Below are 115,343 nucleotides of genomic sequence, written 5' to 3'. Positions count from 1 at the left end.
TGGACCTCGTGCTCTCGGGCCACGACCACGGCTACGAGCGCACCCACGCCATCGGCCCCGAGCCGGGGCGCGCCCTGGCGCAGATCGTCTCGGGCGGCGGCGGCCAGCCGCTCGGCGCGGCGACGCCCCAGGCCTGGACCGCCCGCGCCGCGAGCCGCCATCACTTCTGCCTGTTCGAGGCTACGCCGGGGCAACTCCGGCTCACCGCCATCGCCGACAACGCCGATGTGCTCGACCGCGCCATTTTCGCCAAGAGAGACGGCGGACGGGACTTCGGCCAGTTCCTCCCCGCCGCCGACGTGGAATTGCTGGGCTACATCCGCCGCTTCGAGAAGCTGCGTTTCACCTTCCTCCCGGGCCGCGAGCAGCGCCAGCGCCTGGCCTTCGCGCTGAAGAACCCCCACGAGCGCGAGCTTCGAGGCGAGCTGGCGTGGGAGATCGCCAACCCCTGCTGGAAGATCGAGCCCATGCGGCAGGCCATCCTCGTGCCCCCGGGCGGCGAGGCCGCGGTGAGCTTCGAGGCGGCCTTCACCCCGGGCGCGGCGTCGGCCCCCGAGCCGCTGCCCCAGGCGCTCCTCACCAGCGGCGCGTTGCGCGCCACGGCGCCAGGCTTCTACCTCCACGAGGATGCCCCGAAGAAGACCCGCTAGCCCGCCTCCCTCGTTTGCATCGCGCGGCGATTTCGACTATAAGATTGCGGTCCGAAGTGTGGCTTGCTCGACAACAGCCGAAGGAGACGCATGAGCGCGACGCTGGTGGCCAGGGTCGTGGAGACCGCGCTGATGGTCGGCACGATCCTGCTCTTCGTGTGGGTGGCGGTGCCCGGCGTGGCGCCGTGGCGCATCGCCGCCAGTTCCGCGTGGCGCACCCTTCGCAACGGCCGCAGGGCGCTCTACCTCGCCGCCTGCCTCTCCATCCTGCTCGCCAACTACGCCTATCTGCACTTGGGCGTGGACCAGCGGCTCACGGCCTCGGTGGTCGCCGCCCGCGGGCACGACTACACGGCCGACGTCCACGCCCTCGAGGGCGCCGTCGTAGCCAGTCTCCAGCAGAGCCTCGCGTGCCCGCCCTGCACGTGGTTCCTGGGCTTCGTCTACGTCGTCGTGTTCCCCTGCATCGTGTTCGTCGTGCTCTTCGTGTTCGACCACCTGCGCTATCGCCGCGGCCTGGCCATGCTGCTCATCGGTTATCTGGCCAACTACCTGCTCGTGCTGCCCTGCTACCTGTGGCTGCCTGTGCGCGAGGTGTTCCACTACTATCGGCACGACGTGGGGACCGAGGCCGTGCGGCTGCTGCTCGACGACATCCACCCCGCCGTGATGCAGGCCTACCGCGCGATGAGCGGGCTCGACAACTGCTTCCCCAGCTTCCACACGTCGCTGGCGGTGACGATGGCTCTGATCACTTGGCACCTGGGCAACGTGCGCTTCGCCGCGCTTATCACGTTCTTCGCCGTGGCGAACGTGCTTTCGACCCTCTACCTGGGCATCCACTGGGTCACCGACGTGGCGGCGGGCCTGGCCGTGGGCCTGGTGGCCTATGGCCTGGCCCTGGTCTTCTCCCGCCGCTGGGCCGAGGGACCTCACAAGGCCCTGGACCGCGACCAAAGGGGATGAATGGATGGGCGGATGAATGGATGATTGTCTGACACCCATCCACCCATCCATTCATCCATTCATCCGCGGTTGCCCCGCGCGTCCCGTGGGGCGCCGCAAGAGCTGCCGATGATGAGCCAGCGTGTGCTAATCGTCGCGATGTCGGTCGGCGGCGGCCACGGCAAGGCCGGCGAGGCCATCGCGCGCGCCATGGCCGAACGGGCGCCCGGCTGGCAGGTGCGCGCGATTGACCTGCGCGACCACGCGGCCGCCTGGTTCCGCACCCTCTACGTCACCGGCTACCTGTTCATCGTGCGCCACGCGCCCTGGCTGTGGGGGTGGCTCTATCGCCACCCGCCCAGGCGCGGCGGCACCCTGCCGCCCTGGCTGCTCCAGCGCGCCCTGCGTCCCTTCGAGCAACTCGTCCGCGAGTTCCAGCCCGACGCCATCCTGGCCACACAAATCACCGGGTCCGAAGCCGCGGCCGCGCTGCGCGCCCGCGGCATCCATCGCGGCATCGCGGCCACCGTGGTCACCGACTTCGACGCCCATCCCTCCTGGCGCAATGGGCAGATTGACGCCTTCTTCGTCCCCGACGAGGACCTTCGCATCCGCCTCGCCGCCACGGGCATCCCCCTCGAGCGCCTCGAGGCCACGGGCGTGCCGATTGACCCCGCGTTCGAGGGGCCGTTCGACGTGGCCGCGCTCAAGGAGAAGCACGAGATTCGCCCCGACGTGCCCGTCGTGCTGCTGATGGGCGGCAGCCTGGGCCTCGGGCCGATGGAGGGCGCCGTGCGCGACCTCCTGGCGGCCGGCAAGCCCCGCGACGTGCTGGTGGTCTCGGGGCGCAACGCGGCGCTCCGCGCCCGCCTCGAGCGCCTAGTGCCCGTGGGCCAGACCCGGTTGCACGTGTTCGGGTTCGTGGACTACGTGGCCGAGCTGATGGCGGCGAGCGACCTGTTCGTGTCGAAGCCGGGCGGCCTCTCGATGACCGAGGCCGTGACGGTGGGCGTGCCCACGCTGGCCATCGCGCCGCTAGCGGGCCAGGAGGTGGCCAACGCCCGCCACCTCGCGGCCCAGGGCGTCGTCGAGTGCCCGCGGCCCGGCGAGCCGCTGGCCGCGGCCGTCGAGCGCCTGCTCGGCGACGAGGCGGCGCGCCAGCGCCTGGCCGCCGCGGCCCGGGCCTACGCGCCGCGCCGGCCCGCCCGCCGCATCGCCGAGCGAGTCGTCGAGCTCGTCGAGGGGAAACAACCGCCTAGTCGCCCGGCCGGGCCGTGAAGCGCACCGGCGTGCCCACCCGCACCATCTTCGCCAGGCGCAGCGCATCCCAGTTCGTCAGCCGGAAGCAGCCGTGCGAGCCGGTCTTGCCGATCATCTCGGGCATCGGCGTGCCGTGCATGCCGTAGCCGGGCAGGCTCAGGCCGATCCAGCACAGGCCCACCGGGTTGCGCGGGCCGGGCGGAATGGTGAGCTTCTGGGTCACGTCCTTCACCTCGGGCCACATCTTCGGGTCGAAGGTGTAGGCGGGGTTCTCCGAGATCACGATCACGCTCGCCTGGCCCGAGGGCAGCCGCGCCTTGTCGGCCGCGATCGAGCAGTGGAAGAGGCCCACCAGCTTGCCGCCCTCTCCGAAAGCGCGGATGACCTTCTCCGTGAGGTTGACCTCGAGGGCTTCGGCCCGGGGGATGGGCGGGGATGGGGCGATGGCCGGCGCGAGGAGCGAATCGCCCGCGGCCAGGCGGGCGATCTCTTTGCCCGGGTTCAGCGCGGCCAGCAGCGCGCGCGTGCAGTGGAAGCGCTCGGCCAGCGCCTCGTCCAGCGAGGGATACGGCAGGCGGTCCTGCTTGCTCTTCTCGGGCCACGTGGTGGGCAGAGGCCCCACCAGGGCCAGGTCGGCCGCGGTCACGGTGTAGGGCGCCAGCGCCCGGTCGGGCGCCACGCCCAGCGCCTCGGCCGTCCTCGGGTCGAGGGCGCCCGTGGCCGGCAGGCCGCGGGCGTGCTGGAACTCGCGCGTGGCCAGCTTGCCCTTCGGCCCCACCTTGCCGTCCAGAATGCCGCCCGAGAAGCCCACGCGGTCCAGCGCGATCTGCCAGGCGAGTTGTGCGCGCAGCGCCTCGTCGGGCTCGGCCGCCGCCAGCGCGCCCGCCAGACACACCAGGCCGAGAGCCAGAACGCCTCGCTCACACATGGCCCACATTATACCGCGGACGGGGCGGCGATGGAATGCCTTGCGCAGTCGCCGGCAAATGGCTAGAATCGTGCGCGGTTCGGGAGTAAGGATACCCTTGCCGACAGGAGAAGAGACGTGGCAGGCGAAGGCAGGCGGGCGAAACGGGCGGAGGGGATGGCGCGGCGCGAGTTCCTGCGGTTCGGCGCGGCCGCGGCGGCCGGCGCGGCGGCCCTGGGCGGCCGCCTCACCGTTCTGGCGGCCGACGCTCCCGCGCAGAAGCTCGGCGTGGCCGTGGTGGGCGCGCGCGGCATGGGCGGCTACAGCCTCGACCAGGGCCTCCGCGAGCGCCTCGTGGCCATCGTGGAGATCGAGGACAAGCGCGCCGCCGAAGCGATGAAGATCGTCCAGGAACGCGCCAAGGACGCTCCCCCGCCCAAAGTCTACACCGACTACCGCAAGATGCTCGACGAGTGCCACAAGGACCTCGACGTGGTGCTCACCGGCACGCCCGACCACCATCACGCCCCGGCCTCGATTCGCGCCATCCAGCTCGGCAAGCACGCCTTCGCCCAGAAGCCGCTCGCCCACAACATCTACGAGTGCTACGCCCTCGCCAAGGCGGCCCGCGAGAAGAAGGTCTGCACCCAGATGGGCAACCAGGGCTACTGCGACGAGGGCATGCGCCGCCTCGTCGAGTTCACCTGGGCCGGCGCCATCGGCAACATCACCGAGACCCACACCATCCTCGGCCGCAACTTTGGCGGCAGCGGCGGCCGGCCCGCCTCGAAGCCCGTGCCCGAGGGCCTGCACTGGGACGAGTGGCTTGGCCCCGCCCCGCACCGCGACTACCACGACGGCCTCCACCCCTTCTCGTGGCGCTCGTGGCGCCAATTCGGCACCGGCACCATCGGCGACATGGCCTGCCACCACCTCGCCCGCATCTTCTGGCCGCTCAAGATCTACACCCTCAAGAAGTTCTCCGTCACCTGCCTCCACACCAAGGGCGGCAGCGAGGAGATGTATCCCCAGGACAACGTGCTCCTGTGGGAGCTGCCCGAGCGCGAGGGCCAGCCGCCGTGCAAGGTCTACGCCTACGACCACGGCGACCTGAAGCCCGAGGTGATGAAAGAGGTCGAGAAGAAGTACGACCGCAAGTTCGGCGAGGCCAGCCTGCTCATCGGCGACAAGGGCCTCATGGGCCACGAGCCCTACATCATCACCGAAGAGCGGCGCAACGACTTCAAGCCGCCCGAGAAGACCCTGCCCCGCGCCCACGGCGGCCCCATCGAGGACCTCTTCTGGTGCATCCGCAACGGCGGCACACCCGCCTCCAACTTCCCCGACGCCGCCGGCCCCCTCACCGCCTGGGTGCTCACCGGCCACCTGGCTATGTTCGCCGGAGTCGGCAAGAAGCTCGACTGGGATGTCGAGAAGATGGAGTGCACCAACATGCCCGAGATCAACCGCTTCGTCAAGCGCGAGTACCGCAAAGGCTGGGAAGTCTGAGCCCCGATGCGCGACGCGCGGCCGAAGCGCCCGGAGGCAACCCCGTGGATTGGACGCACAAGCACCTGCTGGGGCTGGAGGACTACTCGGCCGCCGAAATCACCCGCGTGCTCGACCTGGCCGACGACTTCCGCCCCCTCGTCGCTCGCAACGACGCCCCGCGCGACGACCTGCGCGGCAAGGCCGTCATCAACCTCTTCTTCGAGCCCAGCACCCGCACCCGCACCTCGTTCGAGCTGGCCGAACGCCGCCTCGGGGCCACCGTCCTCAACTTCGACGTCGCCGTCTCCAGCACCTCGAAGGGCGAGACGCTGGTGGACACGGCCCGCAACATCGAGGCGATGGGCGGCATTGACATCGCCGTGATGCGCCACGGCGCCTCGGGCGCGCCGCAACTCCTCGCCCGCAGCATCCGCGCCTCGATCATCAACGCCGGCGACGGCCAGCGCGAGCACCCCACCCAGGGCCTCCTCGACATCCTCACCATCCGCCAGCGCCGCGGCCGCATCGCCGGCCTCCACGTGGCCATCGTGGGCGACATCGCCCACAGCCGCGTCGCTCGCTCGAACCTCTACGGCCTGCGCAAACTCGGGGCCGAGGTCACCGTCGTCGGGCCCCCTACCCTCGTGCCCGGCGCCTTCCGGAAACTCGGCGCCCAGGTGGCGCACAGCCTCGACGACGTGCTACCGCACGTGGACGTGATCAACATGCTCCGCATCCAGACCGAGCGGCTCGAGGAGCAGCCCTTCCCCTCCATTCGCGAGTACTCGCGCCTCTTCGGCCTCGATGCCGATCGGCTCAAGCGTGCGAAGCCCGACGTCCTGGTGCTGCACCCCGGCCCGATCAACCGCGGCGTCGAAATCACGCCCGATGTGGCCGACGGCTGCCGCTCGGTGATTCTCGAACAAGTGACCAACGGCGTGGCCGTGCGCATGGCCGTGCTGGCGCTGGTCGCAGGGGGGAGGTGAATCCGGTGCGGCGTAGGTGGCATCGGGCCTTGCGCTGCAACCCAAGGGGATGATTGGATGGTTGGATGAATGGATGACTGTCTGACACCCATCCACCCATCCATCCCTCCATTCATCCCCCAGACGTGCGCGCACGAGTCCCGACGCCAGGGTGCTTGCAGTGAAGGGGATTCGCCGTGGCTGAGTTGGTGATCAGGGGCGGACGGGTGATTGACCCGGCGCAGGGCCTCGACCAGAGGGCCGACGTGCTGATCGAGAAAGGCCGCATCGCCGCGGTCGGCCGCGTGACGAAGAGGGCGAGGACGCTGGACGCCCGCGGCCTGATTGTCGCCCCCGGCCTGATCGACCTGCACGTGCACTTCCGCGAACCGGGCAACGAGCGCGAAGAGACCATTGCCAGCGGCGCCGCGGCCGCCGTCGCCGGCGGCTTCACCACCGTGGCCGTCATGCCCAACACCGACCCGCCCGTGGACGACGAGCCCTCCGTGGCCTTCCAGCTCCGGCAGGCCGAGGCGGCGGGCCTGGCGCGCGTGCTCGTCGTGGGCGCCATCAGCGCCGGCCGCAAGGGCGAACGCCTCGCCGAAATGGGCCAGATGGCCCGCGCCGGCGCCGTCGCCTTCTCCGACGACGGCGACGGCGTGCAGAACCCGCGCCTGATGCGCACCGCGCTCCAATACGCCGCCATGCTCGGCAAGCCCCTCATCGCGCACTGCGAGGACAAGGCCCTCGCCGGCGGCGTGATGCACGCGGGCCTCTGGTCGGTCAAGCTCGGCCTCGGCGGCATCCCCGCCGCCGCCGAAGAGGTCATGGTCGCCCGCGACCTGATCCTCGCCGAGGCTACGGCCGGAGCGCGCCTCCACGTCACCCATGCCAGCACGGCGGGCACCGTGCGCCTCATCCGCGACGCCAAGGCGCGCGGCGTGCCCGTCACCGCCGACGTGGCCATCCACCATCTCGTGCTCACCGACGAGGCGGTGCAGAGCTTCGACACCCACCTCAAGATGAACCCGCCGTTGCGCAGCGACGCCGACGTGGCCGCCCTGCGCGCCGCCCTCGCCGATGGCACGCTCGACTGCCTGGTCTCCGACCACGCGCCCCACGCCGCCGAGAAGAAAGCTGTGGAGTTCAAGGCCGCGCCCTTCGGCGTCATCGGCCTCGAAACCCTGCTGCCCGTCCTCGTCACCCGGCTCATCGAGCCCGGCATCCTCACTTGGCCGCAGGCCCTCGCCGCCCTCACGTGCAACCCCGCGCGCATCCTCGGCCTTGAGACAGGCACGCTCGCGGCCGGCCGGCCCGCGGACATCACGCTGATTGACCCCGAGGCCGAGTGGACGATTGACGCCGCGGCCTTCCGCAGCCGGAGCCGCAACTGCCCCTTCCACGGCTGGAAGGTGCGCGGCCGCGCCGCCGCCACCCTCGTGGGCGGAGCCGTGAAGTTCCGAGCCTGAAACGCCCTGGTGTCTCATGCTGATCCTCGACGGCTACAACGTGCTCTTCGCCATGCTCGGCGGCAAAGCCCCAAACCCCGAGGTCCTGGAAGCCGCTCAGGAGCAACTGGTGGGCAGCCTGATCCGCCACCACAGCACCACAGGCGAGCCCGCAACAGTTGTCTTCGACAGCAGCCGGTTCCGCGGCGGAGCGCACTCCGACCGCAAAGAGAGCGGCCTCCGCATCCTCCACACCCACCCGCCTCACACGGCCGACGACGAGATCCGCCGCCTCGTCGAGGCGAGCCCCGCGCCCAGGAAGCTGCGCGTGGTGACCTCGGACGGCGAGCTGATGCGCGCCTGCGCGGCGCGCGGCGCGACCGTGGTGCCGTCGCAGGTCTTCCTGCGCGAGAGCCGGCTCGAGGCCCAGCGCGCGGCGCCCGACGAGGCCGAGCGCGACGCCAAGACCGGCCGGCCATCGGCCGAGGAGATGGACGAGTTCCTCCAGGCATTCGGCGAGGCGGGCCCCGACCGGCGGATGCCGCTCGGGGCCAGGCGCCCCCGCCACCGTTCGCGCTGAGGCTTGACATCCGGGCCGCGCACCGGTAGCATCCACGTGACGCGAGAAACCCCCTCGCGCGGGAGCCAACGGAGGGGCGTGGCCATGACCCGACACTACGGGGAGTGTCCCCAGTGCGGCCAGTTGCTCGAGTATGACCCGGCGCTCGCCGACCAGGTCGAGTGCCCGAAGTGCCGTACCACGCTCGCCGTGCCCAGGGAAGCCGAGGCCCCGGCCCCCCCCGCCGAGGCCGCCGAGCCGTCGTCCGCCATCCCCGACATCGCCCCCCCATCGGAGCAGGCGGCGGCGATCCCCGACATCGCACCGCCGGCGGAACCCGCCGCGCCAGACATCGCGCCGCCCGCGCAGACACAGCCCACCCGCGCGCCCGGCCGCATCGTGCACGGGCCGGCCAGCGGCCCTCACGGCGAGCACGCGCACCGATCGCGGGAAGAACTCGTGGCCGCCCACAAGCGAGAAGCGCATCGGATCGTCCTCTACACGATCATCGGCGGGCTGCTGGGCGTGGGCATGATCGTGGGCATTGTGGCCATCTCATCGGGCATGTTCAGCCGGCGGCCGCGGTCCAAGCCCGTGCCCAAGGTGGACCCCACGACCGCCATCGCCCCCGAGGCGCCGATTGACCCACTGGAGGTCTGGGCCAGGCAGTTGTTCAACGACGCCCAGCGCACGGCGTCCGACCGCGTGTGGCTGACGGCAGAGAGCCACCTGAACCGGCTGCGCCGCGAGTGCTCGAAAACCAGGTTCTACGCCGAGAATGAGGCGGCCATCGAGGCCCTGTGGGCCAAGGTGCGGGCCGCGCTGCGCAGCTCGGCTCCCCCCAGCCCATGAGCCCGTGGCCGGAGGTTGCGCCGGCGCGACGCGCACGGTATACTCCAGGTCGGGGCGCGAGGGCGCGCCCCAGCGACTCAGGACGAGGGCCTCCGCATGCAGGAATGGGTTGATCCGCACACGGGACGCGCCGTGCGGCAGCTCACCGATCTGCCGCAGGGCGCCACGCTGGGCTACTTCCGCCTTCCTCGCCGCGTGCCGGGCGGCTTCGTGCTCGCCTGGGGCCGCCACAGCGACGGCAACGTGGTGCTCCTGGACCCCGACAGCGGCGACGTGAGGCCCAAGAAGCTCTTCGTGGCGCAGTTCCTCAAGCTCAACGAAGAGACCGGGCGCCTGTGGTTCCTGCCCGAGCTGGGCCGCAAGGTGTGGGCGGTGGATCTGCCCGACGGCTCGCCCCAGCCCGTGGGCGAGGTGCCCCAGGAGGCGCCCGGCCACCTCTCCGACGTCACCTGCGACGGGCGCACCGTCATCCTGCGCCAGAACATCCAGGAGGACGCCTCGCCCCCCGTGCCCACCACCCGCGACGCCACGGCCCTCTGGCGCTTCCTCGCCCGCCCGCGCCACGGCCGCATCTGGGCCTACGACTTCGCCTCGGGCGCCGTCACCCGACTCGCTGAGTCGATCGAATTCTGCTTCTTCCACCTCGATACGTCGCCCACCGACCCCGGCCTGCTGAGGTTCGCCAAGGACATGCTCGAGGGCCTGGGCCAGCGGATGTGGACGGTGCGGGTGGACGGCTCGGAGCTGCGGCGCATCCGCCACCAGGAGACCTTCGAGGTCGTGACCCACGAGTTCTGGTGGCCGGGCGGCGAGCACGTGGGCTACACGTACCAGGACCGCCGCGGCGACCCGACACTCTTCGAGCTGCCCTGGTGCGAGCGCGCCCCTGTGCCGGCGCGCCTGGGCATCGCCGACCTCGCCGGCAACGAGGTGTTCCTCTCCGAGCCGCTGAACTGCTATCACACCCACATCGCCGCGTCGCCCGACGGCCGCTGGGTCTGCGGCGAAGGCACCGAGGGACACCGCTTCGTACACCTGGCGCCGTTTGCCTGGGGGAGTCCCAAGGTGGAGTTCGCGCCGGTGGCCACGGTGCACACGCCCCACGCGCCGTTCCGCGGGCAGCACGTCGAGGCCGGCTTCTCGGCCGACTCGCGCTGGCTGCTCTACAACGACACTGTGGACGGCCGCTTCCAGGTCTGCGCCGTGAAGGTCGAGGCCTAGCTCACCGGCTCGCCGGACTGCGCGCGCACAAGCTTGTTGCTGCTCCGGCCGCGAATCAGTCTGCATCCCTCCGTGTAGCGACAAGCGTCTCGGTTGTCGAGAACCATCGCAAGCGGGACGCTTGCGGCTACGCTGGAGGCCCTGGCCGACGCCCCGTGGTTCCGGCCGCTGAGAACCCGGTTCGCGGCCGGAGCAGTATCTCTGAAAGTGCGGCTGTCAAGGGGGAAAGCGCTCGATGGCGGTGCGCGCAGATGCGGCACGGGCTCTCCTGCTCCGATGGCCCGCCCGGCGGGGACTCGCGGTGAGGGCGAACGCACGATTCGTGGGGACACGAACCCAATCATCTGGCTCATCAGGGTCTGGCGATCCCGACGCGGCAGCCGATGGGGACCGCGGGACGAGGGCTGCGGCGGCGAGGCCTTGCCATAACCCTCTATGCCGCAACGCCTTGCGCCCTCCGGCCATTCCCGCTCACATGCTTGCTCATCCCACAGATGAGCGAATATGGCCGGAGCCGCGAGAATCGCCCATTCTCGCCCATCTACCCATGCTGTATCACTCTCCTCCTCACAGGGTTGATACAGCATGGACAGGCGACGCCCGCCAGCCACTCGGCACAGCCCTCCCCAGGAACCCCCAGGTCCGCCAGGAGAGGGCGTGCCCACACCCTCCACCGGCCAGGCGAGGCGAGATCGCCAAACCCCAAAGAGCCATCATCTCTTCGCCCTCTGGGGGAGGCATGAGCGTGTTCGGAGGGCGTGTCGCATCCATTCTTCCTCGGCCTCGCAGGGCACAGTTCCCCGTCGCCTCCTCGCGTTTCATCAGCGCGTGGTGCTTATGGCAGTCCAATGCGATATACTCTGTCATGCACGGCTCCTCTTGTGGCTCCTGTTCGCTCGGCATGACAGAGCCTGGCATTGCCTGCGCAAGAGTCAATAGTGGCTGCCGATCACCGATTCCAGAGAGAGCAGGAACATGACCGAGGCACGGACATCCTGGCAAGGGTCGTGGATATGGGCGGCGGAGAAGATGCCGCAGCGAAACGCATTCGTCGCATTCCGGCGCCGCTTCGCCTACGAGAGCGGGCCGGCCACGCTGCGCCTCACCGCCGACTCCCGCTACACCGCCTACGTCAACGGCATCTACCTCGGCCACGGGCCGGTCCGCTGCTGGCCGGCCCACTGGCGATATGACACCTATGACCTCGCGCCGCACCTTCGGCGGGGCGACAACGTGCTGGCCGTGCTCGTGAACTACTTCGGCGAGGGCACGTTCCAGTACCTTCCGGGCCCCCCGGGCCTCCTGGCGCAGATTGACCTGGCGGGCACCGCCGTGTTCACCGACGAAGCCTGGCTCGCGGAGGCCGCGCCAGGCTTCGTCTCGGCGACGCCCCGCATCAGCGTGCAGGAGGCGTTCGAAGAACAGTTCGACGCGCGGCGGGCCGAGCCGTGGACGCAGCCCGGCTACGAGGATGGCTCGTGGCCGCGCGCGCAAGCCCTCCGCCCGGCCCACGACGGCTTCCACTGCGAGCTGCTGCCGCGCGACATCCCGTTTCTCACCCAGGAGCCGGTCCTGCCGAAGCGGCTGGTCAGCGTCGAGGCAGTCCGCTCGATCCCGCACCGCTTCACGATCTACGCCAAGCCCTACATCGCGCCGCAGGATTCCTCGTCGAACTTCGTCTTCGCCCACTACTACCTCGCCACCCAGGTCTGGTCGCCGTGTGCGACCGACGTGGCGTTCCGCATCCCCCACCAGCACCCCGGCCCGATGAAGGTGAATGGCAAGCTGGTGGAGGACGGGCGCGCGACGCTGAACGCGGGCTGGAACTCCCTGGTCGCCCGGCCGCCCGCGCACCACCTGCCGCAGTTCGTCGTCGCGCTCGACGGGCCGCCTGAGCTGCGCTTTCGCGCGCTCGGCGAGGGCGGCGGAAGCCCGTGGGCCGTCCTTGGGCCGTTCGAACTCCGCAACGACCAACGCCGCCAGGCCGAAGGCCACATGGACGCCTCGGCCGTGCTCGCCCAGCCGCTCGTTTCCGGCGCCACCTCCGCGCGCGGCGAGGCGTTCTGGGACGCCTGCGACGTGTCCGCCTGGGCGCGCGAGGCCTGCTTCCAGCCCGTGCGGCCCGAGCACCTGCCTGAAGCCGACGCCTTTGTGCAGGCCTACACCGATCGCGTGGTGCCAGGCGACATGCGGCTCGAAAACGCCGATGGCCTGCTCTCGGGCAGCGATTGGACCATCGTACACCCGCCGGCCCGCGGCAGCGACGTGCGCCTGCTGCTCGACTTCGGCCACGAGTTGATCGGCAGCCACGCCTTCGAGGTCGCCGCGCCCGAGGGCACCATCCTCGACTTCCACAACTTCGAGTTCATCCAGCCCGACGGCCGCTACAACCTGGCCGAGGGGATGAACAACAGCCTCCGGTACATCTGCCGCGAGGGCTCCCAGGCGTTCCGCAGCCTCGTGCGCCGCGGCTTCCAGTACAGCTACCTCATCCTGCGCAACCTCACCGGCCCCGCGAAGCTTCGGGGCGTTCACGTCGTCTTCAGCACCTATCCCCAGAACCGACGCGGGCGATTCGCCTGCTCCGACGCGCAGCTCGACCGCATCTGGGCCGCCGGCGCGCTCACCCTGCGCTGCTGCGCCGAGGACACCTACACCGACTGCCCCACCTACGAGCAGACCCACTGGGTGGGCGACGCGCGCAACGAGGCCCTCATTGACTGGGCGGTGAACGGCGACCCCCGCCTGTGGTTCCACTGTCTCGAGCAGACGGGGCACAGCCTCGACCGCTCGCCCGTCACCGAGAGCCACGTGCCGAGCGCCTGGCAGAACGTCCTCACCGCCTGGAGCCTGCTGTGGATGCGCTCGTGCCGCGAGTTCGTCCTCTTCACGGGCGACCGCCAGCGGGGGCGGGCACTGCTCGGCTTCATCCGCCGCAACATCGAGGGCCTCGCGAAGCACATCAACGCCGACGGCCTCCTCGACATCCGGGCGTGGAACATGTTCGACTGGGCGCCGATGGACACCCCGCCCCGCGGCGTGGTGACGCACCAGAACTGCCAGATGGTCCACGCCCTGCGCGACGCGGCCGAACTGGCCGACTGGCTTGGCGAGGGCGCCCTCGCCGCATCGTGGCGGGCGATGGCGGACGGGCTCTCCGACGCCATCAACGCGCGCCTCTGGAATGAGGAGAGGCGCGCCTACACCGACTGCCTGCGCGACGGCGCCCACAGCCCTGTCTTCAGCCAGCAGACGCAGACGGCGGCCTACATCGCCGGAGTGGCCAGGGGCCCGCGCGCGCGCCGCTGCTGGGACATCGTGCAGAATCCCCCCGAGGGCTTCGTGAAGGCGGGCAGCCCCTTCTTCGAGTTCTTTCTTCTCGAGGGCTACCTGCGCGAGGGACGACACCAGGACTTCCTCGACACGATCCGCCGCGACTGGGGGCGGATGATGGACCTGGGCGCGACGACGTTCTGGGAAACCTGGTCGAGCACGAGCGACCGGCTCACGCGGAGCCATTGCCACGCATGGTCGGCGGCGCCCACGTACTTCCTCAGCACCCACGTCCTCGGCGTGCGCCCGGGCGGGCCGGGCTTCGAGCCCGCCATCGTCGAGCCGCACCCGTGCGACCTCACCTGGTGCCGCGGCGCGATGCCCACGCCGCGGGGCGACGTGGAGGTGCAATGGGAGAACGAGGCCGGCAAGCCCTTTGCCCTGCGCGTTCGCGCGCCCGAGGGTCTCGCCGTCCGCGCCATCCTGCCTCGCCAAGGGCTGTTCCTGCTGAATGGCAAGGAGGCGACATGCGACGTGCCCGGCTGATCGCCGTGCTGGGGTTCCTGCCAGCGCTCTCTGCCCCGGGCGCCGACTGGCCCGCGTGGCGGGGCGACGCGCAGCGCAGCGGGACGACCGCCGAAGCCCTGCCCGCCGAACTCCACCTGCGCTGGGTTCGCAGGCTCGCCCCGCCCGTGCCCGCGTGGCCGAGGGAGGCTCGGCTGCACTTCGACGCCTCGTGCGAGCCCGTCGTGCTGGGCACGACGCTCTTCCTCGCCTCGGCGAACCACGGCACGCTCGCGGCCTACGACACCGAAACAGGCGAGCAGCGCTGGTCGTTCCTCGCCAACGGCCCCGTGAGGCTCGCGCCCGTGGCGTGGGGCGGCCGTGTGTGCTTCGGCTCCGACGACGGCTGGCTCTACTGCCTCGATGCCGCGACGGGCGCGCTCCGCTGGAAGGTGAGGGGCGCGCCCGACCAGCGGCCCGAACGCCGCCACCTCGGCAACGGCCGCCTCATCTCCTACTGGCCCGTCCGCGGCGGCCCGGTCCTCGCCGACGGCGTCATCTACTTCGGCGCCGGCCTGTGGCCGATGCTGGGCGTCTTCGTCGCCGCCGTCGAGGCCGAGACGGGCCGCGTCCTCTGGCGCAATGCCGAGGCGCAGCTCATCGAGAAGGTGCGCATTGACCACAACGAGCTGTTCGACACCGGCCTCGCGCCGCAGGGACACCTCGCCGTGGCCGGCGACCTGCTCGTCGTGCCGAACGGCCGCTCGATGCCGGCCGTGCTCGACCGCAAGACCGGCAAGGTGCTGCGCTACGTGCAGGGCTACCGCCGCGGCGACTGCCGCCTGGCGGTGGTGGGCAACCTGGCGTTCGTCGGCCGGGCGGGGGCCGTGGACCTCACGACGGGCCGCGAGGTCGGCAGCCGCTTCGGCCAGGCAGGCAAGGACGCGCCGGCCCGCTTCGACCCCAAGAAGTTCGAGCTGTTCGAGGGGCCGATCTTCGACTACATCAAGCAGCCGGGCATCTCCGCCTGGGCCGCCCTCACGCCCGGCATCCTCTACGGCGCGTACCAGGGTGCTTTCTACGCCTACGACCTCACACGTCCCGCCGTCTCGGAATATGAGACGAAGCTCTACGGCACTCACGACGCCAGGCCGTGGCGCTGGGACCTGCCCGAGCTGTGGAAGCTGGAGACCGAGCACGCGAAGGGCAAGCCCGTGAGCGACACGCTGATCAAGGCGGGCAACCGCCTCTACGGCCACGCGGGCAAGACCCTCCTCGCCGTCGAGCTTCCCGCCGAGGGCGGCCAGCCGAAGGTCGCCTGGCAACACGCCCTCGACGGCACACCTTCCTCGCTCGCCGCCGCTGACGGCAAGCTCTTCGTCGCCACGAAGGAGGGCGGCCTGTTCTGCTTCGGCGGCGACAAGAGGGAGACAACGACCTGGCCCCTCGAGGCCGCACCGCTGCCCCAGGTTCCCGAACGCTCCTTCCCGGCGTCGCAGGGCTATGCCCTTGTCCTCGGCCTCCACGACGGCCGGTGGCTCTACCGCCTGGCGGCGCAGCCGAACGTGCGGGTGATCGGCGTGGACGCCGATGCCGCGAAGGTGCGGGCCTTCCACGAGAAGCTGGTGGCGGCAGGCATCTATGGCACGCGAGCCGAGCTCTTCGTCGGCGACCCCTTCGCCTTCCCCTTGCCGCCCTATCTCGCCAGCCTGATCGTCTCGGAAACGGGTTTCCCCAACAGGGACGCGGCCGAGAGACTCCGCGAGGTTCTGCACCCCTATGGCGGCACTCTCATCGTCGAAGAGGGAAACGAGGCCGGGGTGGTGAAGCGCGACGGCCCGCTGCCCGGCTCGGCCTGGTGGACCCACGAGTGCGCCGACGCCCGCCGGTCCTACTTCTCGAAGGACCAGCTCGTCAAGCCCCCGCTCGGCATCCTCTGGTACGGCCAGGGCGGCGAGGACGAGTTCTGGACGAACAACGACTACGGCATCGGCGTGAAGCCGCAAGTCGTGGGCGGCCGCGTGTTCGCCTACTCGCTGCCGATGCGCGCGCTCTTCGCCTACGACGCCTACACGGGCCGCCATCTGTGGAAGGTCAAGACCGAGGCGTTCACCCGCTTCGCCGCGCAGCCCGACGGCGTCTACGTGGCCGCGGGCGACGCCTGCATCGTCCTCGACCCCGCCACGGGCATCGAGAAGACGAAGTTCACCTTCCAGGCCCAGGACGAGAAGGGCCGCAAGCCCCTCGTCTCCGACATCCGCGTGGGCGACGACGTCGTCCTCATCGCCTATGCCTTCGAGAAGGTGCGCATCATCGAGAAGGGGCTCTGGGACAGCACGGCCCTCGTCACCCTCGACCGCAGGACGGGCGCGGCCCTCTGGACGCGGCAGGCGACGCACCGCTTCAACAACCATGCCCTCGCCCTGGGGGGAGGGACCGTGTTCGCCATCGACTCGCCCTCCCCGACCCTCACGGCCGCGCTCACCGACCCGAAGGAGGCGCCGAAGACCGCCTCCTCGGAAATCCTCGCCCTCGACGCCCGCTCGGGCGCCGTGCGCTGGAGCCGCACCATTGAGACCCCCTTCCGCGTCTACGGGCCCGGCGGTTGGACCGCTATCCGCGGTAACGACGACTGGCTGGCTCTGTGTGACGGCCTGGGCCTTTTGCTCACTGGCAAGCTCAGCCAAGCCCGCGCCTTCGACGCCGCCAGCGGCAAGCCTGCCTGGGAGGGCCGCGTCGGCGCCCAGCCCCTCATCCTGCGGGGCGACGCCTTCGTGGACCAGAACGGCAATGTCTACGACGCGCGCACCGGCGGGCCCAAGGGCAGCGTGCCGCTCCTGCCCCGCGGCGGCTGCAACTACGCCGTTGGCGGCGAACACCTCTACTTCCTGCGCGACCGCACGGTCTGCTACGTGGAGGCGGCGACGGGGGAGCGCCACCACGTGCGCAACGCGCGCTCGGGCTGCTCGAACAGCCTCATCGCCGCCGACGGCATCCTCAGCGTGCCCGACTACGCCGTCGGCTGCGTGTGCAACTACCCGATCCAGATGTCGTTCGCCATGGTGCACATGCCCGAAGTGGCCGGCTGGGCGGGCGCCCAGCCCGCGCAACTCGAAGGGAGAACGCCGCCATGAGCCGAGCCAGCCGCATCGCCTTCATCATCCAGGGACTCTGTCTGGCGGCCAGCGCCGCGGAGCGGCAGGTGGCCATCGAGGCCGCCGCGAAGCAGGTCGCGCGCCTGGGCAGGATCGAGTTCGCCATCACGACCAACATCGCCGCGGTCAACCCGTACGATGCGGCCGAGGCGGACGTGTCGCTCGAGCTCACGGCGCCCAGCGGCAAGAAGCTCGTCTACCCTGCCTTCTGGTTCCAGCCCGTCGAGCGCGAGCAGCGGCCGCACAGCGGCCGCCCCACCGAATGGCTCTACCCCAGCGGCGCGCCCGGCTGGCGGGCGCGCTTCGCCCCGAACGAGACGGGCAACTGGTCGGCCGCCGCTGTGGTGACGACCCGCGATGGCACCGTCCGCTCGGCCCCGGCCGACTTCCAGTGCACGCCAGGGCAGGGGAGGGGCTTCGTGCGCGTGTCGGCCAAGGACCCCCGCTTCCTGGAGTTCACCGACGGTTCCCCCTTCTTCCCCATCGGGCAGAACGTGGCCTTCATCACCGACTCCTACAAGCAGGGCGAGATGCTCCAGAAGCTAGGTGACAACGGCGCAAACTACGCGCGCATCTGGTGCTGCTGCGAGGACTGGGCGATGGCCGTCGAGGCCCGCAAGAGCGGCTGGGGCCGCTCGTGGAGCTGGGACCCGCCTATCGTGGCCATGCCCGATCGCGACGGCTTCCACTCCGACGACCGCTGCCTGGCCATCATCGGCGACGCCAACGCGGCGATCACCTTCCAACCCACGAGGCCCCTGGCCGTCAAGGCCAGCACGAAGTACCGCCTGACGGGCAAGGTGCGAAACGCCTCGGGCGCGGGCATCGCCCTTGACCTCGGCGCAGGCGGCACCATCGAGCTCAAGGGCGGCAAGGGCTGGACGCCGTTCCAGCACGAGTTCGGGACCCGCGACAACCAGTGGTGGCTCGAGCGCCTGGCCTTCCGCTCGACGGCCAAGGGCACCACGTATCTCCGCGATCTCTCGCTCCGCGAGGCCGCCGGCGGCCCCGAACTGCTCTGGGAAGCCGACCCCAATCGCCCGCTCCTCGGCTGGTACAACCCCCTCGACTGCCGCATCGTGGACGCGCTGGTCGAGACGGCGGAGGCCGCGGGCGTCTACCTCCAGCTCACCATGCTCACCCGCGACCACTACATGAAGAACCTGCGGAACGCGGGCAGCCCCGCCTACGAACGCATGCTCGGCCACGCGAGGAACCTGGTGCGCTACTTCGTCGCCCGCTGGGGCTACTCGCCCCACGTCGCCGCCTGGGAGTACTTCAACGAGCAGGACCCCGGCCTGCCCCTCGAACGCTTCTACGGCGAACTGGGCGACCAGGTCACGAGCCTCGACCCTTACGGCCGCATCCGCTGCACCAGCACCTGGCACTCGCCTTCGCGCGACTACAAGCATCCGAAGCTCGACACCGCCGACTTCCACTACTACATGCGCCCCGCCGAGAAGGACCTGTTCAAGGACGAGGTGGCCAGCGTGCTCTCGCGCGTCAAGCTCGCCCGCGAGGCCGCGCCGAACAAGCCCGTGCTCTTCAGCGAGTTCGGCCTCGCCGACGACAAGTGGGGCCGCTCGCCCGAATACGACGCCGACACGGACTACACCCACCTCCACAACGCCCTCTGGGCCTCGGCCCTCTCCGGCATGTCCAGCACCGTCATGAGCTGGTGGTGGGACGACGTGCACAAGAGGAACCAGTACCACCACTACAAGCCGGTCTCGGCCTTCGTGAAGGATATCCCCTACACCACCGCGAAGCTGCGCTCCGCAACGGCCACGGTGGACAAAGGGCTGCGGCTCGTAGGCCTTCAGGGCGACGGCTGCGCCTACCTCTGGGTCTCCGACCCCCAAGCCACGTGGTGGAAGATCGCCCACGAGGGCGCGAAGCCCGCCGAGATCACCGGCGCCACGCTCACCCTCCAGGGCCTCGCCCCCGGCGACTACAAGGTCGAGTGGTGGAACACCTGGGACGGCAAGCCCGCCGCGCCCGACAAGGCCAAGGCGGCGAACGGTCTGGACCTCAGGATTCCCGCATTCTCTCGGGACATCGCGGTGAAGATCACTCGGTAGGGGAGAAGCACAATGGTTGCACGAAGCATGGGCATGCTGTGCGCGGCGCTGCTGGCCGCGGCGTGCGCGCCGTGGCAGAAGGCCCGGCCAGATGGAAAGGGCAGGCCATTGACCGAAGCCGAGATCAAGGCGGGAGAGTTCACGATCCAGAGCGGGCGGCTCAAGGCCACGCTGATGGTGCCCGACCAGCCGTCGTCCGCCTACGCCGGCCAGCGATTCGAGTGCGGGGGCGTGGTGCTCCAGGTGACGCTCGACGGCAAGCACACGTTCCTGGGCAAGGAGCCGCGCGGCGAACGCCTGGGCGGCGTGGGCCTCATCGAGGAGATAGGCATCGGCGCGGCCGTGAGCTACGAGGACGCCAAGGTGGGCGAACCCTTCCTCAAGCTCGGCGTCGGCCTCCTCAAGCGGCCCGAGCGGCCCGACTACTTCTTTTTCGACCCCTTCGAGGTGGCCGAGCGCTTTCCCTGGCGGGTCACGGTGCGGCCCGATTTGGCCACGTTCGTGCAGGAGGGCAAGCCTTTCAAGGGCACGGCCTACCGCTACGAGAAACACATCGTCCTTGACCCGAAGGAGCCCGTCCTCCGGATCGAACACTACCTGACCAACACGGGCGAGAAGCCGATCGCCAGCGACCAGTACTGCCACGACTTCTTCGCCTTCGACGGCGCGCCGCCCGGCCCCGACTACGTGGTGACGACGAGCTTCCCGCTCACGGTGGACATCGCGCCCAAGCCGCCCATGGCCGTGTCGGGCCGCACCCTCGCTTTCACCGAGATGGTCAAGGCAGGAACCTACGCTCGTTTTCGCGGCGTGGCCGACTCGCGGGGCGAGCACTTCCGCATCCGCAACCAGGCGAACGGCTTGGAGGTGGTGGTGTCGGGCGACTTTCCGGTCTCCACCTTCGCCTACTACGCCGACCCGTTGGCCGCCAGCCCGGAAGCCTACTGCGCCCTCAGCATCAGGCCGGGTGAGACCTTCCGCTGGACCCGCACCTACACATTCAAGTGAGAGGATGTCCGTGCACATCGGCTTTCATGGGCGTCTGGTGGACGAGCCGGAGATTCGCGCCGGCTTCATCGGCTGCGGCTCCCACGCGTTCCGCAACATCTACCCGACGTTTCAGTTCGCCCCCGTGAGCCTGGTGGCGACGTGCGATCTCGACCTCGCGCGGGCCAAGGCCTTCGCGGCCAAGTTCGGCGCCCAAGCCGCCTACGCCGACTACCGGGCCATGCTCGCACGCGAGGAACTGGATGCCGTGTTCATCGTTGTGGGCTACGACGAGCGCGGCAGGCCGCTCTATCCGAAGATCGCGGCGGACTGCCTGAGCGCCGGGCGCCACGTGTGGATGGAGAAGCCGCCAGCGGCAACCTGCGCCGAGATCGAGGCCATCGAGCAGGCCGCCGAGGCGAGCGGCAAAGTGGCGATGGTGGGCCTCAAGAAGATGTTCTTCCCTGCCAACGAGAAGGCGAAGGAACTGATTTCGGCCCCCGGCTTCGGCCGCGTCCAGCTCGCCCTGCTCCAATACCCGCAGTATGTGCCGACGCAGGAAGAACTGATGCGGTACTTCGCCGGCGAGAAAGTGAGCGGCGCCGTCGGCTTTCTCGACCACCTGTGCCATCCTGCTTCGCTGATGGTCTTCCTGCTGGGCATGCCGGCCAGCCTCTACTATGAGCGGAGCGACAATGGCGCCGGCGCCGCCACGTTCCATTTCGCCTCGGGCGCGGTGGCCTTGCTCGCCTTCACCCATGGCTCGTCGCGCGACGGGGGAATGGAGCGCACTACCCTCGTCTCCGATTCAGGCAGTCACGTCGTCGTGGAGAACAACCTGCGCATCCGCCTCCACCGGTCGCCGCCGTACGAGACGGGCACCGGCTACGGCAGCGCGCCGAACTACTACACGGGCGCGCCTGGCCAGGCCACCGCCTCGTGGGAGCCGGAATTCTCCCTCGGCCAGCTCTACAACAAGGGGCTGTTCCTGCTCGGCTACTACGGCGAGGTCAACGAGTTCGCCCGAGCGATCCTCGAAGGACGTCCCCCCGCCAAGGGCACGCTCCGGCAGGCCTGGCAAGTGACGCGCATCTTCGAGGGCTTCGCCGCGGGGCCAGGCAAGCCAATCCCCCTCCAGGAGCGCGAGTCATGAGCAGCAACATCCGAACCGCAGCCGAGGCCGCCGCGCATCGCGTCGAGGAGCGCTGGGGCAGCCTCACGTGGCTCGCAGGGCGGGGAATCGGCAACGCCCAGGGGCTGACGTTGGGCCGTGTGGTGATCCGGAGGGGGATGTCAAACCCCCGCCACAGCCACCCGAACTGCGAGGAAGCGCTCTACCTGCTCAGAGGACGACTTCGCCACACGATGGGCGACGCCCAGGTGGTCCTGGAGCCGGGCGACACCCTCGTGCTCGATGCCGGCGTGCCCCACAACGCCACGAGCATCGGCGAGGAGGACGCCGAGATGGTCGTGGCCTACTCGTCCGGCGACCGCGGCTTCCGCACCGAACCGTGAACGGCGCCGCCCCCAGAACGCTCGGGGCGGGCCCTTCGTGCGAAAGGCCCGCCCCGTTGGCGTGCAGCCTGAGTCGGACGGCTCAAGGCGTGCATTGGCGAGAGGCCGCCAACGAACTCACTTCGTCGCGTCCTCGACCGCCTTCTTCACATCCTCGGCGTCCTTCTTGACTTCCTCGACGCCCTTCTTCACTTCCTCGCCGGCCTTCTTGATGATGCCCTCGATCTTGGACTGCTTCTTCTCTGGGGGAGGCGGGGCGGACTCCTCACCGCACCCCATGGTGCCCAGGGCCATCGAACCGGCGAACACCGCAGCCAGCAACGCTCTCCACATATCAACGTCCCCTAAGAGTTGCCTGCAGTGGCCACAATGCCACCTTGCGTCAATAGCATAGATGATCAGGCGGGCCTTTGTCAAGTGTGGCGCGGCCCCTGAATCGCAACGAGGGCCATGCGTCGGTTGACCTGTCGGCCGGCATTCCCTATGATTGGGCGGCGACGGAGGGGCGGCACAGGAGAACCCGAGACGCATGAGCAGCCTGACGCGACGCGAGTGGATTGGAGCGGGCGGCCTGGGAGCCGCGGCAGTCGTGCTCCCGGCGCGCGCCGCCGAGCCTGCGCCCGCCGCGGGCAAGTGGAGGCTGGGCATCAACACCAGCACCCTGCGCGGCGCCAGCCTGGAAGACAAGATCCGGGCGACGGCCAAGGCGGGCTTCGACTCGATCGAGCTGTGGAGCGGCGATCTGTCGAGGCACGAGAAGGATGGGCGGCCGCTCGAGGACCTGAGGAAGCTGCTGGCAGACCTCGGGCTCGAAGTGCCCAATGTCATCGGCATCTGGAACTCGATGCCGGTGGACGAAGAGGAGAAGACGAAGCGCTACGAGCAGCTCAAGCCGCAGCTTGCCCAGGCGGCGAAGGTCGGGGCGAAGCACATCGCCGCCGTGCCCGGGCCCGACCGGCCGGACCTTGACGTGCGCTGGGCGGCGAAACGCTACCGCGAGTTGCTCGCCCTGGGCAAGGAGTTTGGCATCACGGTGGCCATCGAGTTCCTCGGCCCGATCAAGGGCGTCCACACCCTGGGCCAGGCGGCGGCCATCGCCATCGAGGCCGATAGCCCCGACGCGCGAATCGTGCCTGACTCGTTCCACCTCTACCGCGGCGGCTCGTCCTTTGCAGGCGTGCGCTACCTGGCCGGCGCGATCTACGCCGTGTGGCACATCAACGACGTGCCGAAGGAGCCCGAACAGTTCCAGCTCCGCGACGGCGACCGCATTTTGCCTGGCGACGGCATTCTGCCGCTGCCGCAGTTGCTCCGTGACCTGTGGGCCAGCGGCTTCCGCGGGCCGCTCTCGGTCGAGCTGTTCAACCAGGAACTCTGGAAGAAGGACCCCTTCGAGGTCGCGCGCCTGTGCATGGAGAAGATGAAGGCCCTGATTGCGAAGAGCGGGGTGGGCAATGTATAGGCCCCGATCGTCCTCGTCGTCGTCCTGGGTTCCGCGTGCAAGTATGCACGCCCTACATCTCTGTCTCTTCCTCTTGGCTATGGCGTTCGCCGGCGAGGAGGCGCCCGAGCCGGCCCTCACGCTCGAAGGCCACCTGTCGCTCATCGGCGGCCTGGCCTTCACGCCCGACGGCAGAACGCTCATCAGCGCGGGAAGCTACGTGGATGCCGCGATCTACTTCTGGGACGCACAGTCGGGCGAGCTCAAGCAGTGCCACCGAGGCGAGAAGGGCAGCGTGGCGTGCCTCGCCCTCTCGCCCGACGGCAAGACGCTGGCCGTCGGCGGCGGCGACACCTCGCTGCGGCTGCTCGACGCGGCTTCCGGCAAGGTCATTCGCGACATCGCCGGACATAAGGGCGGCGTGAACGCCGTGGCCTTCTCGCGCGACGGCAAGCTGCTGGCCACGGCCTGCGATGGCGACGAGGCGGTGAAGCTGTGGAACGTGGCCAGCGGCAATGCCCTTCACACGATGACCATTCGCTGGGGCGCGCACTCGGCGGCCTTCTCGCCCGATGGCGCCTTGCTCGCCGGAGGCGGCCGCTTCGGCCGACTCCTGCTGTGGAACGTCACGACGGGCAGCCAAGCCATCAGCCTTCTCAACGGCAAGGGCAAGATCACGGTGGCGTTCTCGCCCGCAGGTGGGATGCTCGCCTCCGGCAGCGACGCGCCCACGGTGCAGCTCTTCGCCACCAAGGGCGGGCGGCTGCTCCGCACGCTGCCCCAATGCGCTCCGAACTCGCCGCTGGCCTTCTCGCCCGACGGCGCGCTCCTCGCCACCGGCGGCCCCGAGGGGGCCGTCAAGCTCTGGAACCCCCAGACGGGGCATCTGGCCGCCACCCTCAGGGCCCACGAGGGCGCCGTCTCCGCCCTCGCCTTCAGCCCCGACGGCAAGACCCTCGCCAGCGGCAGTGAAGACCGCACGATCCACCTCTGGGACGTGAGCAAAGTGGGGAAGTGAGATGAAGAGCAAGATCGTCCTTCTGGGCGGCGGCAGCTTCTACCACGAGCAGGTGATCGGCGAGCTGGCCACGACACCCGACCTCGCAGGCTGTTCCGTGGTGCTTTACGACGTGGACCCCAGGCGAATGGGCGTCGTGCGCCGCGCGGGGCAGCGCATCATCGCCGCGGCCGGGGCGAAGCTCAAGCTCACGGCCACGGCCGACCTGCCGCGCGCGCTCGACGGCGCCGACTTCGCCATCGGCTCCATCGGCGTCCACGGGCCCGGCCAGCGCTGGCACAAGGCCGACGTTGACGCCGTCGCTCGCCTCGGCATCATCCAGACCACCGGCGACAGCGTCGGCCCCTCGGGCATCTCCCAGGGGCTCCGCATCATCCCGATCTACGTGGAAATCGCGCGCCAGATGGCCCGCTACTGCCCTCACGCCTTCCTGCTCAACCACTCGAACCCGATGGCCCCCATTTGCCGCGCGGTGATCAAGGCCACCGGCATCCGCACCATCGGGTACTGCCACAACGTGGCCTATGAGACCCGCTGGTTCGCCAAGGTGCTCGGCCTCCCCGCCGAGGAACTGCACGTCACCGCCGCCGGCCCCAACCACATCCTGTGGCTCCTGGGCATCCGGCACAAGGGGCGGGACGTCTATCCCGAGCTGAAGCGCCGCATCCTGGCCGCGGCGCCGGAGCCGACCCGCACCTTCGCCCGCGAGGTGCTGGCCCTCTTCGGCCTCTACCCCATTGCCGGCGACCGCCACATCGTTGAGTTCTTCCCCCACGCCCGCATCCCCACCAAGCCCGAGGAACTGCCCTACGGCATGCAATGGCGGTCGGACATGATTCGCGAGGGCGCCCTCGCCCGCGAGCTGAGCAAGGAGCCGTCCCAGCTCCAGCTTCGCGCTCGAGGCAAGCTCCCGCCCGCAATCCCGTCCGCCGCCTCGCCCGAGAGCATGGGCGAGCAGATTCGCGCCCTCGCCCTTGGCGTCGAGCGGCTCGACTACGTCAACACCCCCAACCGCGGCGCCGTGACCAACGTGCCCGACTGGGCCGTGTTCGAGTTGAAGGCCGTCATCGGAGCGGGCGGCGCCAGCCCGGTCTTCGTCGGCGAACTGCCCCCGCAGGCCGCCCGCTGGAGCCTCGCACAAGTGTATGCCCACGAATTGCTCGTGGACGCGGCCCTGGAGGGCAGCCGCGAGAAGGCGCTTCAGGCATTGGCCTGCGACCCCATGGTCCTCAACTTCCGCGAGCCCGAGGCCATCCTCGACGCCCTCATCGAAGCCCAGGGCGAGCGCCTGGCTCGCTTCAGGCGCTTGTGACCAAGTCGGTCCGATCCGTCTGATCCGTCTGATCACCGGTCACGGGTGCCGCGTGAGAAGAGGGGATGAGCTGTGAGAGCACTGCGGAAGAGCGTCATCACCCCCCGCCGCCGCGTCGAGAGGGTGCTCCGCCAGGAGGTACCCGACAAGACGCCGCTGACGATGTACCAGAACATGGTGCCCCAGTGCGTCGTCGAGCGACAACTGCGCAACAACGGACTCTGCATCGTCCGCGGCTGCGGCGTGGTCACGACGACGCGGCCCAACGTGACGATCGAAACCCGCCGCTACACGGAAGATGGCAAGGAGCGGGTGCGGACGCTCATCCGCACTCCCGTCGGCGAGCTGACCTCGCTCGCCCAGCCCGCGGGCTTCACCTCCTGGACCCTCGAACGCCTCTTCAAGCGGCCCGAGGACTATAAGCCGCTCCTCTTCATGGTCAACGACCAGCGCCACGAGCCGAACTACGCGGACTTCGCCAAGGCCGACCGCACGCTCGGCGAGGACTTCATCCTCCGCGCCGGCATCGGCCTCACGCCCCTCCACGAAATCATGATCCACTGGATGGGCCACGAGGCGTTCGCCGTCGAGTGGGCCGAGCGGCGCGACGAGGTGCTGCGGCTCTACGACGCGATGGTCGCCCAGCACCGCCGCATCTGGCCTCTCGTCGCCGCCTCGCCCGCCCTCCACGCCAACTACGGCGGCAACGAAGTGCCCGAGGTCATGGGCAAGGAGCGCTTCGAGAAATACGTCGTCCCCCTCTACAACGAGGCCGCCGAGGTCTTCCACAGGCACGGCAAGCTCATCGGCGCGCACCTCGACGGCAACAACCGCCTCTGGGCCGAGGCCGTGGCGGGGTCGGGGCTCGACTACGTCGAGGCATTCACTCCATCGCCCGACACCGACATGAGCGTGGCCGATGCGCTAGCTGCGTGGCCTGGGAAAGTGCTCTGGATCAACTTCCCCTCCTCGCTCCACCTCGCCAGCATCGAGAAGATCGAGTCGGCCACGAGGCAGATCATCCGCGAGGCGGCCCCTGGCAACCGATTGCTCATCGGCATCACCGAAGACATCCCCGAAGGCCGCTGGCAGGCCAACATGCTCGCTATCTCGCGGGTGATTGACAGGCGGGCAGGGGAACGGAGGCGGTAGCGGCCGGCCAGAGAGGAATGGACCATAAGGAATGCGGGAACCCAGGAGGGGACGAGGAGAGCGGCTATGGCGGCGTCGCCAATCGTGACCCATCGTGACTACTTCCTGAAGTACTCCCTGAGTGTGGGAGAGTACGGCGCGATTCTTGTCGCGCTGGCGTTCGGCGGCAAGAAGAGGCCACATGGGAACAAAGGGTTCGATATCGATACACAGGTCAGTGGGCAGCCGGCACGGGTCGAGGTCAAGTCCAAGTTGGCGCGCACTCCAGGAGGCAAAGCGACAGTCGTCAAGTGCAATGCGAACAACTTCGAGGAAGGAGCGATGACGCACCTCGCCGTGGTCCTTGTGGATCCTGAGACCGGTTGGGTGACAGAAGGCTGGTTGCTGACGCGAACGGCAGCTGAACGATTGCGCAGGCTGAGCACAGACTCGAAGTACATCAACGCAAACGAAGTGCGGAGGTCCGCCGACAAGCAGGACATCACAGAGCGGCTCAACGCCTCTGCCGCACGGCGGGTCTAGGGTGGGTACCACGGATGGGCGGCGGGCTGGCGAGACCAGCTTGTGACTGGGAAGCCATCTGCGACGGCGGCAGTCCCCGATCATTCGCCAGGAGCAGCTGCGTCTGGCTGCTCTTCGCCCGACGCCAGAGTCAACCGCGCAAGGGCGCGGACGGCGAGCGCGGTGTCAAGCGCGGGCCGAGCGTCATCGGCACCGGGGGTAACTTCGTCGTCGTACCGCACATCCACAGCGTAGGGCGCCAGTTCCAGGATGGCATCCTCAAGTGGGCGTAGGTTGGGGTAGTGCGGCTTCGCCAGCGCGAGCAGCTCGCCGAGGTCGTGCCTTCGGGGATACTCGATGTCCTTGACCGCCAGCAATGCCTTCAGACATTTCTCCACGGCCTGCTGCGCGTGGAAGCAGATGGTATCGTAGGCGTCTCCCGTGGGCAGGGTGGCCTTCGCGGCGACCAGATCGTGATCGGCCTTGGCGAGAAGGCCGAGGGCGTGCTCACGCGGGCCTTTCATAGAGCACCCTCCCTTCCCGCAGGGCCGTGGTGATGAAGTGGGAGCGGACGGCCCGCCATTCGTCAATCTCGTCGGGCGTCCACCACACGACGTCCTTCGGCACGCCGAGGCCGGCGAGGACGCGGTACAGGGGCACGGTGCGCTTCCAGCGCGGAAGCGGCGACGGCGCGACGACCAGGATGTCCAGATCGCTGTCCGGCCCTTCATCGCCCCGCGCACGGCTGCCGAACAGGATCACGCGGTCCGGGTCAATCGTCCGCCGGATTCGCGCGACCACCTCACGCAGCAGTTGCTCGGGCTGATGCATCAGGATCTCCTCGGCCCAACTCTCAGACCAACATCATCATATTCCCTGGGCGCGCGGCAGTCAAGGACACATGCCCTCGCTTTGCTTGGGGGGCCTGTTTTCACTATCATCATGCGGTTGGGCTCACGCGGAGGGCATCGGCACTGAAGGGAACCGCAGCTTGCCCGACGAGATCAAGATTGACCTCCACGAGGTGGCCCGCGACGGGGCAGCCATCGAGCGGGAACTGCACGATGCCTTCGACGAGGCGCAGCGCCTTCGCGTGAAGTGCCTCCAGATCGTCCACGGCAAGGGGACAGGGCAGCTCAAGCGCCGCGTGGACCGCTTTCTCAAGGAGCCGCAGGTGAAAGCCGTCACCCGCAACATTGACCACGACTCGAAGAACTGGGGGCGCCTGTTCATCTACTTCCGCTGGCCAGAGAGGAACAACCGATGAGGTGGTTTCTGCCGCTTCTCCTGCTGGGCATCGGGGCAATGGCATGCGGCGGGGAGACGCCCTCGCTTCGGGCGACGTGGGAAGTGCCCGCCCGGTGTGAGCCCTTTGGCGAGCCGCGCATCAAGGACCTGAAGGAGGAACTCCGGGCCACAGGCTACCGCCTGGTCATCGCCATGCACCCGGAGAAGCCGCCCGACCCCAAGGGGGCCTATCCGCCGCGCGACCTGTACATCATCAATGCCGACGGTTCCGGCCTCCAGCAGCTCACCGACACGCCCGACCAGGACGAGCGCACGCCCCGCACCTCGCCCGATGGCTCGATGTTCACCTACAACTATGGCGACTTCGTGGTGGACGCCAAGACCCTCAAGACCCGCCGCCTCGACGGCTTCTACGTGTGGACGCCAGACAGCAAGCGCACCGTGGCCTGCGAGAAGCGCGGCGTCGTTTACAAAGACGTGGCAACAGGCGAGGCGACCGAGCCGATCAAGGTCGAGCGCCGCGTAAGCGTGGTGGACCTCTCGCCCGACGGCAAGTGGTTCGTCTTCGAGATACGGGACTACCTGGGCTGCAAGTACACGATTGACATCATGCCCTCGGAGGGCGGCGCCATCCGCAAGCTGCCCAACCATCCCGAGAAGGCGGGCGAGTGTCACCCCGCCTTCTCGCCTGATGGCAAGTGGATGTGCTGGAACGCAGGCAACTCGTTGGCCGTGCGCAAGTTCGACCCCTCGCTGCCGGAAGCGACCGATGGCAAGATCGTGACGCTTCCGCCCGAGGCGATGGGCCAGGACCCGTGCGGCCGCTGGTCCCACTGCGGGCGCTACATTGCCTACGTGAAGATTCCGCCCAAGGGCAGTTGGCGCGTCCACAGCCCCCTCTGCATCGTCCGCGTGGCCGACGGCGCCACGCTCACCCTCAGCCCACCAGGCTGGGTCGGCCACCACTGGGACTACGATTGGCTGCCGCCGGCGGAGAAGTGACCGTGGCACCCCCCCCTCGTCATTGCGAACTTGTCGAGCAACCGATCAAGGGCTTGACGCATCGCGAAGGAACCGCTGGCATGGCACAGCAGGCCCCTGAAAGGTCGTTCGATAGGCTCACGATGACAACTTCCGGAGCTCTCGCCGCTTTGCTTGCCGTTGCTCTTATCCTCGCCTCTTGCGGCGAGAAACGCGCGTCCCCACCCGCGAAATCATCCGGCATCGCGACGACCAAGGGCGGTGTGCGACTGACCCTCCTTCCCGCCGGCACCTTCACCATGGGCAGCCAGAGGAACGACGAGGGAGATGAGCCGGCACATCAAGTCACGCTCAACGCCTTCTACATGGACATTCATGAAGTGACCCAGGCCGAATACGAGCGGCTGATGGGCAAGAACCCGTCGCTGTGGAAAGACCCGAGGAACCCCGTCGAACAGATTCGTTGGCGCCAGGCCGCCGCCTACTGCAACGCACGCTCCCGCGAGGAAGGGCTTCGGCCCGCCTACGACGAGAAGACGTGGGGCTGCGATTTCGAGGCGGACGGCTATCGCCTCCCCACCGAGGCCGAGTGGGAGTACGCCTGCCGCGCAGGAACGACGACAGCCTGGTTCTTCGGCAGCGGCCCCGGCAAGCTCGGCGACTACGCCTGGTTCCGCGACAACTGCATGCGCACCCCGCAAGCCGTCGGCCAGAAGCTCCCCAACCCCTGGGGCCTCTACGACCTCTACGGCAACGTGTGGGAGTGGTGCCACGACTACTACGCCGAGGACTACTACAAGGCAAGCCCCGAGCGCGACCCCCGCGGCCCCGAGAAGGGCGACACCCGCGTCATTCGCGGCGGGGCGTGGAGTTCCAAGGCCACCCAGTGCCGCTCCGCCTACCGCGACCAGGAGTATCCCGAGTTCACCGACGTCTGCTTCGCCGCCGACCGCAACGGCCTCATTGGCTTCCGCTGCGTTCGGCCCGCTCCGCCGGCTCAGAAGTGAGAGGAGACGTGCATGAACGTGAACAAGAAGGACTTCGTGGTGGAGGACACCAGCGCGGCGCGGCTCCAGGCCACGCCCGAAGGCGTCAAGGCATTTGTGGATGCCAAATTCGGCCTCTCCGTGCACTGGGGCCTCTACGCCCTCAACGGCCGCGGCGAGTGGGTCTACTACTCCGAGCGCATCCCGCTCGCCACCTACCGCGAGCGGCTGGGCCAGTTCAACCCCGAACGCTTCTGCGCCGAGGAGTGGGCCGACCTGATGCTCGAGGCGGGGCAGAAGTTCCTCCTCATCACCTCGAAGCACCACGACGGCTTCTGCCTGTGGGACACGCCCTCGACCGACTGGAAGATCACCCGCACGCCGTTCCGCCGCGACCCGCTAGCCGAGCTGGCCGTGGCCCTGCGCGACCGTGGCCTGGCGTTGCACTTCTACTACTCGATCCTCGACTGGACGCATCCCGCCTACCGTAACGACTGGCCGGCCTACGTGGCCTACTATCAGGGACACATCCGCGAGCTCTGCACCCGCTTCGGAAAGATCGGCGGCATTCTTTTCGACGGCTACTGGCCCCGCTGCGAGTTCGAGACGCCTGACGAGCAGCTCTACTTCCCCGCCCGCGGGCCCTGGGACCTTGCGGGCACCTACGACCTCATCCACTCGCTCCAGCCCGACGCCGTGGTGGTCAACAACACCCACGTCCTCCCCCTCAAGGGCGAAGACTACCAGGTGTGGGAGCTGGACATGCCGGGCGAGAACACCATCGGCTTCAACACCACCGAGATCGGCGACAAGCCGAAGGCCGTGTGGTGGAACCTCAACGGCGGCTGGGCCTACAACCCCCGCGCCCACGCCGTCAAGGACCCCGCCGACATCGTGGCGAAGCTGAAGGAGGCCAATCGGCGCGGCGCCACCTTCATGCTCAACGTCGGGCCGCGCCCTTGGGGCGACATCCATCCTGAGGAGCAGGCGGCGCTCCGCTGCATCGGGCAGTTGCTGCGCAAGGAGGGCGCGAAGTGAGGATCACGGCCTGGCTTGCCTCGTCGCTCCAGCGCCTCTTTCCCTTGAGCGCGCCGGGCCGAGGGCGGGCGCTCGTGCTGCCTGCGGCACGTGGCGAGAAGGCGGCGTTCCAGGTCGGCGTGCGGGTGGAAGGACATGACCCAGTCGAGGTCGCGGTGCGCACCGCCGCAGCCGATGGCCTGGCCGTGCAGGTGCGGCGCGTGGGCTGCGTGCCTGTGCCGCATCACAATACGGCGACGCCGGTTGAGGAACTGGACGGCGTCGGCCGCATCCCCGGCTATGTGCCCGACCCGCTCTTCCCCGAGTCGGCTGCGCGGGTCGCGCCCGGCGAGGTGGCCGCCTTCTGGCTCACCGTCACGGTGCTCAAGGAAGCGAGGCCAGGGCCGCACGGCATCGAGGTCGAGGTCTTCGCCGCCGGCAAGCCGCAGCGGCCGCTGAAGGCCACGGTCATCGTCTCGGAGGTGGTTCTGGCGAAACGCAGAGGCTTCCACGCGCTGCACTGGTTCTATACCGATGCGCTCTGCGATTGGTACAAGGTGGAGCCATTCTCCCACGCCTTCTGGCCGGTCTGCGAAGCCTACCTGCGCAACTACGCCGAGCATGGCCTCGACACGATCTACGTGCCCGCCTTCACCCCGCCGCTCGACGGGGTGAAGCGGCCGACGCAGCTCCTGGGGGTGAGGCAGAGCAAGAAGAACGCGGGACGGGGACGTGCCGCCCACGATGAATACAGATTCGACTGGCGCCTCGTGCGGCGCTGGATCGGGCTGGCGAAGAAGTGCGGCATCACGCACTTCGAGTGGACGCATCTCTTCACCCAATGGGGCGTCAAGCACGCCATCCGCATCTACGAGCGCCACGACGGCGGCAGGCTCCTCTGGCCGCCCGAGACCGGTGCCACGTCGCCCACCTACCGCACCTTCCTCGCCCAGTTCCTCCCCGCCCTGGAGCGTTTCCTGCGCGAGGAGAAGCTGCTCAATCGCTCCTTCTTCCACATCTCAGACGAGCCGCACGGCGACGAGCACCTGGCCAACTACCGCGCCGCCCGCGCGATGGTGCGCGAACTCGCCCCCTGGATGAAGACGATGGACGCTCTGTCCGACATCCGTTTCGGCCGCGAGGGACTGGTGGACACCCCCGTGCCCAGCATCTCGACCACGCGCCAGTTCGTCGAGGAGGGCATCCCGTGCTGGACGTATTTCTGCTGCGGCCCGCGGGGCAAGTTCCTCAACCGCCTGCTCGACACGCCGCTCGCCAAGGCCCGCATGGCCGGCTGGCTCTTCTACCGCTTCGGCGTCGGCGGATTCCTCCATTGGGGCTACAACTACTGGTACAAGAGCCAGACGCAGCAACTGATTGACCCGTTCACCGTCACCGACGGCCTGGCGTGGCCGGGCTGGGCCTATGGCGACACGTTCCAGGTCTACCCCGGCCCCGGCGGGCCGCTCGATTCGATCCGCTGGGAGAGTCGCTTCAGGACTACGCGCTCCTCCAGACCCTCGGCGTGCCCCGCAACGGCGCGCTGCTGGCGCCGCTGAAGGATTTCGATGACTTCCCGAAGGACGGGCGCTGGCTCCAGGCCGCGCGCCGAAAGCTGCTGAGGACGTGACTGCGCATGAAAAGGGATGGATGGAGGATTGGATGAATGGAGGGGTGACTGGCAGCCCTCCAATCCTCCAACCCTCCGTTCATCCTCCTCGCGATCAGGGTACCCGTCTCGATCCAACCAAGGCTGTTTCAGGGACGGAGCAACCAATGACGCTGGCGGATACCGCTCTCGCCGCGGCGCGGGCTGCGGGCGACATCCAGAAGCGCCTCTGGGGCACGCTGCTCCACGTGGACCAGGCGACGCGCAACGACGTGAAGCTCGAGGCCGACCGCTTGTGCGAGCAGGCCATCGTGGAGATCATCCGCCGCGACTGGCCCCACCACGCCATCCTCACCGAGGAGGCGGGCGCTCTCGGCGACGACGGTGACTGCCAGTGGATCATTGATCCCCTCGACGGCACGGTGAGCTTCTTCTACGGCATGCCGTACTTCTGCACCTCCGTCGCCTGCTACCGCCGGCCGACGGGCCAGGCGGCGACATTCCCCCGTGGCCTCGAGTCGCTCGGCGAGCCGCTGGTCGGGGTGGTCTACGCGCCGCCGACCGACGAGCTGTTCGTCGCCGAGGCGGGCCGGGGCGCCACCCTCAACGGCAAAGCCATTCGGCCTAGCACGGTCACGACGCTCGAAGAGTCCATGATCGGCACGGGCTTTGGCGCGCGGCCGGGCGCGGTGGCTCACTTCGTGGAGCAGATCGGCCGCCTCGCGCCCCGCGTCCGCAAGGTGCGGGCGATGGGCTCGGCCGCCTACGACCTGTGCAACGTCGCCTGCGGCCGCTTCACGGGCTTCTACGAGCAACGCCTCCGCAGTTGGGACATTGCGGCGGCAGCCGTGATCCTCCGCGAGGCCGGCGCCGTGCTCGACGCCATCGAGACCTCCGAGGCCGAGTGGAACACCCTCGCCGCCGCCCCGGGCATCTACGAGGAACTCCGCGACCTGGTGAGAAGGCCATGAGTCTCCCCGAGGGGCGCATCCTGATGCTTCACAAGCCCAAGGGCGTCGTGGTGACGCGGCGCGACGAGCGCGGGCGGAAGACCGTGTACGACGTGTTGCCCGACTGGGCGCTGGCCGGCGGCTGGGTGCCGGTCGGCCGGCTGGACCAGGACAGCACGGGGCTGCTGCTCCTTGTGAAGGAGGGCGAACTGGTCGAACGCCTCACGCGGCCAGGCGCCTGCCCGAAGACCTATGAGGTGTGGGTCCGCGGGCGCGTCACCGCGGAGCACCTGGAGGCAATCCGCAGAGGCATCCCGTCGCCAGTAGGACTGCTCACGGCCATCCGCGTCGAAACGCTCGGCGGCGCGGGGCCGAAGTCGCGCCTCCGCGTGACCCTCGACGAGGGCAGGAACCGCCACATCCGCCGCCTGTTCGGCGCGCTGCGCGACCCGAAGTTCGGCACGCCCCTGAAAGTGGTAGAATTGAAGCGCACGCAGATGGGCCCCCTGGCCCTCGATGTGCCGTCGGGAAGCTGGCGCTTCCTGAGCGAGAGCGAGGCCACAGCGCTGCTTGGAGGACGGAAATGAGCCACGTGACGGCGAACTACGACCCCCAGGAACTCGATCGGACGATGGTGCACGTGCCCGCCGGCAAGGTGCTCTTCGGCCTCACGCCCGAGGAGAAGGCGGCCCAGGCACGGGCCGCGGGAGTCCACCCCGACATGCTGCACTTCCACGCCGACCGCCGCGAGCTGGAGGTGCCCGCCTTCTGGATGGATAAGCACCCAGTCACCCGCGGCCAGTTCCTGCGCTTCATGCAGGCGACGGGCTACAGCATCCTCTACAACGGCTGGCTCGTGGGCTGGGCCGAGTTGACGGGGTGGCATCACTTCGCCCCCGAGAACCTCGCCCTGCCGATGGTGGGCGTGAACTCGGAGGATGCCGCCGCCTACGCCGCCTGGCTCGGGAAGCGGCTGCCCACCGAGGCGGAGTGGGAGCGGGCCTGGCGCGGCGACGACGGCCGCCTGTGGCCCTGGGGCAGCGAGTGGCGCGACGGCCTGTGCTTCCGCAACTCGGGCAACGTGAGCCTGGCCGTGGCGATCCCCGTGGGCGCGTATCCCGACACAGGGCCGTTCGGGCTCGGCAGCTACGGCCTTGTCGGTGAGTGGGTCAAGGTCGTCTTCCCGCAAACCAACAGGGCGGGCACCGCCGCCGACCCGTCGCCCGCCGTCCTCGCCGGTGGCGCCTTCTGCCACCGCCAGCCCTACTCGTTCCTCCCCTCGAACCGCCTGTCGTGGTCGAGCCAGATGCGCATCTACGACAGCGGCTTCCGCTGTGTGGCCGACAGGCCGCCCGCCGACCTTGTGGCGGCGCCCGCCTATCGCGTCGAACGCTTCGAACCGCCCAAGCCCGTCGCCATCCGCCAAGACCTCTACCTCAAGGCTCCCATCCGCCTCGTGCCCTACCAGTGCAGCACCTTCGCCATCTACGTGCCCTGGTTCCCCGAGAGCCTGTGGGTGCTCGACTGCCCCGAAGGCGATTGGGACGAGTTCGGCGGGGCCAACTCGTGGCCGAGCCGCCCCAAGGCCGACTGGCTTGTGCCCTGGAAGGCCGAAGCCGACGGCACGCGGATCAGCTATCTTCGCGAGCACGCAGGCAAGAGGGTCTTCTTCGAGGCCTGGGCCGAGGGCCACGCGGTGCGCTGGCGCTTCGACCTGGAGGGCGTGGCCCCCGTGCGGGCCGGCTCGTTCTGCCTCAAGACCCTCAGCCCCTTCTTCTCGAGCCAGGAGCGTTACACCCAGGTGCGCATCGAGGGCGACAAGGTGACGCGCTGCTGCGAGCGCCCGCTGGCCCCCGAGCCCTCGGCCAGCCTCTTCTGGAGCCTGGGCGAGGTGCCGCCTCCCGCCCGTGCAGCCTGCCTCTCCTACGACGGCCGCGGCCGCATGCTCTTCCCCGAGGGCGACCTGGTGTTCTCCGGCAACGGCTGGCCGCACTGCACCCACGTGACGCCCGGCGGCTGGGGCACCGGCGAGCGGCGCAGCGACCTCATCGAGAAGTCAGGCGGGGGGAGCGTGGCGTTCTGTGTGAGGCGTGAAGACGGGGCTTGACCCCCGCGCTGCGATGCTCTACACTGATGCTAGCAGCCTGTCCAAGAATCCGCGTGGGACTGCGACGCCCGCGATTCTAGCCGCAGGCTCCTAGTGGCACGAGTGGCGCCGGAGGATATCCTGATGATTGACCGGATCACGGCGGACCCAGCGGTCTGCGGCGGGCAGGCATGCATCCACGGAACCCGCGTGCCCGTGTACGTCATCCTCGACTTCCTGGCCGCGGGGAACACCGTGGAGGAGATCCTCGAGGAATACCCCCAATTGACCCGTGAGGACGTCCTGGCTGCCATCGAGTACGCGGCGATGCTGGCCCGCGAGGAGTTCGAGCCCGTCGGGACCCACTGAGCATGCGCCTCCTGGTGGACAAGAACCTCCCGCGGTCCTTCGTGCACCGCCTGCGTCAGGCGGGCCACGATGCCCTTGACCTGCGCGAAATCGGCCGCACAGGCGCCTCCGACGCCGAGGTTCTTGCCCTGGCAAACCGGGATGCTCGCGTGGTGCTGTCCGGCAATCACAGGCACTTCGCCAATGTCCTTCTCTTTCCCCCGGCGAAGTCGCAGGGCATTGTCGTCGTCCGTATGCCCAAGTGCACCATCCAGGCCGTGATGGCCCGCGTTGAGAGCGTTCTAGCGACCCTGGGCGAGGCCCACATCCGTGGGTCTCTGATCATAGTGGACCCCACCCGCGTCCGACGCCGAAGGTAACTATGGGCAGAATCGTGGCATTCATTCTGGGGAGCGGAGCGGCTTGGGCGCGCGAAGGCCCGCCTCGTTGGGCGAGGCGGGCCTTCGGATGCACTGAGCGGTATCAGGGCCGGACCGTCGCTCAGCCCTTCATGGCCTCGTTGCGCTTCGAGAGGATTTCGAACGGCAGGCCGCGGATCTTGGCGGCATTGACGGCCCACCGCTGGTCGAAACCGCGGCTCTTGATCGAGCGGATCTCGGGGCTGAAGAGCGAGGTCTTGGACTCGCGGCCCGTGATGACGATGTTGCCCTTGTAGAGGTCCACCTTGAACGAGCCGTTCACCGGCTTCTGCGACTGGGCGATGAAGGCATCGAGGTCGGCCTTCAGCGGGTGATACCACTCGCCGTGGTAAGTCATATACGCCCACTTCGCGTCAATCATCTTCTTGAACTGAATCTCCTCCTTGGGCAGGCACTGCTGCTCGAGGTCGCGGTGGAGCTTGAGAATCACGTGGGCCGCGGGGGCCTCGTAGATCTCGCGGCTCTTGAGGTCCATGATCCCGTCCTCGAACATGTCAATGTAGCCCACGCCGTTGCGGCCGGCGATGACGTTGAGCTGCGCGATGAGCTCGTCGAGCGGCGTCTCCTTGCCATTGAGCTCGACCGGGATGCCCTCGACGTAGCGGAGGGTGACCGTCTCGCCCTTGTCGCTGGCCTTGCGCGGCGGCACGAGCCATTGCCAGATGTCGTCGGGCAGCTCCTGGTTGAGGTCAATGGCCCCGCTGGCGATGGAGCGGCACCACATGGTTTTGTCGTCGCCGCCGGTGAGCTGCTCCTTGACGGGCACGCCCCACTCGGCGCAGATGGCCTCTTCCTCCTTGCGCGTGAGGTCGAAGTCGCGCACGAAGGCGAGCACCTCCATGTGCGGGGCGAAGAGCTTGAAGGTGTTGTGCATGCGGTACTGGTCGTTGCCCTTGCCGGTGGAGCCTTCGAGCACGGCGTCGCAGCCGCGCTTGGCGCCCTCCACGGCCGCGATGCGGGCCACGAGCTGGCGTGTCATCGAGGTCGAGACCGGGTAGCCATTATAGTCCGAGTTCGCTCGGATGGCCTTGGTGAGCCATTCGTTGGTGAACTCGTCCTTGGCGTCCACCAGGATCATGTCCTTCTCGAAGTTCAGCAGCTTGGCCTTGCGGCGGGCCTCGGCGATCTCGTCTGCGCCCTGGCCCACATCCACGCAGATGGCCACGATGCTCTCGGCCTTGTACTTGCGGCGGAGCATCTCGATGCCCAGCGTGGAGTCCAGCCCGCCCGAGTAGGCGACCGCCACCTTCTTGACCTTGGGCACCGGCGCGTCTTCGACTTTCTTCAGGATGGCCTTGATGTCCATTGCAACGCTCTCCGTAGGAATCCAGAGGAATCACGAACCCATCAGGCCGTCAAGCGCTCGCCTCAGTCGGTCTCGCCGCTGCGCGACGAACTCCCTGACGTGCTCGATCCCGGCGTCGGCAACCTCGAGCCGCAGATTCGCCGGGCCTCCGATATGCGAACGCAGAGCGATGCTGGCCCTGGGGTCGGCCGCGCCCAACTGGTCTAGCGAGGCCGCCACCTGGCGGTAGGCGTCGCGGAAGGGAACCCCCTCGACCACCAGGCGCAGCGCCTCATCGGTCGCGAACACCTCGGGCGCGGCCGTGAACGCCGACACGAGCCGCTCTTCGCAAACCTCGAGCTTCTGGAATGTTACATCCATCACTCGCACGCAGGCGATGGTGAGGGCCACGCCCCGGAAGAAGGGGCGTTTGGTCTCCTGAAAGTCGCGGTTATAGCCGGACGGCAGGCCCTTGAGCGTATTAAGTATCTGGTCATTGCAGGCCAGTATAGTGCTCGCCTTGGCTCGCACCAGCTCCATCCCGCATGGGTTGCGTTTCTGCGGCATGATGCTGCTGCCCGTGCATAGCTCCTTGGGAATCACGAAGTAGCCGAATTCCGGGAGGCTGAAGTTGATGAGATCCTGGGCCACGCGGCTCAGGTCAATGGCGATCTGGACGCAGGCGCCGAGGATGACGGACTCGATCTTGCCGCGGCTGTTATTGGCGTAAAGCACGTTATTTTGGACACTTGCGAAGCCGAGAAGGTCGCTGGTCAACTGCCGGTCTATGGGCATCGGCACGCCATAGCTTGCGGCGGAGCCCAGGGGGCATTGGTCGGCCACCTCGTAGGCAGCCTCGAGGAGGCGCAGGTCGTCGAGCAGCGATTCGAGCCACGCCGCCGCCCACAATCCAACGCTGGACGGCATTGCCACTTGCGTGTGGGTGCGGCCGATCATGGGCACGCGCTGATGCTTCTCGGCGAAGCCGCGCAGCGTGGCGGCCAGGCCCAGGCCGGCGTCGAACAGCTCGTGCATCTTGGCCTTGGCGTAGAGGCGCAGAGCGGCGATCACCTGGTCGTTGCGCGAGCGGCAGGTGTGGACCTTCTTGCCCAGATCGCCGAGGCGGGCGACGAGGCGGTTCTCGATGGCCGTGTGGCAATCCTCGTCGGCTGGCTCCACCGTGAAGGCGCCCGAGCGGCTGTCGGCGGCGATGGCGGCGAGCTCGGCGGCCAGCGCGTCGGCCTCGGCGCCGGTGAGGATGCCGATCTTGGCGAGCATGCGGGCGTGGGCGATCGAGGCGGCGCAATCGGCCTCGACCAGTTCGCGGTCCAGGAGATAGTCGTCGCCCGTCGTGAAGGCTTCGAGCTCCTGATTGACCGCGTAGCCCTTATCCCACAGCTTGGCCATCGAGGGTTTCCCCATTTGCAGTTTGGCGGCAGACACGTCGTCTGCCGCCACATTGGTACGCCTGGCAGGATTCGAACCTGCGACTTCTAGCTCCGGAGGCTAGCGCTCTGATCCACTGAGCTACAGGCGCCTGCTCGTCCGCTCAGCCAAGATAGTACCAGAAGCCGCTATTCAAATCAAGACCCGAGTTTCGCCCAGGCGCCACCGGTCTGGATATTGGCCTGACTCGGGGTCCGGCGACGCGAGATGAGAGCGTCCACCAGGGAAACGGGGGGGCGCCTCGGGGGCCGTCCTCGCCACGAGGGCATCCAGGTCCCGCCCGCTCCTCCCCTGCATCTCCTCTGGGGGAGCAAGAGGGATGCAAACGGGCAGGAACGGCGCGGAACGCCCCGGACCGCCCACGCGCCATACTTGCTCAAACCAGAGGGGGAGGAAATTGAGCAAGTATGGGCGGAAAGGCCGTAGAGCCGCCCGGATCGCCAAAGCGCCATACTTGCTCATCTCTCGGCGGGGGGAGAACTGAGCAAATATGGCGGCGCCGTGTCTGGTTTCCAAGACAATGCGGGCGAGGGGACGGCAGGCGCCAGGCTTGACGCCTGTGCTTGGTCAACCGAGGCTTCTTGACACTCGCGTCCTGGCGGGCTATCCTCACGTGAGCGCGCACCGCCCCGCCTCTCAGGAGCCGCCCGATGCAGCCCCGCGACTTCGTCCTCGAGCAGATCGACCACCGCGAGACCCGCCCTGTTCCGTTCACCCTCGGCTTCGAGGGCGACGTGGCCGAGCGCGTGGATCGGCATTACGGCAGCCCCGACTGGCGCCAGCGGCTCACGCCCTACATCGTTAGCGTCGCGGCCGTGGAGACGGACATTCGCACGCCCCTCGACGACGGCCACCACCGTGACGGCTACGGCGGCGTCTGGCGCACCGACCGCCGCCCCTGGCACCTCGAGCGCCCGCCCCTCGCGCGGCCCTCCTTCGACGGCTATGAGTTCCCCAGGCCCGAGGTGTTCCTCCGCCCCGAGTGGAAGGCGACGGCTCTGCGCACCTGTGAGGAACGCCGCGAGAGCTTCCTCATCGGCAGCCTCGGCTGGGGCCTCTTCGAACGAAGCTGGAACCTGCGCGGCTTCGAGAATGCCCTGATGGATGCGGCGACCGAGCCCGACTTCTACGCCGAGATGCTCGATCGGCTGGCCGACCTCTACCTGGCCTTCGTGCGCTACACGGCCGACCTGCCCGTGGACGCGATCATGTTCGGCGACGACTGGGGCGACCAGCGCGGCGTGATCCTCGGCCCCGAGCGCTGGCGGCGCTTCCTCAAGCCCCGGTGGGCCAGGCTCTACCAGGCCGTGCACGACGCCGGCAAGCTCGTCATCACCCACTCGTGCGGCTCCATCGAGGCCATCCTGCCCGACATCATCGAGATCGGCCTCGACGTGCTGGAGAGCGTGCAGCCCGAGGCCGCAGGGATGAACCCCTACGGCCTCAAGAAGCGGTGGGGCGACCAGCTCACCTTCTGGGGCGGCCTGGGCAGCCAAAGCACCATCCCGTTCGGCACGCCCGCGGCGATTCGCGCCGAGGTGCGGCGCCTGTGCCGCGAGATGGGCCGCGGCGGCGGCTACATCCTTGCCCCCGCCAAGGGCCTCCAGCCCGAAACGCCCACCGAGAACGCCGTGGCCGTGATCGAGGCGTTCACGAACCAGGATGCATGACCCGTGACGCGTGAGAAGAGGGGAACTGAGATGCCGCGAGTCTCCATCATTGCGTCTGCTCTGGTCTGTCTCGCGTGGTTTGCCCGGGCCGAGGACTACGATGTCGGCGGTCCGCTGGCGGGCTACAGGCTGCCCCTGTTCCCGACCCAGCACGGCGAGAGGCCGGGCCATCCAGGCGACCTGCCTGGCAAGTACGACGCTGACCCGCTCGCGCCGTGCTTCGAGCTGAACCCCGGCTCGCCCGAGCTCTATCGCAACTACTGGTTCAAGTACTGCCCCTCCCGCAGCTTCTTCGACCGCCAGAGCAAGCTCAAGGGCTGGGTGGCCCCGAACATTCCCGGCGCGGGCAAGGCCGAGGAGTACGCGGCGCCGCTCTACTGGGTGCCGCGCCACGCCGACGTGGTGAACACGGGGCTAAAGTGGAAGGCCCTGCCCGTCGTCCGCTGCACCGTCGGCTCGCCAATCCTCAAGCTCGACCTGGGGGAGCTGGAGATCGGGGTCTACGCCCTCCGCCTCATCGCCGCGGTGCCCACCGAGCAGCTCAAGCCGTTCCGCACCCCGCTCTTCGTGCGGGCGAAGATCAACGACGGCCCGAAGGGGGAAACCAACAGCTACCGCCTCCGCCTGGGCTATTGCGACGAGTTCTACAGCATCGCCGAGATCTACTTCCACGCCGACGAGAAGCGGCGCTTCACCGCTGAGATCGCCGTGGACGAGGGGAGCGGGGTGGAGATGCTGCTCCACGAGATCTCGCTCGACGACGCGCTCGCGGGCGTCGAGCGTCGCGCCATCAAGGCCCGCAGAACCCTGCCCGAGGCCGCGGCGCCCGCGCCCGCGAACCTCGAGCCGCCCAAGGACCAACGCCTCGCCCGCGACGCCGAAATCTGGCTCGCCTTCCCCCGCGTCAACGCTCAGGCGTTCGGCCACGGCTGGATGGGCGGCGACGAACACGTCCTCCGCCGAAACGTCACCATCGGCGTCCCCGGCAAGACCCCCCAGGAGATCGCCGCCGAATTCGGCGATTGGCAACCCGGCAAAGGCGACGTGTTCCTCTTCAACAAGAAGCTCGACCTCACGTACACGATGGCGGACCTTCAGAAGGGCCTGCCTCTGCCCGCACCCTACCCGTACCGCGACGACGGCGCGGGCCTCTTCTTCCCCGACCCCGACGATCCCGGCAAAGGGCACCTGTGGGCGCCCATCGCCAACGAGGTGCAGAACCGCCTGCGCAACTACCCCGGCACGCTCGTGCGCAACAACGTCGCCAAGTACCTCAAGACCGGCGACACGATGGCTGCCCGCGAGGCCGCCGTCGCCCTCGCCCGTTGGGCCTACGCCTTCCCAACCATTGACGCGGCCAACTTCCTCACCTACGTCGTCCGCGACCCCGGCCCCTACGGCCGCGACATCCGCTGCCGACGCCGCGACTCCACCGCCAGCTTCTACCCCCATTACATGCTCTACGTGGACCCCATTCTCTATGACTATGACCGGCTGTTCGACTACATCAAAGACAACGCCGAACTGGCCGAGTCCATCGGCCGCTTCGTCCCTTGGGTCAAGACGCCGCAGGACGTGGTGAAGCTGATAGACGCCTATCTCGTGCAGACCACGGCCAAGCGAATACTGCGGTACAACTACTACACGGACCCAATGGACATTGCGAACGCCGCGGCGGTGGTCGGCGACACCACGGTCACGGACCCGTGGATGGAGTGGCTCTTCAGCAAGACCTTCATCTACCCGCTGCCGCCGGTTGGCATCGCCGACGCGATGATCACCGGCTGCTGCCGCGACGGCTGCGAGTACATCGGCTCGACCTTTTACGCCCAGGGCGAGGGGGCGATGCGCGTGGCCGAATCGCTCGAGCGCTACCTCAAGGCCGGCGGCAACCCCAAGTACAACCTGTCCGACCGCGCCCGCTACCCAAAACCCGTCGCCCAGTGCTTCTGGCGCCTCAAGAACGTCGTGGCGGGCTGGGACTTCGTCCGCATCGGCGACGTGTGCGGCCCCGACAAGGCCGCCGGCCACACCCTCCGCGACCTCGGCTTCGCCGCCCGCGGCTGGGAGTGGACCGCCGACCCGCAGTTCGCCTTCATCCTCAAGCACTACATCGGCCGCAAAGATGAGACCGATGCGGATTGGGCGAAGATCGAGGCGGCCGCGGCCAAGCTCAAGCGCGCACCGTGGCTCGACCTCCGCTCGCGCGTCATGCCCATGTGGGCAGGCGTCCTCGAAAGCGGCCTCGAGCACGACGACCCGCGCTTCCGTCGCGCCGCCTACGTCCGCGTCGGCTTCGGCATCGGACACCAGCACGCCGACACGATGGACCTCCAGGTCGTCGCCCAGGGCTGCCCCGCGACGATAGACGGCGGCCAGCGCAGCGGCTACTCCGCGCCCAGCGACGGCACGACGCGAGTCCACAACGTCGTCGAGGTGGACGGCAAGGGCTTCCAGGGCTACTCGTGGGTGCGGACGCTCGCCGACGCCCCCGGCGCGCGCTACCTGATGGCCGAAGCCGAGCCGCCCGAGGGCACGACCCTCTTCCGCCGACAGGTCGCGCTCATTGACGTGGATGAGGGCCAAGGCTCCCAGCCCCTGCCCATCGAGGCCCAGAAGCCCGGCTCCAAGCTGCCCGCCGGAGTCACGCCGGCCAACTCCTACGTCTTCGACGTCTTCCGCGTCGCCGGCGGCAAGACCCACACCTACTGCTTCCACGGCACCGTCGAGGACGAGTTCCAGTGGAACGTCGGGGACGCCAAGCCCGTGGCCGAGGACGACGCGAGCGAGGTCGGCCAGTACCTCGCCCCATTCAAGAGCCTGCCCGACAAGCGCTTCGCGGGCACCGCCCCCGACGTCCTGGAGGCCACGTGGCGCCAGACCCGCGACCCCAAGCTCTTCGGCAACGAGCGCATGCACCGCGGGGCCAACTACTCCGACGACCTCCCCCGCCGCTTCACCCGCCTCCACCTCCTCGACGCCAAGGGCGCGAAGGCGATGCGCGGCAGCCTGAACTGCAAGAACTTCAAGTACGACTTTGCCTGCCTCTTCGTCCAGAAGGTCGCCGAGAAGGACTCGCAGGACACCACATTCATTGCCCTGATTGAGCCCTTCGTCGGCGAGCCGTTCATCACCTCCAAGCGCCTTCTCGAAGCGCCTGCGTGCGCCGTAGACCGAGAGCCAGAGAACCTCCACAATCCCGCATACAAGGCAGTGGCCTTGGAGCTGAAGACGGCGAACGGCCACACCGACGTCCTCTTCGCCGATGGCTTGCCGTTCGTGCAACGCCTCATCTCCGAGGCCAGGATGCAGGTCACGGGTGAGTTCGCCTGCGTCTCGACCGACAAGGGCGGGCTGCGCCTGGCCACCCTCGTTGGCGGCGCGCTGCTGGAGGCTCCAGGCATCAAGCTTCAGCCCGCCGGCCGCGAGCGGACGGGCAAGGTGGTGAAGGTGGACTACCTGGCGAAGACGCTCTGGATCGATCAGCCCTGGCCCGCGAGCGCGCGGCCGAGCGTCTTCGAGATCGGCCAGCCAGGCCACTGGAGCACCTACACCGCGCTCGACGTGAGGCCCGACGGAGACCTGACCCGCATCACGGTCGAGAACGGCGCCGACTACTTCCGCTCCGCCGTCGAGGAGGTGAACGCCGAGAAGGGCACGGTCCGCTGCGCCCTCGGCCCCACGATGGGCAATCGCCCGGGCATCAACAAGGGCTGGGTCGCCTCGGACGACGAGGCGACCAGCTTCTGGCGCGCCGACGTCGCGGGCGACAAGACGTTCAAGCTCACAGGCGGGCCTGTCACCAAAGAAGCCTTCGGCAAGGCGGGCGTCCTGCGGCTCTGGGAGTATGGCGTCGGCGACACCGTGCGCCAGAGCACCTTCGCCAGCGTCCGCCGAGTGGCCCCCGGCCAGTTCGAGCTGGCCGCCGACGTGGATGTCACCGTCACCCTTTCTGACGGCAAGCCGCGCACCGTGACCACGAGAGAACTGGACGCCGCCGGGAAGATGAGATGGTAGGGCGTGCATACTTGCACGCGGAACGGACGGGGGCGAGCGCCGGGAATCGAAGATTTCGCGTGCATGTATGCACGCCCTACCGAGGAGAGGAAGAATGCCGCAATACCGCAGGTGGCGGGTGGAGGGCGGCATGTACTTCCTGACGGTTGTCACCCACGAGCGCATGCCGCTCTTTGAGGAAGGCTGGACCCGGCAACTGCTGCGGCAGGCCATCGCCGCGGTGCGCAAACTACGGCCCTTTGAGATGGTGGCGGTTGTCCTCATGCCGGACCACGTCCACATGCTCTGGCAGCTCCCCGAGAATGATGACGACTTCTCGACACGTCTCGGCGGCATCAAGTATGCATTCACGCGAGCCTACCTCACCGCTGGCGGGAAGGAGGGCGCGACAAGCGGAGGGCGCACGCGACACCGGAACCGCGGGGTGTGGCAGAAGCGCTTCTACGAGCATCGGATCCGGGACGACCGCGATTTCACCCGGCACGTAGAGTACATGCACTACAACCCGGTGAAGCACGGTCACGTGGATTCGCCAGCCAAGTGGCCATGGTCGAGCTTTCATCGCTACGTGAAGCTAGGGCTTTACGGCAAGGAGTGGTCCGACCCGACAAAAGCCAATGAGCTTGGCCCAACGCCCGGCTTTGAGTGAGCGCGCGCCGCATGGTAGGGCGTGCATACTTGCACGCGGAACGGACGGGGGCGAGCGCCGGCAACCGAAGATCCCGCGTGCATGTATGCACGCCCTACCGGAGTGGGTTGACGCTCGCGCCGAGGGGAAGATTCCGCGTGCAGGTATGCACGCCTTACAAGGAGATGGCGATGGATTTCGCGCAGCACAACGCCGAGGTGGAAGAGGTGTGGCAACGCTTCCGCGAGGGCAAGCCCTCGCGGGTGCCGATGGTGCTCGGCATCTCGTCGCGCTTCACCATCCTCAATCCTGCCATCAACACAAAGGGGGTCACCTACGAGGAATACTTCAACGACCCCGATGTGATGTTCGAGACCCAGCTCCGCCATCAGCACTGGGTCCGCCACCATCTCGTCCAGGACGCCGAGATGGGCCTGCCCGAGGCCTGGACGGTGAGCGTGGATTTCCAGAACAGCTACGAGGTGCTCTGGTGGGGCGCGCCCCTGCGGTTCATCGAGGGCAACGTGCCCGACTCCCCGCCCTGCATCACGGACGAGGGCAAGGCGGCCTTCATCGCCCGCGGCGTGCCCGACCCCTTCGGCGGGTGGATGGGGCGGAACTGGGAGTATTTTGAGCATTTCAAGCGGCGGGCGGAGAGCGGCTACGAGTTCTGCGGCCGGCCCGTCAAGGCAGGCTCGCCCACCGGCTGCGGCACCGACGGGCCGTTCACCATCGCCTGCGCGCTCCGCGGTCCGACCGGTATCTGCCTGGACATGTACGCCGACCCCGCCTTCTACCACGACCTGATGTCGCTGCTGGTGGAGGGGACGATTCGCCGCATCCGAGCCTACCGCGAGCGCCTCGGCCAGCCCGTCGAATCGAAGGCGTGGGGCTTCGCCGACGACAGCATCGCGCTCCTGTCGGTAGACACCTACCGCGAGCTCGTGCTGCCCTATCACAAGCGGCTCATCGCGGCGTTCGGCCCGGAAGGCCCCAACTCGATTCACCTGTGCGGCGACGCCACGCGGCACTTCAAGACGGTTCGGGACGAACTGAAGGTGACGAGCTTCGACACTGGCTTCCCCGTAGACCACGGGGCGCTCCGCCGCGAGCTGGGCCCCGGCATCACGATCCAGGGAGGGCCGCACGTCGAGCTGCTGCGAACCGGCACGCCGCGCGCCGTGCGCGCCGAGGCCAAGCGCATCCTCCAGTCGGGCGTCATGGAGGGCGGCAAGTTCATCCTGCGCGAGGGCAATAACCTGGCCCCCTTCACCCCGCCCGACAACGTCGCGGCCATGTACGCCGCGTGCAAGGACCACGGCCGGTACTCCTGGTAGGGCCTGCATAGTTGCACGCGGGGGATGAAGCGGCTATGCTCGGCGGCGAGGGATTCCGCGTGCAGGTATGCCCGCCCTACCAGAGGAGAGCACGATGAACTGGGAGATGTATCTGCGGCTGTGTCTGGTGGTGTTCCTCCAATTCGCCATCTGGGGGGCCTGGTCGCCGGTCCTGGCGGCACGGCTCTTCGGGCCGCTGAAGTTCACCGGGAAACAGGTGGGCTGGACGTATGGGACGATGTACCTCGGCTGCATTGTCTCGCCACTCATCGGCGGGCTGATCACCGACCGATGGGTCGCCACCCAGTGGTTCCTGGCGGCCGCCCATCTGGTCGGCGGCATCCTGTTGCTGGCGGCGGCGCGGCAGACACGCTTCCGCAGCCTCTTCCTTGTGATGTGCGGCTATGCGTTGGCCTTCGCGCCCACGCTGCCGCTCCTGAACTCCTTGGTCTTCCGCCACCTGGCCGAGGCGAGGACGACGTTCTTCTCGGTCTCGGTGTGGGGCGTCATCGCCTGGGTGCTGGCCGGCTGGGGGCTGACGGCGTGGCGCAAGATGAAGGGCGCAGGCGACGGCAGCGACTGCCTGCGGCTCGCCGGCGTGCTGTCCCTTGTGCTGGCCGTTTACTGTCTGTTCCTGCCCCACACGCCGCCGCCCGAGACGCCCGGCGAGGCCCTGCCCTTCATCAAGGCGTTTGGGCTGTTGGGCGACGCCAACTTCCTCGTCTTCATCGCCGTGGCGTTCGTGGTGGCGACGCAGCTCCAGTTCTACTTCCTTGGCACGGCGCCATTTCTGGGCGAGCTGGGGGTTCAGAGCAAGAACATGCCGGCCGTGATGTCCATCGCCCAGTCGGCGCAGGTGTTGGCCACGGTGTACGTGGCGTTCCATGAGAAGGCGGTGCTCGGCACGCTCGGGTTCCGCTGGACTCTGGCCCTGGGTGCGGCGATGTGGGGGCTGCTCTACGCCGTGTATGCCGTGGGGCGGCCGAAGGGCGTGGTGCTGGCGGCGCAGGCGCTGCACGGCATGGCCTACGCCTTCTTCATCGGCATCGGGTTCATCTACGTCAATCAGGCGGCGACGGCGGACTTCTCGGCCTCGGCCCAGGCGCTGCTCACGGTGAGCCTGTTTGGCTTCGGCTTCTTCGGGGGCACGCAGCTCACGGGCGCGGTGATGGACGCCTTGAAGGTGGAAGGCAAGTTCCGCTGGCGGGCGATCTTCCTGGTGCCATGCGTGGTGGTGCTGGCGGCGGCGGCGGCGCTCGCCGCGCTGTTCCGGGGCTGATCCTGCTACTTGCCGATCGTGCCCTTGATCTGGTCAATGGCCATCTGGGCGCGAACGCGCAGTTCCGCCTTCGCGGCGTTGCCGCCGAGGCGTTCGTTGGGGTTGCCCGCGGCGCGCTTCAGCGCGGGCAGGGCCGCCGAGGCCGCCGGGCCGATCGCGCCCAGGGCCACCGCCGCGTTCGACCGCACGGTCATGTCCTCGTCACCCTCCAGCACTTCGATCAAGGCGTCGGTGGCGCCGGCGCCGTCGGGCCCCAGCCGGTTGAGCGCCGCGGCGGCGTGGAACCTGGCCTGTGGGTTGCCTGACCGCAGGGCCGCGGCAAGCGGCGGCACGGCGGCGGGCCCGATGGCCTTGATCGCCTTGCTCACGGCCCGGGCGAACTCGATCTCGCTGTTCTTGCGGGCCATGGCGTTGAGGAGCGCGGGGACGGCCTCGCGCGCTCGCGGCCCGAGCGCGGCGAGCGACTCCGCGGCCTCGACCCGCGAGCGCAGGGCCGGCGCGCGAAGCTGAGCGGCAAGCCGCGCGACGGCGGGGTCCGAGTAGCTGGCCGGCACCGACACCACCGTGACGTCGCGGGTGGGCGTGGCGGCAGGGGAAGCGCTGGGCGATGCGCCGGGCGTCGTCGCAGCCGCGGGGGCACGGCCCCCGCGGTTGGCCAGCCACAGGGCGCCGACCGCCGCCAGAACAACAGCGCCGACGGCCAGCGCGATCAACGGCACGCGTGAACGCTTCGCCTCCCGACCCCGCGGCCGGGCAACGCGAGAGGATCGGACACGGTGTGCTTTCGGGGGCATCACGCTATCCTGAATACCAAGGCCATCTCCCTTTCGAGTCGCGCGGGCGCGAACGTGAGGCGGGTAACCACAGCGCCGGTCCGCCCCTCCTCGGACTCCTCGACGAGGCGCTCGGCGGCGAAGCGCCCGGGCGTCCGTGTGGTGATGGTCACGCTGCGGCGGCCCCTGCCCACCACGGCGGCACGCCCGCCTCGCGCGATGCGCACGGGCTCGAAGGTGATGAACGCCTCTTCGAGCCGCCGCGGCGCGCGCGTGAAGGCGAAGCGGTCGCGCAACTCCACATGGCCATCCGGCGCCAGGTCGAAGCGGCGGAGGAGGCGCGACAGCGTCCTGTCGTCGTAGGCGTGCGTCATGTCGATGGTGGCGCTCTTGGGGCCGGCCGCATTGAGGCCCTCGACCGCCAGAGTGCCGCGATAGTGGCCGCCAGTCGGCTGTTCTCTGCCGTTGATGAGCGGCACCGAATGGCCCCGTGAACGGCAGAAGAGGATCTCGTAGCGCTTGGGTCCGAAGGTCTTCGCCGTGTACTTCGGCGCGCCGGGGTCCGTGAGGAGGCACTTGCCGTGCCTGTGGAGGATGAAGCTGCCGATGTCGTTGTGGTTGTGAGGCACGTCGTTGCGCCCGGCGAGGGTGAGCAGCGTGGTGCCCCCCGCGCGCAGCTTCGCCATGCCGAGGTCGGGCAGCAGGTAGTCGCGGGTGTCGGCCTTGCCCGTGACCCTCTCGCCGTGGTACAGCAGCAGGCCGCGCCAGCCCGCCACGGCGAGACGGCCCTGCTTGTCGCGGGCCGCGACCTCGTACAACTCGGGCAGGTGCAGGAAGCGGTTGATCTCGAGGGCGCTCTCGGCGCTGATGTAGCCGTTCGAGCTGTCGGCGAAGGTCGAGCGCAGCGGCCCCTCGATGTGCGCGGCCAGCGGGTAGCGGCAGATGCGCTCGATGTGCTCGCCCTGCACGAGGTTCAGGCGGCCCCCGGTGCGATAATGCAGCGCGACGGCCGCGTCGAGGAAATGCCCGAAGCCGTAGTTCCAGTAGCTCGGCCCCTCGAGGCAACCGCCATCGGGCGGGAAGCCCTGAATCGCGTAGTCGAGCCGCTGGACGAGCGGGTGGAGGAACGCCGCGAGCTGCCCCACGTCGCGGATGCGGTAGAGCGCCGCCGCGATCAGGTTCGCGTTGCACACGTGGTTCCAGTTCATCGTCACCGTCCACCAGCCGTCGGGATGCCTCCAGTCGTGCAAGGCATCGAGCGCGCGGCGCTGGATTTCGGCCCCCACGCGCTGCTTGACCTCGTCCTCCAGCCGGTCGTCGAGCATCCAGAGGATCTCGGCCAGCAGGCGGGCGATGTGCGACGAGCCGAGGTCAATCGTGCAGTGCTCGTGGGCCGGCCAGATCCAGCTCGACGTCTCGCACCAGGCCCAGAGCAGGTCCTGCACGTAATCGAGGTCCCCGGCGGGATGGCCGAGCCAGAGGGCGAGCGCGGCCTGCTCGGTGGTTTGAGCCCTGCCGCGCAAGGCGGTCTCGCCGAGGGTGCGGTTGCCGGTGCGGCGGTAGTCGCGATAGTGCGACCGCCGGACGACGGGGATTGGCTTCTGAGGGTCGCTCCCGCGGCCCAGGCGTTCCCAGAGGCCCAGCTTCTTCGCCCACTGCCTCGCGCGGGCCTTGGCGGCGGGGTCCGAAAGGCCGGGCCAGGCCGGCAGATGCATGTGAGGCTTGAGCAGGGCGGCGAGGTCATGAATGGTGGTCGTATCGAGAATCATCGGGGCTCTCCGAGCCGTGGGATGGGTGTCTGTCAGGGCGACAGTATACCAAAAGCGGCGGCGAATGCCAGGAGCGCCACGCCGAAGGGTGTGGGCCGGAATTGCAGGCAGGGTGGTTCTCTCTGGAGCCTGAAGGGCTCGCATGGGATAGCCCAGGGCAACGCCCTGGGTTCAGTGGGATTCACGGGTCCAGCCCTGAAGGGGCGAGATAGAAGCTCTCTATTCCGCCCTTTCAGGGCTGCCACGGGGCGGTCTGGTTCCCAGGGCGTTGCCCTGGGCTATCCCATTTCGCTCCTTCGGAGCTCCCGCAGCCACCTACAACTCCGGCCCACACCCCACGCCGAACGCTTCCACCACCAGCTCCACGGCCACGGCCTTCCCGCGCTCGACGAGCTTGATTACGTCCCCGTACACCAGGGCGGGAACGGAACGGCCCCTCGAAGTCGTCAGCCGATGTTCACCATTCCTCTCCGCCCGCTGAGCAGGGCGGCCACCCGCCGCCGGGACAACCCGTGTTTCCGCCTCGCCGGACGGGTTTTCCTGACCCTATGCCCTCGCCGCTGCTACACGAGGGTGGCGCACTCCAAGAAGGGAGGAGGGGTTGACGCGCCATCGAAAAAGAGGTAAGAAGGAGCGCGAGAGGGGGAGCAGGCGCACTTCGGAGGGCGGGCCTCGCCCGCATCGTGAGCATGGCCTCGGCGGATTCCCCTGATGCACAACAGATGGCCGGCGCTCCGGACTCGGTGGGGCTGACGGCCGCCTCGCGCGAGCAGATGGAGCGCTTCCGCATCGCCCACGCCACGCAGGTGCTCACGATTCTGCTGAGCGACCTGGAGGGCTCCACGCGGCAGCAGAGCACGCTGGGCAACGTCCGTGCCGCGGCCCTGGTGCGCATCCACAGGGAGATCTTCCGCCGGGCGCTCAGCGGTGTGGATGGCCAGGAGGTGGAGACGGCCGGCGACTCCTTCCTGGTCGTGTTCGCGACCCCCTCGGAGGCGGTGAAGTTCGCCCTGCACATGCAGGCGGCCATGCGAGCCGCTCGCGGGGACGAGCCGGACCTGCCGCAGGTGCGCGTGGGGATTCACCAGGGACAGGTCGTGGTGGAGCGCCACGACGACGGCCCGAAGCGGTTGGACATCTACGGCCTCCAGATCTCGACCGCCGCCCGCATCGCGGACCTGGCCCGTGGCGGGCAGATTCTCTGCACCCGGGCAGTCTTCGACGACGCTCGGGCCATCCTCTGCCGCGACGACCTGGCGGGCCTCGACCCCGTGGCCTGGTGCAACCACGGCCCCTATCGCTTCAAGGGCGTCGAGGATCGCTACGAGGTCTGCGAAATCGGCGAGCGAACGCACGCGCCCCTCGCGGCCCCTGCGGCCACGGCCAAAGGCTGGCCAGCCGAGCAGGCCGACGAGGAGCTGGGCTGGCGGCCCGCTGTCGGGGTCACCGTCCCTGGCACGAGCTGGGTGCTCGAGGAACGCCTCGGGCGCGAGGAGGTAGTGCGGAGTGGGGAGTCCGGAGTGCGGAATGAAGAGGCAGCCCAGGCAGGAACTCCTTCCCAATCCGCACTCCGCACTCTCCACTCCGCAGTGCGGTACCGCGGCGCCTTCGGCGAAGTGTGGAAGGCGTGGAACCCCGCCGACAAGTCGCGCCAGGTCTTCAAGTTCTGCTTCAAGCGCGAACGCCTCCAGGCCCTCAAGCGCGAGGCCCGCCTGCTCAAGCGCCTCCACCGTTACCACCATCCGAACCTCGTCGAGGTCTACGACATCACCGAGGGCGACCGGCCCCCCTACTACCTCGAAATGGAGTACGTCGAAGGGCCGTCGCTCGCCGGCTGGCTGGCCGGGAACCCGCCCCTGGCCGAACGCCTCGAGATCGTCGCTCAAATCGCCGACGCCCTCGACACCGTCCACGCGGCCGGCATCTTCCACCGCGACATCAAGCCGTCGAACCTCCTCCTCGCCCGGCGCGAGGATGGCGTGCTCGTGGCCAAACTGACCGATTTCGGCCTCGGCGCGGCGGCCGACGACGATGTCCTGAAGAGCCTCACCAGCACCCGCATCGAAGGCGTGGCCGGCACGTGGGACTACCTGGCCCCTGAACTCCGCCGCGGCGCGTCCCCGTCCCCCCAGAGCGACCTCTACAGCCTTGGTGTGACGCTCTACCAGATCGTGTGCGGCGACCTCGAGCGCACGCTGGGCGACTGGGAGCGCCAAGTGGGCAGCGAGGTGCTTCGCGAGGACATTGCCCGCTGCATCGCGACCGACCCCGCCGCCCGCTGGCCGCGGGCCGCCGAGCTGTCCCGCGCGCTCCGCAGTCACGACGAGCGGCTCCGCGAGCGCCAGCTTCAGCGGGACCGCGAGGCCCAGCGGCGCCGCATCCAGCGCCTCGCGGCCATCTCCAGCGTCGCCGCCGTCGCGGCCATCGTCCTGGCTGTCCTGGGCGCCTACGCGTTCGTCCAGCGCCGCATCGCCCGCCACCACGCGGCCGTTGCCCAGCGCGAGCGCGACGACGCGGTCGCCGCCCGCCGCCGCACAGAGGCCGAACTCTACTTCTCGAACGTCCTCCTCGCCACGCGGCAGATCGAGCAGCAGCGCTATGATCAGGCCCGCGACGCCCTCTGGGGCGCGCCCGAGGCCCTGCGAAACTGGGAATGGGGCCACCTCCTCGCCCGTTGCTCCACCGACCTCGGCACGCTGCGCGGCAGCGGCCAACCCCTCCAGAGCGTCGCCTTCAGCCCCGACGGATCTCACATCGTGGCCGCTTGCGACGACGGGAAGGCTTATGTGTGGCACACCCGCAGCGGCCGCACCGCGGCCGTGCTGGACGGCCACGCGGCCTGGCTGAACGGCGCCGAGTTCAGCCCCGACGGACAGCGCATCCTCACCTCCTCCTACGATGGCACGGCGCGCCTGTGGGAGGCCGGCACGGGGAAGCCGCTCGCCGTTCTGAGCGGCCACTGCCCGGCTCTCGCCATCGGCCCGCCCGGGGCGCCAGAACTCTCCGCCGCCCTCGCCGACGCCTGGGCCAAGCGCACGACATGGGACATGATGCAGTCGCTGAAGGAGAAGCCGTTCGCCCTGCGGCCCGAGGGCGGTCCGATGAGCGAGTTCGCCCCTGCGCCCCGCGAGGCGATGGGCACGCTCCTGGCCGCTCTGGAGCTCACGCGCAACGTGGTCTCCGCGCACTGCGCCGCGAAGGGCGGCCTGGTGCTCACCGCCGGCTTCGATGGCACGGCGAAGCTCTGGGACACCCGCTCGGGCGCCGCGCTCCGCACGCTCTGCGGCCGCGCGCGGCGCGAGGCGGCGGCGCGCCGCTTCGCCACGGTCGAGGACGCCATCCGTTGGCTCGACAAGGTGGGCCTGACCACAGCGGTCTTCAGTCCCGACGGCTCCCGCGTCGCCACCGGCGCCGAGGATGGCACGGTGGAGGTCTGGGACACGCAGGCGGGCACGCTCCTCTGGTCGCAGGCCGCCCATGCGGCGCCAGTCGTGTGTGTGGCATTCGACAGCCAGGGTCGCCGCCTCGCCACCGCCCCCGGCCAGCGTACCGCGCGGCCCTGGGATGCCTGGCTCGCCTCTCGCCCTTCGCCGCGGGGCGCCGAGGCCGTGCCCACAGCGCCTGACCGCACAGCTCGGGTGTGGGACGTGGCGACGGGCAAGCCTGTCTGCGAAGTGTCCTGCCCGGGCACCCCAACCCTCGTTGCCTTCCTGGGGGAGGGCATGCAGTTCCTCACTGCGCAAGCCGGCGAGGTTGCCACGGGCAGTATCTGGAGTGCCGAGAGAGGACAGCACTTGCGCACGTTCCTCGGCCTTCCCCTCGCGGTCGGCCCCGAAGGCAAGCAGATTCTTGCCGCCGTCGCAGGGGGAGTTGCGTGCATGGAAGCCGCCAGCGGCGCTCTCTTGTTCACGGTTTCGGGCCACAGCGGCCCGGTGCACGCGGCAGCGTTTGCGCCCGGCGCACCGTGTTTCGCCACGTCGTCGGCCGACGGCGCGACCAAGCTCTGGGAGATCGCGGAGCCGTCATCGCGCGAGCGGCCCGCTCCGCTCGTCTTCCACCTTGACCGGCAGGTCTTCGTGCAGTCGGGCGGCGAGGCGCTACAGGACGTGGCGGTCAGCCGTGATGGTGCGAGGCTAGTCGTGGTTGCCGGTGGGAGGTTCAGCGCGTGGGATACGGCTCGCGCTGCCAGCCTGCCGTGCCGCCATGGCCAGGGTTCTATCGGTGGCATTGATCTCGTTTCCGATGGCCATAGCGTTGCCATCCTCAGTGGCACGAGCACTGTGTTTGTCAGCGAACTTGCCGAGGCGTGTTCGCAGAGCGTGGAGATACGGCACGGCCAGACCGTGCGCCGTGCCCGCTTCAGCCCCGATCGGACGCGGGTCGTCACCGCCTCCAGCGACCGGACGGCCAAAGTGTGGGACGCCGCCACCGGCAAGATGCTGGCCGACCTCGTGGGCCACACGGACATCGTTTGGGACGCGGTGTTCAGCCCCGACGGCACACAGGTCGCCTCGGCGTCGAGCGATCACACGGCAAAGGTGTGGGACGCCCGTTCGGGCAAGCTCCAGGCCACGATGGCGGGCCACGAGCGTGGGCTGCACGACGCCACATTCAGCGCCGACGGCGCCCGCCTGGCCACGACCGCGGCCGACGGCACGGCCCGCGTGTGGGACACCCGCTCGGGCGCGACCATCGCCGTGCTGCGGGGCGAGAAAGGCGACTCCCCCTGGCACGCCCAGTTCACCCCCGACGCCCAGCGTGTCCTCATCACCACCGTCACCAGCTCGGGCAGCCTCGAGGCACGGCTGTGGGACGTTGCCTCTGTCTCGCCGCTCCACACGTTCCGGGGCAGGAACGGCACGCCGACGGGAGCTGCCCTGAGCCCGGATGGCTCCCGTGTGGCGACCGCGGACGGCGCGGCGGTGCGGTTGTGGGACACGGCCTCGGGTCGCGAACTGGCCGTGCTGGAGGGGCATGCGAAACCGGTCACTCACGTCCTCTTCAGCGGCGACGGGCTGACGATTGTCACCGGAGGCGAGGACGGCACGGCGCGTCTCTGGCGCGCGAGGCCGTGGTGGTCGGGGGCCTATCCGGGCGACGCGGCTGTCCCCTGGCGCGAGCGGTTCGAGGCCTGGCGCGTCGATCAGTACCGCCGTTGGCAGGAGGCCCTCCACCGATGACCGGGCACGAAGACCCCGAGCCGCTGCTTCGAGAGCGATTCGGCAACCGACTCGCCGAAGCGCGGCTGGCCGCGGGGGAGCCGCTCTTCCGCCAGGGCGACCCGGCCGACGCCCTGTTCCTCATCGTGGAGGGGCGCCTCCGCGTGACTCAGGAGGGCCTGACGCTCGGCGACCTCCGGGCGGGAGAAATCGTCGGAGAGCTGGGCGCGCTCACCGCCGGCACCCGCACGGCATCCGTCACGGCCGTGGAGAACAGCCGGCTCCTGCGCCTGGGCGCCGCCGAGGTCGAAGCCCTCCTCGAGACCGCGCCCGCGATCGCGGAACGCCTGGCGGAGCTGGTCCGCGAACGCCTTCGCCGCAGCCAGCTAGCCGTGGCGTTGGCCCGTTTGCTCGGGCCGCTCGGGCGCGCCGCACTCGAGGAGATCGAGGGGCGCGTGGACTGGGTGTCGCTGGCCGGCGGCGAGGTGCTTGTGCGGGAAGGGGAGGCGGACCGCAGCCTCTACATTCTGTTGAGCGGACGCCTGCAAGTGCGTAGTGCGCAGTGTGGGGGGCGGAAGGGGCTCTCCACTCCTCATTCCGAGGTCACCCCCGGCGAGAGCGTGGGCGAGATGGCGCTCCTCACGGGCGAGCCGCGCACGGGCGAGGTGCGCGCCTTGCGCGACAGCGTGCTGGCCCGCCTCCCGCCCGAGGCATTCGAGGCGGTCCGCGCCCGGCACCCCGAGATCGTCGCTGGGCTGGCGCGGGTGCTGGCCCAACGCCTCCGCGCCCGCGAGCGCTCCGAGCCGGCCCGCCAGAGGGCGATGTCGTTCGCACTCGTTCCTGCCGGCCCGGACGTGCCGCTGGACGAGGTGGCGGCCCGGCTCGCCGCGGCGCTCGCACGCCTCGGGTCCACGCTCCACCTGTCGCGCGACACGCTGGACCGCCTCACCGGCCTGCGCGGCGCCGCCGAAGTCGAACCCGGCACCCCGCGCGGCGGCTGGCTCACCGCCTGGCTCGACGAGCAGGAGACCCGGCATAGGTTCCTCATCCTCCAAGCCGACGCGGCGGGTTCAGCCTGGACTCGTCGCTGCATCCGGGAGGCCGATCAGGTCATCTTGGTCGCAGGCCCCGCTCTCGGGGATTGTGGATTGCGGATTGCGGATTGCGGACTGAGCCTCGGAACCCCCAACGCGAGACCCGAAACCGCCAAGCCGCTTAACCTCGTCCTCGTGCACCCGAACGATGCTAGCCTTCCTTCGGGAATCGGCGCCTGGCTGGAAGCCCTGGCGCCGGCCGAGCACTACCATATCCGCGAGGGTCGAGAGGACGACGCGGCCCGGCTGGCTCGGTGCCTTGCCGGGCGGGCGGTGGGCCTGGTGCTCGGGGGCGGCGGGGCGCGCGGGCTGGCGCACCTGGGCGTCATCCGCGCCCTCCTCGAGGCCGGCGCGCCCATTGACCGCGTGGCGGGAGCCAGCATGGGAGCCGTCGTTGGTGCGGCACTCGCGATGGAGATGGACTACGCGACCGAGCTCTCCCGGGGCCGCCACGTGTTCATCCAGGGCAGGCCGCACAAGGAGTACACGCTGCCGATCCTCTCGCTCCTCCGCGGCCGGAGGCTCGACCGCCTGCTGCCCACGGTGTACGGCGAGGCCCGCATCGAGGACCTCTGGCTCCCCTTCCTCTGCGTCTCGTGCAACCTGACGACGGCCGACCTGGAGGTCCACCGGCGCGGCCGCGTCTGGAAGGCCGTGCGGGCCAGCGCATCCCTGCCCGGCGTCTTTCCGCCGGCCATTCAGAATGGCCACCTCCTGGTGGATGGTGGGGTGTTGAACAACCTCCCCGGCGATCTGCTCCGCCGCGCCGGTTGCGAACGGGTCATCGCGGTCAGCGTCAGCCCTCCCGTGGAGATGGCCGTCGAAGGCGAGGAGTTCCCCTCGCCCTGGCGCCTGCTCTGGGACCGCCTGCGGCGGCGGAAGAGGGGAGCCCGGCGCATCCCCGGCATCTTCGACGTCCTCATCCGCACGCTGGTCATCGGCAGCGACCACAAGGCCGAGGAGGTCCAACGCGACGCCGACCTCTGCCTGCGCCCGCCCGTCGAACGGTATGGAATCCTCGAGTTCGAGGCCATGGACGAGATCGCGGAGGCCGGATACGCCTATACTCGGGAGTTCCTCAGCGGCCCGGGTTGCCCGGCGTGGCTGAAGGACTTGCTGAGGCGGCGGGGGGCCGCCACCGAAAGGGATGGGTGAGCGGGTGATTGCCATCCGCCCATCCGCTCGCCCACTCGACGCGGCCGACACGCGCAGGGTGCGCAGAGACACGCTTGGGCACTCTCAGGTGCGCAGGGCCTCGCGAGGGGCCTCTTCCGCGAGCGCGTAGAGGGCGGCTTTGGCCTGGCAGGCGTTCCAGGCGGGATGGGCCTGGCGCACCCTGGCCGCAAGGGCGGCGAGATGGGGCGCGGCGAAGCTGCACCCCGATACCGTGCGGTAGCCTCCTCCCCGCCACGGCACATGGAGGCCCTCCCCGTTCGCCACGAACTCCACGAGGGTTCCCCGCCGCCGCTGTAGGGCCAGACCGTGCAGCGCTGCGAAATCGGTCGAAAGCACGGTGGGGAAGTGCGCGGGGTACTCCGCCGCGCAGAAGTCCACGTTGCCCGACGCGGCGACAAGCCACACGTTGCGGCAGAAGGCCTGGTCCACCAACCGCTTGTAGTCGCGCAGAAAATCCTCGCAGGCTGTGCCGAAGCTGCAGACGAGGATGTCGTAGCCCTGCCGGACGCCCCACCGCAGGCCGGCGAGGAGGAGGGCCGACGAGCCGTGGAGGCTGGGTCCGATGGCCCGCAGGCTGTGAAGCTCGGCCTCGGGCGCGTGCTGGTGCAGCAGCCAGGCCACGGCGGTGCCATGGCCGGCCGCGTCGCCGCCGCTGTCCTCGACGACGCACGGCGTCGCGCCCTCCGCCAGCCGCACGCCCCAGCAGGGGATTCTCACGCCCTGCAACGCCGGGTGGCTCACCTCCACGCCCGAGTCTACCAGCAGCACCCGCACGCCGCTGCCGGTGGCGGCTGCGAGGCGGGCCGCGTCTATGGCCACGGGCTCAGGGCTCATCGTGTGCGTCCTCGATCACCAGGGCCGCGAGATACGCCTTCCACTCGAGGGCCTCGAGGTCGGCGCGCGAGAAGACGCCGCCGCCCGCCGGGTTGATCACCGAGAGCACGGCCACCGTATCGGACCCGATGCGAACGGGGGCTGCGGCCATCGCGCGGGTGGGGAGGCCGGTTTGCTCGTCCACACTCGGGTTGTGAGGGTCGTCCGGGCCGATGCAGGCCGCGGCGCCCGTGCAGAAGACGAGGCCGATTACGCTGTCGGCCACGGGCACGGAGGCGGCCTCCAGAATGTCGGGCGTTTGGCCGTGGTTGAGCGCTCCCTCGAGTGCCGCGCCAGTGGGGGAGGGGACCCAGAGGGTACCTTCGGTGGCCCGGCACGACGCGACGGCCTCCGCGAGGAGGCGGCGCAACAGCCGGCCGAGCCGGCCGCGCTGGCAGGCGGCGCGGTCAAGCGCCGGTTGCGCAGCCCCGAGGCGGGCGCCGGCTTCAGGAGGCGAGGCCATTCGGAAACCCCCATAGCGTCCAGGGAGAAGCCACCGACGCACGACACGGGGTTTCTACACCAAATCCGCCTGCGAGTCAAGGAAGCAATCGAGCGCGCCCGGATCGTGCTCGAGGATGGTGCAGTAGGTCTTCAGCGTGTCGGCCATCTCGCGGCGATGCATCTCGCAGACCCGCCGCGCCTTGTCGCGCGCGTAGGCATTCCCCACGGTCGCCCCCACGAAGCAGACGGGACACAGCCGCCAGAGCCAGCACGAGGCGCACTCCTCGGCGAGGAACTCGTGGAACCCGACAATGATGTCATAGGCCCTCCGGGCGTCCACCCCAGTGTCCACGTGGCCGAGGTGGAGGTGGCGGAAGCCGTCCGTCTTCTCGCACGGGAAGAGGTCGCCGTTGCAGTCCACGAAGAGCCGCTGTTTGCTGGGGATGCAGATGCCTCGGCGGATAGCGCGGTCGTGAGGCGATGTGGGCACGGCCCGCTTGCGCAGGGTGGAGAGCCCGATGGAGAACAGGGCGGTGTGGAGGGCGAAGCCGATGCGCCCGCGCCGCTGCGGCAACGTGCCGGTGCGAGCCGCCTCGATGTACTGGGCCTTGAGCTGTTCGTAGCCGGTCACGGGCTGCGCTCGAAAGGCTTCCTCGAGTTCTCCCGTGTCGTCCGAGGCGCGGGTCACGGTGGCAAGGGCGAGGTCCCATTCGCCGGCCCATTCGGCCATGCGCGCGAGATCCGCCCCGGGCGCAATGACCATCGAGAAGCCGACGGAGCGGCGGCAGTAGTCGGGGTAGAGCCGCTGGAACTCGCGCAGCCGCGCCACCACGAGGTCGGATGTGCCTTCCCCCGAGCCGGCGAAGACGCGGTTCCGGTCGTTCGCCTCGCGCGGGCCGTCCATGCTGACGTAGACGAAGAACTCGTTGGCGGCGAGAAAGTCCATCGTCTCGCGGTTGAGCAGCGTGCCGTTCGTGGTGAGGGTGAGGGTGAGCTTCTTGTCTGTGATGGTTCGGCGGGCGTATTCGGCGGTGGCGCGCATGAGAGAGGGGTTGAGGAGCGGCTCGCCGCCGTAGAAGCCGACAATGACCTCGGGGCAGCGGGATGAGTGGGCCGCCAGATAGTCCACGGCCTTGCGCGCCGTGTCGGGGGCCATGTGCTGCTCGTAGGTGCCGCGGCGGCCGGGCTGGCGGCCCGAGTAGAGGCAGTACTTGCAGCGCAGATTGCAGTCGCGGGTCGCTTCCAGGATGAGCTGCTTGCACTCGCCCTGGATCGCGCTCTCGACGGTGGCGCGGTCCAGCCTCGGCGTCAGAGGGAGGCCGGAGGTGGGGACGAGGACGCCGTCCCAGGGGTCCGCGGCCATCTCGTCGAGCTCGCCCTGCGAGAAGGCTCCCTCGGCGAGGTGGCGCGCAAAGTCCTCAGGCACGGTGAGGATCTGATTCGTGGCCGTATCGTAAAGGTAGTGGCCGGAGTCCGTAGAGAAGACTTTGTACAGCGGCCGGCTCGAGCCGGACTCACCCGTCGCCACGTTATCAGGCGAAGCGGCCACAGGCGCGAAGTCCATTGCCGTCGATCAGTCGAAGCTGAACCTGCTGTAGGCGCCGGAGGACAGGAAGCTGTTGCTGTCGCAGTAGCTCGCGCAGGAGGAATAGCAGGAAGCAGACTGTCCCTCGACGTCCGCCTTCGGCTTCTTCTCCCCTTTGCCCTCGGCGGCGAGGCGCATCCCCTCCTGGAACTTCTTGAATCCGACCGGTCCCAGCTTCTTCTTCAGGAACGTCCGCGGATCCTCGAACTTCCCCATCGTTCGTCCTCCTCTGTCTCGGTTGAGGACTCCGGACGGCACCCCCCGCCCAAGAGGAGCGCCTCTGCACAGATGACCTGCCGGGTGGACGGCCACTCGCGTGCTCCGCAAAGTATACCAGCCGCAATCCGCCCTGTCAAGAACCCGAATGCCTGTCCCTGCCGCAGGCCGGGCGGCGAGCGAAATGCTTGAGCAAGGTCTTGAGCTCAAAGAGCTTCAGGTCGGGGTAGGCGCCCACGAGGAGGGCGCACAGCCCTGTGACCGCCGGCGTGGCGAAGCTCGTGCCCGTCTGATGCGTGGTGCCACCGCCGGCGGCGAGAACGCGGACGTTCTCGCCACGCGCCGCGAACTCGATGGGCGGCGGGTCGAGGAACGCGATGGCGTAGGGTGACGGGGAGGCCATCACGTCCACGCTGATGCATGAGGAGAATTCCGCGGGGAAGCCGTTGTCGGCGAGCGGCATGTTGCGCCGGGCGGCGATGACGATCTGGTTTCGCCGATAGGCCCGCTCGCACAGGTCGTGGAGCTGGGGGGCGTATTCGGCGACGCAGGCGAGGCTGAGGTTGATGAGGCGGGCGCCCGCGGCCATGGCCTGCCCGAAGCCCGCCAGGAGCGCCTGCCCGCCCCCTTGGCAATGCTCGTCCAGCACGCGGATGTCGAGCAGGCGGGCATTGGGCGCGATGGCCGCGATGATCCCCGCCACCGCCGTGCCGTGGCCGAAGGAGTCGTTGTTCCGCGCGCGGGAGACCCTGGCCAGTCGGGGCGAGTCCGCGCCCGGGATGACCTGCCATGCCGCTGCCACGCGCCCGCGCAGGGCGGGGTGCGTGGCGTCAACGCCGCTGTCCACGACCGCGACTTGAACCGGCTGAAGGCGGGCACGGCGAAGTCGCCGGAAGGAGTCTTGGAGGGCGCGCTGGATGCGGCTCATGGCTGCGGCCCCCGGCCGAGGGCCTCGACGGCGGCCAGGAGCGCCGCCACGCGGGCCAGGCGCTCGGGCCGCCCGGCGGTGAGGCGAACGACGCGGGCGACGATCTCGGCCTGCAGCCGCTGCTCGCGCGTGCGGGCGGCGGGCAGCCGCCCGCCCTTGTCGAGATGCTCGACGGCGGCGAGGCGCTGCTGCTGGTCCACCACGAGGCCCGCCACCGCGGCGATCTTGCCGTAGAACGCCGCGTGGGCCTGTGTGAAATGGCGGCCGGGGCGGAAGGTTGCCGCGGTGAGGACGCCGATGACCTCCTCGCGCACGAGCATGGGCGCGGCCAGGACGGCGGTGGGCTGGCTCCCGGCGGCCCCCCGGTGTTTGCGCTGGCGGAGGTCGCGGAAAGTGGGTGCCCCGGCTTGCACCTCGCGCGTGGCGACCGCGAGCCCCACCAGGCCGCGGCCCATGGGGACCCGCTGGCCGAGGAGGGTTTTCTCGGACTGGCGGTCGCCCGACGTCATGGCGAAGACCAGCTCATTGGTCCTGGGGTCCAACACGAGCAGCGAGCCCTCTTCGGCGTCGGCGTATTGGCGGCCGAGGTCCACCAGCAGCCGCAGCGCTGCCTCCTCGCTCGTGCGCGGCGCGATGCCCAGGTACGTCTGCAAGACTCGGCTGTGCGCTTCCATTCGTCTCGCCCTCCTGGGGCCAATGGCGTCTGCCTATGCCACACCAGGCGCGGATGCCGGCTCCCCGTACGCGGCGTCGGCGGTGCGCGCGAGGTGGCTCGACACGATGCGGAGCAGTTCGAGGGCGATGCCCGGCTCGGCGTGGAGCAGCCTGACGAGCGCGTCGCGCCGCAGGACGCCGAGCGTGGCTTGGGCCGCCGCCCGGGCGCCCACGGTGCGCCGCCCCTGGCCGAACGTCGCCAATTCGCCGAACACGCCGCCCGGGCCCGTGCGGTTCACGACCACGGCCGCCTTCTCGGCGCCCCGCTCGACGAAGAACTCGATCTGGCCGTCGAGAACCACGTAGAGGTCGCGGCCCGGGTCGCCGCGGCGGAACAACACGGCATCCTTGGGGCACTGGACGATCTGCATCTCGCGCGCAAGGGAGGCCAACTGGGCGCTCTTGAGCCCGTGGAAGAGCGTGCAGAAGGCCAGCTTGCGGAGCAGCTCTTCGCGCAGGCCCGCGGCGCCCGCTGCCGCGCCGACCGGGTGGGAATCCGCGGTCCGCTCGCCTCGCTCCTGCTGCATCAGCCAGCGGAACATGCCGTCCTGACGGGCCAGCTCGTCGTAGCTCCCCTGCTGCACCACCTGACCGCGGTCCATCACCACGATGCGATCGCTCTCGCGGGCGGCGCTGAGGCGGTGGGTGATTGAGATCACGGTCTTGCGGCCGAGGCGCGTTCGAATCATGTCCAGGACGCGCGCTTGGGACGCCTCGTCGAGGCTGGCGGTCGCCTCGTCCAGCAGCAGCAGGCTGGGGTTCTTGAGCACCGCTCGCGCGATGGCCACCTTCTGGCGCTGGCCGCCCGAGAGGAGCTTGCCGCCTTCCCCGACGATGAACTCGAGGCCGAGGAGGAGGGCAGCGTCCAGCAGCCCCTCCTCGCGCAGTGCCTCGACGATCAGCCTGTCCACCCGTTCCGGTGCGCCCAGCACGAGCGAGTTGGGCCGGCCCCGCAAGAGGTTCTCGCGCAGGGTCAAGGCGTCCACATAGGACCCGCTCTCCAGGCTGCCAGCGAAGGACTCGGAGCTGTCGAAGCGGACGACCGAGTCAGGGGGGCCGCTCGCCAGCGCCCGAGCGACCCGGGACCTGAGCTTCCCGATCCGCAGCCGGAGGTCCTTCGCCGCCGGCGCGTGGGGCAACGGGCCATCCAGGCATTTGCCGATCAGATCGGTCTCCAGCCCCACGAGCCTCACGAGCGCCAGCAACTCCTGGTCGAGCTGCTCGGGGCGCTGCACGTGGTCGAGGCGGTGGAGATCTATGGGGCCGGCCTCATCCTCGATGCAGCGGTCCGCGGGCCGCCGGAGCGACAGCAACAGGTTCTGGCGAATGCTGGTGTTCAGCAGCACGGGGGTCTGCGGCACGAGGCCGACCCCGCGTGCGAGGGAGAGCAGGTCGTAGCGCTCCAAGGGGGCGGCTCCCAGCAGGCAGCGGCCGCCGCTCGGCTCGACGCCTCGCACGAGGGTCTGAAGCAGCGTCGTCTTGCCGCAGCCGGACGGCCCACACAGCGCGATGTGCTGGCCGGCCTCGACCCCGAGCGTAACGTCCCGCAGGATGCTCTGACCCGTCTCCCCGACCACACTCACCCGGTCGTATGTGATGGGCAGAGCCTCTCGGGGGAGCGGCTCGCCGGGGCCGCCCGCCTCGAACACGCACGGGCGCTCGAGATACTCCTCGATCCTCCGCGCGCTCTCGCGAGTCATCCGCCATTGGAGCAAGTAGGACGACAACTGGGTGATCGAATTCTGGAACAACTGCGCCAGGAGCATGAACTTGATGACGCGCGCCCAAGTCATCGGCCCGGACAGGTGCGCCAGGCGGGAACTGGCGATGCAGAGGGCCGCGCCGACCGCGAACAGCACCCCTTTCTGCACCGTCGCCACCAGCGGGTCCATCGCTCGGAACATCGCCACCAGGCGCCCGACGCGTTCGGTGACACCCTGGTAGCTGCGGAAGGCCCTGGCGAGGTCTCCCAAGGCGTAGTCGAACGCGCCGTGGTTGCGGATTTCGGAGACGCCGGCCACCATCTCGCTGGTGCGGGCGCGGATGGCCTCCCAGGCCTCGCGCACCTCGCGGTTGCCCGCCTGAATCTGCCGGTCGAAGAAGACGAAATAGCCCGACAGGGCCGAGAGCCCGATCATGCACAGGCCGAGCAGCCAGTTGTCCAGCACCATCACGGCGCCCAGGACGCCGATGCTCGCTCCGGCCAGGGGCACTGCCACCAGTGCCTCCGCCCAGAACGCGCCCACCCGACTCGTGTCCTCGATGGCCCGCGCGTTGATCCGCTCCACTTCCTGGGTGCGGAAGAAGTCGGCCCCGAACCGCAGGATCCTGCCGTAGAGACGCAGGGTGAGCCTGGCGATCGCCGACTCGCGCAGGGAGATTTCCGAGCGTGCCCGGACGTAGCTGATCGCCGATAGCCCGAGCTGCGCCCCCACCAGGTAGAGGATCATTCGCAGCACCGGCGGCCAAGCCACCTGTTCGTCGCCGGTGAACAGTTGGGTCAGGCGCCCCACCTGGCTGGGCAGCACCAGCGACAGGCCGATCCCGACCAGCCCCAGCGCCCATAGGCCGGCGATCGTCAGGCGACGGTCGGCAAATGCCCCCAGGATTGCGGATGCCCGCCGGGTCCAGGTTCCCCTGGCCAAGGAGTCTCGGGTCATGTCTCCCTCCGTTGCCCCACGGCATGGCTCCCATCGCGCCGGTTGAGTTCCTCAGCGGCCATCGCCCCGGAGAGCGGCGGCCGTCGCCACCTCGGATGCCAGGTCGCCGCTGCCAAGGCCTTCCACACTCGATTGTCCGCCACACGCTGCTCCTCATCCTGGACCTTCCGCTCGATGAGTGTACTCGCGGCGGCTCGGAACGCAAGATGGTCTGCGCGCGGATCTGTTCTCGGGCTCTTCGGGGTTTGGCGCTCTTGCCTCGACTGGCCGGCGCAGGGTGTGGGCGCGCCTTCTCGTGGGGGACCTGGCGGCTCTGGGGAGGGCCCTGCCGAGCGGCTGGCGGGCGCAGCCTGTCCATGCTGTATCAACCCTGTGAGGAGGAAAGTGATACAGCATGAATAGATGGGCGAGAATGGGCGATTCTCGCGGCTCCGGCCATACTCGTTCATCTGCGCGATGAGCAAGCATGGGGGCGGGAATGAATGGCGGGAATGGCCGGAGGGGGTGAAGTTTTGCGGTATAGAGGGTTATGGGGAGGTCTCGCCGTCGCTGCCGCCCGCGTCCCACGCTGCCCAGCGGCTGCCACATCAGGATCGCCAAGCCCTGATGAGCCTGCTCTCAGAGGGACTGGCGCCTCCGCGGTGGGTGCCTTGGTCCAGCCGGCCTTCGGTCTCTCGGCGGGCGCCGCAGGCGGCGGAGTAGGGCCTTGCGCGGCAGCGACCGATTGGGCATGATGCAGGGCGTGTGCGGGGGTTAGCCTGGCCTCCCGACGGCTCCGATTCGTTCGACAGGCTCCCCGAGTCCCCCAGTTACCCTCCCGCAGGTATTGGAGCCTGCGGGAGGGAAGAGGAAGTGTATCCATGCCAGAACACATCACGGGTCTCGTGGCGGCGCCGTTCACGGCGTTCCACGTGGATGGCAGCCTGAATCTGGACAAGGTCGAGATTCAGGCCGAGTCGCTCGTTCTGAGCGGCGTGGGCGGTGCCTTCGTGTGCGGCACCACGGGCGAAAGCCTGTCGCTCACGGTGCCCGAGCGGCTGGCCTTGGCCGAGCGCTGGCGGGCCGTTGCGCCCGACGGCTTCGCGGTGATCGTTCACGTGGGCCACCCCTGCACCGAGGACGCCAAGACCCTGGCTGCGCACGCGCAGAAGGTCGGGGCACGGGCCATCGGGGCCATGGCGCCCTGCTTCTTCCGGCCGGCGAGCACCGACGACTTGGTGGCCTGGTGCGCCGAGGTGGCCGCGGCCGCGCCCGAGCTGCCCTTCTACTACTACCACATTCCCTCGATGACGGGCGTGAACGTGCCTGTGGCCGAGTTCCTCGATCGAGCCGCCGAGCGCATCCCCACGCTCGCGGGCGCGAAGTTCACTTACGAGAATCTGATGGATTACCACCGCAGCGTGCGCTTGCGCGAGGGGCGGTACGACATCCTCTTCGGCCGCGACGAGATTCTGCTGTCGGCGCTCGTTCTGGGCGCGAGGGGCGCGGTGGGCACGACCTACAACTTTGCCGCGCCGCTCTACCGGCGCGTTATCGAGGCGTTCGAACGAGGCGACCTCGGCGGCGCCCAGGCCGCGCAGCTTCGCGCCGTGGAGATGATCCAGACGCTCCTGCGCCACGGCGGCCTGCCCGCCTTCAAGGCCGTGATGAAGATGATTCGCGTGGATTGCGGCCCCGTGCGCCCGCCTTTGCGGGACCTCACCCTCGAGCAGCGGCACCACCTGCACCAGGACCTCGAGCGCCTCGGCTTCTTCGACTACTGCTCGCGGTGCCAGAGGACGTGATGCGTGATGCGTGATGCGTGATACGTGATACGTGATGCGGGATACGGGATACGGGAGAGGAACGAAGGGGACGGTCTCCCTTCTCAGGTATCACGTATCACCCATGAGACTGGCGGGACCCTCAAAGCTCGAAAGCAGCTCTCACCTCGCCGCTATCCTTCCACCCGATCCGGCAGGCCCGGGCGCGCACGGTGGCGCTCTTCTCGAGCGTGAGCGGCCTGGAGTAGAGCCGCCAGTGCGGCGCCGGGCCTTCGTCGAGCGTGTAGGCGACGGACGCGCCTTCGGTGGGGCAGGTGATCGCCACGGTGACCGGCTTGTCGAACTTGCCGCCGGCCGGCTCGATCTTCGGATCCGCCGTCTTGTCGGGCTTGCCGCCGGGGATGCCCTTCTCGCGCAGCTCGGCCTCGGGGATGAGGCCCAGGTCCTTCGTCTCCTTCATCCAGTCGTCGAGCTGCTTGCGCATCTTGGCCAGCGTGTCCTGGAACTCGGGCTTCCCCGCGAGATTGTCGATCTCGTGCGGGTCCTTCGTCGTATCGTAGAGCTCCTCGACGGGCTTCCTCTCCGCGAACCAGAGGGCGGGCGGCCCCGAGAGCTTGCCTTCGGCGTGGAGGCGGCGCATCTCCTGGAGGATGGGCATCTTCTCCATGTACTTGATGACCTGGGCGTAGGGCTTGTGCGGCTCGAAGTTGCGGATGTACCGGAACCGCTTGTCGCGCACCGAGCGGATGATGTCGTAGGTCTCATCCATGCGGTCGCGCGCCGCGAACACGCAGTCGCGGGGCGGCGTGTCGAACGGGCCGAGGAAGGCGCGGCCCTGCATGTGCTCGGGCGGCTGGATGCCGGCGATGGAGAGCACGGTGGGGCCGAAATCTATGAAGCACACCAGGCGGTCGCTCGTGCTGCCCGGCTTGATGACGCCCGGCCAGCGAATGAGGAGGGGCACGCGCAGGCCGCTGTCGTAGCACCAGCGCTTGCCGCGCGTGAGGCCGCGGCCGTGGTCGCCGTAGAAGAAGACCACCGTGTCCTCGGCCAACCCGTCCTCCCGGAGCTGCCGGAGGATGCCGGCGACCTGGGCGTCCATCTTCGTCACCTGGTCGTAGTAGCGGGCCCAGTTGCGGCGCACGACTGGCGTGTCGGGGTAGTAGGGCGGGAGGTTGGCCTTGGCGGGGTCGTGCTGGAAGGGGCCGTCGTTGGGCCAGCACTGGCTCTCGTGGGTGGCGCCGATGTTGAAGACGGCGAAGAAGGGCTGGCTCTTGTCGGGACGGCTCCGCCAGTGGGCCTTGTTCGAGCACTCGTCCCAGGCGGTGAGCGGGGGCGGGAAGTTGTAGTCGGTCTTCGAGTTATTGGTGCAGTAGTAGCCTGCGGCGCGGAGGTATTCGGTGAAGCAGCGAACGAAGGGCTGTGGGACGGCCTGGCAACGCATGTGGTGAGAGCCGATGGTGGTGGGGTACATGCCGGTGATGATGCCCGAGCGTGCCGGGGCGCACACGGGGGCGTGGGAGAAGGCGAGGTCGTAGCGGCAGCCCTCGGCGGCCAGCTTGTCGAGATTGGGCGTGACGGCGTAGGGGTCCCCGTAGCAGCCGAGGTCGGGGCTTGTGTCCTCGCACGTCACCCACAGCACATTCAGCGGCTTCTTCGCCTGGGCGCGGGCGAGGGCGGGGGCGAGCGCCATCGCCGCGGCCCCTGCGGCCGAAGCGCCCAGAAACTCGCGTCGGGTACGCAGTCTGCGCGTCACGGCGACTCTCCTTGCTGATGGGGCCACAGGAACACCTCTCTTGTGTGCGGCGCCATAGCGGGCGCGAAACGCCCCGCCCGGATTTCCGCACGGACCCTTGGTTGCACTCCCACGCCTGCAACCTTATTATTCTCCTCATGACCGTCAGCCCATGCAAGCAGGGGGACACGCCGATGACGCTATGCCACTTCACCTGTCACCCCGAGGGGTACTTGAGACACTGGCTCATCGCCGGGCCGCATCGCACGCCGTACGCCGGCCCGAGCGGGTCCGATGATGACATGCGCCGGGCCGCCGTGGACCCGGCCATCGCCGATCCGCCGACGGGCGCCGAACTCGGGCGCCCCGGGCCAAATGCCGAAGCGTGGCGATTCTATGCCCCTGGGCAGAACGTTTTCGTCGAGTGCAGCGGCTTCTCGTCGCTGCTCGAGACGCTCGACCTGTGGGCGATGGCGGACGTCATCGCTCCGTTCGATGCTTCGCTGGCGGCCCGTCTGTGGGCCTGCGGCACGGCCGACCTGTGGGTGAACGGCGCGCACGTGCTGCGCCACGACGTGCCCCGCTACATGTACCCTGAGGCCGCGCCGTTCGTCCTGCCGCTCCACCGCGGCGCCAACCGCGTGTGCGTGCGGCTGCACGTGCTGGGCGTGCGCGACACCCGAATGCTCTTCGGCCTCCAGGTGCTCGATGAGGCAGCCGACCTCGCCGTCCGGTTGCCGGGCGCCCCCGCGGCTACGGCGCAACTGGCCGCGGCCGAACGCTGGCTGATGGGCGTGCGCGCTGCGGCCCGCGATGCGCTCGCCTCCGAGCACCCGGCGCCGGAGGACGCGCGAGTCGCCGTCGGCCCAGGGTTCGTTCCCTGGCCCGCGGGGGCTCGGGGCACGAGCTTCGCCCCAACGGGCGCATTCGCCCTCAAGGTCTCCATCGCGGCCGCGGGCCAGACCCTCGAGCGAGCGCTCGAGATCCCGGCGAATCGCCCGCCCGCGGAGCCCTCGGCGTTGCCCCTCGGCGAACACCGCCGCGAGCACGTGCGCCACTTCGCCCAGAGCGGCGAGCGCCACATCCTCAACGTACTCGCCCGCCGCCTCCTGGGGGAACGGGCCGACGAATCGGCCCTCTTCGAGGCCACGCTCAAGGGGATTGACGAGCGACGCGATTGCTCGGACTTCACGCTCGCCGCGCTGCTGCGGATGGTGCATCTCGGCCTCGTGTCGCCCGACGAGGAGGCCGCCATCCGCACGACCGCCCTCGCCTTCCGCTACTGGGACGACGAGCCCGGCACCGACGCGATGTGCTTCGGCAGCGAGAACCACAGCCTGCTCTTCCACGGCTGTCAGCTTCTCGCGGGGCGGCTGTGGCCCCACGAGCGGTTCAGCAACAGCGGCCGCACGGGGGCCGAGCAGGCGGCCCTCGGCCTGAGCCGCTGCGCCGCGTGGCTGGCCGAGGTTGAGCCCGTCGGCTTCCGCGAATACCTCAGCAGCACCTACATGCCCCTCACCGTCGCCGCGTTGATGAACGTCGTGGACTTCTCGGGCGACGCGGCCCTCGCGCAGCGTGCGGCGGCAGTGGTGGACGGCGTGTTCCGCGACCTGGCGATGCACGCCTTCGACGGTGTGGTCATGTCGCCGCAGGGGCGAGTCTACCGCAACGTCCTCTACCCCGAGACGGGCGGCACGCAAGCCCTGCTCTCGTACGCCACGCCCGAGGCCGTCGTGGCCCACACGAACTGGATCAGCTTTCTCGCGGGGAGCTGTGGGCGGGGCGTCTCTGCCCCGCGAAACGCCGCGTGTGGACACGCCGCCCACAGCGCCTACCAGCCGCCCGATGGTCTGGGCGATCTGATGCGGCAGCCCGCCTGCCGCCGCTACCGGCAAGACGGCGTGGAGGTGGTGCTGCACAAGACAACGGACTATCTGCTCACGTCGCTGGCGATCCCGGCGTCGTTCGACTTCGGCGAGGGCGCGGCGGAGATGCCCGCGAACTGGCGAGCCGCCCTGTGGCCCGGCAAGCCCGGCTACCAGCAACACCTGTGGCAGGCATCGCTTGCCCGCGACTGCCATGTGTTCGTCAACCACCCGGGCGGCACATTCGATGGCACGCAGTCGCGGCCTGGCTATTGGTATGGCAACGGCTCGCTGCCCAGCCTGTCGCAGACCGAGGGCACGCTGGCCGAGATCTTCGACATCCCCGACGCCCACCCCGTGGGCTTCACCCACGCCCACTGGCCTTCCGACGCCTTCGACCGCCAGGAGGTGCTCGGCCATTGGGCGTTCGGCCGGCGCGGGACAGGCGCCGTGGCCCTCTGGTGCAGCCAGCCGCTTGCGCCGCACGACGACGTGCTCACCGGCCGCGAACTGCGCGCCGCGGGCCGACGCGTCGCCTGGGTGTGTCTGTGCGGCCCTGCGCCCGATGCCGGGGCTTTCGAGGCCTTCGTCCGTTCATGCGCGGCGATGGCGCCCGCCTTCGACGCCTCGGCGCGCCGCCTGAGGCTTGGCGGCGAAACGGCGCTCGAGTGGACCGAGTAAGCACGTCCGATCGCTGACCAGGGGACTCGACGGATGGCGGGCACCCGCCCAGACGTTCGGTAGGTCTGCACGGCCAAGCAGCGGTGGCACACAGGCGGGCGTTGGGCCACGCGCACGTTTGCGCGCCGCACGCGGACCGCCTGGTGGGCGATGGCGTGGCCTTCACCCGCAGCTATGCGCGAAGCCTCATCCGCAGGCCCAACCGCGCGAGCATCCTGACCGGGCGCCACCCCGGCACGCTGCACTCGAACTGCAACGGGGACAGCTTCTCCCACCTGCCTCAAGACGCTCATCACACGGCGACCTACACGGGCTCAGGCGGCAGGGCTAAGCCACGCGTAGCCGCGGCTACTCCTGGATGGAGTAGCAAAGTCACCGAGTACACTTCACTGCCCCATCCGGGCGATGTCCTGCCCGCACGGGGGGAGGCGATGCCCCTATCATAGAAGGGCGAGCCGGCGCCCTCGTCACGACTTCCGCCCCGAACCTCAACGCTCTTAGTGATTTTAGTTCAAAGGGTTACGACCGTCCAACGGCTGGGCATGAGCCAAGGTCTGGCACGGAGCGTGTTCAGCGGCACGTTGGTTGCTCAGGGGGAAAACAGCGACCAGAGGGCGGCGTGTGGAAGCTGGACCAGCCAGGAGGATAGGCGATGCTTACGATGGGCTCCATCGCAGCCCTCATCGGCGCAATACTCGCCCCAAGTCATCTGGCGGCCGATGGTTACGTTGGGGAGTTCACGGTGACTGCCTACTGCTCGTGTCAGAAGTGCTGCGGCAGGGAGGCGCAGGGGATTACCGCGAGCGGGAAGAAGGTCGGCAGGGGCATGATCGCGGCCGACTGGGGCGTTCTGCCTCAAGGCGCGCGGGTGCGTCTTGCCATCTTCCCCGGCCGCACGTTCGTGGTGGAGGACACTGGCAGCGCTATCACGGGCAACCGCATTGATGTGTGGCTGCCGTCGCACCAGGCTGCCATCGAGTTCGGCATCCGGCGCAACATCAAGGTCTGGACCGTGTCCGGCGCGCCAGGCCTGGCCGCCCGCTCGGGCCCGTCCAGGCTCCTCGGGTCGAGGTAACTGGACGACCTCAAGTCCCCTCCGCGGGGATATCCTCGAGGTACACGCCATCCTTCTTCAGCGCGGCTTGCAGGCGCGGTATGTCCACTTGCGCGAGGTCGCACCCGGCATCGAGCGCCATGGCCGCGGCGGTGCCGACCCCTTGCCCCATGACCATGCAGTGGGTCTGCACGCGCACGGAGGAATGCCCCTCATGTGTGGAGGAGGCGCAGCGGCCGGCGACGGCGAGGTTGGGCACGGCGGGGTTCAGGCACATGCCCAGCGGGATGTGATAGCTCTTGCCTGCGGGCAGCATGTTCTTCGCCCCGCGATCGTTCCACGTCGTGTAGCCTGTGCCGAGGGGGTCGTGGATGTCAATCATCCAGATGCCATGGCCGATGGCGTCGCGTTGCTTGGCCGCGCCGAGGATCATCTCGGCGTCGAGGGTCTTCAGGCCCTTGATGCGGCGCGATTCGCGGATGCCGAGGCTGACGCCCGTCTGCTCGACTTGCACCTTCTCCAGGCCGGGCACGCGGGTGCGAAGCCAGTCCCAGTAGGCGTGCACCTGGCGGCGGCTCTTGATGGTGAGACGGGTCAGTTCCTCCTCGTCGAGGGGGTTGCCCGAGACGGGGCACATGTTGGGGATGAAGCGGTTGCGGGCGTGGCCGAGGGAGAAGGCGTGGTTGAAGGGGGGCAGCTCGCCCGCCTTGATGGCGGCCCGCATCGCCTCCATCACGGCCCGCGCCTTGTCGGGCGGGAAGGACTTGACCTTCGCCTCATCAATGTTGCAGACGCGGTACATCATCGTCATGCCCTGCACGCGGCCGTCGGAGGCCCGGCCGAACTCGAAGGGGACGCCCGCCTTGGCTGCCACGTCGCCGTCGCCGGTGGCGTCCACCACGATCTTCGCGAGCACCGCGCGGCGCCCCCGCTTGGTGTCGGCCAGCACGCCGCGGATGCGGCCGCCCTCGAGGATTGGCTCGCCCGCCACCGTGTAGCAGAAGGTGCGGACCTTCGCCTCGTCGAGCATGTCGTGGTAGACGATCTTCATCCCCTCTGGCTCGAACCAGTGGGTCTCGTGGGCGCGGGGGTATTGGGGGTCCTTCCAGATCCAGCCGTGCTTCTCGGCCCGCTGGGCGGTCTCCTCCACGAGGCCGTAGATCACCATCTTCTCGCGGTCGGAGCGGTGCCAGCCGGTGACGAGCGCGGCGGTGGCCATGCCGCCGAGCATCGGCCAGCGCTCCAGCAGCACCACGCTGGCTCCGTGGCGTGCCGCGGAGACGGCGGCCGTGATCCCTGACACGCCCCCGCCGCACACCAGCACATCGCACTCCGCCAGCACCGGCACCTTCTGCTCGGGCACCGTGACGACCATGGTCTTCGACTCCTTCACGGCCTGGCCCAGCGCGAGGCGGGGCGCAACCAGCGGCGCCGCCGCGCTGGCCACAAGGAAAGCACGGCGGGAGACCTGCGTGGACATCCTCGCGTTCACACTTCTCGCACCATCACCGTGAGGAGCTTGCTCCGGACACGGCTCACAACTTCTGAAGTCGGAATCGGTCACCCCCCAATGGCAGGAGTTCGACCACTGTGGGATTGCCTGATGGCCATGGCACCAGGCCATTCCGCCTCAGCCAATCCCCGATCACTCCGCCGCGGAATTCAGGACACGTGGTCCAGAAGGTAGAAGACAATGAGAAGATGTGGACCTGGCCCTCGATTTCTACGTGGATTGTGCGCCAGCTCTTGTCGAAGTGCTGCCTTGCATTGGGTCTACCAACACGGATGCCGTACGTGGGAGCGGACGTTGAACCGCCGAACCAGCCCTTCGCGATCATCGGGTCACCTCCAGTGCTCTCGTCCCTACGCTCTGCGTGGGGACGCCTCTTCGGCCGCTCCGCGGCCATTTCGCGTGCAGGTATGCACGCCCTACTTCTTCGGCGTCTCCATCTTGAGCATCTTGCCGCCGGGCGGGTAGATGCCGAGCTCGCGGATGGCGGGGGAGTTGCCGTAGTAGCCGGTGATCTTGAGCTCGATCTCCTTGCAGGTCACGCCCTCGCCCAGGCTGATGACGAGGAAGTTGTCGTCGTACTGGGCGTTCTCGACCTTCTTGACCACCTTGCCGTCGGCGAGGATTTCGAAATCCTTCGGAGCGTATTGGTGGTGCTGGTAGCCGAGGATGCTGAGGGCCGCAACCTTCTCCGGTTGCTTGAAGGTGACGGCGTAGCGGTAGAGCTTCTGGTTATCGTCCTCGTCCCAGTAGGTCGCGGGGTCGCCGTCAATTGCGGCTTGGGGCGGGCCGGAGCCGCCGTCGGGCTTCGAGCCGCCTCTGCTCGACGCCATGCCCTGGGGGGCGATGTTCATCGCGGCGTCCACCACGAGGAGCGCGCTCTCGGCCGTCTGGCGCGCGGCGGGGGTCTTGCAGACCTCGACGATCTTCTGGAGTGCGGCCTTCGCCATGTCGCGGTCGGTCTTCCGCAGGTTCTTGGCGATCTGGACGGCGGCGGTGGCGGCCTCTACCTCGATGGCGGCATCGCTGAGGGATGCCATTGCCAGGTCGAGCGCGGCCCGGTGATTCACGTTGGCCGCGGCCGCGAGGACGAGTTTCCTGTCGTCGGGGCTGGCGGCAAGGGCCATGGCGTCGGCGAAGAGCTTGGCGGCCTGCTCGGCGGGCCGATCGCTGGGCAGCGCGGCCAGGCGAATGAAGCCGCGGAGGGCAAGGACCTTGTGTGCGCCCTCTGCCGTGCGGGCGATGGCGAGGAGGTCCGGCATCGCTGCCGCGTCGGGCCAGTCGGCCAGGCCGCGAACCGCGGCATCCTTGACGGCGGCATCGGCGTCCTTGAGACCGGCGCGGAGGGCTTCCAGCCCCTTGGCCGAGGGCACTTTGCTCAGCACGCGCAAGAGTGCGCACCGCACGGGAGCGTTCGGCCCGGGGAGAGCGGCGAGGACGGGCGCCGTCGCCGCCTCGGCGTCGGCGATGCGGCGGCAGGTGGCGACGAGGGCCTTCTCGGCGTTCGCCCGCTCGTCATCGGCCTTGGCCTCGACGAGCAGCTTGACGAGCGCGGGCAGCGCCTTGGCGTCGGCGAGCACGCCAAGGGCATTCATTGCCTCGGTGCGAACGCCCTTGTCCGCGTCCTCGGCAGCCTTGAGCAGCGTTGGTACAGCGGCGACCGTGTTGCGGGAGGCGAGGGCGCGGAAAAGTTCGAGGCGCACGGCGGGCTCGCCGGCTCCCGCGGCGGCGATGAGGGCGGCATCCACTTCCTTGCCGCGGAGCGCGACCAGGCTCTTGCGGGCGGCGCCTTGCTCAACGCCCTGGCCCTTCGCCGCCAGGTCAGCCAGCATGGGCACGCACGAGGCGTCGCCGATGGCGCCGAGGGCGCCGAGGGCCGCGACGCGCACCGCTTCGTCCTTGCCCTTGGCGGCCTCGAGCACGGCGGGCAGCGCGCCGGCGTCGCCGCGCGCGGCCAGGGCGCCCAGCAGCAGCACCTGCGCGGGCGCGGGCAGCTTGGCGAGTTGGCCGGCCAGGGCCTTGGTGGCCTCGGTGCCGGGGATTTCGCGGGCGAAGGCCGCCGCCGTGCCCCACATCTTCGGGTCGTCGCTCGACAAAGTCTTGATGATAAGCGCCCAGGCCGCTTCGTCGCCCGTGGCCAAGAGGCCGCGGAAGGCGGCCACGCGGAGGTGTTCCTTCTTCTCGCCGTCGTAGACCTCCTTGTAGATGGCCGCGGCCTCGGCCTTCCTGCCCGCGGCGACCAGGCCGTCGGCGGCGAGGAGCCAGGCATCGGTGGCGGCAGGGCGCAGCTTGTCGGACGCCTTGGCCCGCACGGCGGCGATGGCCTTGAGGGCGTCGACGCCGCCAATCTTGCCGAGGGCCGCCACGGCCGCCTCGGCCACCGCTTCGTCGGCGCCGGCCGCGAGTTTGCCGAGCGCGGGCACGGCCGCGGCGTCCTTGCGCTCGCCGAGCGAGTTGATGACGCCCACGAGCAGCCTGGCCTCGGTCTTGCCCAGGGCGTCGCGGAGCGCGGCCACGGCCTCGGGGCAGGGCATTCGCTCGAGGGCGAATCGCGCGTGGTGCGACATCTCGGGGTCGGGCAGCAGCCTGGCGAGCGCCGGCACGGCCTCGGCCGAGCCGACGAGCGAGAGCTGGCGGCAGAGGAAGGCCTTGCCGTCGTTCGTGCCCTCGGCCACGAGGAGGGCGATCAGGCGCTTCTCGATGGCCGCGCGCTGCGCGGCGTCGGTGGCCAGTTGGGGGATCATCCGCTCGGCGTCGGCCAGCGCGGCGCGGCTCTCGCCGTACTTGAAGGCAGGGACTTTGGCCAGGCAGGTCTCCAGCTCGGCCATCGTCGGAGGTGCCGCGGCTTCGCCCGCCATCGCCATCCTCGTAAGAGCCAGTGCCATGATGCCCGTTGCGAACCTGGCAAGCCGCATCGCGCTTCCTCCAGCCAAGGGGTCGTGGAACATGCACCCGCCGCGGACACTATAGCAAACGGGGCACGGCGGGTAAAGCCCGGAACGCCAGGCGGCGGAGTGGCGGCGGGGCATCATCGGCGCGATGGCGAAAAGAAGCGGGGGCGCCCGTCGAGCGCCCCCGATGGATGATCATCGTTGAAGTGCCCGCCGCCTATGCGGCGCGGCGACGCCGGGCGCGGGCGAGCAGGCCCAGGCCGCCGAGCGCCAGGAGCGCCAGGGTGGTGGGCTCGGGCACGGCCGTGAGGCGGAGGGCCATGGCGTCGGGCCCGTAGGAGGGCACGTCCACCAGGCTCAGGCTCCAGCCGTAGTTGAAGGTCACGCTCGAGGCGTCCACGATCAGAAGGTTCACGTCGGCCGTGATGCCGTCCACGGCGACCAGGAGGTCGTAGGTGCTGAACGCGGGAGGCACGAAGCCGTTCAGCAGGTCAATCTCCACCGTTGCGTTCCCGGCCAGGGTGGCGAGGCCGTTGACGAAGATGAAGTCGAAGCCGCTGGTGGTCGCGCCCTGGTTCGGCCCCGCCAGCTCGACGCGCAGGGTGCCCTGCTGGTCGTAGTCGTCGAGCACCAGAAGGGTGTTGGTGCTGACGCCCGGGCCGGCCGAGAGGAGGCCGTTGGCGAGCACGCTCAGGGGGCCGGCGAGGGTGCCGCCGGTGAGCAGCTCGCCCTGCTGCACGGTGGTGGGCCCGGTGTAGGTGTGGGCGCCGAGGAGCGAGAGGCTGCCGAGGCCGGTCTTGGTGAGGCCGCCCTGGCCGGCGACGGCGCCGCCGATGGCCACGTCGAAGCCGTTGGTGTCGAAGGTGGCCGTGACGCCGCTGTTGATGAGGATGTGGCGGTTGGCGTTCAGGGCGAGGGCCGCCGTGGTGCGGAGGGTGCTGTCGCCGGCGAAGGTGAGGTTGGTCGTGGGGGCGGCGGGGACGGCGCCGAGGGCGGCGTCGCCGTTGATGCCGAGGGTGCCGCCGGCCAGAGTGGTGCCCCCCGCGTAGCTGTTGGCGCCAGTGAGATAGAGGGCGCCCGAGCCTGTCTTGACGAGGGCGCCAGTGCCCGTGATCTGGCCGGTGAAGAGCGTGTCGGCGTTGTTGCCGCCCGCGGTGAGGGTGTAGGGGCCGAGGGCCACGGTGCCGTCGCCTGCGAGCGCGCCGATGGTGAGGTTGCCGAAGACGCCACTGAGCAGGTACGAATTGGGCAGCCGCTGGCGGGTCTCGAGGCCGCTGCCGGCGGGACCTTGGACGTCGGCCTGGAGGCCGTAGCCGCCGGTGCCCTGGTAGAAGGCGATGGTGATGTCGTGGAGCCCGGCGGTGAGCGGGATGGCGGTGCCGCCGCGCCAGGTGACGCCCTGGAAGAAGTTGTTGTCCACAGCGGCGGGCTCCTGGCCGTCAATCCAGAGCATGCTGCCGTCGTCGCTGCCGGTCCAGAAGGCGTAGTTGCCTGCGACGGGGGCGTTGAACTTGCCCGTCCACCGCACCTCGAAGTTCGCCCCGCCGCTGTTGTAGGGCGCGGGGAAGAGCGAGCCGTTGGTGGCGAAGTCGAAGTTCGCGCCCGCTGCCGTCGAATAGGAGATCAGGTTGGGCGTGTAAGTGCTCAGGTGGGCGTTGAGGGCGGCGAGGGTGGCGAAGTTGGGGTTGGACCCGCTTGACCCCGGGTTAATGTTGTAATACTCGCCCGGGAGGCCAGCACTGAGGTCCTGGAGTGTCAACGTGGCGCCGAGGGCGACCGTGACGGTTCCCGTTCCAAGGCCGGTGCCGGCGGCGGCCACGGTGCCCTGGTTGATGAAGGTGGGGCCTGAGTAGGAGTTGTTGGTGGCGCCGACGCGAAGGGTGCCGGTGCCGAGCTTGGTGAGGCTGCCGGTGCCCGAGATCGTGGCGTCAGCAACCTGAGCCGCGTTGGAGTCGAACGTGAGAGCCACGTTTGCCAGGTTCAGCGTGGCCCCCCGGCCTGTCAGGCTGCCAGTGAGGTTGAGGGCGGCGGTGCCGCTGAGGGCGCTGGCGTTCAGGGTGACACCGCTGGGGATGGTGACGTTGCCTGTGTTGAGGGTGGCGCCGTTGGCCAGGTTGAGCGCGGCGGCGCCGGAGCTGCCGCTGGCGAGGAGGCTGCCGGTGCTGTGGGTGGCGCCGGGGGCGGTGAGGTTGAGGGCGGCGCCGCTGGCGATCTGGAGGTTGCCTTGCGCGGCGACCGGGGTGCGGAACAGGCTGGCGTCGCCAGGGTCAATGGGCCGAGTGTAGAGAGCGCCGTCGAGGGCCCGCGTGCCGTCGGTGCTCAGGCCGAAGCCGAAGTTGTTGTTCATGCCGTTGGTCACGCCCCACGGGCCGGCGCCGCCGCCGCCCTGCTGGAAGCGGATCTCGATGTCGTGCCAGCCGTCGCCGTTGGGTCCCATGCCGAAGTAGAGGTTCCCGCCGTAGGAGTTCTGGCTGGCGTAGACCGTCGCGCCGCGCTGGCCGGCGATCATGGATGTGCTCGAGATCTCCGAGCCGCTCTCCTCGAGGCGCTTGACGCCATCGATCAGGACCGCCGCATTGTCGTCGATGTTCTCGATGAAGCTGAAGTAGCCGTCGGCATCGTAGAACTGGCCGCTGTAGACCCAGGTCTCGTTGTCGCTCCAGCCGGTGATGCGGTCGTGGGTGACGACGCTCATGTTGCCCATGCGGGGCTCGAGCTTGATGCCGAAGGTGCCCGTGTTGATGGGGCTGGCGGAGTTCCAGGTGCCCCCGTTGCCCTCGAGGAGGCCGGGCACATAGGCGCCGGGGCCCGGGCCGCTAAGGGTGCCGCCGATCGTGACGGTGCCGCTGGCGACGTGCACGAGGCCGCTGTTGACGATGTTGCTGTTCTGGACGATGGCGTTGGCGCCGCTGTCGAAGAGCAGGGTGGCGCTGGTGGCGGCGGTGACCACGGGCGGGGCGTAGCCGAGCACCTGGATATCGCCCGTGCCCAGCGGGTCGGTGATCGGGGCGGCGGCGGCGATGCGCAGTGTGCCGCTCTGCACCTGGGTGCCGCCGCTGCTGGTGCCTGAGGCGGCCGGAACCAGGTTCACGATGTTGTTGCCGGCGACCTTGAGGACGGTGGGGTTGGAACCGTCGGCCAGGGTGCCGGCGAGGGTAAGAGGCTGGTTGTAGGTCTGGTAGAGGCCCGAACCCTGAATCTGGGTGGCGGTGAGGGTGGCGTTGCCGCCGGTGGAGCCGATGATGCCGTTGTTGAGGAGGGTGGCTGCGGTGACCGTGGCGGTGCTCGGCACGCTCATGGCGCCTGTGACGCTGCCGGTGGCGACTCCGTAGGTGCCGTTGACCACCTGGCCGGCGTTGTCGCCGACTTCGAGGACGCCCGCCACGTTGAGCGCGGTGCTGGGCCGCGGCCCGAAGATTCCGTTGACGGTGAGGTTGTTGAGGTTGTTGGTGGCGGCGGTGAGGTAGAGGTTGCCCGAGGGCTGCACGGCGATGCCCTGCGGCCCGGCAATCTCGATGTTGCCGGAGAAGCCCGCCGCATAGCCGTTGATGTTCAGCACCTGGTGGCCGCCCTTGACGAGCGTGCCCAACCCGTCAACCTGGGCGAACGAAACCTGGTAGCTGTTGTTGACGGCCCAGAAGTCGTCGCCCGTGAAGTTCGAGCCGAGAACGTGGGCGCCGCTCGCGACGTTGAGGGTGCCGAGTGCGATCGTGTTGGTGGTGTTCGAGCCGCTCTGCCGGTCGGCGACGATCAGCGAGTTGGCGTTGAGGGTCACGTTGTTGCCGTAGCTGATCGTCTGGTTGCTGGCCGTGCCGTTATCCTGGAGGCGCAGGACGCCGCCGTTGAGAGCCAGCGCCGCGGTGCCGAGCGTGTTGCCCGTGCCTGAGCTGCTGTTGGCCGTGAGAATGGCGTTCGTGCCGATGTTGATCGTGCCTGCGAAGTCGTTGGCCGTATTCTGGAGTTGGAGGATGCCGCCGCCGTTGTAGCCGGCCGCGTACTCGATGCCGGCCAGGTGGAGGGTGCCGGCGCCGGTGAGGCGGTGGTTGTTCACGATGTTGCCGTTGTTGGTCGCGGGGATGAAGTAGTCGCGCAGCAGCACGTCCACGTTCGCGCCCGCCGGCACGTCCACGGTGCCGGTGCTGCCCACGGTGCCGAGGGTGGAGCTGTTCAGCGTGACGCTCAGGGTGGAGCCGTTCTTGAGCTGGAGGCTGCCGGTGATGCCGGAGTTGTTGTTGAGCAGCAGCGTGGCGCCGTTCTGCACGGTGGTGATGGCGTTGACGGGGCCAAGGGCGTTCTGGTGGTCCACGCGAACGTAGCCCTCCTGGATGTTGAACACCTCGGTGGGTGCGCCCGGGTTGCCGAAGGTGCTCCCCGAGCCGCCCAGGAGCAGGAGGCCGTTGCCCGCCTTGATCAGGCCGCCGTCGTCCACGCCGGTCGGCACGGTGGTGATGTTGGCGTTGAGCAGCAGGCCGGCGGCGGCCAGGCCGTTGACGGTGACGGGCGAATTGACCAGGAGGGTCTGCGCATTGCCCGCCCCTCGGGTGAAGGCGAGGCTGCCGACGTTGGTGCTGATGGTGGGGGTGGAGGTCGGGTTGTCGTTGAAGACGGTGATGGGCGTGGCGCCGGTGAGGTTGAGGGCCGACGTGGCCTGAGCGTTGGCGCGGGAGACGATGGGCCGGGCGTTGGCGTTGCTGCCGGCATCGCTGAAGACCAGGGCATCGAGGGTCTCGGTCACACCGCCCGCGTCGCGGAGATTCAGGGTGCCGCCGCCATAGAGGTACACGGTCGCGGTGTTCTTGATCTGGTTGGGAAGCAACTCGGTGACTGTGGTGTTGTGAATGTGGAGATTGCCCGGGATTGCGACGATGGTGCTGCCGTTGGCGCTGGCGGTGTTGAGTTCTACGAGGCCGCTGAGATCGCTCGCTCCGCTCAGTGCCTGGAAGTAGGTGTTCCCTGTGTAGTTGTTGTTGCCCTGGAGCCGCAGGGTGGCGCCGCCGGCCTTGGTCAGCGCGATGTTGCCTGTGATCTGGGCGCCAATGGTCATCGTGTTCTGGTTGACGAAGAGGTTGAGTTCCCCGGAGTTCGAGGTGATCTGGCCCGCGCCCGTGAAGCCGTGGCCGGCGTTCGTGTTGCTCATGATGCCGCCCGTGTCCACGGTCAGCAACACGCCGGCGTTGAGCGTGTGCGTCGCGCCGCCGGAGAAGCGGATGGAGTTGACGGTCTTGCTGGCGGCGATGGTGCGAGAGGTGCCGTCGTTGACGTTCTGCGTCGCAGTCGCGGCGCTGAGGTCGCTGGAATCATAGTTGGCATAGCCGTCGCTGGTGTTGCTCATGTAGCTGACGCCGGTGGCGGGCAGGTAGGTGGCGAAGTGGTCGTTGTTGACGATGGCCCAGCCCCCGATGAGGCCGTCGTTGAGCGCGACGGGCGCGCTGTTGATCTGGTTGATCAGGTAGCGGATGGCCGTGGTGTCGTTGCCGGCGGTGCCGACGAAGCCGTAGTTCTGCTGGAACGCCACGGTGGCGCCGGCGCTGCGCACGAGGTTGTTGATGTGCGTCTCGGTCGCGCCGCTGCCGCCGGCGAGGGTCTGGAAGAGGTTCTGGCCCTGGAGCACGTTCACCGTGCCGAGGTGCTCCTGGGTGAGCATGCCGGGGCGGCCGCGGTTCACAAAGTCGCCGCCCCGCATGTTGATCACAGCGGCGGGGTTCACTCGGTCGTTCATGCCCGAGAGGTTGTCGTTCACGATGTCCAGCCGGGCGTAGTTGAGGTCAATCTGCGGTGTGTTGGGCAGCGTGCCGCTGTCGCGCAGCAGCAGCGTGCCCTGGCGGACGATGGTCTCGCCGGTGTACGGGTTGCTGTTGGTGAAGTAGAGGGTGTTGTTGCCCACCTTGTGGAAGGCGATGTCGCCAGTGATGTGGCCGGAGAAGGTGCCGCCGTCCTGCACGGTGACGCGAGCGGGGGCCGCGCTGGTGAGGGTGCCGCCCTCCGTGCCCACGCCGGGCAAGATGTTGCCGCTCTCGAGCCGGCGGAAGAACTGGCTGTTGCCGTTGAGGTCGAGCGTGCCGCCGTTGAGCTCCAGGTGGATGCCGTAGAAGCTGCTGGCGTTGATGCCGGTCTCGCGGATGTTGGCGAGGCTGTCGTTGATGCTCAGCGTGCCCTCGTGAAGGGCGATGCCGCCGCGGAGGTTGGAGAGCGAGCCGGCCGTGAAGCTGGCCGTGCCGCTGCCCGTCTTCACCAGGCGTTGGTCGGTGAAGAACTCGCCGTCCACGCTCAGGTCGCCGAAGGTGTGGAGATAGGCCGACACGCCGCCGCCCGTGCGGATCACCGAGTCCGCGCCGGCGCCATTTCCCGAAGCGGTGAGCGAGGCCGTGGCTCCCGACGGCACGAGGATGCCGCCTGCGTTGACGACGACCTGGGCGGGCTGCGTGAGCAGCGGCACAACGCCGCTGACGCTCAGGCTCGAGCCGTTCTCCATCTTCAGCACCGAGAGGCGCGTGTCGCCGCCCGCGAAGTTGAGCGCCCCGGTGAGCCGCAGGTTCAGCGACAGGTTGGCGTTCTCGAGGGTCGTGGAGGCATACTCCGACGCCTGGAGGATGCGCACGCCGGTCCGCTTCGCGCCGCTAGCGACGTCCATCGTGGCGAAATCGCCCTCGGTCGCGTTCGGGTCCACCGCGGCCAGGAGATCGCCGCGCACGGGCACCAGTGGGGTGCCCGGCGTGCCGGGGCCGAAGCCCTCGACGCCGCCCTGCTGCCCGTAGCTGAGCGACGAGAGCAGGTTCGGGTTGGTGATGAAGATGAGGCCGTCTTGCGGGTTCCCGGCGTTAGGCGTGTAGACGCCGTTGGCGTCGTGGGTGCCGGGTAGGCCGGCGATGCCCGCGCCGCGGAGGAGCCAGACCGAGTTGCGGTCGCTCGAACTCTGGAAGTTCTCCATCTGGCCGAAGGTCACGGAGGTGCGCAGCATCGAGAGGTCGCCATCGGGGATGACCGTGACGGTGCCGAAGCCGCCCGTGTTGCCGCCGCTGATGCCGGTGACGGCCGAGCCTGCGGAGTTGCCGAGGCCGTACATCGCCACGTCGGCCGCCTGGGTGGCGTGGCCGAGGACCCTGAAATCGCCGCCCGCGAGGGTGGTGAGCCAGGTGCCGCCGGCCACCTGGCGGTCGGCAACGGCCGTGCCCGAGTTGTCGAAGAGCAGCGTGCCGCCCTTCGAGAGACGCATCTCGCCGCCACGCCACCGGCCGTTCGGGCCGGCGAGGGCCAGCTCGCCCTGGTACACGGTGAGCGAGCCGGTGCTGTCGCTCGTGTTGGTGAGGGTCATCCGCGTGCTGCCCACCTTCACGAGGCCGGGGTTCTGGCTGTTGGCGCTCTTGAAGAGGCCGTCGAAGGTGAAGTTGCTGGCCGTGCCCCAGCCGGCGGCGAGCATGGCGCCGGTGTTGCCCATCACGGCGCCGTTGCCGGTGAGTTCGCCGATCACCTCGGTCCAGCCGGTGTTGAGCAGCAGGGTGCTGCCGTTGCCGGGCTGGCCGCTCCAGGCGCCGGGCGGGGGGTTGCCCACCGGCGGCCAGTAGGTCACCGCGGCGGGCAGATGCAGCCGCGCGGTGTCGGGGAACACGTTGCCCTGGTTGAACGAGAGCTGCGCGCCGTCCACGACGTTGAACGTCACGCCCGCGCCGGCCGTGTTGGTGCCGGCCTGCACGAACTGCACGGCGCCCAGCTTCGGGTCGCCGTCCACCCACCGGCTGCTGCCGATGTAGACGGTGGCGCCGGCCTGCACGTCGAGGCTTTCCTGGATGTTGAAGTAGGTCTGGCTGGTGCCGGCCAGCACCGCGCCGTCGCCCAGGATCACGCGGCCGCGGCCCTCGTTGAGGCGGCGGTCGTTCGAGTCGTTGGTGAGCATGCCGCCGTTGGCAATGGTGAGGACCTCGGGCGCGACGTTCGGCGAGCCCGGGCCGGCGGTGATCAAGGGGTGAATCTGGTTGGTGAGTGTCCGGTCGCCGTTCCAGACCTCGTAGACCACCTGGCTACCGCCCGGCGCATCCGAAACGATCGGCTTCAGGCCGTAGGGGCTGCTGTACTCGATGCGGACAATGGCGCCCGGCTCGTAGACGAACTGGCCCGTGGCCGCCCCCAGGAAGACGTTGTTGCTGTTGAGGTGCAGGATCGAGTCGGACTGCATGGTGATGTTGCCGGCCTGTCCGGAGCCGACGCCCGAGGCGTCGTTGAGGAGCAGGCGGCCGCCGGCGGCCACGGTCACGAGGCCGCCATTGAGCGGGCCAGGGATGGCAGGAGGCACACCGGTGAAGTTCCCCGGATCCAGCGTGCCGCCGGCCTGAACCAGGACGTTGGCGAAGCTGCCGCCGCTGCCGAGCGAGTTGCTCTGGTTCGGCGAAAGGGTGGCGCCTGGTGTGACGACAAAGGTCAGGTCGCTAGGCAGACTCACGGGCGAGTTCTCATCGAGAGCCACGCGCCCGACGATGTTGGCATTGATGGGGCCGCCGGAGGCGTTGGTGATGCCATAGGTGCCGCCGCCGGTGCCGCCGAGGTAGAGGAGGGCGTAGCCGTTGTCGCGCAGGAGACCCTGGAGGGTGAAATCGCTGTTGGCGACGATGGTGCCTTGGGTGAAGCGGCGATCACTGCGGTCCGTGCTGATGCCGGTCCAGGCGGTGCCCGCGCCCACGGTGAGCGAGCCGGCCGCGCCGGGGTTGAAGTCGCTGTAGAGACCGTAGAACAGGTCGGCGTTCGTGCCCAGGTTCTGCACGGTGCGCACGCCGGTGCCGTTTGCGGCGTCGTTGAAGTGGCTGTTGTGCGCCACGACGGCGCCGGGTGCGAGCACCACCTGGCCGCCGCCGGTGAGCGAAGCGACGCGCGTGAGGCTGCCGAGGCCCTGATTGGCCGTGTTGGAGTTCTGGCCCGAGAGCACGCCGCCCGCAGGCACTGTGAAGCGGTCCCAGGTCGTGTTGTAGTTGCTCGTGCTGTTCAGGAGGATCTGCCCATTGTCCACGATGGTGTAGCCGCCGGCGGTCGCCGCCGCGTTGATGGCGCCGGCTGCATTGAGGTTGAGCCGCGAGTTCTTCACGGTCACGGGGCCATAGCCCAGCGTGCCCGCCGCCCGGGCCTCGAGGGTGCCGCGCAGAACATAGGTCCCGCCCGTATAGGAGTTCTGGTCGTTCTCGAGGTTCACCTGGCCGTCGAGGTCCTTCACCAGGGCCACCGTGGCGTTGATCAGGTCGTTCGGGTTATTGATGATCTGCGACCAGATGGTGGTGGTGTTGGAGTTGTTGTGGAGGAACAGCTCCTGCGGGGTAGTGGCCGAGGTGGTGCCGGCGGTGAGGCGGCCGCGGGTGCCGGTGGCGCCGATGTTGCGGGCGTTGTTACTGCCGTCCGAGAGGATGCCGCCGCTCTCGACGTAGAGCGTGTCGCCGGGGTTGGTGAAGAGCACCTGGCGGGTTGCGGCGCCGGCGAGCCGCAGCGCGCCCACCACGCTGTCGCCGGCGGGGATGGTGTAGTCGGCAGTGAGGTTGACAACCTTGCCGCTGGCAAAGGGTGTCGTGGCATACGCCGGGGCGCCGGCCACGGCGCTGCCGTAGGGCACCACGCCGCCCGCGGCGCCCAGACTGGCGGGGACGACATAGGTGGCGAAGTTGTCGCTGTTCACCACGGCCCAGCCGCCGAGGAACATGCCCGTAGTGGGGGCCACGCCGTTAACCTGCTGGAGGGTGATGCGGCCGTTGTCGCCGGCCAGGCCGATCGTGTTGCCGGCAGTGAAACGCACCGTGCCGCCGCCCACGTTGTGGATCAGGTTGGAGAGGATGAGGTCGGAGCCGCCACCGCCCGCGCGCTCGGCTCGGATTTCAGACTGGCCGAGCCCCACCGTAGTGGCGCCGAAGACCTCGCGGCTCGAGGTGCCAGAAAGCCCCGTGTTGCGGGCCACGTACATCAGGCGCCCGCCCTCGAGCAGAATCGGCGCCGTGTCGCTGATGCGGTCCGGGATCACGGAATACGACAGGTTGCTTGCCCCGCCGGGGAATTGGCGGCTCATGAGCTGGTTCTGGTTGTCCACGTTGAGATAGCTCGACTGGCCGATGGTCACACTGGCCACGTTGAGCATCGTGCCCATCGCGCGAATGTCGAACTGGTTGCCGTTCGGGGCGACCACCAGGTTGCCCGAGAAGTCGCTTGCCTGCGCCACGAAGAGATAGCCAAGGCCGGTCTTCGTAAGGGTGCCGCTGCCGGTGAGCGCATTGATGCCCGTGATGGCCGCGCCATCAGCGCCGTTCGATATCGCCGGCACATCAATCGTGCCCCCCGATGGGCCCACGACGATGGTCCGCGCCCCGCCGGTGACCGGGTTGCCGAGCTGGAGGTAGAGCCCGCCTGCCGAGCCGCTCGAATTGGCCAGTTGCAGCGTGCCGCCGTTGAGGGTCACCACGTTGGCGGGGTCGCCGAGGTTCGGGCTATTGATGATGGTGGTGATGCCGGAGTTCAGCGTCACCCCGCCCGTGAAGGTGCTGCCCTCGGTGAGGAACAGCCTGCCCGCGCCCGACCGGATGAGGCCGGCCGCACCCTGGATCGGCACGTCCACCATCGCCCAGTCGCTCGGGCCGGCCACCGACACCGTGGGCGTGACGCCGCCGAGCGTGAGGGCGTTGGTGCCCACCAACCTGTAACCTTGGGCCGCGAAGGTGAGGTCGTGAGCGGTCACCGGCGCGCCCAGGGTGACGATGCCCGGGGCATTCTGGAACACGGCGTCATCGAGGTTGGCATTCACCCAGACCTGGTACGCACTGCCCCCAGGCGTCGTGCTCCAGCGGGAAAGTGTAGTGTCCCATGTGCCTGACCCACCGCCCACCGAGCCGACACCATCGCCGTCCCAGTAGAGCGGGGCACCCGAAGCCGAGAGACTCAGAACCGCCACGAGACACCCGACCCAGCCGCAGGACGTCGTTCGCTTCATGTTGGGGTTGCTTCCGTTCCAAGAGTGAGAGGGCGACAAGGATGTACCTCGTCAGCCAACGGCTCCCATCGCAGAGAGCGCCTATAGTACTATAGTAGCTTTGGAGTAGCAAATCCTGTGCCGGATGGGGTCCGGCCAGCCGGCGCGCGGAGGGCCGGGGCGATGCGTGGCACAGAGTGTCAGCTCTCTCGCCGGCGCGCTCGCCCAATCATCACTCCAACCCTACGCCCGGGCGAACGCCTTTGTCTCCGCTCGCCAGCGCCGCCCGCCGGCGAAGGGCGGATTCGACGGCTCATGTGGCGGCACGTCAACACGCCACCGGAGCCGCAACACCCTGCGAACGCGAGCGTTACCCACCCAGGCTGCCCAGGGGGCGACGCCGTGTTGCCGCCAGGCAACATCGCGCACGACGCCGGTGGACCCATTCCCGAGGCTGACCATCGGGCTGGCACAGGCTGCCATTGAGATGCTACCGCCCCACTCGGCCCAAGCGGTCCGGCGGGTGGACGCGGTGGGGTAGGGGACAGCTCGGTCGGCTGATCGCCTGCGGGTTGTCAGATGTCCCGGACAAGCTGTAAGCTGGGGGCTACAAAGTCGCCGCAGCCTGGGCGAGGCGGCCCCCCGCCCCGGGGGACCGAAGGCACCCACGCGGCTCTCCCATACTGGCTCATCCCGCCTGTCTCCGACGGGTGAGCCAGCATGGCGGTTTGGCGATTCTCGGTCTTCCGTGGCCGCGCATGCCATGCTGTATCACTCTCTCCCCCTCTGCCGGTGATACACCATGGCACCGAGGCGGCCGGGGCTCGCACGACCCCCACGCCTCGGCAGTGCACAGAGGAAACCCAAAGCAGAATGAGCCGCCGCAGTGAGCACTGCTCTCAGAGGAATGCCTGTGACCGCCCCGGGCCAATCGCCCATGGGGCGGCCTGCCCTCTGAGCGCGCGACCCGTCTCCCGACCCTACGCTCTGAAACAGCAGGAGGGGCAAGCCAGAGCCTGGGCACGAGAACGGGGCGGCCTCCCGCAGGTTCGGACCCTGCGGGAGGTCAGCGCCTCACAGCTTGATCTGGGGGTGGCTGAAGCGGAGGGCGCCCATGTCGTGGTAGGTGGCGACCTCGGTGACGATGGCGCCCTCGGGGCCGGCCTTCTGCCAGTGGCGGCTTTCGGCAACCTCGAGCTTGACGACCTCGCCGGGGCCTTTGAAGACCACGTGCCGGGCCTTGGCGCACTCCTTGTGGCTGGGCGGGATGATCTCGTCGGCGTTCGGGGACGGCTCGCCCTCGCTGCCGAAGTAGTCGGTGCCGTGCCGGACGAGCCAGGCCTCCATCTTCGCGGCCACCTTGTCGGTCTTCACGTGGTAGTGTTCGGGGATCATCTGGCCGGGCAGCAGCCAGATGTCGTGGAGCAGGTAGTCGTCGCGCTGGTCGTTGATGTAGAAGATGCCGGCCATGCCCACCTCGGCGAACTTGCCGAGGCCGAAGTCCAGCACCCAGAACTGGTCGGTCCTCAGCACGGGCATGATGGGGAACTTGTGGTACTCCATCAGCTCGTAGTACGCCTGCTTGGCCTTGGCCACGTCGAGCTTGCCGTCGGCGCCGTAGAAGTCCTCGTTCCTGTACTTCTTGAGCGCCGGCCTGGCGGCCTCTTCGGCCGTGGCGCGGCCTCCGCCGAGGATCGGCACCGCAGCGCCCGCGAGCACGCCGCTGAGCAGACCTCGCCTCGTCAACTCGTTCATCCTGTCGCTCCTTTCCGTTACCTCGGTCGGTTTGCGCCCGTGCTTCGATCCTATCGGGTTCGGCGCGCGGGCGCAAGGCGAAACGCCTCAGCCCTGGCAGCAGTCGCTGTCGCCGCAGCCGCACGCCTTGCCCTTGAGGTCGTTGTACAGTTGGAACGCCTTGTCGGGCTTGAGGTTATCGTGCACTACGGCGCGGATGGCGGCGGCCATGGCCGCGGGGTCTTCGGCCAGGAAGATGTTGCGGCCCATGTCCACCCCCACGGCGCCCTGGTCAATGGCCTTGTAGGCCATGGCCAGCGCGTCGGCCTCGGGCAGCTTCTTGCCGCCGGCGATGACCACGGGGATGGGCGTGCCGGCCACCACCTCGTCGAAGCCCGGCTCGCAGTAATAGGTCTTGTTGAAGTGCGCGCCCAGCTCGGCGATCACGCGGCCCGCCAGGCCCAGGTAGCGCGCGTCGCGCACCAGCTCGCGGCCCACGGCGGTCACGCCCAGGGTCGGCACCCCGTAGCGGTTGCCCTCGTTGACCAGGTGGCAGAGGTTGGCCAGGCTCTCCTTCTCGAATGGCCCGCCGACATAGCACTGGCAGGTCACGGCGGCGGCGTTGAAGCGCAGCGCGTCCTCCAGCGTCACGCCGATCACCTCGTTGGAGAGCTCCTTGAGCACCGTGGCGCCGGCGGACGAGCGGAGGACGACCGGCTTGCTGGTCTCAGGCGGGATGCAGGTCTTCAGCGCCCCGCGAGTGCACATCAGGCAGTCCACGTGCGGGATCAGCGGCGGGATGGCGAGGTCCATGCGCTCGATGCCCGACGTCGGGCCCATGATGTAACCGTGGTCGAAGGCCAGCATCACGGTGCGGCCGTCCTTGGGGTTGAAGATGCGCGACAGGCGGTTCTTCATCCCCCAGTCGAGATGCGCCGAGCCCTTGAGGAAGAACCCGGGCGTCTCGAACGGCACGTCCACGAAGAAATCCTTCGCCTTGTCCTCTGATTTCGCCTGCGCGTCGGGCATGAGTTGCGGCTCCTTTCCGTGTGTTGATGCGTGATGCGTGATTCGTGATGCGTGAGAAGAGAGGAGGAGGCGACTGCGGCCCCATCTTCTCACGTATCACGCATCACGCATCATGAACCTGCGATTGCGACGGCAAACCCCTTGAAGATCAGTGAAACCGATGTGGCCCCCGGGTCCTGGTGGCCGATGGTGCGGTCGCCGAGGTTCTTGGCCCGGCCGAATCTGGCCGGGAAGTTCTTCGTTGAGAGGGCGCCTTGCTCGGCGGCGGAAGCAGCGGCGGCGAGGCACGCGGCAACATCCTGGCCGCCATCGGCAGCGGCGCGCAAGGCAGCCACGGCGGGGACGAGGGCGTCCATCATCGTCTTGTCGCCGACCTGGGCCTTGCTGGTCTTCTGAAGGGCCGCGAGGCCGGCCGCGAAGAGCGCGGCCAGGCCCTTGGCGTCCACCGGCTTCTTGTCGGCCACGGCGTCGGCCATGCCGAGGAAGAAGGTGCCCAGCAGCGGCCCCGTCGCCCCGCCGTCCACGCCCATGATCGCCCAGCCGATGTCGTTGAGGACGCTCTTGAGGTCCTTCTTCTTGCAGGCCGCGACGGCCTGGTCCACGAGGCCCATGGCGCGGGCCATGGTGGTGCCGTGGTCGCCGTCGCCGCCCACGCTGTCGAGCTGCGAGAGCATGGCCTGGTTGGCCCGCACCTGCTCGACGGCGGCGCGGAGCATGGCGACCAGTTCCTTGTAGCCGACGGTTGCGCTCATGGGTCGCTGTCGTCCTCCTGGAGAACGCCGAAGACTGTTACCCTCCCGAAGGTGTTGGCACCTTCGGGAGGGTAGTGGAACCAGCCTCATCGGTCCGACGGGTCGGACAAGTCGGACAGGTCGGCCTCGTCCGACAGGTCGCGTTGCCCCGGCGCGCGCCTCACTTCGTCATCGTCAGCGCCGGGCTGCTGCACGGGGCGTCCCACAGGCGCAGCAGCTCGTCGTCCATGCGGCAGACGACCATTTGGAAGCCGCCCATTTCCTGGACGGTGAGGAACTCGCCCACGGCGACGCGGGCCAGTTCGATGCCCTGGGCGTCGAGGATCTGCTTGCAGCGGCGCAGGACGATGTAGAGCTCCATCAGCGTGGTGGAGCCGGTGCCGTTGAGCATGAGCAGCACCTTCTCGCCCTTCTGAATCTTACGGTCGGCCAGGAGCATGGGCAGCATGATATCGGCCGTTTCGTCGGCGGTCTTGAGCTTCATGGCCCCGCCGCCCGCCTCGCCGTGCTGGCCCATGCCCACGTTCATCTCGTCGTCGGGCATGGTGAAGATGGGCTGACCGGTCGAGGGGTGGGTGGCGGCGGACACGGCGACGGCCAGGGTGGCCATGTTGTCCTGCACGCGCTGGGCGATGGCCAGGCACTCGTCGAGCGAGCGGCCCTCTTCGGCGGCGGCGCCGGCGCACTTGATCACGATGAGGCAGCCCGACAGGCCGCGGCGCTCGGCGGGGTCGGAGGCCGAGATGTCCTCATGGGTGAGGACTTGTTTGACCTTGAGGCCTTCCTTCTCGACCATCTGCATGACGATGTTGGCGGTCATCACGTCGCCGGCGTGGTTCAGCACGATGAAGAGCACGCCCGCCTCGCGGCCTTTGGCGGCCTTGCGCAGGGCGGCGATCACGCGGGGCGGCCCAGGGGCGGCGAAGATTTCGCCCGGCACGGAGATGTCGAGCATGCCCTTGCCCACGAACCCGCTGAGGGCCGGCTCGTGGCCGCTGCCGCCCAGGGTGACCAGGGCCACCTTGCGCTTGTTCTTCGGCCGGGCGCGCACGATGAGATTCTGCTTGCCGAGCTTGAGCTGCTTGGAGTGGGCGAGGGCCATGCCCTCCAGCAGCTCGCTCACCAGGTTCTCGGGCTTGTTGATGAACTTCTTCATTGCCACAGGCGCTCTCCTTTCGTCTCCGCGTGCAGGTATGCACGCCCTACCATGGCTCGGTGTGGGCGGGGCCTCCGCGCCCCGCGTGCCTGGCTCACTTCAGTTGGATCAGCTCCAGCAGCGCATCGCCGTCCTTGATGAACGCGATGGTCATCGTGTCGCTCATCGCCGTGGGCGGCATCACCACCTCGCGGCCCTTCACGGCCGCCTGAATATCGTCCACCTGGAACGCCGCGTGGGGCGTGGTCTGAATCGGCTTGGGCAACGGCGAGCCCTTCTCGCACCGCACGAACTCCACCCGGTAGGGGTGCTTCTCGGGGTCGGTGATGTAGACCTTGGCCCCCTCGAGATAGGTTTCGCCGGGCTGCTTCTGGGTGGTCGGGACGCCGAAGTGCACGAACTTGGCCAAGGCGGCTCCTCCTAAAGGGCGGGACCGGACGCCGGGACAGCCAGTATTCTGTCACTTCGCGGCCTGTGTGTCAACCGCGAGTGGGCGTCGAGGGGGCGGAGGCGGGGCCGCCGCGCCTTCGGACCAGGGGGGAGAGCTCCACCACCAGCGCGGCGCCGCTCAGGAGGGCGGCGCCGGCGATCTGGAGCCCCGTGAGCCGGTCGCCGTGCAGCAGATAGCCGAAGAGGGCGGCGAACAGCGGCTCCAGCAACAGGATCATGGCCGTGGGCACGGCCGGCAGGCGCTGCTGCACGAAGGTCTGCACGAAGAAGGCCACCGCCGTCGCCAGCACGGCGGTGACGAGGATCGCCCGCCACACGCCGCCCGACGGCCACGAGGGCAACTCGAAGAGCAGGCACCCCGCGACGAACAGCGCCGTGGCCGCCGAAAGCTGGCCGAGCACCAGCGACTGCACGTCGTGGCGCCTCGCATAGCGGTCGAGCAGCACCACGTGAAGGCCGAAGGCCGCCGCGCAGCCGAGCGTGAGCGCGTCGCCGGCGTTGGCCCCCTGCGGCGCGCCGCCCGAGAGCAGCGCCAGGCCCACGAGGCTTACCCCGATGGCCGCCCACACCAGCGGCCTCGTGCGCACCCCGAAGAGCAGCCGATTCGCTCCCGGCACAAAGAAGACGAAGAGGCCGGTGATCACCCCCGAGTTGCTCGCCGTGGTGAGCCGCAGGCCGAACGTCTGGAACAGGTAGCCCGCCGCCAGCGCCAGCCCGATGCCCGCCCCCGCCCAGAACGACGGCCAGCGGACCCGCCACGCCACGGCCGCCGCCAGCACCCCCGTGGCGATCGTGTAGCGGATGGCCAGGAACGGCAGCACGCCGTAGCCCGCCACGGCGTCCTTCACCACCACGAAGGTCCAGCCCCACACGGCGACGACCGACAGGAGCAGCAGCGAGAGGAGGAGTCGTGTCATGTGGCCTCATTCGGCGGGCAAAGCGATGCCGAACACCTTGGCGATCTCGGCGACGAAGGGCCGATGCTTCTCGGGGCAGTGGGCGCGCCAGGCGGCCAGGTGTTGCTCGAGCGTGCGCGGCTCGCGCACGGGCTGCGCATTGAGCCAGGTCACCGCCTCCCAATGCTCGGGCTGCTTCTCGAAGAGCGGCAGCAGCGCGGCGGCGACCACGTTGTTCTTCTCGCGCAGGCACGGCTCCTTGCGCATCGCCCCCTCATTCTCGCGGAACCACTCGGCGAACGGGGTGTTCGGGGGCAGTTCGCCCTTCTTGAGCCGGTCGTCGGCATAGGTGCGATGGGTCGGGGCGAAGCTCCGCCAGTTCGGGTAGGGCGGCGTCTTGGCCCACGTGTCGGCCATGCGCCGCATGGCGAAGATCGAAGCCAGCTCGCACAGCGACTCCTCGAGCCACTTGTTCGACTTCTCGTCGTCCCGGTAGTTGCACAGGATATGGCAGAACTCGTGGGCCATCTGGTAGGCGTACTGATTCCAGAAGGTGCCGCCGGTATTGAGCTGCACATAGTACTCGCCGTGGAGGCCGCGGCGGAACCAGGTGATGGGGCCGCCCTGCGGCGCCACCACGATGGGCGGGAGCGTGCGCTCGGGGAAGTAGCGCCACAGCTCGTTCGCCGCCGACATCAGCACGTGTTGCACGTCCTGGATGTCGGCCTTCCACTCGGCCACGGGCGCGGGGATGATGAGCAGGGCAGGGCGCGGGGCCTCCGCCGCCTCGCCCGCCCGGGCGCCCAGACCTATCACGGCGAACGCCAGCAGAAGGACCGTTCTCCTCATGATCTTCTCCGGGGTTGTCTGTTCGGCTTCTCCTCGGGCCGCTCGAGCCGGGGCTCGGCCTCGGCGGCCCACGCGCCGCCGTCGGCGCTCAGCAGGGCGAGGCAGAGGGCGCGGAGCAGCGTCTTGGGCTCCGAGGGCGGCACGGCCGCCGAGAGGCGCCGCCAGCCCTCGTTCATCAGATTCCTGGCCTCCTGCCGGCAGGCCTCCAGCGCGCCCGAGCGGCGCACCAGGCCGGCCGCCTCGCGCTGGCCCTCGGGGCTTCGGCGCAGCTCGGACGAGCACAGGATGTCGCGCAGCCGCGCGCGGCGCCGCACCCCCAGGGCGCCCAGGGCGCGGAACAGGGCATACGTGACCTTGCCCTCGGCGATGTCCTTGCCCCCGGTGCCGGCGCGAAGGCGCGAGTCGCTGAAGTCCAGCACGTCGTCCACGATCTGGAATGCGACGCCGAAGTCGCGGGCGAAGGCCACGCAGGCCTCGCGGGTGGCGGCATCGGCGCCGGCGATCACGCAGGCCGTCTCGGCCATGCCCTCCGTGGCTGTCCCCGTCTTGTCGGCATAGGTCTGGAGGATCTGCGGCGCCAGCGAGTCCGCCAGCCAGCGGTCGAGCGCCTCGGGGGCCAGGTGCCGCGACCACCAGATGTCCTGCCCCTGGCCCAAGTGGGCGCGCACCGCCTGCGTGGAGGCGATGCGGTAGAGCGCCAGGCGCTGGGCGTCGGTCAGGTGCGGGTAGTCGCGCAGCGCCACGAAGCCCAGGAAGTAGGCCGTGTTGGCCGCGCTGATCGCCACGTCCACGCCGTACCGCCGATGGATGCTCTCGGCGCCGCGCCGGGTGGGCGAGCCGTCCTGGATGTCGTCCACGATCAGCGACCCCGTGTGGGCCAGTTCGCCGGTGATGGCGGCGAGGGCCTCGTAGGGCTTCGAGGGGGTGCCCAGCGCCTCGAGGAGCAGCATGCCGAACATCGGGCGCCAGTGCTTTCCGCGGCGCTGGATCAGGTCCCACAGCGGCTCGGCGAGCATGGCCGTGTGCGCGGCCGGGTTGCGCCGCCAGTGCGGCGGCCCCGCGTAGCGCGCGAGGCCCGCCTCGTCGAGCGCCCGCGGCAGGAACGCGGCCACGTGCGCGTCCAGGCGGTCGGCCCACTGCACCAGGTACTGCTGCGTATCCAGCACGCAGGCATAGCCGTGCAGTGCGAGGTGCGCCCGGCCCTCGACGCGCCGCCCATGGAGGCGGCCGCGCACCGTTCCCGCCCCGTGCCAGAGGGCGCGCAGCGGGCCGAAGACAGGCGCCTCCTGGTCGTCGGCCAGCGGCTCGAAGTCGAGCTCCAGACCCCACTCGGGCACGCTGGCGCTCATGGCTACGGGATAGGGCGTTCCGGTGCGCGGGCTCTCCCAGCGGCGCCGGGGCTCGAGCGACGCGGCGCGCGAGAGAGCCGCCTCGCCTTCGTCGGCCCACTCCACGGCGAACGTGTGCACGATGCCCCCGTTCCGCAGGTCCCTGCGGCGCGCCAGCACGAGGTCCGGGCCATCGTCCAGGTTCACCGCAAGGCGGTCCCAGCCGAACACGCCCTCGCCCGCGCGGGGGACGAGCCAGCCGACGTCGCTCGGCGCATGCTCGGCCCAGGCTTCGCCCCTCACGGGCTCGCCTGCCACCTCGCCGGCGACGGCGAGGCGGGGCCACACGACCTCCTTCAGCGGCCCTGCCCCCTTCAGGTGAGCACCCGGAAGCCGTCTGCCGGCCCGCTCGGGCCGCAGGTGCAGGCGGCACGCGCGTGCCTCGCCCGGCTCTGTGAACGACAGATCGAACCCATCCCGTGTCTCGGCGAGACCGAAGTCCTTCCACGTGGCTCGGAACGGCTGGCGGGTCACGCTCGCGGGTGCCGCCTCGCCCCGATGGCCGCGCGGGAGGCCGAACGCCTCCATCTCGCTCGCCAGGGCTTCGAGCACATGGGGGTTGAGGCCAGACCCCCGCGCCGCGCGAAAGACGCGCGGCAACGCCGCCGCCGAGACGGCGTCGAGTTGCGAGAGAGTCTCATGGCGGCCCGTGGCCGGGTCGAGCACCGACGCGAGGAGGCAGAAGGCGTCGCGCGCCGCGGCCCGCCCGATGGGGATCGCCTCGCGCAGAAGGGTCAGGGAGAAATGGCGTCGCCCCGCGGCGGCCGTCTGGTAGAAGCCGTGGACGCCCCATCGCTCCACCGTGCGGCCGCACGGCGGCACGCCGAGGCCCCCGCCGATCCCGATGCGCATGTCACGCTCCGCGCCAACCCCCCTGCCGAAGCCGGCCGCAGCAAGGCGTCCCCCAGTATATCCGCCGCAGGCTTGCGTGCAAGGACGCGCCGCGGCGGCCACCCTCTCACTCGTAGCGCAGCGCTTCCACGGGGTCGAGGCGGAGCGCCCGCCAGGCGGGGTAGAGGCTGCCCAGCACGCCCACCACGCCCGCGGCAGCCACCACCTCGGCCACCACCCGGAGGTCCAGCGCCGGCTCCACGCAGGCCCGGATCAGCGGGGCCGACACCAAGAGATGCAGCCCGCCATATCCCAGCACCACGCCGAACAGGCTGCCGAGAAGAGCCAGAAGGCAGCCTTCTGTGACGATCATCGCCAGCACCCGGCCCGGCCCCCAGCCCACCGCGCGCAGCACGCCGATCTCGCGCGTGCGCTCGACCACGCACATCAGCAGCGTGTTCAGGATGATGATGACGGCCACGAGAAAGGCCACGAGCGACGTGCCCCACGTGATGGCGCGGAACGCCTGGAGCACGTGGTGCGTGGCGGCCGCCGTTTCGGCCTCGAAGAAGGCCAGGGCGGGGAAGGCCCGGCGCAGGCGCTCCACCGTGGCGGCCCGCGTGGCCGCATCGCGCGGCTCGGCCAGGCGCAGGCTGAACCCCGTGGCCTTGCCCTCGCGCCCCAGCAGCGTTTGCATCGCGGGCAGCAGCATGAACACCATGCTGCTCTGAAGGATGCCCACCGCCTGCACCACGCCGGCCACCGCGTAGCGTCGCCCGATGATCTCCACCGTGTCCCCAGGTCTCTTCCTCAGGATCGCCGCCACCTGGCTGCCCAGCACCACGCTCTCCGGGTCGGCCGGGGTTGGCAGCGTCCCCGCCTCCAGCCTCAGGGTCTGCCACAGCCAGCCGTCGGGCGCCATGCCCACGAGCACCGCCGTGTTGCCCGTCTCGAGCGTCACCAGGTGGCCCAGTTCCACGGCCACGTCGGCCACGCCGGGGACGCGGCGCAGCTCGTCGGTCAGGCTCTCGGCCACCGAGGAGGTGAAGGGGTCCAGCGCCCCCTGGCGCATCGCCACCACGTCCACCCCCTGGTCGCGCATCTGCACGGTCCAGGCCCGCTCGACGCCGCGCGAGAGGCCCACGAGCACCACGAACGAGCCGATGGCCGCCGCGGCCCCGAAGGCGGTGAGCAGCGAGCGCGCCGGCCGGCGCGCCAGGTTGCGCAGGGGCAGGCTGGCGAAGGTCATGGCGAGCCTCCCCCCCAGTCGGTGGCGATTCGGCCGTCGAACAGATGCACCACCCGTGCGGCCCGCGCGGCGACCTCGGGGTTGTGGGTCACGATCACCAGCGTCATGCCGTGCTGGGCGTGCAGGCCGAGCAGCAGATCGAGCACCGCTGCCGCCGATACCGAATCGAGATTGCCCGTCGGCTCGTCGGCCAGGAGCACGTCGGGGCCGTTGGCCAGGCTGCGGGCCAGGGCCACGCGCTGGCGCTCGCCGCCCGAGAGTTCGGCAGGGCGATGCGCGGCGCGGTCGGCCAGGCCCACACGTTCGAGGAGTTCGCTCGCCCGGCGCTCGCGCTCGCGGCGGCCCCGGCCCTGGCCGAACATGGGCACCTCGACGTTCTCGGCCGCGGTGAGCGTGGGCAGCAGGTTGGCCGCCTGGAACACGAAGCCGATGCGCGCCGCCCGCAGGCGCGCCCACTCGCCCACCGAGGCCGGCGCGCGGCCCTCGAAGAGCACGCGCCCGCTCGTCGGGCGGTCCAGCCCGCACAGCAGGTGGAGGAGGGTGGACTTGCCGCTGCCGCTCGGCCCCACGACGGCCAGGCACTCGCCCCGCGCGAGGGTGAGGGAGATGTTGTCGAGCGCCTTCACCCGCCCGTCGCCGTACCAGCGGCTCACGCCCTGGAACTCGATTGCCGGGGTTGCCGAGGCGCCGCCCATGAGGTCCCTCTGCTCACAGCGTCCACGGCTCGCGCCGTGCGCGGTCGAGCCAGCGGGCGGCCTCGGGGTCGCCCACGATCTCCTCCTTCGCAGGGTCCCACTTCAGCGGGCGGTTGAGCCAGTAGGCGATGTTGCCGAGGTGGCAGACGGTGATGGTGCGCACGCCGACCTCGATGTCGCAGATCGGCTTCTGGCGGTTGCGGATGCAGCGCAGCCAGTCCTCGTGGTGGCCCGGGCTGTTGTAGAGGTGCACCTCGTGGGCGGCGGTGGGCGTGTCTTTGAGGCCGGGCGGGTCGGTCTCCAGCTTGCCGCGGTCCACGAACACCGCGCCCTGGGTGCCGTAGAAGTTCACGCCCATCCGGCCCCCGCCGCCGTGGGTCATCACCACGCCATTGGCGTACTTGTAGGTGAGCTGCTTGTACTCCTTGCCGTCGGGCGGGTGGACCTCGACCGGGCCGCTCTCGTCCATCCCGAGGCCCCATTGGGCGATGTCGAAGTGGTGGGCGCCCCAGTCGGTCATGCCGCCGCCCGAGTAGTCGCGGTAGCTCCGCCAGGCGGGGAAGTGATTGTAGGGGTTGCCCGGGCAGATGGTCGAATGATAGGGCCGCCAGGGAGCGGGGCCGAGCCACAGGTCCCAGTCGAGTCCCTCGGGCACGGGCTGGGCCGGCAGATCGCACTCGCGCGAGGGGCCGCCGACGTTGACGATGACCCGCTCGACCTTGCCGATGCGGCCGCTGCGGACCATTTCGCAGGCGAAGCGGAACTCGCGGCCCGAGCGCTGCTGGGAGCCCGTCTGGAACACGCGCCCGTAGCGGCGGATGGCGTGGGCCATCGCCCGCGCGTCGCGGATGGTGAGCGAAAGGGGCTTTTCGCAGTAGACGTCCTTGCCCGCCTCGGCGCAGCGGATGGTCATCAGCGCATGCCAGTGGTCGGGCGGGGCCATGAGCACGGCGTCAATGTCGCGGCGGGCGGCCAGGTCGCGGAAGTCCTTGTAGCAGCCGCAGGCGTTGTTCCCATAGCGGTCATTGACCTTCTTGGCGGCGTCCTCGCGGCGGAACTGGTCGCAGTCGCACACGGCGAGCACCTGCACGTCGCGGCGGGCGAGCATGCCGCCCAGGTGGCCGCGGGCCTGCATGCCGATGCCGATGAAGCCCATCGTGATCCGGTCGCTCGGCGGGGCGGCTGCCTCGGCCCCGAGCGACGACGCTGGCACCACCAGCGGCGCGCCCACGAGAGCCGAAACCTGCCCCAGAAACCTCCGCCGACTCGTCCCGCCGTTCCGCTTCATTCGCATTCTCCAAACTCGGGTAGTCCCAAGCGTCCTGCTTGCGGTCCTCCTCGGCCCCTCGACTTGTCGCTACAGGGCTCGACGCAGGCACTATTCTGGCATGTACCGCCGCACTTTTCAACCGGCCCGAGCCAATGGCCACTTGCATTCGCCGCGGCGGATGGCTAGAGTGGGGCGCGCGGGCGGTGAGGAGGAATCCCTTGCTGACGAACGGAGGGTGCCGATGAATCCCGGGCGGCTCGCAATCGCGGCGATGGGGGCAACGCTGATGCACACGGCCTGGGCAGGGAGCACGCTCAAGCACGAGGAAGGCAAGTCGCTCTCTTGCGTGCTTGACGGCAAGACGCTGTGGACGCTGAACTTCACGAAGGCGGAGGGGAAGCCGTATTTTCATCCCCTGTGCCTGGCGGACGGGACGGTGCTGACGTGGCTGCGGCCCGGCGACCACATCTGGCACCGGGCGCTGTGGTTCTCGTGGAAGTTCATCAACAAGCTCAACTACTGGGAGGAAGATAAGGCCGGCAAGTCGCAAGGCCTGAGCGACATCATGGACGTGAAGTTCGACGAAGGGAAGGACGGCACCACGAAGATCGTCATCCTCCTCGACTACCATCCACCCGACAAGCCGGCCGTGCTCAAGGAGCGCCGCGAAATCACCGTAACGACGCCCGACAAGGACGGCTGCTATCGCATGGACTGGCGGATGACCTGGACGGCGGGAGCCGAGGATGCCGTGCTCGACCGCACGCCGACGAAGGCCGACGGCGGCCCCGACTGGGGCGGCTACGCGGGGCTGTCGTTCCGCGCCGTGAAGGAGATGACGGAGTACCAGGCGCTCGACAGCGAAGGGCGCAAGAACCTCGAGGGACACGGGCAGAAGGCCCGCTGGCTCGACTTCAGCGGCATGGTGCCCGACGCCAGCGGCCTTGTGGACAAGGCGACGAAGAAGGCGGCGGGCGTGGCGATGTTCGACCACCCGTCGAATCCCCGCCACCCGACGCCGTGGTTCGTCATCATGAGCGGCACGTTCGGCTACTGTAGCCCCGCCTTCCTCTTCGACAAGGCGCACACAATCCCCGCCGGGCAGTCGCTCACGCTGTTCTACCGCGTGCTGATTCACCCCGGCCGTGGCGACAAGGAGACGCTGGAGAAGGAATGGAGAGACTTCGCGGCGTTGAAGTGAGTTCGTAGTGGGGGCTTCAGCCCGTATCCTCGGCTCTCCAAGATACGGCCTGAAGGCCGCACTACGAACGCGGCCAGCGGCTCCCGCGCGGACTTGCAGGGGACGCGACTTGCAACGGAGGGCCGCTTGCGCTAGAACCTTTGCGCGCCGGTTGAAACACTTGGCACCACCCGGCTAACGGGAAAGGAGATGGACATGAGGCGGTGGACACTGGGCGCGGCGTTGATGGGCCTCGTCGGCCTGTGGGGCGTGGCCCTCGCAGGAGAGGCGGCCCCAGCCGCCAACGTAGAGGACTGCCTGAAGGAAGTCGTGGCCTACAAGTATGGCGACAGCCGCAAGGCGCTGCTCGACCTGGAAGGCCAGATTCGCGCGACCTTCGGCAACGCCGAGGCGCGCAAGGCCATCGTGGCCAAGCTGGCCGCCGCCCTCAGCGGGGCACAGACCACCACCGACGCCAAGCGCTTCCTGTGCCAGCAGCTCAGCATCATCGGCGGGCCCGAGGTCGTGGCCGTGGCCGCCAAGCTGCTGCCCGATGCCGACCTGTCGCACTCCGGGCGCACCATCCTCGAGCGCGTGCCCGGCCCCGAAGCTGCCGCCGCCCTCCGCGACGCGCTCGGTTCGCTCAAGGAGAAACTCCTCATCGGCGTGCTGAACACCATCGGCGAGCGCCGCGATGCGGACTCCGTGGCCGCCGTGGCAAAGTTCCTGGGCGACGCCGACCCCGCCGTGGCCAGCGCCGCGGCCACCGCGCTGGGCAAGATCGCCAGCGCCGACGCCACCAAGGCCGTGGCGGCTGCGCGCGGCAAGGCCGCCGACGCGGCCAAGCTGGCCTTCGCCAACGCTTACCTGCGCTGCGCCGACAAGCTGGTCGCCGACGGCAAGGCCGCCGAGGCCGCCGCCATCTACACCGAGATGACCGACGCCAAGGAGCCGAAGAACGTCCGCATCGCCGCCCTCCGCGGCCTGGTGATCGCCGACACGGCCAAGGCCCTGCCGCTCATCACCGCCGCCCTGATGGGCGACGACCCCGAGATGCAGGCCATCGCCACCAGCTTCGTGCGCGACATGAAGGGCGGCGCCGTGGCCAAGGCCTTCGTCGAGCTGCTGCCCAAGCTCAAGCCGCCCGTGCAGGCCCTCGTCATCGCCGCCCTCGCCGACAGCGGCGACCCCGGCGCCCGCGACGCGATGCTCTGGGGCGTGAAGAGCGAGGACGCCGCCGTGCGCGCCGCCGCGCTCCGCGGCCTGGCCGCCGTGGGCACGGCCGAGGACGTGGCCATGCTCGTCAAGACGGCCGCCGCCGGGCCCGACACCGACAAGGGGCCCGCCGGCGAAAGCCTCGCCCGCCTGGGCGTCAAGGGCGCCGATGAGGCGCTGCTCAAGCTGCTCGACGGCGCCGACGTGCCCACCCGCTCGGCCATCATCCGCACGCTGGGCGTCCGCCGCAGCGCCGCCGCTCTGCCCGCCGTGCTCAAAGCCGCCGCCGATGCCGACGAGGGCGTGCGCATCGAGGCCCTCAAGGCCCTCGAGGCCCTCGCCGACGAGAAGCAGAGCGCGGCCATCGTGAAACTGCTCGTGGACGCCAAGACCCCCAACGAGCGCGCGGCCGCCGAGCGCACCGCGTTCACCGTCCTCAGCAAGGGCAAGGACGCCGAGGCCCGCGTCGAGCCCCTCCTGGCCGCGCTCGGCCAGGCCGGCACCGATGCGAAGTGCGCGATCCTGCGCGTCGCCGGCCGCCTCGGCGGCGGCAAGGCCCTGGCCGCCGTCCGCGCCGCGCTGAAGGACGCCGACGCCGCGATCCAGGAGGCGGCCATCCGCGCCCTGGCGAGCTGGCCCGACGCCGCCGCCCTGCCCGACCTGCTCGAGCTGGCCAAGTCGGCGCCCAAGGACAACCTGAAGATCATCGCCCTGCGCGACTACGTGCGCCTGGTGGGTTTGCCCAACTCGCGCAAGCCCGAAGAGAACCTCGCAATGTACAAGGAGGCCATGGCCCTGGCCACGCGGCCGGACGAGAAGCGCCTCGTTCTCGGCGGCCTGCGCGAGGTCAAGCACATCGAGGCCCTCAAGATGGCCGCCGCCTGCCTCGATGACGCGGCGCTGGCCAACGAGGCGTGCGTGGCCGTCGTCGAGGTGGCCAAGGCCGCCGGCAAGGCCGACAAGGAGGCCTCCAAGGCCGCCCTCGAGAAGGTGCTCCAGACGTCCAAGGACAAGCGCCTGGTCAACGACGCGAAGAACCTGATCAACCAGCTCAAATAGCCGAACGCCTGATGCCGTTCGATGCCGCCGTCGCCGCGCGACAGCCCCCCTGGCGCGCGGCGACGGGGCTTAACGACCCCGCGCCGCAAAGGGATCCCCCTGCGGCGCGGCGGTTGAACCCGGCAGCCAGCATCGTGTGAGCGGCGGCCAGCTACTTGCCTTTGCCTTTCTTCGGCGCGGCCTTCTTCTTGGGAGCGGCCTTCTTCGGGGCACTGCAACCGCACGTCTTGCACATGCTCGTTCCTCCTGGTAGCGGGCGGACCTGCCCCACCCTGTGCGTCTCCCCCCGCCTCCATTATGCCACGGGACGCGATGTTTGCAAGAGGAAAGTGGAGTGAACGGGTGTGGGCCGGAATTGTCGGTGTCTGCGGGAGCTCCGAAGGAGCGAAATGGGATAGCCCAGGGCAACACCCGCATCTTTGCCCACATTTTCCGGGGGCTGGGGCTTAGCCCCCGACGGGGGCGTTTGAGCCGTAGCCCAGGGCGACCGAAGGGAGCCCTGGGGAGAGGCGGCCCCACAGGGGAGCCCCCGAAGTGGGGCGATTCAAGGCGTGAAGCGCCCCCTTCGGGGGCTTGGACAGGCGGGGACGCCCGGTCCCAGGGCTCCCTTCGGTCGCCCTGGGCTACGGCCCGGTCGCCCGCGTTCGCGGGCTACGAGGCCCTGGCATGTGGGCGAAGATCAGGGCGTGGCCCTGGGCTATCCCATGCGAGTCCTTCAGGCTCCAGAGAGAATCACCCCGCCTACATTTCCGGCCCACACCCGGAGTGAACCCTGTGCCCGTTCCGCGCTTGACGCCCCGCGCCCAAACGGTACAATGTGCTGGCGGCGTCAGCCCGAGGAGACACGCATGGCGGTCCGGAAGGCACGAGTGGATGACGCGCCCGCCATCCACGCCCTGGTGAATTACTACGCGCGCAAGGAGGCGATGCTCGCCCTGTCGCTGGGCATGGTCTACGAACGCCTCCGCGACTTCTGGGTCTGCGAGGAGAACGGCGAGGTCCTCGGCTGCTGCGCCCTGCATGTCGTGTGGGAGAGCCTGGCCGAGATTCGCTCGCTGGCCGTGCGCGAGGACCGCCAGCGCCACGGGATCGGGCGGGCGCTGTACCAGGCCTGCGTCGAGGAGGCCCCCGCCCTGGGCGTCACGCGCCTGTTCGCGCTCACCTTCGTCCCAGGCTTCTTCCGCAAGATGGGCATGGCCGAGGTGGCCAAGGAGACCCTGCCCCACAAGGTCTGGTCCGACTGTGTGCGCTGCCACCGCTTCCCCAATTGCGACGAGGTGGCCCTGGCGGTGGACCTGCGCCGCGCGCCCCACCCCTGCGAGCCAGGCGCCCCCGGAGCCGGCGGCCCGCCATGAAGTACGTCTTCGGCCCCGTCCCCTCGCGGCGCCTGGGCAACTCGCTGGGCGTGGACCTCCTGGCGTTCAAGGCCTGCACGTTCGACTGCATCTACTGCCAGCTCGGGCGCACCACCGAGAAGACGGCTGAGCGCCGGCGCTTCGTGCCGCCCGACGATGTGGTGGCCGAGGTGCGCCAGGTTCTCGACTCCGGCGTGGCCGTGGACTACGTGACGCTGTCGGGCTCGGGCGAGCCGACGCTGAGCGTCGATCTCGGGCGAGTCATCCACGCGATCAAGGGCTTCAGCCGCGTGCCCGTCGCAGTGCTCACCAACGGCTCGCTGCTGGGCCGCCCCGCCGTGCAGGCCGACCTGGCCGAGGCCGACCTCGTGATCCCTTCGCTCGATGCGGCCACGCCGGAGGCCTTCCAGCGGGTGAACCGCCCGTGCGGCGGGCTGAGCGTGGCCGACGTGGCCCGCGGCCTCCGCGACTTCACGCTCGGGTTCACCGGCCAGGTGTGGCTCGAGGTGATGGCGGTGGCCGGCGTCAACGACACGCCCGACGAGGCTCGGGCGATCGTGCGCGCGCTCGAAGGCGCCCGGATTGACAAGGTGCAGCTCAACACCGTGGTGCGCGCGCCCGCCGAGAGCTGGGCCGAAGCCGTGCCCGAGGAGCGCCTGAAGGAACTGGCCGCCATCCTCGAGGGGCTGGCGCCGGTGGAGATCATCGGCCGCTACGCGCACCGCCGGCATCGCGCCGAGGCCGACGACGCGCGCGAGCGCATCCTGGCCACCCTCGCCCGCCGCCCGTGCGGCGCGGCCGAGCTGGCCACGAGCCTGGGGCTCAACCCCTCCCTGGTCGCCACGCTGCTCGAGGAGTTGTGCCGCGATGCCCGCACCGAGCGCGTCCTCGTCGGCGGCGCCGCACAGTACCGCATCCCCCCGCCCTGAGGCAGAGGAGCCCGCGATGAACGATTACTGGAGCCGGGACCGCGAGCTACGCTTCAACCGCATCGAGGCCGAGGCCCGTGGCTTCGGCCTGCGCGTGATGGAGGTGAACAAGAGGTCCAAGCCCTGGGGCGGCTTCGTGCGCTTCAAGCACGACTCGCTCGAGGCCTTCCGCCACGCCTACTGGGAGCGGGGCCTCAGCCCCTACTGGCAGCGCGTGCTCGGCGACATCTGGCAGACCCATCTCCGCGAGCAGCGCAAGCTGCCGCTCGACTCCAAGCTGCTGCTCCTCGAGCCCGGCAAGCGCTTCAGCCTCCAGGCCCACGAGCGGCGCAGCGAGCTCTGGCGCGTCATCGAGGGCCCCGTCCTCATCGTCTTCGGCGACAACGAGGAGAGCCTCCACGACCTCGAGGTGCGGCCCGGCGAGGTCATCCGCATCCGCAGCGGCCAGCTCCATCGCGCGGCGGCCCCCGCCCTCCATTGGGGCGTCATCGCCGAGTTCTGGCACCACGACGACCCGCTCAACCCCTCGTCCGAGGACGACATCCTCCGTTACGCCGACGACCACGACCGCGTGGGCGAAGACCAGGAGGAATGACGCGACGCCGGGCCACCCCCGTGTTCGGCGGCGGCTGCGGCCGGGCGCGCGCGGCTCACCACGCGCGGGAACTGAACTCCCCGAAGTCGTCCACCGGCCGCTCGCGCACGGCCGCCACCTGCTCGGGCGGGGGTGCCGGCGTGAGAAGACTCACCACCGGGATCAGCACCGCCGACACCACCACCCCGGCCGCCACGTACAGGTAGCCGTACGACTTCTGGAGCAGCTCCGGCAGCTTCTCCGCTGCCTGGAGGTACTTCATCTCGTACCAGTACATGCCCACCGTCGTGAGGAAGCCCGCGAGCGAGGCGGCGATCACCGCGGCCGACGTGGTGCGCTTCCAGAACAGGAAGAACGCCGGCACCGCGATGCTCGCGGATAGCACGCCCGACGAGATATAGTAGACATCCCCCAGCTTCTCGCTGATCAGCGCGCAGCCGAGCGCCAGGACGAACACGAACACGGTCACGGCCCGGGCCACCGCCACCCGGGTGCGCTCCGCCGCGCCCCGCTTGCGCAGGACCGGCTCGATGAGGTCGTGCGACAGCGGCATCGCTGTCACGTTCGCGAAGGTGTCTACCGTGGACATCTGGCACGCGACGATGCCGACGAGCATGAACACCTGGAGCGCGACCGGCAGCGGCGCGAGAAAGGCCGTGATGATCCTCGTCCCGTCGGCGCCCACGGCCTCGGGCGGCGCGCCGTTCACGGGCGGGAACGCCACGAGCGCGCAGAACGCCGCCAGCGTCGGCAACCCGATGACGAACACGGCGATCAGACCGAACGCCAGCCCGGCCCCCTTCATCGCCTCGCGCGTGGTGCGGGCCGCCTGGATGCGCAGAAGCAGGTCCTGCTCGGTCATCCACCCCGGCAGGTAGCCGATCAGCAGAACGATGGGGAAGAGAAGGCCATTGAACCAGAGGTTGAACACCTGGCCCTCTCCGCTGGACGGCGGGGCGGCCTTTCGCAGCGCCCCGAGGATATCGCCGCCGCTCGCGCGCCCCGCCGCGCCCACGGCGACGACGGCCAGGACGACCATGAACACGGCCATGATAAGAAACTGGATCACGTCGGTCATCGCCACCGCGCGGAACCCGCCCATCACGGTGTAGAAGACAATGGGGGCGATGAGCAGCACCATGCACACCCAGGGCTCCACGCCCAGGAAGCCGCTCATCAGGGTGCCGGCCATGAACGTCTCGGCCTGCGTCCACGCCGTGAACACGAAGATCGAGAAGACCGCGAGCAGGACGCGGGCCGGGGCGCCGAACCGCTGCTCGATCGCCTGCGGCAGGCTCACCGCCGGGATTCGCCGCACGAACGGCACCATCGCCAGGATGATGAAACACAGGAGGAGCCAGGGGATGGGCAGAATCCAGAGCCCGGTGGCGCCGAACAGGTACGTCTGCCCCATGCCGAAGCCGATCCAGCCGAGCATGAGCCAGCCGGCCGTCAGCGACATCCCCAGCCGCCAGCCCGGCAACTGGCGCCGCGCGATCCAGAACTCCAGGCCCAGGTGCTCCTGGTCCCCCTTCGCGCGAAGGCGGGTCCAGTAGCCCACGCACACCATCAGCACCGAGTAGGCAATCACGGCTGCCCAGCAGTAGGTCGTGGACGCCATTTCGTTTCTCCGCAGTGGCTCAGAAGGAAAAGGTCGTGGACAGGCCGACCCAGAAGGTGTCGCGATAGCCCATGCTCCGGGCCGCGGCGCCATCGAGGATATGCGTGAAGTTCAGGCTGGGCCGAATCCTCCAGTGGTCGCCGACCTGGATGGGCAGCCCGAGGCCGAATGTCGCGTCGGCGGCCGCGGCCCGGGCGAGCCCATAGTAGGCCAGGTTGTGCCGGTGGCTCCCGTAGCCCACCGAACCCTGGCAGTCGAGCGACAGGCTGGCGGCCTTCGACAGACGGGCCACGTCGGCAAACGTGTGGCTCACCATCAGGGCGCCATAGGCCCCCTTCACCAGGTCCACGTCGCGCCAGACTTTGAGCGTCGGCGACAGCAGCGTGTCCACCCCCACGCTCGCGTAGACCTCGGTGGTGCCGTCGAAGCTCGTGTTCGGATATTCGTAGCGCACGGCACCGACAACGAACTTCAACCTGTCGCACGACCAGCCGTACTCGAGGCTGTAGTCAATCTCCGAGACGTGCCGCTTCTCCTGGTTACGATCCGTGAGGTCCACGTTGCCCCAGAGGGTGGCCGTGAACCCCTTCCAGGAGGCCGAGACGGAGGGCTGCCAGACGGCTTCATCGTTCAGCCGCAGGCCGCGCCACACGTAGGCGCTGTTGAACGTCGAATCGAGGGCGACGCTCCATTCCTTCGCCGGAGCCGCGGGCTCGGCCTCCTTGGGCGCCTCGATGGGGGCCGGCGCCGGAGGGGCCACGGCCGGCGTCGGCTCGGCGGCCCCCGCCGCGGCGGCCCCCAATGCGAGCGCCAGGTGCGCGGCCAGGGCCGAAACCGCTCGGGTCGCAAGTGCCATTGCTCTCTCCTTTCGTCCAGACCCCGGGCGGCGCAGGAAGCCCTGCACCTTCGGGGGCGGAACACAGGCTCTGGCCCGGCGCTGGACGGGGCCCGGGCGGGCCCTCGTGCAGAGCTGGGCCGGAGGAACCTGGCCGCTCAGGGAGACGAGAGGAGAGCAAGGCGTGCCTGGTCAGCGAGGAGGCGAGGCACCCCGGAGGTCAGCCCCGAGCGGCGCGCGATCGAACTGGGTGTGACGCATCCCTAGCGTCGTGCCCGGTGCGGGCCTGTTCGCGGCTCACCGCCACGGCGCGCAGCCGGCACGGCTCAGTGCTATGCCGCTCAAGGTGCTCACCTCCTTCCAGGGGAAGAGAGTGCAGGTAGCCGGAATCCCACGGATAGGACGGCGGGGATTCTACTCAACATCCGGCACCATGTCAAGCAGTTTGGCAGATGAGGGGTGCGGGCCGGGATTGTGGGTGGCGGCGGGAGCTCCGAAGGAGCGAAATGAGATAGCCCAGGGCAACGCCGTGGGAACCAGACCGCCCCGTGGCAGCCCTGAAAGGGCGGAATAGCGAGCCTCTATCTCGCCCCTTCAGGGCTGGACCCGCGGATCCCGCTGAACCCAGGGCGTCGCCCTGGGCTATCCCATGCGAGCCCTTCAGGCTCCAGAGACAACCACCCTGCCTGCAATTCCGGCCCACACCCGGCAGCCGAGGGGTGCGAACCGGAGGAGCAGGTGACCGCGGGGTACAGGCCCCCCTGCCTGCGGCCGACGTGGTGGGCGGCGTGCGCTCTGGACTCCCGCTCCACGCCGCGATTGGCGGGACGGGGCCTGGCCCGAGCGGAGCGGACTTGAGGGTTCCTCGGAAGGGCTCTGCCGGGCGTCTCGCGGACGGGCAGCGCCCATACTTGCTCAACCTTGAGGGGGAGGAGGTGAGCAAGTATGGGTAGATAGGCGAGGATTGGCGATTCTCGTGGTTCCAGCCATACTCGCTCACCGGCGCGATGAGCAAGTATGGGAGGGGGATGGCCGGAGAGTGTAAGGTGTGTTAGCATATAGAGTTGTACAGTGGCCTCGCCGGCGCCGCGGCACCCGTTCTGCGCTCCCGGCGGCTGCTACGACGGAATCGCCAAACCTTGATGGCCTGACTTGACTCATCCCCAAGGTTCAGTAGAATACAAGTATCTCCCCTCCCCGTGTGAGCAGGTCTCCCCTGGAGCCATGCATGCGCCTCCGCGCGCTCCAGCACATTGTGTCAGTGGCGTTCTTGTCAGTGGTGGTCCCCGGCTGCTCGCCGCTGTTCAAGGTGTTTGTGTACACCTGCGACCGGGTGGTAGACGCGGCGGACATGGTGGACTTCGGGGTTTCGGTGACGCCGCGGTTTTCGCTCTCGGCCTACGCCTGTCTCTTCGGCCTGGGGGGCCTGGGCGGCGGCACGGTGAACGGGTACTTCGCGGGCATCGGGGGGAGCCGGATCGGCATCTACCGCCACTACCACAGCAACATCGGCGTGATCCTCTATGCCTACGAGGTGACGGGGTGGGGGGATTTCGATGTCAACAACCCCGAGACTCTGGCCCGCCGCCACCGGGGGCCGATCGCCTGGCTCTTCATCCCCGGCGGCGACAAGTGCCGGGGCGCTGGGTGACTAAGCCGCGGAGCGGCGCACGCGGGGAGCGTGCGCAGACCAGTAGGGTTCTCATGACTTAAGTGCCTCCACGTGGGGTACGTGGGTCTCATCGGGAACATCCACTTCACCGAAATCCTCGACTTCATCGTCGGTTGGGTCGGCTTCGACCTGTCGAAGGATGACTGGGCCACCCGCATCGCCAACCGGGAGCGGGCGCCGGAGGGCACCGAGGGCGTCCAGCCCGACGCACCCGCCAAGGAAGCCCCAGAGACCCGCCCCGAGGAGCCGCCGAAGCCCAAGCCCACGCCCACGCCGTCCAAGCCTTCTCCCCCCAGAGAGCCGAAGAAAGACACGCGCTCCCCGGCCCCCAAGCGCGACCTGCGGGACCTGATCCCGTAGGGACGGAACTGGCGGGGTTGGCGGCCATTGCGGGCCACATTGCGCACAGAAGCTGTGGGAGACTCGTGGCCTGGGGCGGCTGCGGCCTGGAAGCAGACGCCCGCGCCGCCCGCGGGGCAAGCACGACCAACGCGCCCTCGCGGGCGGGCTACCCCAGCGTGAACACGCTGCCCTGCATGCCCGCCAGCCAGTCAATCACCAGCCACAGGCCGGCGGCGGTGAAGGCTCCGAGGATCATGCCCAGGAAGAACGGGCGCGTGCGGCGATAGAGCCCGATGCCGCCCATCTTGAGGACGATGACCTTGATGAGCCAGGCGACGAAGATGCTGAACCAGACGTTGAATGTCGGATGCGTGAGGCCCACGGCCAGCCCCGCCGGGTGAATGGGCCACCACGGGAACCGGTAACGGCACATCATCAGCACGCTCATCAGCGCGGCGCCAATGCCCAGGAAGCCCATCTTCCACCAGGACGTGCCGCCCGTGGCGCCCTCGGGAATCCGCATGTGCTCGATCATCCAGGTGCCTGTGCACTCGGTCATGGCGCCGAACTGCCAGCTCCCCAGGTTCATGCCCCCGTGGGCGTAGCCGATGGCGAGCACGGCCGCCATCGAACTGGCCAGCCCCACCACGAGGGCGAGCAGCATGGCGCCGAACAGCGGCCTGCCCCGCACGCCCGCGGCATTGCCCATCTTGGCCCCTGTGGCCGCCGAGGTCATCACGATGGTGCGCGTGTCGCCCGACCAGGTGAGGGCCATGCCGAGGTTCACCACGCTGGCCGGCCCGAGGCCCGCGGGGCCCAGGATGCTGTGGGTGAGGGCCGAGGGCGTGACCGGCGTGCGCGCGTAGGCGAGGCCCGCCTCGCAGATGATCTTGGTGAGGCCCAGGAACGCGATGAGGGCGCCGCCGATGAAGAGCAGGGCGTGGCCGACCTGCATCCCCGAGCGCGTCATCCACGCCACCACGTAGGCGAGGCCGATCCCCAGGCCGATCAGGGCGCCGCGGTACGACAGCAGCTCGCGGCTGTCATCCACGTCCGACGCGTTGAGGAACGCCTTGCGGAACACGCTGCGGAGGTGCTTGCGCGCGATCCAGAGGCCGATGAGCACGTAGGCCGTCACGGCGCCGAAGGCCTGGTAGGCCTCGGTGGGCGTGCCGGGGTCGGAGTACAGCTCGGTCGCGCCGATCGAGAAGCCGGCCGTGAGGAAAAGGGCCTTCTCAATCATGAAGTACCACGCGAAGACCCACAGGCTCAGCAGCACGTCGGTGTTGACGAGGTACGAGAGGCCGATGACCTCGAAGCGGACGTAGAAGGACGAGTACAGCACGCCCGGGATCATCACGAGCCAGGTGCCCAGCTCGAAGACGGGCAGGCTGGGCGCGTACTTCTGGATGCCGTTGTAGCTGAAGATGAGCGCGGGGATAGCGAAGCCCGCCCACATCATCCGCGAGCGGAAGAGGGCGGGCCATGCCGCCCGCGGAGTCTCGGTCGTCGCCATCTCCAGCGGGAGCTGCGCCAGGGGGAACGTCAGGCGCTCGTGCTCGACCCACTGGCGGCGCAGCAGCGTGACGAGGCAGATCATCACCAGGTAGACGGCGAGGATGAAGCTGCCCCACCAGGCCAGCGGCAGCACCCAGGCCCGCCACGGCAGCGGCTCGCCGGGCGGCAGGCCCTGGAAGAAGTGCCGCAGGGCCAGGTCGTCGGTCGGCGTCACCCAGTTCTTCACATACGGCAGGATCAGCTCGTTCCAGCGGTTCTCGGGCGAGGCATAGTAGCGGAGGCCGCCGGTGAGCCCCATCAGGTTCATCGTGAAGCCCCACGACGGAATGGCCGAGGCCAGCACGAGCATGACGTACACGGTCACCAGCTCGCCGGTCGAGAGGCCGAGGCGCGGCCCCAGGCGGCGCAGCAGGCCGTTGAGGCCGAAGATGAGGGCGAAAAACAGGAAGATCGCCCCGCCCGTCGAAAAGTCGGCGCACAGCGGCGAGCCGTGGATCACCAGCACCCCGAACGGCTCGCCCGCGGTGAGTCCCGCGCACAGCAGCGCGCCCACGAGGAGCGAGCGCGCCGTCACGCTGCGCCCATCATCGGCCTCGGGCTCGGGCGGGGCTGTGCGACTCGGGTTGCCGGCCATGGCCATCTCCGTGCGGGAAACGAGGCCACATTATACAGAAGAGGGTTCGATGGGGCAAAAGGCTCAGGAACTGTCTCAGAACCCACACGGGCAACGCACCCCGCGTGGGTTCTGAGGCTGTTTCTCAGGGCGCGGTCCGGCGGGCGGCCTCTGGGGCGAGGGGCGCCACCTTGTCGAGCAGGGCCTTGTGCGACTCGGGCGGCGTGCCCGCGGCGGGCGGCGTCCTGCCCAGCAGCGCCACGAGCGCGAGGGCGAGCACGGCGAGGGCCAGCCCGGCCACGGCGAGCGGCAGGAGGCCGCGGGCGCGCTCCTGCGCCGCGGCCTGCTGGCCGGGCCGCAGAGCGCGGATGCCCGCCATCAGCTCGCACGCCTCGATGCCCAACAGCACCTCGTCGCCCGTCTGCGGGCGCGCGGCCGGGTCCTGCGCCGTCATCGCCGCGAGGAGGCGGCGCAGCGGCTCGGGGATGCGGCTGGCCGGCCCCAGCAGCTCGCCGACGGCCACCCCGAGGCCGTAGATGTCGCTGCGCGCATCGGGCGGCGCGCCGCGGGCCTGCTCGGGGCTGAGGGTGGGGGGGGCCAACGTGTCCCGGCACAAGCGGGCGGCGCCGGCGGCATCGAACGCGATGTTCTCGAGGCACACGGCGCCGTGGCACTGGCCTCGGGCGTGGCCTGCCGCCAGGGCGTTGGCCACATCGCGCATCACGGCGAGGGCCTCCGCGGGCGCGAGGGGACGTTCCGCGTGCAGGTCGGCCGCGCTGCGCAGGGACGGGGGGAATCCCATGCCGCTATATCCGACGATAGTAGACGTAGGCGCGCCGTCGGGGCGCGGGCTTCTGGAAGGCGAAGAGCAGGCCCATGCCCGCCACGAAGCCGCCCACGTGCGCCCACCAGGCCACCCCGCCCGCCGCCTCTGTCATCGTCATCGAGCCCATCCCGCTCAGGAACTGGAGGACGAACCAGAAGCCCAGGAGGACGAAGGCCGGCATCTGCACCACGGTCATGAAGAAGCCCAGGAACACGAGCGTGGAGACCCGCGCGTAGGGGAATGCGATGAGGTACGCCCCCAGCACGCCCGCGATGGCCCCGCTCGCGCCCACCATGGGCACCGTGGAGCCCGCGTTGGCCGCCACCTGCGCGCCCGCGGCGCACAGGCCGCACAGCAGGTAGAAGAGCAGGAACTTGGCGTGGCCCATCCGGTCCTCGACGTTGTCGCCGAAAATCCACAGGTACCACATGTTGCCCAGCAGATGCATCCAGCCGCCGTGCAGGAACATCGAGGTGAAGAAGGTCAGCCACACGGGCGCGGGGGGCACCGTCTGCACTTCCTCCTGCACGAGCCACGGCCCCACGATGCGCAGGCGCGACTCGAGCTTCGGCGGCTCCTTGCCGAACACGCGGCAGGGGGTGAGGCCGTAGCCCCGGATGAAGCCTTCGAGCTGCTCGCCCTGCTGCAACTCGAAGAGGAAGGCCAGAGAGTTCAGCACGATCAGGGCGAGTGTCACCACGGGCACGGTGCCCGAGGGGTTGTGGTCGCGGAAGGGGATCACGTGCGCACTCCGGTTCGCTGCCCCACGCGCATCATAACAACCGCCCCGCGCGCTGTCAACGAAGCCGCGGTTGGCGGGGGTGTGGGCCGGAATTGTTGGCAGGGTGGTTGTCTCTGGAGCCTGAAGGGCTCGCATGGGATAGCCCAGGGCAACGCCCTGGG

The 115,343-nt window shown here is 69.3% G+C and carries 82 protein-coding genes and 1 tRNA gene (1 of these 83 running past the window's edge); 47 read left to right on the top strand and 36 right to left on the bottom strand.

What is annotated here, in order from left to right; translation table 11 throughout:
- The 3 genes from PLE19_06270 to PLE19_06260 all read left to right on the top strand — a co-directional run.
- A protein-coding gene (locus tag PLE19_06270) for a metallophosphoesterase (GenBank protein HPD14534.1) crosses the window boundary here: on the top strand, window positions 1-650 show its 3' portion. It extends 559 nt beyond the left edge of the window; the window shows 650 of its 1,209 coding nt (coding positions 560-1,209); its start codon lies off the left edge, out of view; it ends in the stop codon at window positions 648-650.
- Window positions 651-740: 90 nt separating this feature from the next.
- Entirely contained in the window at window positions 741-1,616 is an 876-nt protein-coding gene (locus PLE19_06265) for a phosphatase PAP2 family protein (protein ID HPD14533.1), read from the top strand.
- A 108-nt stretch (window positions 1,617-1,724) separates the two neighbouring features.
- Window positions 1,725-2,873: a glycosyltransferase gene (locus PLE19_06260; protein ID HPD14532.1), complete on the top strand. Its 1,149-nt coding sequence runs from the start codon at window positions 1,725-1,727 to the stop codon at window positions 2,871-2,873.
- On the opposite strand, the gene PLE19_06255 is transcribed toward PLE19_06260, so the two are convergent.
- A complete protein-coding gene (locus PLE19_06255; protein HPD14531.1) occupies window positions 2,851-3,783 on the bottom strand; it encodes a L,D-transpeptidase in 933 nt (310 codons plus the stop codon). The two genes, PLE19_06260 and PLE19_06255, sit on opposite strands and share 23 nt — an antisense overlap.
- Window positions 3,784-3,900: 117 nt before the next feature.
- Between PLE19_06255 and PLE19_06250 the strand changes: the two genes are divergently transcribed.
- The 12 genes from PLE19_06250 to PLE19_06195 all read left to right on the top strand — a co-directional run bounded on the left by PLE19_06250 (window position 3,901) and on the right by PLE19_06195 (window position 21,813).
- A complete protein-coding gene (locus PLE19_06250) occupies window positions 3,901-5,271 on the top strand; it encodes a Gfo/Idh/MocA family oxidoreductase (GenBank protein HPD14530.1) in 1,371 nt (456 codons plus the stop codon).
- A 44-nt stretch (window positions 5,272-5,315) separates the two neighbouring features.
- Window positions 5,316-6,239, top strand: a complete 924-nt coding sequence (locus tag PLE19_06245; protein ID HPD14529.1) for an aspartate carbamoyltransferase catalytic subunit — start codon at window positions 5,316-5,318, stop codon at window positions 6,237-6,239.
- 176 nt (window positions 6,240-6,415) lie between these two features.
- A complete protein-coding gene (locus PLE19_06240) occupies window positions 6,416-7,687 on the top strand; it encodes a dihydroorotase (protein HPD14528.1) in 1,272 nt (423 codons plus the stop codon).
- A 16-nt stretch (window positions 7,688-7,703) separates the two neighbouring features.
- Window positions 7,704-8,246: an NYN domain-containing protein gene (locus PLE19_06235; GenBank protein ID HPD14527.1), complete on the top strand. Its 543-nt coding sequence runs from the start codon at window positions 7,704-7,706 to the stop codon at window positions 8,244-8,246.
- 84 nt (window positions 8,247-8,330) lie between these two features.
- A complete protein-coding gene (locus PLE19_06230; GenBank protein HPD14526.1) occupies window positions 8,331-9,077 on the top strand; it encodes a hypothetical protein in 747 nt (248 codons plus the stop codon).
- 96 nt (window positions 9,078-9,173) lie between these two features.
- Window positions 9,174-10,298, top strand: a complete 1,125-nt coding sequence (locus tag PLE19_06225; protein HPD14525.1) for a hypothetical protein — start codon at window positions 9,174-9,176, stop codon at window positions 10,296-10,298.
- 1,029 nt (window positions 10,299-11,327) lie between these two features.
- Entirely contained in the window at window positions 11,328-14,117 is a 2,790-nt protein-coding gene (locus PLE19_06220; protein ID HPD14524.1) for a family 78 glycoside hydrolase catalytic domain, read from the top strand.
- Window positions 14,099-17,209, top strand: a complete 3,111-nt coding sequence (locus PLE19_06215; protein ID HPD14523.1) for a PQQ-binding-like beta-propeller repeat protein — start codon at window positions 14,099-14,101, stop codon at window positions 17,207-17,209. Before PLE19_06220 ends, PLE19_06215 begins: the two co-directional genes overlap by 19 nt.
- Window positions 17,206-19,311 (top strand): DUF5060 domain-containing protein, encoded by a 2,106-nt coding sequence (locus tag PLE19_06210; GenBank protein HPD14522.1) that lies wholly within the window; start codon window positions 17,206-17,208, stop codon window positions 19,309-19,311. Before PLE19_06215 ends, PLE19_06210 begins: the two co-directional genes overlap by 4 nt.
- Before the next feature lie 12 nt (window positions 19,312-19,323).
- On the top strand, window positions 19,324-20,319 hold the full coding sequence (locus PLE19_06205; GenBank protein ID HPD14521.1) for a hypothetical protein: 996 nt from the start codon (window positions 19,324-19,326) through the stop codon (window positions 20,317-20,319).
- Between the two features lie 4 nt (window positions 20,320-20,323).
- A complete protein-coding gene (locus PLE19_06200) occupies window positions 20,324-21,451 on the top strand; it encodes a Gfo/Idh/MocA family oxidoreductase (protein ID HPD14520.1) in 1,128 nt (375 codons plus the stop codon).
- Window positions 21,448-21,813, top strand: a complete 366-nt coding sequence (locus tag PLE19_06195; GenBank protein HPD14519.1) for a cupin domain-containing protein — start codon at window positions 21,448-21,450, stop codon at window positions 21,811-21,813. The genes PLE19_06200 and PLE19_06195 overlap by 4 nt, the downstream gene beginning before the upstream one ends.
- 117 nt (window positions 21,814-21,930) lie before the next feature.
- Here PLE19_06195 and PLE19_06190 read toward each other — a convergent pair whose 3' ends face one another.
- Window positions 21,931-22,146 carry a hypothetical protein gene (locus PLE19_06190; GenBank protein ID HPD14518.1) on the bottom strand — a complete coding sequence of 72 codons (216 nt, stop codon included), beginning with the start codon at window positions 22,144-22,146 and terminating at the stop codon, window positions 21,931-21,933.
- A 196-nt stretch (window positions 22,147-22,342) separates the two neighbouring features.
- On the opposite strand from PLE19_06190, the gene PLE19_06185 reads away from it, so the two are divergent.
- The 5 genes from PLE19_06185 (at window position 22,343) to PLE19_06165 (ending at window position 27,258) form a co-directional block, all read left to right on the top strand.
- Window positions 22,343-23,275, top strand: a complete 933-nt coding sequence (locus PLE19_06185) for a sugar phosphate isomerase/epimerase (protein HPD14517.1) — start codon at window positions 22,343-22,345, stop codon at window positions 23,273-23,275.
- Window positions 23,276-23,354: 79 nt separating this feature from the next.
- Window positions 23,355-24,272 carry a WD40 repeat domain-containing protein gene (locus PLE19_06180; GenBank protein HPD14516.1) on the top strand — a complete coding sequence of 306 codons (918 nt, stop codon included), beginning with the start codon at window positions 23,355-23,357 and terminating at the stop codon, window positions 24,270-24,272.
- Window position 24,273: 1 nt separating this feature from the next.
- Window positions 24,274-25,584: a hypothetical protein gene (locus PLE19_06175; protein ID HPD14515.1), complete on the top strand. Its 1,311-nt coding sequence runs from the start codon at window positions 24,274-24,276 to the stop codon at window positions 25,582-25,584.
- Window positions 25,585-25,656: 72 nt separating this feature from the next.
- Window positions 25,657-26,736 carry a hypothetical protein gene (locus tag PLE19_06170; GenBank protein HPD14514.1) on the top strand — a complete coding sequence of 360 codons (1,080 nt, stop codon included), beginning with the start codon at window positions 25,657-25,659 and terminating at the stop codon, window positions 26,734-26,736.
- 66 nt (window positions 26,737-26,802) lie between these two features.
- The gene (locus PLE19_06165; protein ID HPD14513.1) at window positions 26,803-27,258 is read left to right on the top strand and encodes a hypothetical protein; all 456 of its coding nucleotides are present in this window, start codon (window positions 26,803-26,805) and stop codon (window positions 27,256-27,258) included.
- Between the two features lie 80 nt (window positions 27,259-27,338).
- Here PLE19_06165 and PLE19_06160 read toward each other — a convergent pair whose 3' ends face one another.
- Entirely contained in the window at window positions 27,339-27,761 is a 423-nt protein-coding gene (locus PLE19_06160) for a HEPN domain-containing protein (GenBank protein HPD14512.1), read from the bottom strand.
- Window positions 27,745-28,068, bottom strand: a complete 324-nt coding sequence (locus PLE19_06155; protein ID HPD14511.1) for a nucleotidyltransferase domain-containing protein — start codon at window positions 28,066-28,068, stop codon at window positions 27,745-27,747. Before PLE19_06155 ends, PLE19_06160 begins: the two co-directional genes overlap by 17 nt.
- 160 nt (window positions 28,069-28,228) lie before the next feature.
- Here PLE19_06155 and PLE19_06150 point away from each other — a divergent pair, with 160 nt between their 5' ends.
- The 10 genes from PLE19_06150 (at window position 28,229) to PLE19_06105 (ending at window position 36,842) form a co-directional block, all read left to right on the top strand.
- Window positions 28,229-28,504: a Smr/MutS family protein gene (locus PLE19_06150; protein ID HPD14510.1), complete on the top strand. Its 276-nt coding sequence runs from the start codon at window positions 28,229-28,231 to the stop codon at window positions 28,502-28,504.
- Window positions 28,501-29,487, top strand: coding sequence for a hypothetical protein (locus PLE19_06145; protein ID HPD14509.1), 987 nt, complete (start codon window positions 28,501-28,503; stop codon window positions 29,485-29,487). The genes PLE19_06150 and PLE19_06145 overlap by 4 nt, the downstream gene beginning before the upstream one ends.
- A 242-nt stretch (window positions 29,488-29,729) precedes the next feature.
- Entirely contained in the window at window positions 29,730-30,473 is a 744-nt protein-coding gene (locus tag PLE19_06140) for a formylglycine-generating enzyme family protein (protein ID HPD14508.1), read from the top strand.
- 12 nt (window positions 30,474-30,485) lie between these two features.
- Window positions 30,486-31,490: an alpha-L-fucosidase gene (locus PLE19_06135; protein ID HPD14507.1), complete on the top strand. Its 1,005-nt coding sequence runs from the start codon at window positions 30,486-30,488 to the stop codon at window positions 31,488-31,490.
- A complete protein-coding gene (locus PLE19_06130) occupies window positions 31,487-33,028 on the top strand; it encodes a DUF4091 domain-containing protein (GenBank protein HPD14506.1) in 1,542 nt (513 codons plus the stop codon). The genes PLE19_06135 and PLE19_06130 overlap by 4 nt, the downstream gene beginning before the upstream one ends.
- A 217-nt stretch (window positions 33,029-33,245) precedes the next feature.
- Window positions 33,246-34,049 (top strand): inositol monophosphatase family protein, encoded by an 804-nt coding sequence (locus PLE19_06125; protein HPD14505.1) that lies wholly within the window; start codon window positions 33,246-33,248, stop codon window positions 34,047-34,049.
- Entirely contained in the window at window positions 34,046-34,615 is a 570-nt protein-coding gene (locus PLE19_06120) for a pseudouridine synthase (protein ID HPD14504.1), read from the top strand. The genes PLE19_06125 and PLE19_06120 overlap by 4 nt, the downstream gene beginning before the upstream one ends.
- Window positions 34,612-36,135 (top strand): SUMF1/EgtB/PvdO family nonheme iron enzyme, encoded by a 1,524-nt coding sequence (locus PLE19_06115; GenBank protein ID HPD14503.1) that lies wholly within the window; start codon window positions 34,612-34,614, stop codon window positions 36,133-36,135. Before PLE19_06120 ends, PLE19_06115 begins: the two co-directional genes overlap by 4 nt.
- Window positions 36,136-36,258: 123 nt before the next feature.
- Window positions 36,259-36,483, top strand: a complete 225-nt coding sequence (locus PLE19_06110) for a DUF433 domain-containing protein (protein HPD14502.1) — start codon at window positions 36,259-36,261, stop codon at window positions 36,481-36,483.
- A 2-nt stretch (window positions 36,484-36,485) separates the two neighbouring features.
- On the top strand, window positions 36,486-36,842 hold the full coding sequence (locus PLE19_06105) for a DUF5615 family PIN-like protein (protein HPD14501.1): 357 nt from the start codon (window positions 36,486-36,488) through the stop codon (window positions 36,840-36,842).
- Between the two features lie 121 nt (window positions 36,843-36,963).
- Here PLE19_06105 and PLE19_06100 read toward each other — a convergent pair whose 3' ends face one another.
- The 3 genes from PLE19_06100 to PLE19_06090 form a co-directional block, all read right to left on the bottom strand.
- The gene (locus PLE19_06100; protein HPD14500.1) at window positions 36,964-38,208 is read right to left on the bottom strand and encodes an argininosuccinate synthase; all 1,245 of its coding nucleotides are present in this window, start codon (window positions 38,206-38,208) and stop codon (window positions 36,964-36,966) included.
- Window positions 38,209-38,238: 30 nt separating this feature from the next.
- Entirely contained in the window at window positions 38,239-39,594 is a 1,356-nt protein-coding gene (gene argH / locus PLE19_06095; protein ID HPD14499.1) for an argininosuccinate lyase, read from the bottom strand.
- A gap of 53 nt (window positions 39,595-39,647) precedes the next feature.
- Window positions 39,648-39,724: transfer RNA gene (locus tag PLE19_06090), tRNA-Arg, on the bottom strand.
- A gap of 559 nt (window positions 39,725-40,283) precedes the next feature.
- Here PLE19_06090 and PLE19_06085 point away from each other — a divergent pair.
- From PLE19_06085 to PLE19_06065, 5 genes are all read left to right on the top strand, one after another.
- Window positions 40,284-41,303, top strand: a complete 1,020-nt coding sequence (locus tag PLE19_06085) for a uroporphyrinogen decarboxylase family protein (GenBank protein ID HPD14498.1) — start codon at window positions 40,284-40,286, stop codon at window positions 41,301-41,303.
- Window positions 41,304-41,333: 30 nt separating this feature from the next.
- On the top strand, window positions 41,334-45,320 hold the full coding sequence (locus PLE19_06080) for a hypothetical protein (GenBank protein ID HPD14497.1): 3,987 nt from the start codon (window positions 41,334-41,336) through the stop codon (window positions 45,318-45,320).
- Between the two features lie 94 nt (window positions 45,321-45,414).
- Entirely contained in the window at window positions 45,415-45,969 is a 555-nt protein-coding gene (locus PLE19_06075; GenBank protein ID HPD14496.1) for a transposase, read from the top strand.
- Window positions 45,970-46,139: 170 nt separating this feature from the next.
- Window positions 46,140-47,285, top strand: a complete 1,146-nt coding sequence (locus tag PLE19_06070; protein HPD14495.1) for a uroporphyrinogen decarboxylase family protein — start codon at window positions 46,140-46,142, stop codon at window positions 47,283-47,285.
- Between the two features lie 94 nt (window positions 47,286-47,379).
- The gene (locus tag PLE19_06065) at window positions 47,380-48,564 is read left to right on the top strand and encodes an MFS transporter (GenBank protein ID HPD14494.1); all 1,185 of its coding nucleotides are present in this window, start codon (window positions 47,380-47,382) and stop codon (window positions 48,562-48,564) included.
- Between the two features lie 5 nt (window positions 48,565-48,569).
- On the opposite strand, the gene PLE19_06060 is transcribed toward PLE19_06065, so the two are convergent.
- Both PLE19_06060 and PLE19_06055 read right to left on the bottom strand, forming a co-directional pair.
- Complete coding sequence (locus PLE19_06060) at window positions 48,570-49,283, bottom strand: HEAT repeat domain-containing protein (protein HPD14493.1); 714 nt, start codon at window positions 49,281-49,283, stop codon at window positions 48,570-48,572.
- A gap of 74 nt (window positions 49,284-49,357) precedes the next feature.
- A complete protein-coding gene (locus tag PLE19_06055) occupies window positions 49,358-51,106 on the bottom strand; it encodes a heparinase II/III family protein (protein ID HPD14492.1) in 1,749 nt (582 codons plus the stop codon).
- 722 nt (window positions 51,107-51,828) lie between these two features.
- Here PLE19_06055 and PLE19_06050 point away from each other — a divergent pair.
- Entirely contained in the window at window positions 51,829-56,286 is a 4,458-nt protein-coding gene (locus PLE19_06050) for a protein kinase (GenBank protein ID HPD14491.1), read from the top strand.
- Window positions 56,283-58,514 (top strand): cyclic nucleotide-binding domain-containing protein, encoded by a 2,232-nt coding sequence (locus PLE19_06045; protein HPD14490.1) that lies wholly within the window; start codon window positions 56,283-56,285, stop codon window positions 58,512-58,514. Before PLE19_06050 ends, PLE19_06045 begins: the two co-directional genes overlap by 4 nt.
- Window positions 58,515-58,598: 84 nt before the next feature.
- Here the strand turns inward: PLE19_06045 and PLE19_06040 are convergent, their stop codons facing one another.
- The 7 genes from PLE19_06040 to PLE19_06010 all read right to left on the bottom strand — a co-directional run bounded on the left by PLE19_06040 (window position 58,599) and on the right by PLE19_06010 (window position 65,955).
- A complete protein-coding gene (locus PLE19_06040) occupies window positions 58,599-59,369 on the bottom strand; it encodes a S8 family serine peptidase (GenBank protein ID HPD14489.1) in 771 nt (256 codons plus the stop codon).
- A complete protein-coding gene (locus tag PLE19_06035; protein HPD14488.1) occupies window positions 59,359-59,871 on the bottom strand; it encodes a GAF domain-containing protein in 513 nt (170 codons plus the stop codon). Before PLE19_06035 ends, PLE19_06040 begins: the two co-directional genes overlap by 11 nt.
- 54 nt (window positions 59,872-59,925) lie before the next feature.
- Window positions 59,926-61,416, bottom strand: coding sequence for a radical SAM protein (locus PLE19_06030; protein ID HPD14487.1), 1,491 nt, complete (start codon window positions 61,414-61,416; stop codon window positions 59,926-59,928).
- 9 nt (window positions 61,417-61,425) lie between these two features.
- The gene (locus PLE19_06025; protein ID HPD14486.1) at window positions 61,426-61,653 is read right to left on the bottom strand and encodes a hypothetical protein; all 228 of its coding nucleotides are present in this window, start codon (window positions 61,651-61,653) and stop codon (window positions 61,426-61,428) included.
- 136 nt (window positions 61,654-61,789) lie between these two features.
- Window positions 61,790-62,581 carry a S8 family serine peptidase gene (locus PLE19_06020; GenBank protein ID HPD14485.1) on the bottom strand — a complete coding sequence of 264 codons (792 nt, stop codon included), beginning with the start codon at window positions 62,579-62,581 and terminating at the stop codon, window positions 61,790-61,792.
- Window positions 62,578-63,255, bottom strand: coding sequence for a GAF domain-containing protein (locus PLE19_06015; GenBank protein HPD14484.1), 678 nt, complete (start codon window positions 63,253-63,255; stop codon window positions 62,578-62,580). Before PLE19_06015 ends, PLE19_06020 begins: the two co-directional genes overlap by 4 nt.
- Window positions 63,256-63,288: 33 nt before the next feature.
- A complete protein-coding gene (locus tag PLE19_06010) occupies window positions 63,289-65,955 on the bottom strand; it encodes an ATP-binding cassette domain-containing protein (protein ID HPD14483.1) in 2,667 nt (888 codons plus the stop codon).
- Window positions 65,956-66,815: 860 nt separating this feature from the next.
- Here PLE19_06010 and PLE19_06005 point away from each other — a divergent pair.
- The gene (locus PLE19_06005; protein ID HPD14482.1) at window positions 66,816-67,739 is read left to right on the top strand and encodes a dihydrodipicolinate synthase family protein; all 924 of its coding nucleotides are present in this window, start codon (window positions 66,816-66,818) and stop codon (window positions 67,737-67,739) included.
- A gap of 121 nt (window positions 67,740-67,860) precedes the next feature.
- Here the strand turns inward: PLE19_06005 and PLE19_06000 are convergent, their stop codons facing one another.
- The gene (locus tag PLE19_06000) at window positions 67,861-69,474 is read right to left on the bottom strand and encodes a sulfatase-like hydrolase/transferase (protein HPD14481.1); all 1,614 of its coding nucleotides are present in this window, start codon (window positions 69,472-69,474) and stop codon (window positions 67,861-67,863) included.
- Window positions 69,475-69,647: 173 nt separating this feature from the next.
- Here PLE19_06000 and PLE19_05995 point away from each other — a divergent pair, with 173 nt between their 5' ends.
- Window positions 69,648-71,999 (top strand): hypothetical protein, encoded by a 2,352-nt coding sequence (locus PLE19_05995; protein ID HPD14480.1) that lies wholly within the window; start codon window positions 69,648-69,650, stop codon window positions 71,997-71,999.
- 652 nt (window positions 72,000-72,651) lie between these two features.
- The gene (locus PLE19_05990; GenBank protein HPD14479.1) at window positions 72,652-73,074 is read left to right on the top strand and encodes a 3D domain-containing protein; all 423 of its coding nucleotides are present in this window, start codon (window positions 72,652-72,654) and stop codon (window positions 73,072-73,074) included.
- 10 nt (window positions 73,075-73,084) lie between these two features.
- On the opposite strand, the gene PLE19_05985 is transcribed toward PLE19_05990, so the two are convergent.
- The 14 genes from PLE19_05985 to PLE19_05920 form a co-directional block, all read right to left on the bottom strand.
- Window positions 73,085-74,533: an FAD-dependent oxidoreductase gene (locus tag PLE19_05985; protein HPD14478.1), complete on the bottom strand. Its 1,449-nt coding sequence runs from the start codon at window positions 74,531-74,533 to the stop codon at window positions 73,085-73,087.
- Window positions 74,534-74,982: 449 nt separating this feature from the next.
- Complete coding sequence (locus PLE19_05980; protein HPD14477.1) at window positions 74,983-77,478, bottom strand: HEAT repeat domain-containing protein; 2,496 nt, start codon at window positions 77,476-77,478, stop codon at window positions 74,983-74,985.
- 193 nt (window positions 77,479-77,671) lie between these two features.
- Entirely contained in the window at window positions 77,672-88,402 is a 10,731-nt protein-coding gene (locus PLE19_05975; GenBank protein HPD14476.1) for an autotransporter-associated beta strand repeat-containing protein, read from the bottom strand.
- Between the two features lie 1,053 nt (window positions 88,403-89,455).
- Window positions 89,456-90,136 (bottom strand): hypothetical protein, encoded by a 681-nt coding sequence (locus PLE19_05970; protein HPD14475.1) that lies wholly within the window; start codon window positions 90,134-90,136, stop codon window positions 89,456-89,458.
- Window positions 90,137-90,223: 87 nt separating this feature from the next.
- Window positions 90,224-91,144: a 3-hydroxy-5-phosphonooxypentane-2,4-dione thiolase gene (gene lsrF / locus PLE19_05965; GenBank protein HPD14474.1), complete on the bottom strand. Its 921-nt coding sequence runs from the start codon at window positions 91,142-91,144 to the stop codon at window positions 90,224-90,226.
- Between the two features lie 110 nt (window positions 91,145-91,254).
- Window positions 91,255-91,896 carry a dihydroxyacetone kinase subunit DhaL gene (gene dhaL, locus PLE19_05960; protein ID HPD14473.1) on the bottom strand — a complete coding sequence of 214 codons (642 nt, stop codon included), beginning with the start codon at window positions 91,894-91,896 and terminating at the stop codon, window positions 91,255-91,257.
- 160 nt (window positions 91,897-92,056) lie between these two features.
- Window positions 92,057-93,058 carry a dihydroxyacetone kinase subunit DhaK gene (locus PLE19_05955; GenBank protein HPD14472.1) on the bottom strand — a complete coding sequence of 334 codons (1,002 nt, stop codon included), beginning with the start codon at window positions 93,056-93,058 and terminating at the stop codon, window positions 92,057-92,059.
- Window positions 93,059-93,146: 88 nt separating this feature from the next.
- Window positions 93,147-93,461: a hypothetical protein gene (locus PLE19_05950; GenBank protein HPD14471.1), complete on the bottom strand. Its 315-nt coding sequence runs from the start codon at window positions 93,459-93,461 to the stop codon at window positions 93,147-93,149.
- A gap of 70 nt (window positions 93,462-93,531) precedes the next feature.
- Window positions 93,532-94,419 carry a DMT family transporter gene (locus tag PLE19_05945; GenBank protein ID HPD14470.1) on the bottom strand — a complete coding sequence of 296 codons (888 nt, stop codon included), beginning with the start codon at window positions 94,417-94,419 and terminating at the stop codon, window positions 93,532-93,534.
- Window positions 94,420-94,425: 6 nt separating this feature from the next.
- Window positions 94,426-95,247 carry a hypothetical protein gene (locus PLE19_05940; protein HPD14469.1) on the bottom strand — a complete coding sequence of 274 codons (822 nt, stop codon included), beginning with the start codon at window positions 95,245-95,247 and terminating at the stop codon, window positions 94,426-94,428.
- Window positions 95,244-97,487, bottom strand: coding sequence for a polyprenyl synthetase family protein (locus tag PLE19_05935; GenBank protein HPD14468.1), 2,244 nt, complete (start codon window positions 97,485-97,487; stop codon window positions 95,244-95,246). Before PLE19_05935 ends, PLE19_05940 begins: the two co-directional genes overlap by 4 nt.
- A gap of 106 nt (window positions 97,488-97,593) precedes the next feature.
- Window positions 97,594-98,715: an ABC transporter permease gene (locus tag PLE19_05930; GenBank protein HPD14467.1), complete on the bottom strand. Its 1,122-nt coding sequence runs from the start codon at window positions 98,713-98,715 to the stop codon at window positions 97,594-97,596.
- Entirely contained in the window at window positions 98,712-99,410 is a 699-nt protein-coding gene (locus PLE19_05925; protein HPD14466.1) for an ABC transporter ATP-binding protein, read from the bottom strand. Before PLE19_05925 ends, PLE19_05930 begins: the two co-directional genes overlap by 4 nt.
- Before the next feature lie 13 nt (window positions 99,411-99,423).
- Entirely contained in the window at window positions 99,424-100,698 is a 1,275-nt protein-coding gene (locus tag PLE19_05920) for a Gfo/Idh/MocA family oxidoreductase (GenBank protein HPD14465.1), read from the bottom strand.
- 223 nt (window positions 100,699-100,921) lie between these two features.
- Between PLE19_05920 and PLE19_05915 the strand changes: the two genes are divergently transcribed.
- From PLE19_05915 to PLE19_05895, 5 genes are all read left to right on the top strand, one after another.
- Window positions 100,922-101,881: a PmoA family protein gene (locus PLE19_05915; protein ID HPD14464.1), complete on the top strand. Its 960-nt coding sequence runs from the start codon at window positions 100,922-100,924 to the stop codon at window positions 101,879-101,881.
- Between the two features lie 195 nt (window positions 101,882-102,076).
- A complete protein-coding gene (locus PLE19_05910; GenBank protein HPD14463.1) occupies window positions 102,077-104,134 on the top strand; it encodes a HEAT repeat domain-containing protein in 2,058 nt (685 codons plus the stop codon).
- 848 nt (window positions 104,135-104,982) lie between these two features.
- A complete protein-coding gene (locus tag PLE19_05905; protein ID HPD14462.1) occupies window positions 104,983-105,489 on the top strand; it encodes an N-acetyltransferase in 507 nt (168 codons plus the stop codon).
- On the top strand, window positions 105,486-106,418 hold the full coding sequence (locus PLE19_05900) for a radical SAM protein (GenBank protein ID HPD14461.1): 933 nt from the start codon (window positions 105,486-105,488) through the stop codon (window positions 106,416-106,418). Before PLE19_05905 ends, PLE19_05900 begins: the two co-directional genes overlap by 4 nt.
- A gap of 16 nt (window positions 106,419-106,434) precedes the next feature.
- A complete protein-coding gene (locus PLE19_05895) occupies window positions 106,435-107,013 on the top strand; it encodes a hypothetical protein (GenBank protein ID HPD14460.1) in 579 nt (192 codons plus the stop codon).
- Window positions 107,014-107,068: 55 nt separating this feature from the next.
- Here the strand turns inward: PLE19_05895 and PLE19_05890 are convergent, their stop codons facing one another.
- Together PLE19_05890 and PLE19_05885 are read right to left on the bottom strand one after the other, a co-directional pair.
- Window positions 107,069-108,634, bottom strand: a complete 1,566-nt coding sequence (locus PLE19_05890; protein ID HPD14459.1) for a sodium:solute symporter family protein — start codon at window positions 108,632-108,634, stop codon at window positions 107,069-107,071.
- A gap of 19 nt (window positions 108,635-108,653) precedes the next feature.
- Entirely contained in the window at window positions 108,654-109,490 is an 837-nt protein-coding gene (locus PLE19_05885; protein HPD14458.1) for a hypothetical protein, read from the bottom strand.
- Window positions 109,491-110,697: 1,207 nt separating this feature from the next.
- On the opposite strand from PLE19_05885, the gene PLE19_05880 reads away from it, so the two are divergent.
- Window positions 110,698-111,120, top strand: coding sequence for a hypothetical protein (locus PLE19_05880; protein HPD14457.1), 423 nt, complete (start codon window positions 110,698-110,700; stop codon window positions 111,118-111,120).
- Window positions 111,121-111,192: 72 nt separating this feature from the next.
- Entirely contained in the window at window positions 111,193-111,501 is a 309-nt protein-coding gene (locus PLE19_05875) for a hypothetical protein (GenBank protein ID HPD14456.1), read from the top strand.
- A 148-nt stretch (window positions 111,502-111,649) separates the two neighbouring features.
- Here PLE19_05875 and PLE19_05870 read toward each other — a convergent pair whose 3' ends face one another.
- The 3 genes from PLE19_05870 to PLE19_05860 all read right to left on the bottom strand — a co-directional run bounded on the left by PLE19_05870 (window position 111,650) and on the right by PLE19_05860 (window position 115,182).
- The gene (locus tag PLE19_05870; protein ID HPD14455.1) at window positions 111,650-113,635 is read right to left on the bottom strand and encodes a hypothetical protein; all 1,986 of its coding nucleotides are present in this window, start codon (window positions 113,633-113,635) and stop codon (window positions 111,650-111,652) included.
- Window positions 113,636-113,759: 124 nt separating this feature from the next.
- Window positions 113,760-114,416, bottom strand: a complete 657-nt coding sequence (locus tag PLE19_05865; GenBank protein ID HPD14454.1) for a hypothetical protein — start codon at window positions 114,414-114,416, stop codon at window positions 113,760-113,762.
- A 4-nt stretch (window positions 114,417-114,420) separates the two neighbouring features.
- The gene (locus tag PLE19_05860) at window positions 114,421-115,182 is read right to left on the bottom strand and encodes a rhomboid family intramembrane serine protease (GenBank protein HPD14453.1); all 762 of its coding nucleotides are present in this window, start codon (window positions 115,180-115,182) and stop codon (window positions 114,421-114,423) included.
- Window positions 115,183-115,343 lie beyond the last annotated feature (161 nt).

The sequence above is a fragment of the Planctomycetota bacterium genome (assembly GCA_035384565.1).
Classification (GTDB): Bacteria; Planctomycetota; PUPC01; order DSUN01; family DSUN01; genus DAOOIT01.
This window is presented reverse-complemented; position numbering and strand designations above follow the sequence as displayed.

Coding starts and splice junctions, on each gene's coding strand:
- PLE19_06135 (HPD14507.1), top strand. CDS start 30,486: ATGAACGTGAACAAGAAGGACTTCGTGGTGGAGGACACCAGCGCGGCG.
- PLE19_06015 (HPD14484.1), bottom strand. CDS start 63,255: ATGGAAGCGCACAGCCGAGTCTTGCAGACGTACCTGGGCATCGCGCCG.
- PLE19_05890 (HPD14459.1), bottom strand. CDS start 108,634: ATGGCGTCCACGACCTACTGCTGGGCAGCCGTGATTGCCTACTCGGTG.
- PLE19_06195 (HPD14519.1), top strand. CDS start 21,448: ATGAGCAGCAACATCCGAACCGCAGCCGAGGCCGCCGCGCATCGCGTC.
- PLE19_06030 (HPD14487.1), bottom strand. CDS start 61,416: ATGGACTTCGCGCCTGTGGCCGCTTCGCCTGATAACGTGGCGACGGGT.
- PLE19_06085 (HPD14498.1), top strand. CDS start 40,284: ATGCAGCCCCGCGACTTCGTCCTCGAGCAGATCGACCACCGCGAGACC.
- PLE19_05945 (HPD14470.1), bottom strand. CDS start 94,419: ATGACACGACTCCTCCTCTCGCTGCTGCTCCTGTCGGTCGTCGCCGTG.
- PLE19_06165 (HPD14513.1), top strand. CDS start 26,803: ATGGCGGCGTCGCCAATCGTGACCCATCGTGACTACTTCCTGAAGTAC.
- PLE19_05970 (HPD14475.1), bottom strand. CDS start 90,136: ATGAACGAGTTGACGAGGCGAGGTCTGCTCAGCGGCGTGCTCGCGGGC.
- PLE19_06220 (HPD14524.1), top strand. CDS start 11,328: ATGCCGCAGCGAAACGCATTCGTCGCATTCCGGCGCCGCTTCGCCTAC.
- argH (HPD14499.1), bottom strand. CDS start 39,594: ATGGCCAAGCTGTGGGATAAGGGCTACGCGGTCAATCAGGAGCTCGAA.
- PLE19_06005 (HPD14482.1), top strand. CDS start 66,816: ATGCCAGAACACATCACGGGTCTCGTGGCGGCGCCGTTCACGGCGTTC.
- PLE19_06125 (HPD14505.1), top strand. CDS start 33,246: ATGACGCTGGCGGATACCGCTCTCGCCGCGGCGCGGGCTGCGGGCGAC.
- PLE19_05880 (HPD14457.1), top strand. CDS start 110,698: ATGCGCCTCCGCGCGCTCCAGCACATTGTGTCAGTGGCGTTCTTGTCA.
- PLE19_06070 (HPD14495.1), top strand. CDS start 46,140: ATGGATTTCGCGCAGCACAACGCCGAGGTGGAAGAGGTGTGGCAACGC.
- PLE19_05985 (HPD14478.1), bottom strand. CDS start 74,533: ATGTCCACGCAGGTCTCCCGCCGTGCTTTCCTTGTGGCCAGCGCGGCG.
- PLE19_06225 (HPD14525.1), top strand. CDS start 9,174: ATGCAGGAATGGGTTGATCCGCACACGGGACGCGCCGTGCGGCAGCTC.
- PLE19_06230 (HPD14526.1), top strand. CDS start 8,331: ATGACCCGACACTACGGGGAGTGTCCCCAGTGCGGCCAGTTGCTCGAG.
- PLE19_05905 (HPD14462.1), top strand. CDS start 104,983: ATGGCGGTCCGGAAGGCACGAGTGGATGACGCGCCCGCCATCCACGCC.
- PLE19_06025 (HPD14486.1), bottom strand. CDS start 61,653: ATGGGGAAGTTCGAGGATCCGCGGACGTTCCTGAAGAAGAAGCTGGGA.
- PLE19_06020 (HPD14485.1), bottom strand. CDS start 62,581: ATGAGCCGCATCCAGCGCGCCCTCCAAGACTCCTTCCGGCGACTTCGC.
- PLE19_06045 (HPD14490.1), top strand. CDS start 56,283: ATGACCGGGCACGAAGACCCCGAGCCGCTGCTTCGAGAGCGATTCGGC.
- PLE19_06190 (HPD14518.1), bottom strand. CDS start 22,146: ATGTGGAGAGCGTTGCTGGCTGCGGTGTTCGCCGGTTCGATGGCCCTG.
- PLE19_06055 (HPD14492.1), bottom strand. CDS start 51,106: ATGATTCTCGATACGACCACCATTCATGACCTCGCCGCCCTGCTCAAG.
- PLE19_06105 (HPD14501.1), top strand. CDS start 36,486: ATGCGCCTCCTGGTGGACAAGAACCTCCCGCGGTCCTTCGTGCACCGC.
- PLE19_06205 (HPD14521.1), top strand. CDS start 19,324: ATGGTTGCACGAAGCATGGGCATGCTGTGCGCGGCGCTGCTGGCCGCG.
- PLE19_06175 (HPD14515.1), top strand. CDS start 24,274: ATGAAGAGCAAGATCGTCCTTCTGGGCGGCGGCAGCTTCTACCACGAG.
- PLE19_06080 (HPD14497.1), top strand. CDS start 41,334: ATGCCGCGAGTCTCCATCATTGCGTCTGCTCTGGTCTGTCTCGCGTGG.
- PLE19_05915 (HPD14464.1), top strand. CDS start 100,922: ATGAATCCCGGGCGGCTCGCAATCGCGGCGATGGGGGCAACGCTGATG.
- PLE19_06200 (HPD14520.1), top strand. CDS start 20,324: ATGTCCGTGCACATCGGCTTTCATGGGCGTCTGGTGGACGAGCCGGAG.
- PLE19_06110 (HPD14502.1), top strand. CDS start 36,259: ATGATTGACCGGATCACGGCGGACCCAGCGGTCTGCGGCGGGCAGGCA.
- PLE19_06160 (HPD14512.1), bottom strand. CDS start 27,761: ATGAAAGGCCCGCGTGAGCACGCCCTCGGCCTTCTCGCCAAGGCCGAT.
- PLE19_06210 (HPD14522.1), top strand. CDS start 17,206: ATGAGCCGAGCCAGCCGCATCGCCTTCATCATCCAGGGACTCTGTCTG.
- PLE19_05910 (HPD14463.1), top strand. CDS start 102,077: ATGAGGCGGTGGACACTGGGCGCGGCGTTGATGGGCCTCGTCGGCCTG.
- PLE19_05995 (HPD14480.1), top strand. CDS start 69,648: ATGACGCTATGCCACTTCACCTGTCACCCCGAGGGGTACTTGAGACAC.
- PLE19_06010 (HPD14483.1), bottom strand. CDS start 65,955: ATGACCCGAGACTCCTTGGCCAGGGGAACCTGGACCCGGCGGGCATCC.
- PLE19_06100 (HPD14500.1), bottom strand. CDS start 38,208: ATGGACATCAAGGCCATCCTGAAGAAAGTCGAAGACGCGCCGGTGCCC.
- PLE19_06065 (HPD14494.1), top strand. CDS start 47,380: ATGAACTGGGAGATGTATCTGCGGCTGTGTCTGGTGGTGTTCCTCCAA.
- PLE19_06050 (HPD14491.1), top strand. CDS start 51,829: ATGGCCGGCGCTCCGGACTCGGTGGGGCTGACGGCCGCCTCGCGCGAG.
- PLE19_05935 (HPD14468.1), bottom strand. CDS start 97,487: ATGCGCATCGGGATCGGCGGGGGCCTCGGCGTGCCGCCGTGCGGCCGC.
- PLE19_05975 (HPD14476.1), bottom strand. CDS start 88,402: ATGAAGCGAACGACGTCCTGCGGCTGGGTCGGGTGTCTCGTGGCGGTT.
- PLE19_05895 (HPD14460.1), top strand. CDS start 106,435: ATGAACGATTACTGGAGCCGGGACCGCGAGCTACGCTTCAACCGCATC.
- PLE19_05930 (HPD14467.1), bottom strand. CDS start 98,715: ATGACCTTCGCCAGCCTGCCCCTGCGCAACCTGGCGCGCCGGCCGGCG.
- PLE19_05920 (HPD14465.1), bottom strand. CDS start 100,698: ATGAAGCGGAACGGCGGGACGAGTCGGCGGAGGTTTCTGGGGCAGGTT.
- PLE19_06265 (HPD14533.1), top strand. CDS start 741: ATGAGCGCGACGCTGGTGGCCAGGGTCGTGGAGACCGCGCTGATGGTC.
- PLE19_06115 (HPD14503.1), top strand. CDS start 34,612: ATGAGCCACGTGACGGCGAACTACGACCCCCAGGAACTCGATCGGACG.
- PLE19_05900 (HPD14461.1), top strand. CDS start 105,486: ATGAAGTACGTCTTCGGCCCCGTCCCCTCGCGGCGCCTGGGCAACTCG.
- PLE19_06255 (HPD14531.1), bottom strand. CDS start 3,783: ATGTGTGAGCGAGGCGTTCTGGCTCTCGGCCTGGTGTGTCTGGCGGGC.
- PLE19_06185 (HPD14517.1), top strand. CDS start 22,343: ATGAGCAGCCTGACGCGACGCGAGTGGATTGGAGCGGGCGGCCTGGGA.
- PLE19_06215 (HPD14523.1), top strand. CDS start 14,099: ATGCGACGTGCCCGGCTGATCGCCGTGCTGGGGTTCCTGCCAGCGCTC.
- PLE19_06040 (HPD14489.1), bottom strand. CDS start 59,369: ATGAGCCCTGAGCCCGTGGCCATAGACGCGGCCCGCCTCGCAGCCGCC.
- PLE19_06035 (HPD14488.1), bottom strand. CDS start 59,871: ATGGCCTCGCCTCCTGAAGCCGGCGCCCGCCTCGGGGCTGCGCAACCG.
- lsrF (HPD14474.1), bottom strand. CDS start 91,144: ATGCCCGACGCGCAGGCGAAATCAGAGGACAAGGCGAAGGATTTCTTC.
- PLE19_06120 (HPD14504.1), top strand. CDS start 34,046: ATGAGTCTCCCCGAGGGGCGCATCCTGATGCTTCACAAGCCCAAGGGC.
- PLE19_06075 (HPD14496.1), top strand. CDS start 45,415: ATGCCGCAATACCGCAGGTGGCGGGTGGAGGGCGGCATGTACTTCCTG.
- PLE19_05990 (HPD14479.1), top strand. CDS start 72,652: ATGCTTACGATGGGCTCCATCGCAGCCCTCATCGGCGCAATACTCGCC.
- dhaL (HPD14473.1), bottom strand. CDS start 91,896: ATGAGCGCAACCGTCGGCTACAAGGAACTGGTCGCCATGCTCCGCGCC.
- PLE19_05925 (HPD14466.1), bottom strand. CDS start 99,410: ATGGGCGGCGCCTCGGCAACCCCGGCAATCGAGTTCCAGGGCGTGAGC.
- PLE19_06180 (HPD14516.1), top strand. CDS start 23,355: ATGGCGTTCGCCGGCGAGGAGGCGCCCGAGCCGGCCCTCACGCTCGAA.
- PLE19_06145 (HPD14509.1), top strand. CDS start 28,501: ATGAGGTGGTTTCTGCCGCTTCTCCTGCTGGGCATCGGGGCAATGGCA.
- PLE19_06235 (HPD14527.1), top strand. CDS start 7,704: ATGCTGATCCTCGACGGCTACAACGTGCTCTTCGCCATGCTCGGCGGC.
- PLE19_05865 (HPD14454.1), bottom strand. CDS start 114,416: ATGGGATTCCCCCCGTCCCTGCGCAGCGCGGCCGACCTGCACGCGGAA.
- PLE19_06155 (HPD14511.1), bottom strand. CDS start 28,068: ATGCATCAGCCCGAGCAACTGCTGCGTGAGGTGGTCGCGCGAATCCGG.
- PLE19_05885 (HPD14458.1), bottom strand. CDS start 109,490: ATGGCACTTGCGACCCGAGCGGTTTCGGCCCTGGCCGCGCACCTGGCG.
- PLE19_05980 (HPD14477.1), bottom strand. CDS start 77,478: ATGCGGCTTGCCAGGTTCGCAACGGGCATCATGGCACTGGCTCTTACG.
- PLE19_05870 (HPD14455.1), bottom strand. CDS start 113,635: ATGGCCGGCAACCCGAGTCGCACAGCCCCGCCCGAGCCCGAGGCCGAT.
- PLE19_06260 (HPD14532.1), top strand. CDS start 1,725: ATGATGAGCCAGCGTGTGCTAATCGTCGCGATGTCGGTCGGCGGCGGC.
- PLE19_05940 (HPD14469.1), bottom strand. CDS start 95,247: ATGAGGAGAACGGTCCTTCTGCTGGCGTTCGCCGTGATAGGTCTGGGC.